Below are 81,119 nucleotides of genomic sequence, written 5' to 3'. Positions count from 1 at the left end.
TGGCGCACACGGACTTCCTGCACGAACTTGATCAGGCGTTGATCTTGATCGACTCGGGCCCGATAGGCCCGATCACGCTTGTAAAAGGCTTGGCGACTGATCCCCATAAACTGGCAAGCCCTGCTGATACTCAGGGTTTGGGTTTGCGCAACGACTTGCCGGGCCGCTTTTTTACGACAGATACGCCGTAGTCGTTCTTCAGAACATCGACTACGTCCTCGAAGAATTTGGCTTTCTGATTCGCCAGCGCCAATTGCTCCTCAAGCTCTTTGATTCTCTGCTCGGGGGTCAGAGGCAAAGTTGGCTCGTCCATCGGTCGAGTCCTCTGGGTACGGATGGAGGCGCCTTGGCTCCAATCTTGTCGACCATGCTTGCGTAACCAAACCAACACCGTCGACCGGCCCTGGATCCCGTAGCGCCGTTGAGCCTCTTTATAACTCAACTCGCCTTTTTCGACTTGGTCGACAACCGACAATTTAAAAGTCAGCGTGTAATCGCGCTGACTACGTTTTGCGCCCGTATCCATTGCACCCTCCTGATAAGAAGCCAGAAGGTGTAAACCTTATTCAGGACGAGACATTAGGCATTAAAAAGCCGGCTTGTGGCCGGCTTCTCGGGGACTGGCTTGGCCTATTTTTGGTAAGCCTTGCCAGCCTTCAAAACGTACATCCGGATCTGCGTCCGGCTGTGGGACTTGGTCAGACGTTGGTCTGCCGCGTCGGGCGTCATCTGAGCCGCGGGAGCGGGGCGATGCGCGAATGTGGGGCGCAGGATACTGAGTTTTGTTGGGAATTCCCAGCCTGAAGTGCGGTTTAGAGCGACTGACGCAGTACAGAACCGGTATTTGAACTGTTTTTCAGCGCCTCTTCGCGGGCAAGCCCGCTCCCACAGGGTTTTGTGTGTGCTGGCCGATCATAGAAACGGCACCACCGGACGTCTCTTGCTCAGCGTCGACCACCAGAACACCCAGCCCAGTATATGAATCCGTTGCTCTTCTATCTGCGCGGGGCGGAACACTTCGTCCGGGTATTCGGCGCTGTTGTGGCTGCGCATTCGCAGGCCGTTGCCGGGCATGCGGTGCAGGTATTTGATGCGCAGCATGCCGTCGTGTTCGATGGCGTAGATCTCGCCATCCACCACTTGAGTCAGGCCGCGGTCGATGGCGACGATGGAGCCGTCTTCGATGCGGTCGGCCATACTGTTGCCGATCATGTGCGCGCAGATGGCGTCGGAGTGACGGATTTCCAGTTGATCGAGGTGCGCGCGCAGCAGGCGGATGGATTGGTCCGTGTCGTGGATGACGTGGGTTTTGCCGGAGCCGTCGGTGAGGGGCGTTTCCTTGAAGAACACCAGATCGATGTCGTTGGGATCGATGACGGTGTAGACGCCGCGGATGGCATGGGCGTCGAAGGTGTCGCCATTGCTGGCGGGCGGCGTCAGGCTCGGCAACTCCTTTATGCCTTCGCCGGTCTTCAGCCATTCGCTGTTAACGGACAGCAGGCGTGAGACTTCTTCCATGCGATACGCCGGGACGCCCCGGGTGTACCAGTTGTGGACATTTTGGGCTTCCGTGCCCCAGAACTTTGCGAATCCCGTGGTGGTGATGTTCGCTGCTTCCAGGAGTGCCTTGAATCTTGGACCGCTAGTGTTCTTTCTCATAAACACGGAGTCTACGGCCGTGCTAGAGCGGTTTGAATAAACTTGGCGTTCAAAAAAAGGCTGAATTTTGCGACGGGATGTAAGCCCATCTTGTGGGAAATTAAACAGGTTAAAACTTTGTTACGTATGCTTTAAACGTTGCGTTTAAGCAGGATGTTCTCGCGCATAAAAAACCCCGTATCAAACGGGGTCTTCTTCAAGCATCACGCAGGTTGCAGGCGCTTAGCCTTTGTAGGCAGCAACCGACTTGGTGATCGCTTCGCGGGCGGCGTCTGCACCGGCCCAGCCTTCGATCTTGACCCATTTGCCTTTTTCGAGATCTTTGTAGTTCGCGAAGAAGTGCTCGATCTGCTGGATCAGCAGTGGCGGCAGGTCGGTGTATTCCTTCACATCGACGTACAGCTGGGACAGCTTGTCGTGTGGGACTGCGATGACTTTGGCATCGCCGCCGCCGTCGTCGGTCATGTTCAGGATGCCCACTGGACGTGCGCGGATCACCGAGCCTGGCGCAACCGGGTAAGGGGTCACAACCAGCACGTCGAGGGGGTCACCGTCGTCAGCCAGGGTGTTCGGGATGTAACCGTAGTTGGCCGGGTAGAACATTGGGGTGGCCATGAAACGGTCAACGAACAGGCAATCGCTGTCTTTGTCGATTTCGTATTTGATCGGCGCGTGGTTGGCCGGGATCTCGATCGCGACGTAGATGTCGTTCGGCAGGTCTTTGCCAGCCGGAATCTTGCTGTAGCTCATTGGGCGTTGCCCCCGTAGTTGACCAAAAACACTTGGCCGGATTGACCAAAAAGTGGCGGCGATTATAGGCATATTCCGCCGCCGATGCCACGCACCGAAAGTCGTGCAGACCTTAGTCGTGAGCCTGATAGACCGGGTCCTGGGCCTGAAGTTGCCGCAGCCTGCCCAGTGGATCCTGCCGGTAGAAAAGCTTCAGTTGCAAGTAGACCTGTGGATAAGCCTTGTGCAGCAGATCGGGTGCGCTGAAGAAGTATTCGCTGGTGACGGCGAAGAACTCGGCAGGATTTTCGGCCGCGTAGGGATCGATGGCGGTTTCGGCGTCCGGATTGCGGTCCAGTTGGCGGTTGAGGTCGTCGTAGGCCTTTTGCATGACCTCGGCCCAGTCGCTGACGCGCATGTCGGCGTGCAGCGGCGGCAGGCCGTTGGCATCGCCGTTGAGCATGTCGAGTTTGTGCGCCAGTTCGTGGATGACCAGGTTGTAACCTTCCCAGCCACCACTGGCCATTACACCCGGCCAGGCCAGGATGATCGGCCCCTGTTGCCAGGCCTCGCCGCTGTGTTCGCCATCCCATTCATGTTCGACGCCGCTGGCATCGCGATGGCGCTGCGGGCTGAGGAAGTCGTCGGGATAGAGGACGATCTCGTGAAAACCCTGGTACCAGTTCAGATCGCCCAGATTGAGCAGTGGCAATTGCGCCTGAGCCGCAAGCAGCAGGCGTTGTTCCTGATGCAATTCGACACCGGGCAGGGCGGTCAGGTGTTTGTCTTCGAGAAACAGCACGCAGGCTTCACGCAGCCATTGGTCTTGGGCTGCACTGATGCCGTCGAGAAAGCTCAGGTGATGGCGCACCCGTTGCCACAGGTCGTCGGCAATCGGGTGCCTGGCCAGGATGCGCCGGCGACGCCAGGCGCTCAGTGACCACATCGGCTTAGTGCGATTGGGCTTTGGCGCTGCCGAGTCGGCTGCGTACCACACCAATGATCATCGGTACCAGCGACAGCAGGATGATGCCGAGCACCAGCAACGACAGGTTTTTTTTGATGAATGGCACGTTGCCGAAGAAGTAACCCAAGGTCACCAGACCACCGACCCACAGCACCGTGCCGAACACACTGAAGCCGAAGAAGCGCGGGTAAGGCATCTTCGCCACACCGGCGACGAATGGCGCGAAGGTGCGAATGATGGGCAGGAAGCGCGCCAGGGTCACGGTTTTGCCACCGTGCTTGTCGTAGAAGTCGTGGGTCTGTTGCAGGTAGTCGCGACGGAAGATTTTCGAGTTGGGGTTACTGAACAGTTTTTCGCCGACTGTTCGTCCGATCACGTAATTGGTGCTGTCGCCCATGATCGCTGCCAGCATCAGCAGACCGCCCAACAGGACTGGGTCCATGCCACCGCCTGCCGCTACCGCACCGGCGATGAACAACAGCGAATCGCCTGGCAGAAAGGGCATCACCACCAGACCGGTTTCACAGAAAATCACCAGAAACAGAATGGCGTAGATCCAGGGCCCATAGTTGTTCACCAGCAAGTCGAGGTAAACGTCGAGATGCAGGATAAGGTCGAGCGGGTTGAAATCCATGGGGGCACCTGTGTGGCGGCCCGACTCTGCAGGCCTGTGCGGATGACTTCGTGTAAGCCTACATCGAGGTGTAGTTTTTCTTACAAGCCGGAAAGCTCGGGATTATACGGTCTGAGAGGTGAAAAGCGCGTTGGTTTTGTAGCGAGGGATGTCCGGGTGTGAACAATTGTCAGGGACGACGGGAGAGGAGAAGGCCTGCAGGATCACAGCCTTCGGTAGCGACTACATTGGAATGCGTTCTTTTGTAGAACTGCCGAAGGCTGCGATTTTTTGGGTCAGAGTTCGTCGCTGATTGGCAGCACGTAGTTCTTGAACTCGGTGTCTTCCTTGAACCCGATGGACTCGTAGGTTTTCTGTGCCACTTCGTTATCGGCACTGGTGGAAACGCGCATGCGCACGGCCTGGGTTTCCTTGGCCATTTTCTTCGCGGTGCGGATCAGGTTGTCGGCGACCAGTTGGCGGCGGGCGTCTTCGGCGACATAGATGTCGTTGAGGATCCATACGCGCTTGAGCGACAACGAAGAGAAACTTGGATAGAGCTGACAGAAGCCCATCAGCTTCTTGTCGTCATCGTCGGCGAGGGCCAGATAAATCACCGATTCCTTGCGGCGCAGGCGTTTTTCGAGAAACGCGCGGGAGGAATCCGGGTAAGGCAGTGAACCGTAGAACTCACGATAGGTGACGAACATCGGAGTCAGTAAATCCAGGTGTTCGAGGGTCGCTTGAATAATCCGCATGATAGGTCTCGTCTTCAAGTGGCTGTCTTCAACTGCTCTGACGGCGATGGGAAACCCTGGCGGCCGTGCGTCGATCCTGCCTGATACCGGCGCAGAAACGCAATGCGGAATCGGTTCAGGTTGTCGACGGGCCGAGTAGGAAGTTTCCTTTCATGTCCGCACCGGTGTCCGACTCCAGCGTCTGAACCTGTGCTTCGTCCTTCAGATTGACCCCCGACAGTTGCCGTCGGCAGGCTTCGCGCATCAGGTACAGCAAGCGATGTGCCGCCATGCCGTAGCTCAAGCCCTCAAGCCGCACATTGGAAATGCAGTTGCGGTAGGCATCGGTCAGCCCGATCTTTGGATTGTAGGTGAAATACACCCCCAGGCTGTCGGGCGAACTGAGGCCCGGGCGTTCGCCAATCAGCATCACCAGCATTTTTGCGCCCAGCCGTTCACCTATTTCATCGCCGACCGCGACGCGGCCCTGTTCCACGAGGATGACCGGCGCGGCGGACCAGCCATCGGCGCTCATTTGCTCTTCCAGTCGGGTCAGCAGTGGCAGCGTGTGGCGATGCACGGCCAGCGCCGACAAACCATCGGCGACGACAATCGCCAGATCCACGCCGCCGGGATTGGTCGCCGCGTAGTCGCGCAGAGCCTGGGCTGAGTCATCACTCAACTTGCGCCCCAGATCGGGGCGTTGCAGGTAGCTGTTGCGATCCACCGCCGCGCTGTGCAGCAGCAACGTCTGGCGCCCGCGCTCATTGAGTTGGGCGCTGAGCCCGGCATGATCGAACGGCAAGTGCACCGCATCCCGCGCCTGAGCATGGGCGAACTGGAAATCCAGTTGTGCGCGGGTCGGCAGACTGGTGCCGGTGCGGCCGAGGGCGATCCGCGCGGGGGTCAGGCGACGCAGTTCCAGCCATGGGTTTTGCGGGTCGAGGGGCGGTTTTTCCATAAGACTCATCCCAGTTGCGCCAAGGCCTGGCGGAAGGCCGGCGGCAGGTTGTTGCCGAAGCGAACCTTGCCGTCCGCCTGAGTGAAAATGCCCATGTTCGCCAGCCATTGCTCGAATTCCGGCGCCGGTTTCAGGCCCAGGGTCTGGCGGGCGTAGAGCGCGTCGTGGAACGAGGTGGTCTGGTAGTTGAGCATGATGTCGTCGGAGCCGGGGATGCCCATGATGAAGTTGATCCCGGCGACACCCAAGAGGGTCAGCAGGGTGTCCATGTCGTCCTGATCGGCCTCGGCGTGGTTGGTGTAGCAGATGTCGCAACCCATCGGCACGCCGAGCAACTTGCCGCAGAAGTGGTCTTCGAGGCCGGCGCGAATGATCTGTTTTCCGTTGTAGAGGTATTCCGGGCCGATAAATCCTACGACGGTGTTCACCAGAAACGGCTTGAAATGGCGGGCCACAGCGTAGGCTCGGGTCTCGCAGGTCTGTTGATCGACGCCATGGTGGGCGTTGGCCGACAGGGCGCTGCCCTGACCGGTTTCGAAATACATCAGGTTTTGCCCAAGGGTGCCGCGGTTCAGGCTCAAACCGGCGTCGTAGCCTTCCTGCAACACATTCAGGTTGATACCGAAACTGGCGTTGGCCGCTTCGGTGCCGGCGATCGACTGGAACACCAGGTCCAACGGCACGCCACGGTTGATCGCTTCGATGGAGGTGGTGACGTGGGTCAGCACGCAGGCCTGGGTGGGGATGTCGTAGCGCTGGATGATCGCGTCGAGCATTTCCAGCATCGCGCAGATCGAGGCGATGCTGTCGGTGGCCGGGTTGATGCCGATCATCGCGTCGCCGTTGCCGTACAGCAGACCGTCGAGAATGCTCGCGGCAATGCCGGACGGCTCGTCGGTCGGGTGGTTGGGTTGCAGGCGAGTTGACAGGCGCCCGCGCAGGCCGAGGGTGCCGCGAAACTTGGTCACTACGCGGATTTTCTGCGCCACCAGCACCAGGTCCTGCACGCGCATGATCTTCGACACGGCGGCGACCATTTCCGGGGTCAGGCCGGGCGCGAGATTACGCAGGCTGGTTTCATCGGCGGCCTCGCTGAGCAGCCAGTCGCGAAAACCGCCGACGGTGAGGTGGCTGACCACGGCGAAGGCCTGTTTGTCATGGGTGTCGATGATCAGGCGGGTGACTTCATCGGACTCATAGGGAATCAGCACTTCTTGCAGAAAGTGCGTGAGCGGGATATCGGCCAGCGCCATTTGCGCGGCCACGCGCTCACCGTCGTTGAGCGCGGCGACACCGGCGAGAAAGTCCCCGGAACGTGCCGGGCTGGCTTTGGCCATGACGTCCTTGAGGCTGTCGAAGCGATAGGTCTGGGCGCCGACGCAATGGGCAAATGCGGCCATGGGGCGGTGTCCTCCTGATTCTGTGGATAACTCGGTTCCCCTGTGGGAGCGGGATCTCCATGCACTTCAATAAGGCGGGCACCGGGCGCAAGGCCCGGTACCGGTGCAACTAGATACCTTCGAGCATAGCGTCTGTCGGTGCGTCGGCGCGTTGCTTGGCGGTCAACTGGAAATACAGATACCCAATGACCATGAAACCAAGGAACACACAGCCGATCAGCGTGTTGAACCACGCCATCGCCACCAGGCACACCACGGCCAGAAACAGCGCGATGGCCGGCACCACCGGATAGCCCGGGGCGCGGAAGGTGCGTTCCAGGTTCGGCTCGGTTTGGCGCAGTTTGAACAGGCTGAGCATGCTGATGATGTACATCACGATCGCGCCGAATACCGACATGGTGATCATCGCCGCGGTCAGCGTCATGCCTTGCAGATTGACCAGACCGTCGCTGTAGATCGCCGCGATGCCGATCACGCCACCGGCCAGAATCGCGCGATGGGGCGTCTGGAACCGCGAGAGTTTGGCCAGACTTTTCGGCAGGTAACCGGCGCGGGCGAGGGCGAAGAACTGGCGCGAGTAGCCAAGAATGATGCCGTGGAAACTCGCCACCAGACCGAACAGGCCGATCCACACCAGCATGTGCATCCATGACGAATTGTTGCCGACCACCGCTTTCATGGCCTGCGGCAGCGGATCGTTGATGTTCGACAGTTGGCGCCAGTCGCCAACGCCACCGGCCATCACCATCACGCCGATGGCGAGGAACACCAGGGTCAGGATGCCGCTGACATAAGCCTTGGGAATCGTGCGTTTCGGGTCTTTGGCTTCCTCCGCCGCCATGGCCGCGCCTTCGATGGCGAGGAAGAACCAGATCGCAAACGGTATCGCGGCAAAGATCCCGGGGATCGAACCCAGGGTGAACTCGTTGGCGCCCGACCACCCGTTGAGCACGAAATTGCTGAAACTGAAGCCCGGCGCGACCACGCCCATGAACACCAGCAATTCGGCGACGGCCAGCACCGTGACCACCAACTCAAAGGTCGCGGCGATGCTCACGCCGAGAATGTTCAGGGTCATGAACACGAAATAGGCGCCGACCGCAGCGATCTTCGGATCAAGCTCGGGGTATTGCACATTCAGATAGGCGCCGATGGCCATGGCAATGGCCGGTGGTGCGAAGACGAACTCGATCAGCGTAGCGATGCCGGCGATCAATCCGCCTTTTTCGCCGAACGCCCGACGGCTGTAGGCAAACGGCCCGCCGGCGTGGGGAATCGCGGTGGTCAATTCGGTGAAACTGAAGATGAAGCAGGTGTACATGGTCGCGACCATCAGCGCCGTGACCAGAAAACCCAAGGTGCCTGCGGTGCCCCAGCCGTAACTCCAGCCGAAGTATTCGCCGGAAATCACCAGGCCGACGGCAATGCCCCACAGGTGCAGGGTGCCGAGTGTGGGTTTGAGTTGTGTGGTGGTAGTCATAAGTCCTCGCTGTCTTTTTATTGTTTGATCTGTTGGACTTTCGGGTGTCGCGGTTGGGGTGGATGGAGGCTGTTCACGCAGCGGCAGTTTTTCTGCAAATCCTGAATGACGGGTACGCAAGGGCCGTGCCAGAGCGGCCAGGCCTTGTGTGTTGTGTCATTAAGGACGCCTTCGCGAGCAATCCCGCTCCCACATCGGATCTGTGCCGAATCCAACCATGTGGGCCGAAGCAAGTCCCCTGTGGGAGCGGACTTGCTCGCGAAGGCGATTGAACGGGCAACACAAACCTCTGTGTTGCCCCCGGTTTTAGAAGAAGCCCAACGGATTGATGTCGTAGCTCACCAGCAGGTTTTTGGTCTGCTGATAGTGGTCGAGCATCATCTTGTGGGTTTCGCGGCCAACGCCGGACTTCTTGTACCCGCCGAACGCGGCATGCGCCGGGTACAGGTGGTAGCAGTTGGTCCACACGCGACCGGCCTTGATCGCCCGGCCCATGCGGTAGGCGCGGTTGATGTCGCGGGTCCACAGGCCCGCACCGAGGCCGAACTCGGTGTCGTTGGCGATGGCCAGGGCTTCGGCTTCGTCCTTGAACGTGGTGATGCTCACCACTGGGCCGAAGATTTCTTCCTGGAACACGCGCATTTTGTTGGTGCCCTTGAGCAGGGTCGGCTGGATGTAATAACCGGTCGACAGATTGCCCTCGAGTTTTTCCACCTTGCCGCCCGTCAGCAGTTCGGCGCCTTCGCCCTTGGCGATTTCCAGGTACGACAGGATCTTGTCGAATTGTTGCTCGGACGCCTGGGCGCCGACCATGGTGTCGGTGTCCAGCGGGTCGCCACGTTTGATCGACAGGACCTTCTTCATCACCACTTTCATGAATTCTTCGTAGATCGATTCCTGCACCAGCGCACGGGACGGGCAGGTGCAGACTTCGCCCTGATTGAAGAACGCCAGCACCAGACCTTCAGCGGCCTTCTCAATGAAGGTCGGCTCGGCCTGCATGATGTCTTCGAAGAAGATGTTCGGCGACTTGCCACCCAGTTCGACGGTGGACGGAATGATGTTCTCGGCGGCGCACTTCATGATGTGCGAGCCGACCGGGGTCGAACCGGTGAAGGCGATCTTGGCGATGCGTTTGCTGGTGGCGAGGGCTTCGCCGGCTTCTTTGCCGAAGCCTTGCACCACGTTGAGTACGCCCGGTGGCAGCAGGTCGCCGATCACTTCCATCAGTACACAGATGCCCAGTGGCGTTTGCTCGGCCGGTTTGAGCACCACGCAGTTGCCGGCGGCCAGCGCCGGGGCGAGTTTCCACGCGGCCATCAGCAGCGGGAAGTTCCACGGGATGATCTGACCGACCACGCCCAGCGGTTCATGAATGTGATACGCCACGGTGTTGCCGTCGATTTCGGCAGCGCTGCCTTCCTGGGCACGCAGGCAGCCAGCGAAGTAACGGAAATGGTCGGCGGCCAGCGGAATGTCGGCGTTGAGGGTTTCGCGGATGGCTTTGCCGTTGTCCCAGGTTTCGGTGATCGCCAGCAGTTCGAGGTTCTGTTCGATGCGGTCGGCGATTTTCAGCAGGATCAGCGAGCGCGCCTGCACGGAGGTCGCGCCCCACGCATCGGCGGCGGCGTGGGCAGCGTCCAGTGCCTTGTCGATATCTTCGGCAGTGGAGCGCGGGAATTCGGCAATCGGTTGGCCATTGACTGGCGAGGTGTTGGTGAAGTACTGACCTTTGACAGGCGCGACGAACTCGCCGCCGATGTAGTTACCGTACTTGCTCTTGAACGAGACTTTGGCGCCTTCAGTACCGGGGTGAGCGTAACGCATGATGATGTTCTCCTTGGCTTTGTACTTATTAGAGAAACGCGCAAGTGCGCTTGCTATAAGCGTAGAGCAAAGGTTGGGCCACTGCCGTGCAGGTCAGGTAAATCAAGGCCTTGGGTGGTTTTTGTCGGACGGGCGGAGCGCGCCTGTGACGGTTTCGGTACAGCGGGGGTGACAGTTTGTACCGTTCTTGGCACAGCCTGTGACCGGACAGTCTCGCCAGCATTGCAATGCGCCGGTGGCTGGAGGATGCTGGGCGTCACCTCAAGCATTGGGCCGTCGAGCCTCGGGGAGAACAATAAGAAATGCACGACAACCATTTGAGTCGCCATGCCCAGCAGGTTCTCACGGCCACCCAGGGCAAACCGCACCTGCACGGGCCCGGTGCCGATCCGTCGATTGCCCGCTCTTGGCTGCGTTGTCTTGAGGACTATCACCTCGACCCGGCCCTGGCCATGGCGCCCACCGTGCTCGAACACGGGCGCGTGCTTGAAAGCCGCGAGCGTCTGCAACAGGTTCTGCAGATCGCCGGCAATGAAATGAGCAGCCTGCATCAACAACTGTCCGGCGCCGGCCACGCGGTGCTGCTGACCGATGCGCGCGGGGTGATCCTCAACTGCGTCACCGCGCCCGCCGAGCGCAGGATTTTCGAGCGCGCCGGCCTCTGGCTCGGGGCTGACTGGAGCGAAGCCTGTGAAGGCACCAACGGCATCGGCACTTGCCTGGTCGAGCGTCAGGCGTTGACCATCCATCAGGATGAACACTTTCGCGGTCGTCACACCGGCCTGACCTGCTCGGCGAGCCCGGTGTTCGACCCGCACGGCGAACTGTTGGCGGTGCTCGATGTGTCTTCGGCGCGCCACGATGTCTCGCGCCAGAGCCAGTTCCACACCATGGCGCTGGTCAATCTGTCGGCGAAGATGATCGAGAGTTGCTACTTCCTGCGCTGTTTCGATAACCAATGGTTGTTGCGTTTTCATTTGCAGGCCGAGTCCGTCGGCCTGTTCAGCGAAGGCTTGCTGGCGTTTGACGGGGAAGGGCGGATCAGTGCGGTCAACCAGAGTGCGCTGAACCTGCTGGGGCATATTCGCGGTGGGCTGCTCGGCCAACCGGTCGAGGCGTTTTTCGACTGTTCGCTGGATGAGTTGCTGGGCCGCGCGAGTGCCAATGCCAGCGCCAGTTGGCCGCTGCGCACCCGCGACGGGCGACATCTGTTTGCCGTGTTGCGTGGCGAGTCGCGCAAGCCGCTGCCGATCATCCCGGCCTCCATCAAACCCGAGCCTGCGCGTCTGTCGGGGATCTGCCTCGGTGATGCGGCGCTGCAAGCGGACTTTCGTAAAGCCCTGCGCGTGTTCGAACGCGATGTACCGCTGCTGATCAACGGTGAAACCGGCTCCGGCAAAGAGGCTTTCGCAAAGGCTGTGCATCAGGCCAGTCAACGATCGAACAGGGCGTTTGTCGCGCTCAACTGTGCGGCAATCCCCGAGAGCCTGATCGAGAGCGAACTGTTCGGCTATCGCGGCGGCAGCTTCACCGGCGCCCGCAAGGACGGTATGCGCGGCAAGTTGCAGCAGGCCGATGGCGGTACGTTGTTCCTTGATGAAATCGGCGACATGCCGCTGGCCTTGCAGACTCGCTTGTTGCGGGTGCTGGAAGATCGGCAGGTGGTGCCGATTGGCGGTGAGCCCGAAGCGGTCAACGTGAGGATCATCAGCGCGACCCATCGCAATCTGCTGGGCCGGGTCGAGGACGGCAGTTTTCGTGAGGATCTGTATTACCGGCTCAATGGGTTGGAAGTGGCGCTGCCTGCATTGCGTGATCGCAGTGACAAGTCGCAATTGCTGGATTTTCTGCTGGCCGAAGAGGCAAGCGGCGAACCAATCCTGATTGAAGCGCCGGCGCGTGAGGCGTTGCTGGCGTTCAACTGGCCGGGCAATGTGCGGCAGTTGCGCAATGTGCTGCGCACGTTGGCGGCGTTGTGTGATGACGGGCGGGTTGGGCTGGAGGATTTGCCGGCGATGTTTCGACAAGTGCGACCGAGGGTGGCTGTGGAGGTTTGTGCGGCCGAGCATCCCCTTGAAGATGCCGAACGCTTGGCCTTGCTCGCCGCGCTGGAACAGACGCGGTGGCACATGACACAAACGGCGCAACAGCTTGGGGTCAGTCGCAATACGCTTTACAGAAAGCTGCGCAAACACGCTATCGCCCGCTAAACCGGGTCGCGCCATTGGCGAGCAAGCCCGCGCCCGCAAGGACTGCGCTGACATTGTGGGCGCGGGCTTGCTCGCTAAGGCGCGAAACACAAGGTGCGATTTCCCCCTCCCTACGCTAACCTGCGGCCATGTTTTACGAGGTCGACTATGCACATTCATATTCTGGGTATCTGCGGGACTTTCATGGGCTCGATGGCGGTTCTGGCCAAAGAGCTGGGCCATCATGTGACCGGCTCCGACGCCAACGTCTATCCGCCGATGAGCACGCAGCTTGAGGCCCAAGGCATTGTGCTGACTCAGGGCTACGACCCGGCCCAGCTCGATCCGGCACCGGATCTGGTGGTGATCGGCAACGCCATGTCCCGCGGCAATCCGGCGGTGGAATATGTGCTGAACAAAGGCTTGCCGTATGTGTCCGGCCCGCAATGGCTGGCCGATCATGTGCTGCAAGGTCGCTGGGTGCTGGCCGTCGCCGGTACCCATGGCAAAACCACCACCAGCAGCATGCTTGCCTGGGTGCTGGAACACGCCGGCATGAGCCCGGGTTTCCTCATCGGCGGCGTGCCGCAGAACTTCTCGGTGTCCGCACGTTTGGGCGGTACGCCGTTCTTCGTGATCGAGGCCGACGAGTACGACAGCGCCTTCTTCGACAAACGCTCGAAGTTCGTTCACTACCGCCCGCGTACCGCGATCCTCAATAATCTTGAGTTCGATCACGCGGACATCTTCCCGGATCTGCCAGCGATCGAGCGGCAATTCCACCATCTGGTGCGCACGATCCCGAGTGAAGGCCTGGTCATTCATCCGACCACCGAGCCTGCCTTGCAGCGTGTGATCGAGATGGGTTGCTGGACCCCGGTGCAAACCACCGGTGCCGGCGGGCAGTGGCAGGTCAAGTTGCTGAAGGACGACGGTTCGGCGTTCGAAGTCATGTTCGAAGGTGTGTCCCAAGGCACCGTCGAATGGGAGCTGACCGGTCAGCACAACGTCGCCAATGCCCTGGCCGCGCTGGCAGCGGCGCGTCATGTTGGCGTGGTGCCGTCGATGGGCATTGCCGGGCTGAGCGCCTTCAAGAACGTCAAACGCCGGATGGAAAAAGTCGCTGAGGTGCGCGGCATCACCATCTATGACGACTTCGCTCACCATCCAACCGCGATTGCCACCACCCTCGACGGCTTGCGCAAGCGCATCGGCGATGCACCCTTGATCGCGATCATCGAGCCGCGTTCCAACTCCATGAAGCTGGGCGCGCACCGCGACGGTTTGCCGGACAGCGTGGTCGATGCCGATCAGGTGATCTGGTACGCCCCGGCCAACCTCGGCTGGGATCTGGCCGCCACCGCTGCGTTATGCACGGTGCCGTCGATTGTCAGCGATTCACTGGAAGGCATCATCGAACGTGTGAAGAGCCAGGCTCAGCCCGGCACTCACGTCGTGATCATGAGCAACGGCGGCTTCGGCGGCCTGCACGGCAAACTCGCCGAGGCGCTGCAATGAACACTCGTTTGGAGAGCAATGGCCCCGAACGCATCACCCTGGCCATGACCGGCGCTTCAGGCGCGCAGTACGGTTTGCGCCTGCTCGATTGTCTGGTGCGTGAAGATCGTGAAGTGCACTTCCTGATCTCCAAGGCTGCGCAATTGGTGATGGCTACCGAAACCGATGTGTCGCTGCCGCCCAAACCGCAGACGATGCAGGCATTCCTCACCGAATACACCGGAGCGGCCGCCGGGCAGATCCGCGTGTATGGCAAGGAAGACTGGATGTCGCCAGTGGCCTCAGGCTCCGGTGCACCTGCGGCGATGGTCGTCGTGCCATGCTCCACCGGCACGCTGTCGGCGATTGCCACCGGTGCCTGCAACAACCTGATCGAGCGCGCCGCCGACGTGACGCTAAAGGAGCGCCGCCAGTTGATTCTGGTCCCGCGTGAGGCGCCGTATTCGAGCATTCATCTGGAGCACATGCTCAAGTTGTCGAACATGGGCGTGACCATCCTGCCGGCGTCGCCGGGTTTCTATCATCAGCCGCAGACCATCGATGACCTGATCGACTTCGTCGTGGCGCGGATTCTCAATCTGCTGGGCATTCCCCAAGACATGCTGCCGCGTTGGGGTGAGCATCATCTGAGCAGCGATGAATAAGCTGCTGATCGTTGTGCTGGCGCTGCAACTGGCCGGTTGCGCTACGGCACGCACGCTCGATGCCGCCAAACCGGGGGCGCCGGTGGTGTATGCCGGTACGCGGCTGGATTTGTATGCGATCAATGGCGGGTGTTGCGCGATGGATCGGTTCGGGGCTGAGGCGCCGAGCTATCCGGGCGTGGATCTGCCGGCGAGTGCGTTGCTCGATACGCTGTTACTGCCGTTGTCGTTGCTCACGGTGATTGGCGTGGGATTTCAGGCAACTGGTGGATTGTAGGGGAGTGCTCGCACTCCATTGGCGGGCACGGGCAAGCCACGCTCCCACAGGGATTGAGTCTTACGCCAGGTGTGTGTTCGCTGAAGATTACTGTGGTGTCTGGGCTTGCTCGCGAAGAGGCCAGCCCAGACACCACAAAACTACTTGCCGAGCTTGCGCAACTCATCCGATTCAATCACCCGCACCCCATCCTGTTCTTCCAGCGCCAGGCGCCACATGGCGCGGGCCAGTTGGCAGGCCTCGATGCCACGGTATTTACCGGGGATCAATTTTGAAAACGGCGCAGCAAGCTGCTCGCCCAGACGCGGTTCGGTGCGTTCACCGAGCAGCAGCGATGGCCGGCAAATGGTCAGTTGCGGCCAGTTCTGTGCGCGCAATGCCTGTTCCATTTCACCTTTGACCCGATTGTAGAAAATCGATGAATTCGGATCGGCGCCCAGCGCGCTGATCACGATCAGGTGCCGTGCGCCCATCTCCCGTGCGCGTTTGGCGAACGCCACCACCATGTCCAGGTCGACCGCACGAAAGGCGGCTTCGGAGCCGGCCTGTTTGATGGTGGTGCCGAGGCAGCAATAGGCGATGTCGACACGGCCGCTGAGCTGCGGCAGAAAAACCTGCGGGTCGCCGACCGGGTTTTCCAGATGCGGGTGTTCCGCCAATGGCCGACGGGAAGGGGCTAGCACGCGAGAAATCGTTGGTTCGTTGAGCAAACGGTCGAGCAGGTGTTCACCGGTCAAACCGGTGGCTCCGGCAAGCAATACGTGCTGAGGCGTCAAGTACATAGTGTCTCTCCCTTGATACTGTTCAGCTTAGTTGCTCTTTATCGCTGCGTCGTTCAATGCAGCACTTTGCAACGCTTTCCTGGCTTGCTGTTTGCGCAGCAGTTGCCAATGTGACAGCACGGTTTTCGGCGCCCAGATTTGCGGCTCCGAGGCTTCGAAATTGTCCGCCAGTTCACGCTCGGCGACGGTGGCTTTGGCCAGTTTGAAGGCGTGTTCGAGATCGTCGGTCTGGTTCAGCGCCTGGGCGAACAGTGCATCGCCGAAGTAGGTGAAGTTGGCTTCTTCGGAGCAGCCAAAGGACACGCGATCGGCGCGCGAAGCCGTCATGATCAGCGTGCGTTCGTCTTTGAGGGCCGGGATGAAGCCGCCGGAGTAGCACGCTGAGATCACGATGATCTTGTCGCGGTTTTTCAGCGGTGCCAGCACGGCGGCGAGTTCGTCGGCAGGCAGGTCGGCCAGTTCCATGCGCGGCTGGTCGAGTACCAGTTCGTGTTCGGCGGTGCCGTGGCTGGTCAGGTAGATAAACAGCAGGTCTTCCGGGCCGCTGCGTTCGGCGAGGGTTTGCGCGGCGCGGCGCAGATTCTCGCGAGTGGCCATCGGTCGGTCGGCGAGGTGGTCGCGGTGGTTGACCAGACGGATCTGGCCATAAGCCCCAAACCGCGTTTTGAGCATGTTGGCGACGTAGTCGGATTCGCGCAGGAACACGCTCTGCTTGCCATCGCCGCCCAAGGTCAGGGTGTACAGCTCAACCGCTGGGGTTGAGGCCGGGATGGCCGCCAGGGCGTCATCAAGCAAGCGGCCCTGGGCCAGCAAGCCGAGTTCGAGGATGTCGGGCAGCAACTTGCCGTCGGCATCGCGCACTCGCTGGCCATTGACCCAGGTGCCGCTCATCACGCTGCCATCGGTCAGCACCAGGGTGCCGCGTCCGGAGTAACTGTCGCTGTCGAAACCACCGATGTAGAAGCTGCCGTCAGACAGATTCAAGCGTCCCTGACCGCTGAAGCGCCAGTCGTTGAATTCGCCCACGTAGTGGCTGCCGTCGGCGCCGATCAGTTCACCCTTGCCGGTCAGCGCGCCTTCCTTGAACTGTCCGAGCCAAACGTCGCCGTCGGCGTTTTCGTAGCGGCCCTTGCCGTGCAACTGGTTGTTCTTGAAACCACCGACGTAGACGTCACCGTCAGCGCTGTTGAAGGTGCCGTTGCCTTCCAGTTGACCATTGACGAAATGGCCGGTGAACGAGTTGCCGCTGGAGTCGCCACGCTGGCCTTCGCCGTTGGGTTTGCCGTGGGCGAACTGGCCTTGATAGGAACTGCCATCGTCCATTTCGAGACGGCCGAGCCCGGAATATTGATCAGCCTTGAACTCGCCACGGTAGGTCATGGCGTTTTCTTTCAGGGTGCCTTCGCCGTCCCGTCGGCCCTGCTTGAAACCGCCGGTGTAACTGCTGGCGTTGGTGGTCAGGCTGCCCTGGCCGTCGAACAGACCTTGCTGGAACTGGCCGCGATAGACCTCGCCATTGCTGCCATGCCATTCGCCCTGCCCGTGCCACTGCCCCTTGTCGAACTGCCCGGCGTACCAACTGCCGTTGGGGTAGTCGACGCGCCCCTGGCCTTGCAACAAACCGTCGACCAGTTCGCCGCGATAGCGTCCGCCATCCGGCAGGCGTGCATCAGGAGGCAACAGCGATTCGCCGTCGCCGCAAGCGGCAAGCAACAGGGTCAAGGCTAGGGGGGCAAGAGTGGCGAGTGAGCGCATAGCGGGATCCGGGCAATTAGGCGACCGAGTATGCCGCAGCTATGTGACCTTATACAGCCGCCGCTAAGACAGTGGATGCGAAACAGCGTGCGCTGCTTCGCATCCCGGCGCTTAAACGAAGCAGAGCGACAGGGGCTCGGCGATGTAGGCCGGTTTGTCCGAGCCTTCTATCTCCAGTGTCGCTGTGGCTTTGAGCAGCCATTGGCCGGGTTTTTTCTCGGTCACTTCGCCCAGGTCGACCTTCAGGCGAACTTTGGAATTGACCTTCACTGGCTGGATGAAACGCACGCTGTCGAGGCCATAGTTGACCACCATCTTCACGCCTTGCGGCAGCACGAGGATGTCTTCCATCAATTTCGGGATCAGCGACAACGACAGGAAACCGTGGGCAATGGTGCTGCCAAATGGCGTTTGCGCGGCTTTGACCGGGTCGACGTGAATGAACTGATAATCCCCGGTGGCTTCGGCGAACAGGTTGATGCGCTCCTGATCGATGGTGAGCCATTCGGAACGTCCGAGTTCCTTGCCGACATAATCTTTGAGCTCTGCAACTGGAACATAGGGCATTGAGACTCTCCTTGGGTTCATCGGTTTTATAGTTTTTCAGGTGGGGGATTTGACCGCCCTGCGAACCACTGTAGATCATCATGGCGATTTGCTCAGGTCAACTGACCATGCTTTTGGCGAATGCCGATCCATAGCGCAGGCGTGCTTATAATGCCGAGCCCCTGCTGGGCGGAAAGTAAGACGGAGATGTCGGATGTTGCTACGTGGCCTGACCCTGCTGGTGCTGTTTCAATTGCTCGGCACGGCGCTCAATCACTTGCTGTTGCCGGTGCTGCCGGGGCCGATCATCGGCCTGCTGCTGTTGCTGGTGTTCCTGATCATGCGTGGTGAGGTCGACGAACCGCTGAATCTCGCGGCCGCGAGCCTGCTGCGTTATCTGCCGTTGCTGCTGGTGCCACCGGCAGTGGGCGTGATGGTTTACGCCGCGGCGATTGCCGCCGACTTCTGGGCGATTGTCGGCGCACTGGTGGTGTCGTTGATTCTGTCGATGGCCTTCGCCGGAATGCTGATGCAGCGCATGGTCAGGCGTCACACGCACCGCTCGGAGGAGTCCTGATGCTTTTCGACTGGCAAGGTGCCTGGGACTCCGTGATCCACCATCCGCTGTTCGGCATCGGCATCACCCTGGGTGCCTATCAACTCGTGCTGGCGGCGTTCGAGAAAACCCGCTGGATCTTTTTGCAACCGGTGCTGGTCTCCATGCTGTTGGTGATCGGTGTGCTGGTGGGCTGTGGCCTGACGTACGCCGAATACCGCAAGAGCACCGAGATCCTCAGCATTCTGCTGGGGCCGGCGACGGTGGCGTTGGCGGTGCCGTTGTATCTGAACCTCAAACGCATCCGCCAATTGTTCTGGCCGATTTTTACTACGCTGGTGATAGGCGGGGTGGTTGCCACGGGGATGGGCGTCTTGCTGGGCTGGTGGTTCGGCGCCGATCACATGATCCTGATGACCATGGCGCCCAAGTCGGTGACTTCGCCGATCGCCATGCTGGTGGCCGAGCAGATCGGCGGTGTCGCAGCATTGGCGGCGGTGTTTGTGTTGATCACCGGCGTGATCGGCGCGATCTTCGGCCCGGCGTTGTTGACCCGGCTAGGCGTGCATAGCCCCGAGGCGCGCGGTATGGCGCTGGGCATGACCGCGCATGCGGTCGGCACTTCGGTGGCGTTGCAGGAAAGTGATGAGTGCGGCGCCTTCGCGGCGCTGGCGATGAGTCTGATGGGCGTGGCCACGGCGGTGTTCCTGCCGTTGGCGGTGTCGATGGTGGTGTAAGGAAATGTCTATGAGTCTGCCGCTTTTCCCGCTGAACACAGTGCTGTTTCCCGGCTGCAACCTCGACTTGCAGATCTTCGAGGCGCGCTACCTGGACATGATCGGTCGCTGCATGAAACAGGGCGGTGGCTTTGGTGTGGTGTGCATCCTCGACGGCCATGAAGTCGGCGTTGCGCCGCAAGGTTTTGCCTTGGTCGGGTGCGAGGCGCGGATCACCGATTTCCAGCAGCAGGACAATGGGCTGTTGGGCATTCGTGTACAGGGTGGACGGCGTTTCAATGTGCTGCGCACCGACGTGCAGCGCGATCAGTTGATCCTCGCCGACGTTGAGTGGCTGGACGACGATCCCGAGCAACCGTTGCAGGACGAGGACGCCGACCTGGTTGCCTTGCTCAAGGCTTTGGCCGAGCACCCGATGGTCGAGGCGTTGAACATGGGCACTGAGGCGCCGGGTCAGCAGTCGCTCGCCAATCAGTTGGCGTATCTGCTGCCGTTCGCCGAAGAAGACAAGATCGATCTGCTGCAACTTGATGATCCACAACAACGACTGGATGCCATCCAGGCGTTGCTCGATGAATTACAGGGAGAGTTGTTCGCCTAGTTGTACTTTGAATCAACTCACAATGCCTGCCAGTATTGTTTTGCTTCTGTCTTTATCTTAAGTTCAAGTTCCCCGCAGGAAGCGGGTGATATGAACAATAATAAGGAAGACGTCATGACGGTATATGAAGATGAGTGGGCGTTTTGGGATGACATCGCTGGCAAGTATATTTTGAAACATGCCGGGGCTGATCATAACGTTGCCAATGTGATTGAAGCGGCCTGCGTCTATGCCGATTTGATGGTGGTTGCGCGGCGTAAGCGTAAATCTGAAAAAATTCCTGTCAGCGAAGTTCCGCGTATGTCTGCAACCGCGAAAACCATAGTGGCAGCGGCGACCGCCTGACTGTTTTTTCAGATGGCCTGGCACCCTGACGATTACGGCGCCAGGCCTCCATGGATGGAAATTTTATGACTGTATCGATAAACACCGACATCACATTTACTGCAAACCTGTACCTTGACGGTCTGCCAGTAGTGCTCAATCAACAGCGCCTCCAACAGCGTCTGCGCAGTCCGCGTCTTACCAAACGCGAGCAACTGGATGCCGAAGTTAATCTGGCAGATTCTCGTGTTGCCAGTTTACTCACCCTTGCTGATCACGAACACGACGAACCTTTACTGTTGAAGTTCGTTGCGCAGGGCGACCGGTACGCGATCCACGTCGTGCAGCGCGGCATGTTTGATAACGCCAGATTAGCCTTCGAAAACAAAACACATAATCTATTGGCCAGCACGGCTGATAAAACGGATTATTTTTCGATCAATAAGCTTGGGGTGTCGAGCACTACTTTTAGCGATATCGAATTCGGGGCGGCCTATATTGGTTTGGTCAGTGAGTCGAATAACAGGCCTTTGTATTGCAATGTGGTCAAGGGCATGAGCACGTTCCTGAATGTCAATCCCAACCTGTCGAAACACGATGCTTTTAATTACAGTTCTGCTGTGTTTGTAATTAAAGTTGTTGAAAAGCTTTCAGCCGTTACCTGATAAAAAGCGCCATGCCTCGATTAGAAGTATGGCGCGATTCATTCGGTCAAACCGCTGGCTTCAGTTCAAGGTCTTTCATGCTCGGGTGTCGGCCAGGTGATGTCACCTGCAAATGTGTCGCGTCCTTTCGGCAAGAACAGTACCTTCGCGCCATCGGCGCCTACTCGGTCTATCAGTGCGTCATAAATCGTGGTGCCTTGCTCGCTGTAAGTGAGCGTTCCGTTCCAGGTTGCTTTCTCGATAGCGCTGACACTGCCGCCGGCACATTTGAATACATCCTCGACGCACGCTGCACGGGTCAGTTGCGAGTTCACCAGCCAGAGCCGCTGGGCACTGATGCCCCGTGTCGGCATCGACAGGCGCCCCTCTGTCGGATCGGCTTCAAAATCCAGATCGTTCAGGTAGAGGTTTTCCGCGCCGGGTACGACTTCGATGCCGCGGGTATCGATGACATAAAGGAAGCCTTGGGTCTGCTGGCGCCGAACCAGTGGGTAGTCTTTGGAGTAATCCAGTTCAAACGAGGTGTCAGATTCTGCATCTGAACCATCGCGACTACCGGGTGAGATATCGCCATCGGAAATCTTGCCCGGATACCGATTGGCCTGGGAGTTGTAATGCAGGGGGTGGGAGTATCCGCCCAACTCGCTTTTGTACCACAGGGCCTTGCCCAGACTGAATGTCGCACTCAAGGCCCACTTGGTGGTAATGCCAGAGGGATTGCCCTTGAGCCTGACCATGCGTTTATCCCGTGCCAACTCGAAAGGCGTGCGGTGGTCGCCCCGGAACATGGCAGGGATGTCGGTTCGATACAAAGCGAGATGCACATTGCGCTGATACCCCGCATGGTCCGTGTAGTTTTTCAGAAACTCGGCTTCATATCGTTGCTGTGCGGGAGGTAGCTCCTTCACATACTCAAAGCCATGATTTCTCAACTTGAGAAGGTAAGGCTCCAATTCTTGTGCGATCAGATTAAACCGCTGGTTGTCATCCTTGTTTTGAGTCAATCGTTTGTGTTGTTCCGCCCATTCGGGAAACGGTCCGCTTTCCAGCTCCTGACGCAAGCGGATCTGCTGTGCCACGGTCAAGTTGTAGCTGCGCAGCCATTGCGCACGTTCACTGGCAGACATTTGTGGATAAAGCCATCCCAGTGAATCAATCAGATAGTCGTGCGCTTTCACGCCCTTGAAGCGGCGGGCCCAATCAGGCGCCGTGCCGCTGACTTGCGCCTCATTACGAAACACCCACGCCTCTGCACCCTGCAAGCGATACATGCGCCAGATATCGCCGTCGGTCCATTGCTCAAGTTTCACGGTTACAGAACGGTCGCCCCGAGCTTCACGCGGGTCGACCTTGACCCACCTTTGTTTTTCATCCCTGAAGGCGTAACCGGTTCCCGGATAAAAAAGATTGGGATCAGCCTCACTGTGCCGGCGAACCGAATAGTAGCCATCGTGATCTGGAAGCTGGGAAATGGTGTGCTGACGGATATCAAAGTACTCGCTCGGTTTTTTCAGGCTCCAGGCATTGCTGTCGGCTATTCGGTAAAGCGGTGGCCCCCAAAGATCACGCTTGCTCAGCGACTTTGCCCGATAGGCTTTCATGGGGGCGTGGTACATCACCATCACCGTCTGGATGGCCGTGTCTGGATCATCGCTGGTGACGTCCGCAAATTGTCTGCCATTGTAGGCTCTCAGTCCGTCTGCAGCCGGCGCGGGTAGATGGTTCCCGACGTTCAGTACGTAGGGTTCCAGGGGAGAGGTCGTGACAGCAGGCCGGGGCGCAACGAGATCGGGCATCGGCGTGACGGTGACGGTGGCCCCTTGGTGCGCTGTTCCTGCGATCGGGCTGTCGGCGCTCACTCCAGCCGAAATCGTGTTCGAGCTGCCCGGGCTGAGTCGACCGGGCGGGTGGAAAACCGAATCGTTTGGTCTGTTGTCAGGTGTGATTGGGCGGGGGGCGGAGGGGCCGGGTGTATCCATCTTTGAATTTGGTCGTGAGCCCGGTTTGGGTCGCATGCAATAAAACTCCTTTTTGGATAAAACAGCCTGTCCGTAGGCTGTCGGGTTTGTATCGTTCTTTTGCGTGAAAGCAGCGCCAGTCACAACAGAGATCGCTGGCGCTTGGGTGTTTGGGGCCGCTAGACGGTCAAGGCCTGAAATGCTCGGGAACGGGCCAGACAACGTCGCCGGAGAGCGTGACTTCGCCTTTCGGCAAATGCAGGATCACGCCGCCGGAATCGGCAACTCGATTGATCAAGCGGTCATAAGGTGTTTCGCCCGAAAACCACACTGAGTTGCCGTCGGTTCCGTCCCACGTGGCTTTCTCGATAGCCTTGGCGTCATCACCGGCCTGTCGCAAGACATCTTCAACCCTTGCGGCCTTGTTCCGATTCGAGTGCACCAGCCAGATCCTCTCTGCGCTGATACCCCTCGTAGGCATTGATATCCGGCCTTCCATGTTATCCGCTTCAAAATCCTTGTTGTTCAGGTAAACGTTTTCCGCTCCGGGCACCACCTCGATGCCGCGGGTGTCGATGACATAAAGGAAGCCAAGTGTCTGTTTGCGCCGCAGCAATCGATAGTCACGCGAGTAGTCCATTTCAAACGACGTGTCGGATTCCCCCGCCGATTCAAATCGATAGTCGCTCGGTGAATCGCTGTCAGAACTGATATGTCCTGGATACCGGTTGGCCTGGCTGTTGTAATTCCGGGGGTTGGAGTAGTAACCAAAGCCCATGTAGGTCAACCCATTGGCCAGGCCGAATGTCGCGCTAAAAGCCCATCGGGTCGTGGAGTCGGAGGGGTTGCCCTTCAATCTCACCAGGCGTTTGTCCCGCGCCAGTTCAAAAGGGGTGCGCAGATCGGCCCGGAACATGGCAGGGATGTCGGTTCGGTACAGGAAGCCGTGCCGGTTTTGTTTATAGCCTGCACGCTTTAAGTACCCGTTCAGGAATTGGGCTTCATAGCGCTGCCCGACGTCGGGTAAATCGCTGGAAGAAAGTCCGCCTTCGGTTCTCAATCTGACAATGAAGGGGTCAAGTTCCTGCGCGATCTGCTCGAATCGCTGATCATCATCGCTGTTGGTCAGTCGCTTGTGCTGTTCTGCCCATTCGGGAATAGGGCCGATGTCCAGATCCTTCCTCAGACGAGCCTGTTGAGTGACGCTCAGGTTGTAGCTTCTGAGCAGTCGCTCGCATTCTACGGCGGACTTTTGCGGATAGAGCAATCGCAATGAACCTGTCACGTATTTGAAAGTGTCTGGCTCCTGAACGCGTCGGACCCAGTCAGGCACTCTGCCGATGGCTTGCGCTTCGTCCCGAAAGACCAGTGTTTCTGTACCTCGCAGGCGATACATGTTCCAGATGTCGCCATCGGTCAAGTGTTCAAATTTCAAGGGTATGGACGCCTCTCCCCGAGCTTCGAGCGGATCGACCTTGAACCAATTGTCATGCTCATCGCGAAGGGCGAAGCCGTAACCCTTATGCATTTTGTTCGGGTCAAAAAAATCGCGAAAGGAAACGGCGTAGTAGCCTTGGGCATCCGGTAGATGGGAGAACGCGAGCCGTTCGGTATTGTAGTAATCAACCGGTTTTTGCAAGGTCCAGGTGTTGCTCTCGCCGATGCGATAAAGCGGTGGTCCGCAGGGGGTTCGCTTACTGGGCAACTGGGCCCGGTAGGCTTTCATTTTGTCATCGAACCCTACCATCACGGTCTTGATGTCGCTTTGCGCGTTATCGCCGACAACGTCGGCAAACGGCTTGCCCTTGAAGAGTCTCAAACCAGCGGCATCGTGATCGACGGCGAGATTGGCCGGCGGGTGCTGGACATAGTCCTGCAGCGCAGATTGGCTGATAGTGGGTGGCGTCGGGGCGAGGTCATCCCTTTGCGTAACCGACAGGTGGACCTGTGTGGGCGAGGTTCCAGGCGTGGGATTGCCGGTTTTCACCTCTGACGACACGTTCAAATCAACCGATCCGTGGGGCCTGACGCGGGGAGGTAGCCCGAAATCCAGATTGTCCCCCGCGACTTCGGGCGAGTTCGGGCGGGTGAGCGACGGTTGGGCCGTATCGACCACTGGGGAGCGTTGAGGGGCTTTGGGTTTATTTCGCATAAGATTTGACTCCATGTCAGTGAATCAGCCATCCGTTGGCTGAATCGGGTTGGCCGGCATGGCAATCAGATCCATACCGGCGCGTCCTTGAGTGTGAGAAGAGAGCGGTCAGGCCTGGCCGATCGGCGCGATTGTCAGCTCTTCGGGTTTGATTGGCTGATGCGGATCAGTATCCACGCCCCAGCCGTTCCTCAACGAGCTGTAGTACACAGTGCCGATGGTTCCCGTTTTGAAGCCGATGTTGGTTATATGAACTTTTACGGCCAGTTCGTTGCGCTGTTGATGCGCACGGATATCGGCTTGCAGTGCTTCAATACTGGAATAGTGTCGGGCGTCGATGACGTAGAGCTGGATGACTTCAAACAGAAGTGACACTTCATAAATATTGCCGGATGAAGTCGCTACGCTGATCGACTCCACCGCAATGTCGCCTTCGATGCCTGGCAGTTCGATGACGCAACTGCCGACGCGCAAGCGATTGGAGTCCAGTCGTATATCGTCGCGTGTGACCGTTTCCGTCAATGTTTCGCTGTAGAGGGTCCAGGTCGAGGCGTCGGCCGTTCCAGCCGCTGCTTGCGGGGTGGACAGGCGAATGATCGAGTTGCTGGCCAGGTAGACATCGTAACTTGAGCTCTGGCCTTGCAGCAGATAGATGCCGGTGTGGGGCCGGGGTTCGATGACAATCTTTCTGGGGGCCGGGGGCAGCGCAATGGCCTTTGCGAGTCGTGGCTGGATACACAGATAGTTGCCATTGCGGCGCTTCAGGCAACTGCGGGTGGTGTAAATCCTGTTGCCGGGATTTCTGGCATCATCTTCGTAGTTCAGTGAGGGAACTTGAAGTCGATACGACACCTGGTCTTGCAGGATCACGGCAATGTCTTGCACCAGGCGCGGCGTCGTGACTTTCAGACTGTTTCTGCCGCTGTAGCCGGTGGCGGCGGTAATGGGCTGAATAATCCCTTTGAACACCACCACTTTTGATGGCAGCAAAATCGAGAGGTTGATGTCCTTGTAGATCAAGTGGGTGTTGCCCGAGACGCCTTTACGCGTTTCGACGTCATAACTGACGACCACTTCGACAATTTCCGAATCCTTGAAGTCGAGATAAACCTCTCGGGAGGTGTGCGGTGTGTGACGCGCGGCTAGAAACTCGACCCTGCCGTCTGCGCGTGACACAAAATGCCGCTTTGAACCCTGCTCCGTGATCACGACAGTACCGTGATTGACAATATCGGCATCGGGAGCCGGTCGGCCCTTGACGGTCTGCGCGACTTCAATCGCTTGGCTCAACGATTCACCTAATTGCTGGGGCAGGAGCGGCAACAGTTCATACCCGTCCTGGGTTTTGAACAGCCACCGTCCATTTTTCAACTGGCGCTGTCCGTCGATCGATTCGTAGAGGTCTTTAATGGTCAATACGTGCAGGGGATCTCTTCCATCCCTGTCGCGCAACGAACTGACGATCAGCGAGGTTCCGACGATCTCCCAGCGCTGAATGATTTCTCTTGGCCAGCCCAATTCGATGACGCTCGATTGTTCGCCATCCTCGACAATTGTCGTTCGGGCGTTGGTGTCGGCGATGTAATAGTGATCGGCGCCGCTGCCGCCATCGACATGACAATCGGGGCCAAAGATGTCAATTCTGTCGTTTCCGCCGCCAGTGCTGATGCGGTCGTAACCGTTGGCCGCCACTCGATTGGCGTCGTCGTTTCCGGTGACGTGGCTTGTGCCTTTGCGCAAGGTCGAGACGTTCTCGATCGAGGTGAGATGCGCGACTTCGACGGCATCGACTGCCGCGTCGAGTCTGCGCAATTTCATCTGGCCGCTTTGCAGGTCGATGTCGTGGCCGACGTGGCGGGTATCACTGAGCGGACGGCTGCCCTCGAAGACCAGGGTGTCAGAGCCTGCGCCGCCATCCAGCACGCTGATATGAGGCGGTTTGGTCAGACGATCAAGTTCCTGTTCGGTGACCGCCTGGTAAAACGCGTCATTCTTGTCGCCCCCGGTCAGCGCCTTGTGACCCTCGCGATAGGCAAACAGGTTGGGTTTGGCCTTGACGCCGATGACCCGGTCATTGCCGTCACCGAGGCGCCAGAAAACCCCTTTGTCATCGCCAGCAGTGCCGCTGACTTTGCCTTTCAGATCCTCAGGCAGACCGTTGCTGGCATCAATCACGTCGTCTGCGCCAACGATGACGGCCTGACTGTCGAGTTTGAACGGTTTTTCGCCGGCGCTTTCGTCCCACTGATAGCGCCAGAGTTCCACTGTCTTCAATTCAGTTTTGAAAGCGCCGTCGACGATGTGTTCGATGGCGTTTTTGTAGGCGCCGTCGAGCAGCTCTTTGGCTGACATCTCCAGTTGTGCCTGGTGGTCACGATAACCTTTGGAGAGCTTGAAGCGATCCATGACTTCCTTGTCCAGATCCTTGCCGGTAAAGGCGAACCAGCCGGAGCGCAAGCGTTCGAGGGTGCTCAGCTCGATGTAGTCATCGATGTCGTCCACGACTCGGGCCGCCGAGTAAATCATCGAGCCGAATATAAGCACCGCTGCGGCAACGAGGCCGACAGGCCCGGCGGTACTGCCGAACCCCGCGATCGCCGCCACGCCCAGCACCAGGCTGATACCTGCGCCCGCTACACTCACACTCGCGTTGACGTAATGATCCTGCGCTTCCTTGCCTTCGGCTTGTGCCGCCGCATTGAAGGATTTGACGGCATCGATGATGTCGAAGGGCAAGGTGATCGCACTGGCAAACAGTCCGGCACCTCGACTCAGGAATTTGCCTGCCGAGGTGCCAGGAAAAAGCTTGAAGGTGGTCGAGCCGTGTCTGAGCATCGCTTCGCCACCCTTGTTAAACCCCTGTTCGATGATCAGTGAGCCGAACTCTGCGGCGATCGACGCGCCCTGGAATATCGCTTCCCCTGCGTCACCTTTCTTGATCCCGTCCAGTACCCCCATGAATCCGCTGTAGACGCCGAATGCTTGCAGGCCGACGCCGAATCCATTCATCAGGTAGCTTGCCCTCCCGTTGACCCAGCCAGGAGCGTTGTCAAACGAATCGGCCCGGTGGATATCCAGTTTCTGCGCGGCCTGACCCAATCGATTGAGTTGCTCCATTGCACTGCCGGAGGCCAGCGGCGTATCGCTGACGAACAACGGCATGGCATCGGGCGAGCGCTTGCAGGCAATTTCATAGAAAAGCATCGCCACCACGCCGCTGTCTGGAATATCGACTGACTTCAATCGGCTCTCGACGGACGCCGAGTGGAAGTTGAGTCCGTCCAGAAAGGTTTGATCAGGTATCGGCATACCGGCGTTCGCGGGACTGATGGGCTGGCCATTGACCGTCGCCCCCAAGGCCTGGAGCTCGACGCGACTGGTCAGCACTTCACCGATGCGCAGTGGGCCGAAGTGTTTGTCGAGGGACTTGAGGGTGCGTCGATAGGGTGCGTCGGCGTCGGCGTCGGCGTCGGATATCGGTGCAGTGCCTGCCAGTGTTGCTGCGCTGTCCACCCGGCCGGCCGGTGGCGCATGGAGATTGGCCGAGGCATCGATGGGCGTCACCTCAATGGGTTGGACGTTTGAAATGTGCAGGGGTGGAGCGATGATTTTTGACACGTATTAATCCTTTAATGATGAAGCGATGACGTCCGGTTTCCGTACCGGTGTGCCGCTGAACTTGCATGACTGATTATTTGTCAGGTGCCCGTGACTCCGGGCCAGGTGATGTCATGACCGAACTCGTTTTTGTTGCCCGACAGTCTAAGTATCGGCAGGCCAGCCGCCTCGACCTTGTCGATCAGTTGGTCATATTCCGGGTAATTGCGGTGACCCGCATGGGTGGCCGCTTCGATGCGCTCGGCATGTGTACCTGCTTGTAGCGTGATGTCCTCGACCTTGGCGCCCTTGGTCAGTGTCGAGTTCAACAGCCAGATACGGTCTGCCTCAAGCCCGCTTCTGGTGACCGAAATCAAACCCTCGAAATCGTCGGAAGGAAACCAGGTCGGAGGCGTCAGGCGGGCCGCGGAGTTGAACAGGTAATTTTCTTCATGCGGGACAACTTCCAGATTGCGGGTGTCCAGGGCATACAGAAACATTTCCTTTTGCCGCGTTCGGATGGGCTCGTAATCGCGCTCGTAATCCCAGGCAATCGGGCTATCGGCCTCGGACCAGTCTGACGAGTCGGCGTTTTCTATGTCGCTGGCGTCACTGGCATGACTGTCCGAGTCGCTGGCGTCGGCGTCCCGTCCCGGGTACTTGTTGGTCTGGCTGTTGAACTGCAAGTACTCGGGATCGGGCGCGCTGGCGTACATCTGGCCTTCTTTCAGGCTGAAGGTCGCGCTCATCGGCTTGTGAGTCGTAGCGCCGGGTTCGTGGTGGTAACGAGGCAGCATGGTGTCGTCATTGGCCAGTTCGAACGGCGTACGCTCGTCGCCCCGAAAGAGCGCTGGAATGTCGGTCCGGTACAGGCAGTTGTACTTGTTGCGCAGATAACCCATTTTGCTCAAGAGTGCTTCGCGCAGTTCGAATGTCATGCTGGTCTCGGGGTTGTACCAGTCGTGACGTGCGTTGCGTTTGAGATTCAACTCCTCGACGGCATCGCGGCTCAGTTGATCGAGTCGTTGGGGATTGTTGATGTCTTCGGTCAGGCGTTTGTGCGCCAGCGCCCATTGGGGCATTGTCAGCTCGGTCTGCAGGTGTCGCTGCAAACGGATCAATTGGCTCGGCAGCAGGTTGAACGATTGCAGGAACGTCTCGCGTTGCGTGAGGTTCGAGTCCGGCAGCATCCAGCGCAGGCCGTTGCGCAGTAAGTCTGTCACCGGGTTTTTGGCAGGGCGAGGCTCGGCCCATTGCGCAGGTCTTCCGCTGGACTGGACTTGAGCCCTGAAACGCACGATGTCCTGACCTTCAATCCCGTAGACCTCCCATAGCTGGTGATCGGTCCATTGCTTCAAGTGCGTGGGGTGTGAGCCGAAACCGTTGGCGGGCGGGTCGACCTGAACCCAATTGGCGAACTGATCCCTGAATGCAAAAAGCATGTTGGAGTCCTTCGAACCGAAGACGGGCCTTAGTTCGTAATAACCCTGCGAATCCGGAGAGCGTCCTGTTGGCGAGTATCGGCTTTGATCAATGTATGTGGGTGTGTCGAGTGGGCGAGGTCTTTTGGCGGTGGACATCAGATCAGGCCGCTCGCTGATTGGCGGAGCGGGCCTTTTGGGTAAGGCGATGTTTTGCGTCTGACGCTCAGGGCTGACCACGGGACGTTCGCTGACCTGTTGTGTCAGCCGCCAGGTGGGGAGTCCGTCGTTTTTATAGAGGAGGGGACCCGACGGTGTTCGCTCTGTCAGAAACTTGCCGCGATAGTTACCGAACTCGTCAAGGGCGACATGCATGGTTTGCAAAGTGCCCTCGTATTCCACGTCGACAAACCTGCGCCCGACGACCCAGCGAAAACCTTCTGCATCCGCGGGTTTCATGCCGCGCAGAAAATTTTCTGAAAGCCAGTAGTCACTCACGGAGCCGTCGTTTTTGCGGGGGGCAAAGCCTTGCCGCGGCGCGGGAGTGACTTCAACAGCAGGCTGCCGGGAAAGATCGGTGCCTGTGACAGGTTTTATAGATGAATTCGTAGGATTCGGTGAATCAGTGAGCCCGGCTCTATAGGGTACAAAAGGATCGAAAATTACGTCGGGGCGTTGTGATGCAGGCGTCATTGGATCTGGCGCTTTTACGTTTGATGTTGGGGGTTTTCGAGGTAACTTCGGACTCATGAACTACTCAGTACTGGATATATGAAAATATCGTGTCGTTTTTATTGATAAAAAATGCGGGTGGTTGTTGGTGAATAAGTTGCTGAGTCGAATTTAACTGAATTCCACAGATATGAAAGGCGCCACGGCCTTGCTCTCAAGCAAAATATGTAACTTTGATTGTTGGATTCGAAGTATGACGCTGTTCTTGCGCTGTGAATCAAGAATATTTACTTGGCGTCGGTAAGTTGGAGTAGGGGGATAACACTGCTCTCGTCGGAAGTTTCCTTAAAGAGCAGTGCGGAGGGCGTGATAGTTGTAAATCGATTTATTAGTAGGCGTAGCGCAACAGTGTATGTGGCAAATGACGCAGTACGAAAAAACCGAACAGTGTCACCATGGCCGGCAGAATCAGCCACCAGACTTTTACCGGCATTGCATTGAGCGGTAATTTGCGTTGGCTCAGCCACAGGCTCGCCGCACACACGCCAGCGGCCAGCATGGCGCCGGCGAGAATATCCGTCGGCCAGTGCGCTCCCAGATAGACGCGCGACAGAGCAATTGCCAAGGCCGGAATGCAGGCGATCATCAGCCACGTCAGGCGCATGCGTGACGGCTGCCCGCGTCCGGCGAGGACGGCCAGAGCCAGGAACAAGGCGAACGATCCCGAGGCGTGGCCGCTGGGCATGCTGTAACTGGTAAGCGGGTCGGTCAGCACGTCCGGGCGTACCCGGGCGAAAAACTGTTTGGTCGCGGTGTTGGCCAGGGCGGTGCAGAGAAGGGTGCTGCCGACGAAAATCGCCTGACGCCACTGCCGACAAAGCAACAGCAGGACGGTCAGCAGGATGCTGAACATCAGCATGTTGCGGAACTCGCCGATCAGGGTGAGCGTGACCGCGACTTCATCCAGCACGGGTTGACGATGCTCCTGCACCAGCGTCATCACGCCTTGGTCGAGGGCTGTCAGGTGCGGATAGCCGATGAACAGGCCGATCAGAATCAACAGGTTCATGCTGCTGATCCAGATCGTTGCGCGGCGATGCCGGCGCAGGCTGCTGTTCACACTGAGGCCGACCACGGCTGCGATACAGCCGGCGACAATCCCGGCCTCAAGCCAGAACCCTTCGGGCAATGGCAGGCGGATCGCTGCTCCGGTGGCCCAGCCTGGCAGCAGGTAGGCCAGACTCCAGCCGGCGGCGGCCAGAAGGCTGACGGCGGCGAAGCGCGGGAAGGGCATGTCGCACATCCCGGCGACCATCGGCAACATGGGCCGCAACGGGCCGATGAAGCGTCCGACCAGCAGGCTGGCGATGCCGTAGCGCTGAAAATAGGTTTCGGCGCCGGCCATCCATTCCGGGTGATGGCGCAGTCCGGGCAGTCGCCGGATGTTCTGATGAAAGTGTCGGCCGAGGAAGTACGAAACCAGATCACCGAATATCCCGCCGAGGAAACCCAGCAACAGGGTTTCGCTCAACGACAGCGCGCCGCTGCCGGCCAGCACGGTCACGGCAAACAGCAACACCGTGCCGGGCACGATCAGCCCGACAATCGCCAGGCATTCGGCAAAGGCAACAATGAACACCGCTGCGGCCAGCCACTGTGGATTGGCCGCCAGCCAACCGGTCACGCTATCGAGCCATGGGCCCATACAGACAAACTCCATCAAATCTTCAAATAGCCCATGGGGCGCTTAACCTTCAACGGCACACCGCTCAATGCGGGAGCGTGTTCAGGGCAATACAAAATAATCCCGGCCTTCGACCTGACCCCGTCGCAGCGGGTTGCGCGTGCACCATTGCGCATAGGTCGCGTCGACGAAACGGTACATCAGGTGTTCGTCACGGCCATGAGGAATGCCCAATCTCGTGGTTTGAATAACGTGCGAGGGCGCAGGCCCCGTGTCCTCAACGAGCAGCAACTGATGATCGAAACGCTTGGCGTCCCACACTGGCACCTTCAATCCCAGCGCTTTGCACAGCAACGTCTGTCCGGCGCAGAGCTTTTGCGACGGTCGCGCCTGACCCTGAGCATCAGGGTTGTTCAGCAGCATCTGCGCCAGACTCGCCGGGCCACTGATCTCATCGACCCACGGATAGGCCGACTTGATCAACACCGCATTGCCCGGCCCTTGCGCGCTGAAGTTCAGCGAATCGCCGCCGCGTGCGTAATACATATAAATGTGCCCGCCATCCAGAAACAAAGCCTTACGCTTTTCTGTGTAGCCGAGCGATGCATGACTGCCTTTTTCCGCGCAGTAATACGCTTCGGTTTCGATGATGCGCGCGCTGAGCCACAAATCAGCAACGCGATGGCGGATGACTTTGCCGAGCAGATCCTTGGCCAGTGTTTGGGCATCGCGGTCGAAAAAAGCGTCCGGGAGTCCCTGCAGCAGGTGTCCGGCGCGGGTGCGAACGGTCTGGTTGGGCATGGCAGGCGATATTTATCCAGGCGGAGGAGGTCGTGATGATAACAATCCAAGGCTTAATTACGCCTGAACATCGGCCAATCACTGTTCATTTCGACCATCCGCCCGTCACCGCTGTTAGTCCCGGGATGCGACAGCTATAATCTGCCGCTTTCCTCTTCGCCAAGACCCCAGCAGACCATGACTGAGTCCGTTCTTGACTACATGACCCGATTGGGTCGCGCCGCCCGCGAGGCTTCCCGGGTCATCGGCCGTGCCAGCACCGCGCAGAAAAACCGCGCCCTGCAGGCTGCTGCCAATGCTTTGGACGCCGCACGCGCCGAGCTGGCGGCAGCCAACGAACAGGATCTGGCTGCCGGTCGCGCCAATGGTCTGGAGCCCGCATTGCTGGAGCGCCTGGAACTCACCCCGGCGCGCATTGACGGCATGATCGTCGGCCTGCGTCAGGTTGCCGCGCTGCCAGACCCGGTCGGCGCCATCCGTGACATGAGCTTTCGCCCGTCGGGCATTCAGGTCGGCAAGATGCGCGTGCCGCTGGGCGTGATCGGGATCATCTACGAATCGCGCCCCAACGTGACCATCGATGCCGCCAGTCTGTGCCTGAAATCGGGTAATGCGACCATTTTGCGCGGTGGCTCCGAAGCGATTCATTCCAACCGTGCGATTGCCGCATGCATCCAGCGTGGTCTGGCCGAGGCGCAATTGCCGGCAGCGGTGGTGCAAGTGGTCGAAACCACTGACCGTGCCGCTGTTGGCGCGATGATCACCATGCCCGAGTACGTCGACGTGATCGTGCCGCGCGGCGGCCGTGGTCTGATCGAACGCATCAGTCGCGATGCTCGCGTGCCGGTGATCAAGCATCTGGACGGCATCTGCCACGTCTATGTCAGCGAACACGCCGACCTGGACAAAGCCCAGCGCATCGCCTTCAACGCCAAGACCTATCGGTATGGCATTTGCGGCGCGATGGAGACCTTGCTGGTCGATCAAACCGTTGCCAAGGATTTCCTGCCATCGATGGCTGCCCAGTTCCGCGAAAAAGGCGTCGAACTGCGTGGTTGCGAGTGCACCCGGGCGATCATCGACGCCGTGCCGGCCAGTGAAGACGACTGGAACACCGAGTATCTGGCGCCAATCCTGTCGATCCGTGTGGTCGACGGTCTCGATCAGGCCATTGAACACATCAACCATTACGGCTCCCATCACACCGACTCGATCGTCAGCGAAAACCTCGCCGACACGCGGCGGTTTGTGGCTGAAGTCGATTCGGCGTCGGTGATGATCAACACGCCGACCTGCTTCGCCGATGGATTTGAATACGGATTGGGTGCCGAGATCGGCATTTCTACTGATAAGCTGCACGCCCGCGGCCCGGTGGGTCTTGAGGGGCTGACCTGCGAGAAGTACATCGTGGTCGGTGATGGCCAGTTACGCGGCCAGGCGACGGTCTGACTTGGCCGACCTCGACCTGACAGCGACGCCATCGGGCAGCGAGCCCCGCCCACTGCGCATTGGCATATTGGGCGGCACCTTCGATCCGGTGCACATTGGCCATTTGCGCGGCGCGCTGGAAGTGGCCGAAACGCTGGCACTGGATGAGTTGCGTCTGACGCCGAGCGCGCGACCGCCGCATCGCGATACACCGCAGGTGTCGGCGCAGGATCGCTTGGCGATGGTCGAGTGCGCGGTGGCCGGAGTGCCGCCGCTGGTGGTGGACGCCCGCGAATTGCAGCGGGACAAACCGTCCTGGACCATTGATACCCTGGAGTTGATGCGTGCCGAAATGGCCGCCGAGACCCAGGTTTTTCTGCTTTTGGGCTGGGACGCATTTTGCGGCCTGCCCACTTGGCATCGCTGGGAAGAGTTGCTCCAGCATTGCCACATCCTGGTGCTACAGCGCCCGGACGCCGACAGCGAACCGCCGGATGCCTTGCGCAACCTGCTGGCAGCGCGTTCGGTGAGCGACCCGCTGGCCCTGAAAGGGCCGAGCGGACAGATTGCATTCGTCTGGCAGACACCGCTCGCGGTTTCCGCCACCCAGATCCGTCAACTGCTGGCCAGCGGTAAGTCGGTACGTTTCCTGGTGCCCGACGCGGTCCTGGCCTACATCGATGCGCACGGTCTTTACCGTGCGTCGAACTGAACAAGGCGTGCTTCACTGATACGGATCACCGTGTCGCCAAGCCGCCGAATACATGAGCAAAACGAGTTTTATATGACTGACAAAGACCAAACCAAAGTAAAGCGCAAAGGCACATTCAAGAGCGCCCCGCTGCCAGAGCCGGTCAACACCAACGAGCCGCTGAAAGGTGACGACCTGGTCAAGCTGGCCGTGGCTGCACTGGAAGACGTCAAGGCGCAAGATATCCAGATCATCGATGTTCGCGACAAGCAGAGCATCACTGACTACATGATCATCGCCACCGGTACTTCCAATCGCCAGATCAACGCGATGCTGGATAAGGTTCGCGAAGAAGTCAAAAAGCAGGGCGCCAAGCCGCTGGGCGAAGAAGGCAAGGGCGACAGCGACTGGGTGCTGCTCGACCTGGACCTGGTGATCGTGCACATGATGACCGCCTCGGCGCGTCAGTTCTACGACCTGGAACGCCTGTGGGCCGGTGCCGAGCAAAGCCGCGCGGCCGACGCCAAACACCACAGCCCGGAAAACACCCACGAGCATTTCACCAAGCTCAACAAAGACCAGCTCTAAGGGATCGCTGTGCGACTGCGACTGATCGCCGTCGGTTCACGCATGCCCAAGTGGGTGGAAGAAGGCTGGCATGAATATGCCAAGCGTCTTCCGTCCGAGCTGGCGCTGGAACTGGTGGAAATACCGCTCAATACCCGTGGCAAGAATGCTGACGTGGCTCGTTTCATCCGCCAGGAAGGCGAAGCCATGCTGGCCAAGGTCGGGCAGAACGAGCGGATCGTCACGCTGGAAGTCCACGGCAAACCCTGGAGTACCGAGCAACTGGCGGTCGAACTCGACCGTTGGCGGCTGGATTCGCGCACGGTCAATTTCATGGTTGGTGGCCCGGAAGGGCTGGCGCCGCAAGTCTGTGCTCGTGCCGATCAACGCTGGTCGTTGTCACCGCTGACGCTGCCGCATCCGCTGGTGCGGATTCTGATCGGCGAACAGTTGTACCGTGCCTGGACCGTGCTGTCCGGTCACCCTTACCACAAGTAAGCCTGCCCTCATGTCTCAGCCGATCCGCATCAAGGACCACGAAAAAGACGCACGCCTGGTGCGTAGCCGCGTCATATTCGGGGCCGTTGTGGTGGTGGCGCTGATCTGTGTGCTAATCGCACGGCTTTATTTCTTGCAGGTGATCCAGTACGAGTACCACTCGACCCTCTCGGAGAACAACCGCGTCCATGTGCAGCCGATCCCGCCGACGCGTGGGCTGATTTTCGACCGCAATGGCGTCGTGGTGGCCGACAACCGGCCAAGCTTCAGTCTGAGCATGACCCGCGAGCGCTCCGGCGACTGGCAGCAAGTGCTCGACGTGATCGTCGAAGTGCTAGGGCTGACGCCCGAAGACCGGGTGATCTTCGAGAAGCGCATGCGTCAGGGGCGTCGGCCGTTCGAGCCGGTACCGATCCTGTTCGAATTGACGGAGGAGCAGATCGCCCGCATCGCCGTGAACCAGTTCCGTCTGCCGGGCGTGGAAGTGATTGCGCAACTGGTCCGTCACTACCCGCAGGGCGCGCATTTTGCGCACTCGGTGGGTTACATGGGGCGGATCAACGAGAAAGAACTCAAAAGCCTCGACCCGGTCAACTACAGCGGCACCCATCACATCGGCAAGACCGGCATCGAGCGTTTCTACGAGCCGGAGTTACACGGTCAGGTGGGTTACGAGGAAGTCGAGACCAACGCCCGTGGCCGCGTCTTGCGTGTGCTCAAGCGGACCGATCCGATTCCCGGCAAGGACATCGTTCTGAGCCTGGACATCAAGTTGCAGGAAGCGGCCGAGGCGGCATTGGGCGGACGTCGCGGTGCGGTGGTCGCGCTCGATCCGAGAACTGGCGAAGTGCTGGCGATGGTCAGTCAGCCGAGTTTTGACCCGAACCTGTTCGTGACCGGGATCAGCTTCAAGGCATACGCCGAGTTGCGTGATTCCATTGACCGGCCTCTGTTCAACCGCGTGCTGCGCGGTCTGTACCCGCCGGGCTCGACGATCAAACCGGCGGTGGCGATTGCCGGCCTCGATTCAGGGGTTGTGACGGCGTCGAGCCGGGTGTTCGACCCGGGTTACTACATGCTGCCCAACTACGATCACAAATACCGCAACTGGAACCGCACCGGTGACGGCTTCGTCGACCTCGACACAGCGATCATGCGGTCCAACGACACCTACTTCTATGACTTGGCCCATAAGCTGGGCATTGATCGGCTGTCGGCTTACATGAACAAGTTCGGCATCGGCAAGAAGGTCTCGCTGGACATGTTCGAAGAATCCCCAGGCCTGATGCCTTCGCGTGAGTGGAAGCGGGCGACACGCAAGCAGGCGTGGTTCCCGGGCGAGACGCTGATCCTGGGGATCGGCCAGGGCTATATGCAAGCGACGCCGCTTCAGTTGGCCCAAGCCACGGCGCTGGTAGCGAACAAAGGCGTGTGGAACCGGCCGCACCTGGCCAAAACCCTCGAAGGGGTGAAACCGGTGGACGAAAACCCGATGCCGGACATTATCCTGCGTGACCCGTCGGACTGGAACAAGGTCAACCACGGCATGCAGCAGGTGATGCACGGTGCCCGGGGCACCGCGCGCAAAGCGGCAATCGGTGCGCAATACCGGATCGCCGGCAAATCGGGTACCGCTCAGGTGGTCGCGATCAAGCAGGGCGAGAAGTACGACCGCTCCAAGGTTCAGGAGCGCCATCGCGACCACGCGTTGTTCGTCGGTTTCGCCCCGGCCGACGATCCACGAATCGTCGTGTCGGTGATGGTTGAGAACGGTGAGTCCGGCTCCGGTGTTGCCGCGCCCGTCGTGCGTCAGGTCATGGACGCCTGGTTGCTGGATCAGGACGGACATTTGAAGGCCGAATACGCCAGTCCAATCAGTGCGGAGGCTACGGCCCGTGATGAATAACTTTGATCGCATGCTCTCCAGCGAGGATGTGATGCGTCGCCGCGCGACGTTGCTGCAAAAACTGCATATCGATGGCCCTTTGTTGATCCTGTTGCTGATTCTCGCCGCCGGCAGCCTGTTCGTGCTGTATTCGGCCAGCGGCAAGAACTGGGATCTGCTGGCCAAACAGGCCACTTCGTTCGGCATCGGTCTGGTGTCGATGATCGTCATCGCCCAGTTCGAACCGCGCTTCATGGCCCGTTGGGTGCCGCTCGGCTATGTGATCGGGGTGGTGTTGCTGATGGTGGTGGACATCATGGGCCACAACGCCATGGGCGCGACACGCTGGATCAACATTCCCGGGGTGATCCGCTTCCAGCCCTCCGAGTTCATGAAAATCCTCATGCCGGCGACCATAGCCTGGTATCTGTCGAAACGGACATTGCCGCCACAACTCAAGCATGTCGGCATCAGTTTGATGCTGATCGGTGTGCCGTTCATTCTGATCGTGCGTCAGCCGGACCTCGGTACTTCGCTGCTGATTCTGGCGGGCGGAGCGTTCGTGCTGTTCATGGGCGGGTTGCGCTGGCGCTGGATTCTCAGCGTATTGGCCGCCGCCGTACCCGTGGCGGTCGCCATGTGGTTTTTCATCATGCACGACTACCAGAAGCAACGAATCCTGACGTTCCTTGACCCGGAAAGCGATCCGCTCGGTACGGGCTGGAACATCATTCAGTCGAAAGCGGCGATCGGTTCCGGCGGCGTGTTCGGCAAGGGATGGCTGCTCGGCACCCAATCGCATCTGGACTTCCTGCCTGAAAGTCACACCGACTTCATCATTGCAGTACTTGGCGAAGAGTTCGGCCTGGTGGGCATTTGCGTGCTGCTGCTGATCTATCTTTTGTTGATTGGCCGGGGGCTGGTGATCACGGCACAGGCACAAACATTGTTCGGCAAATTGCTCGCCGGTGCATTGACCATGACGTTTTTTGTTTACGTTTTCGTCAACATCGGTATGGTCAGTGGCCTGTTACCGGTTGTAGGGGTGCCGTTGCCGTTCATTAGCTACGGAGGAACTTCGCTGGTGACATTGCTGTCAGCGTTTGGGGTTTTGATGTCGATCCATACCCATCGCAAGTGGATCGCGCAGGTTTGAATAAGGTGAAGATTTCAATGCAAGTAATGCGTGGCTGGGCGACTCGATGCGCGCCGTGGGTTGGCCTGGTAGGCATCCTCGGTAGCGTGCAGGACGCGCTGGCCGGCGAATACGAAGGCTCGCCGCAGGTGGCCGAATTCGTCGGTGAAATGACCCGCGACTACGGCTTTGCCGGTGAGCAACTGATGGGTGTGTTTCGCGAGGCGCAGCGCAAGCAGTCGATTCTCGACGCCATCTCCCGACCCGCCGAGCGGGTCAAACAATGGAAAGAATACCGTCCGATGTTCATCACGGACGCACGTATCGCCCGTGGTGTCGACTTTTGGCGTCAGCATGAGGCGACGCTGGCCCGTGCCGAACAGGAGTACGGCGTGCCGGCACAAGTCATCGTGTCGATCATTGGCGTTGAAACCTTTTTCGGACGTAATACCGGTAATTTCCGGGTGATCGACGCCTTGTCCACGCTCGGATTCGACTATCCTCCCCGTGCCGAATTTTTCCGCAAGGAACTGCGTGAGTTCCTGCTGCTGGCGCGTGAAGAGCAGGTCGATCCATTGACCCTGAAAGGCTCTTACGCAGGCGCCATGGGCCTGCCGCAGTTCATGCCGAGCAGCTTTCGCGCCTATGCGGTGGATTTCGACGGTGACGGTCACATCAATATCTGGACCAATCCGGATGATGCGATCGGCAGCGTCGCGAGTTATTTCAAGCGTCACGGTTGGGTCGCTGGCGAGCCAGTGGTCAGCCGTGCAGACGTACGTGGCGAACAGGTCGATGAAGGCCTGACCACCGGTATCGAGCCGACGAAAACCGTTGGGGAGTTGCGAGCGCTGGGCTGGTCGAGTCATGATGCGCTGCGCGATGACATGCCAGTCACTGCATTTCGTCTCGAAGGCGAAAACGGCCCTGAATACTGGATGGGCCTGAAGAATTTTTACGCGATCACGCGTTATAACCGCAGCGTGATGTACGCCATGGCCGTACATCAACTGTCTGAACAGCTGGTAAAAGCACGGGGCGTCAAGTAATGCGGGCATTGCCTATCAACAAACCCCTGAAACTGGTGGCATTCACTGCGTTGGCGGTGCTGGTCGCCAGTTGTTCGACCAGCCGTTCACCGACTCAAAAGACATCGTCTACCGCTGTGCGCGCGCAGCCGGGTCTGGATATCAACCGGGCGCACAAAGACGGCGCGCCTTGGTGGGACGTCGATGTCTCGCGCATCCCGGATGCCACGCCGACCCTGCACACCGGCCCGTACAAGGCCAACCCTTACACGGTGCTGGGAAAAACCTATTTCCCGTTGCAAGAATCGAAGTCGTATGTCGCTTCTGGCACAGCGTCCTGGTATGGCACCAAGTTCCATGGCCAGAACACCGCCAACGGCGAGGTCTATGACCTGTACGGCATGAGTGCCGCCCACAAGACCTTGCCACTGCCAAGTTACGTTCGGGTGACCAATCTGGACAACAACAAGAGCGTGATTCTGCGGGTCAACGACCGCGGCCCGTTCTACTCCGACCGCATCATCGATTTGTCCTACGCTGCCGCCAAGAAGCTGGGGTACGCCGAAATCGGCACCGCGCGGGTCAAGGTCGAAGGCATTGATCCGCAACAATGGTGGGCTGCCAAGGGGCGTCCGGCACCTTTGATGCTCAACGAGCCGCAAGTCGCGCAAAATAGCGCCCCGGTGATCACGGCCTCGGCCGGCACCGTTGAGCAATGGACGCCGCCGGTGCAGCAACACGCCGCGGCCGTCGTGCCGGTTCAGCTCGATGCAAAAAAAAACGCTTCTGCACCAGCATCTGGCCAGTATCTGCAGGTGGGCGCGTTCGCCAACCCGGACGCTGCAGAGCTCCTGAGGGCGAAGCTCAGCGGGATGGTGAGCGCTCCGGTCTTCATCAGTTCGATCGTGCGCAATCAGCAGACCCTGCACCGGGTACGTCTGGGGCCGATCGGTTCGCCGGGTGAGATTGCCCAGGTACAGAACAGCGTCCGCCTGGCCAACCTTGGTTCGCCAAGTGTGGTTTCGGAGTAAGCAATACGCAGGACTTGATTGACGATTCACCAGCGATTGGGGGTGAATCAGGTTGTTGGCTCGTCGAAGAATAAAAGCCCGGCAAGGGTGACTGGAGTGAGCAACTGAACACGCGATGGCCCGTTAGAAGGCTGTCTGAATAGTTTTGCCCTAGGGCAAGTTTCCATTAGCGATTTCGAGAGACGGATGAACATCACCACCTTTGCCAAACGCCTGTGTCTGCTAGTCCCGCTGCTCCTCTCGCCCGCCGCCTTTGCGGCCGAGATGATGCCGTCGCCCCCTCAACTGGCCGCCAAAGCCTACGTCCTGATGGACGCCAGCAGCGGCAATGTGCTGGTAGAGAACAACGGTGATCAGCGTCTGCCACCGGCCAGCCTGACCAAACTGATGACGGCATACATCGCTACGCTGGAAATCCGTCGCGGCCAGATCGGTGAAAACGATCCGGTGACCGTCAGCGAAAACGCCTGGCGCACCGGCGGCTCGCGGATGTTCATCAAGGTGGGTTCGCAGGTCACTGTCAGCGACCTGCTGCACGGCATCATCATTCAGTCCGGCAACGACGCCAGTGTGGCGCTGTCCGAGCACATCGCCGGCAGCGAAGACGCCTTCGCCGACCTGATGAACAAAACCGCTTCAGAACTGGGCATGACCAATTCCCACTTCATGAACCCGACCGGTCTGCCGAATCCTGAGCACTATTCGTCGGCTCACGACATGGCGATCCTGGCTCGCGCGATCATCCACGAAGACCCGGCCCACTATGCGATCTATTCGCAGAAAGAGTTCTTCTGGAATGGCATCAAGCAGCCTAACCGCAACCTGCTGCTGTGGCGTGACAAGACCGTTGACGGTCTGAAAACCGGTCACACCGAAGAAGCCGGCTACTGCATGGTGTCCTCGGCTGTACGCGACGGCCAGCGCCTGATCGCCGTGGTGTTCGGCACCAACAGCGAAGTGGCTCGCGCCGCTGAAACCCAGAAGCTGCTGACCTACGGTTTCCGCTTCTTTGAAACCCAGACCTTCTATCAGAAAGGTACTGAACTGGCTCAGGCCCCGGTGTGGAAAGGCACCACCAATCAAGTCAAGGCCGGCCTGGCTGAAGACCTGACCATGACCCTGCCCAAAGGCCAGCTGAAGAAGCTTGCGGCCAGCATGACCATGAACCCGCAACTGACCGCGCCCATCGCCAAGGGCGACGTGATCGGTAAAGTCGAAGTGAAACTGGAAGACAAGGTTGTGCACAGCGCCGACCTGATCGCTCTGGACGCTGTCGAGGAAGGTGGTATCTTCCGCCGCATGTGGGATAGCATCCGTCTATTCTTCTACGGCTTGTTCAACTGATTTAGTGTTGACCTGCATGGCCCTGCTCCGATCCGGTGCGGGGCCATGCGCGTTACCACGGCTTAAGAGGCCGTTACGCCATGACCGATACCGAAGTAAAGGCGCCAAAGATCGAATTTCCCCAGACTGATTACCCGATCAAGGTGATCAGCGACACTGGCGTTGGCAACAAAGACAAGATCATCGCAATCGTCACAAAGCACGCGACCATCAATGATGAGCGTATCGACGAACGTCAAAGCACCAACGGCAAATACACGACTATCCAGTTGCACATCATCGCCACCGGTCAAGAACAGCTGTACGACATTAACAGCGAGTTGCGTGCGACCGGTTTTGTGCACATGGTGCTGTGATGTCTGGCACGCTGGGCTTTCGTGAGCTCGGCCAGATGGCTTACGAGCCGGTCTGGCATGCCATGCAACGCTTTACCAACGAACGCGGCAGCGATGCCGCTGACGAAATCTGGCTGGTCGAGCACCCTCCGGTGTTCACTCAGGGCCAGGCCGGCAAGGCCGAACACTTGTTGCTGCCGGGGGACATCCCGGTGGTGCAGGTCGATCGCGGCGGGCAAGTGACCTATCATGGCCCTGGCCAATTGGTGGCTTACTTGCTGCTGGATGTACGCAAGCTGGGTTTCGGCGTGCGTGATCTGGTGAGTCGCATGGAGCTTTGCCTGATCGAACTGCTGGCCAGCTACGGGGTGACCGCCGCGGCCAAGCCAGACGCTCCCGGCGTGTACGTCGATGGCGCGAAAATCGCTTCTCTGGGTTTGCGGATCCGCCACGGTTGTTCCTTTCATGGCCTGGCTCTGAACGTGGATATGAACCTGGAACCGTTTCGACGGATTAATCCCTGCGGCTATGCCGGGCTGGCGATGACCCAGCTGAGCGATCACGCAGGATCGATTGAATTTGCCGAGGTAAGTGCCCGGCTGCGCGCGCAGCTCGTCAAACACCTCGACTATGCTGAGCAGACGACCCTGACGGGCGGAATCGACTGATATGACTACTGATGCAGTGCAAACCATGATCCCGACGCTCGACGTGACCGAGCGCCCGGCCCCGCGTCCCAAGGTTGAAGCCGGCGTCAAGCTGCGCGGCGCCGAAAAGGTTGCACGCATTCCGGTAAAGATCATTCCAACCACCGAACTGCCGAAGAAGCCTGACTGGATTCGTGTACGCATCCCGGTTTCCCCGGAAGTCGACCGCATCAAGAGCCTGCTGCGCAAACACAAGCTGCACAGTGTCTGCGAAGAAGCATCCTGCCCGAACCTGGGCGAGTGCTTCTCCGGTGGCACCGCGACGTTCATGATCATGGGTGACATCTGCACCCGTCGCTGCCCGTTCTGCGACGTTGGCCACGGTCGTCCGAAACCACTGGACGTCAACGAGCCGCAAAGCCTGGCCATCGCCATCGCCGACCTGAAGCTCAAGTACGTGGTGATCACTTCGGTTGACCGCGACGACCTGCGCGACGGCGGTGCCCAGCACTTTGCCGACTGCATCCGCGAGATCCGCAAGCTGTCGCCGAACGTGCAACTGGAAACCCTGGTCCCTGATTACCGTGGCCGCATGGACGTCGCCCTTGAGATCACTGCAGCCGAGCCGCCGGATGTGTTCAACCACAACCTCGAAACCGTGCCGCGCCTGTACAAGGCCGCACGCCCGGGTTCGGACTACCAGTGGTCGCTGACCCTGCTGCAACGCTTCAAGCAGATGATGCCGCACATCCCGACCAAATCCGGCCTGATGCTGGGCCTGGGCGAAACCGACGAAGAAGTCATCGAAGTCATGAAGCGCATGCGCGAACACGACATCGACATGCTGACCCTGGGCCAGTACCTGCAACCGTCGCGCAGCCACCTGCCGGTGCAGCGTTTCGTGCACCCGGACACCTTCGCCTGGTTCGCCGAAGAAGGTTACAAGATGGGCTTCAAGAACGTTGCGTCGGGTCCGTTGGTGCGGTCTTCGTACCACGCTGACGAGCAGGCGAAGCTGGTCAAGGCTGAGCTGCTGGGTTCCTGACCCGGCGCTGATAGCGTCTAAAAAATACCCGCCTCGGCGGGTATTTTTGTTTGGGCCTGCCGCGCACTCTTTTGTTTGTCTTTGTACCTGACTACTGTGTGTATGAGTTCACAGGGAGACCATGGATGACCGTTCGACCGACCCACACCCTTTTTCCGCATAAACCCGTACCGGCGCTGCCATCCGAAGGGCTGATTGGCGTGATTGCCCCTGCCGGCCCCGGCGCACTGGACACTGACAAGGCTGTGCAGTGGATGCGTGCCCGCGGCTATGCGCTGAAAGTATTTCCCGGTGTCTACGAGAAGGACGGCTATCTGGCCGGCAGCGATGACGTGCGCCTCAACGACCTGCACGCCGCTTTCGCCGATCCTGAAGTCGACGCGATCATCTGCTTGCGCGGCGGCTACGGTACACCGCGCCTGCTGGACCGGATTGATTTCGACCTGTTGGGCCGTCATGCCAAGCCGTTTGTCGGCTACAGCGACATCACCGCACTGCATCTGGCGATCAGCCGCTACGCCGGGTTCGTGACCTTTCACGGGCCGTTGCTCAATGCCGACCTGCTGGGCGACAAGGAGCCGCCGACCGTCACCTCATTCTTCGCCATGCTGCGCGGTCAGTTGAAGGTGGGCAGCGTACTGGGCCACCCGGTGGCCTATCCATTGACCACCGTCGAACCCGGCATCGCTCACGGGCGTTTACTCGGCGGCAATCTGGCGATGATTGCCTCGACGCTGGGCACACCTTACGAAATCGATGTAGAAGGGGTGATTCTGCTGATCGAGGACGTCAACGAACCACTGTATCGCATCGACCGCTTGCTCACGCAGATGCGCCTGGCCGGCAAGCTGGCCAAATTGCGCGGTGTGCTGGTCGGTGATGTCGCGGGGGTGGATACCGACGCGTTGAACCGCTTGCTCAAGCAGACGTTCGAACCATTGCGGATACCGGTGTTGTCGGGATGGCGCAGCGGGCATTGTGATCCGAACCTGACGCTACCGATGGGGGCTTTGGTGCGGCTGGATGCGGGGAAAAAAGAACTGATGCTGGAGCAGGATGTGGTTGTCCGTCGGTAGATAAGCACCGCCAGTCAATCAGCCTTCGCGAGAAAGCCCGCTCCCACATTCGACCGAATTCGCGCTATGAGAATGCAGTCAAGTGTGGGAGCGGGCTTGCTCGCGAAAGCGATATGCGCCTTGCGAAAATCTGACTACTGGGTACGAAGGCTCTCAAGCAGCTTGTGCGTCGGATACCCGTCCGCCGGCCAGCCAAATGCCTGCTGCGCACTGCGGATCGCCTTGCGGGTATTGGCGCCGATGATCCCGTCCGCCGTACCGGCATCGTAATTGCGCGCACTCAGCAAGCTTTGCAGCTCAACCCGCTCGGTACGGCTCAATGGCAGATCATCTTTTGGCCAGGTGCCGTTGATCAAACCGCCACCACTGAAGCGCTCCGACAACAGGCTGACCGCCAGTGCATAGGACGACGAGTTGTTGTACTTGAGGATCGCCCGGAAGTTATCGAGGATCAGGAATGCCGGGCCACGATAGCCGGCCGGCAGCAGCAGGGCGGCAGACAGTTGTTCGGTACCTGCGGGCACTTGACCACCATTGGGCATGATCACGCCCAGTTGACGCCACTCAGCCACGCTTTTGCGAATGGCACCGTCAGCGAGCGTGTAATTGAAGCTGCCTGGGAGTTGTACTTCAAAGCCCCACGGCTGACCATGCTGCCAGCCGGAGCTTTGCAGGTAATGTGCAGTCGAGGCCAGCGCGTCGGCCGGACTACCCCAGATGTCGCGGCGACCGTCACCGTCGAAATCCACGGCGTGGGTGTTGTAGGTGGTCGGGATGAACTGGGTCTGTCCCATCGCGCCAGCCCATGAACCGAGCATTTTCTCTGGCGTGATATCACCCTGTTGCAGAATCTGCAGGGCGGCGATCAATTGCGCATGGGCAAAGCCCGGCCGACGGCCTTCGTAAGCGAGGGTGGCCAACGAATTGATGACCGACTTGCTGCCCTGGAACTGACCGAAGTTGCTTTCCATCCCCCACACCGACACCAGCGCCTGACGATCCACGCCATAACGCTGTTCGATGCTTTGCAGAATGTCGGCGTACTGGTTGATCAGCGCTTGGCCTTTTCGCACTCGCAGCGGCGACAGCGCGCCGTCCAGGTATTCCCATACGGGGCGTGAGAACTCCGGCTGACTGCGGTCGGCGCGAATAACGCTGGCGTCGAAGCTGACATTGGCAAACGCGCGATCAAACAGATCGGCGCGGATCCCGGCGGCCAGCGCATCCTTGCGGAAACCGGCCTGCCATTCGGCAAAGGTCTGGGTCGGCTGAAGATCGAGAGGGTCGGCGGACGGCACTACCGGCGGGATGATCGCTGGGGCCGTGGCGACAGGGGCGGCTTGGAGAGGTTGGGCGTCGGCGGCGGTGGGTTTTTCCGCGCAGGCGACAAGCAGGATGAAGCTTGTGGCGGCGATCAATTGGCGAACGGGCCAACGACGGGAAAGACTGAAGGGCATGCACAGTTCCAGGGGATACGAATCAGGTGCAGACCTTAACATGCCTGCGGAATGAAGCGGTTATCGGTCAGGTATTTGGACGAGGTCTATTTAGCCGGCTAATCACCATATGCCCTGAATTAGCGGGGCGCAACTGTCATTTCTATCAGCTATTCAGCAGTGTTTTTCCTCGATTCAATAGCCCATGCCGGCAGGATTGTGGTGGTTTGAATTTCTCGATCACTGCCTCTTGACGCACGTTGACGAGGAATTTCATATGAAAGGTAAAGCGCTTTTACTGCTGTTTCTTTTGCTGGCAGGGTGCTCTGTAAAAGGCCCTTCGCAGGAGCCTGTTCAAACTCAGCTGGGCGTACAGACTGCTACAGCGTTAGCCACCAGCGGCCCGGAAGTAGCCTCCGAATTGACGAGGCGTTATAGCGATACCACCACTCTTCGATGTGATGGTGTGGACTCCAGACCTGCCTTTCTTTGCAGTGGTATTTTGCTGCGTGGAACGGCCACTGCAGCCGGCTTTGATGTCTGGGATCCTAGCCCCACCGCTGAAAGGGTGGGAGGTACCTCATTTTCGTTTGTCCGCTCAGACTACAAAATGAAAAGACTGGCCATGAATTACAAGAAAGGACTGATTTTCTATCCTGTTTTGAAAACACCGTCAGGCAAACTCAAGATTGAAGTTCTGTGCTTCTTTCCCGTGGACGGGGATTCTGATCATCGTAGTGATTGGGGTTGTGGCGGGATTTCCGGCTATCCCTCAACCGTTGCCTGCGCTGCCCAAGGCATCAATACCCCTGAAAAATGGGCAGAGAATTACAACAAGCATGCTGTTCCTAGTCACAACAGGGCAGGTGTATGCAGTTTTGATGTCAGAGATTCGGCTAATACGCTGGCGGGCCCCAATTTTGTAAAGGGGATGCAGGCAGGACGTCTGGTGACGCCAAGAGCTTTTGACATACCCAATGACGTGAAAATGACGACATGGGCAAAGGGGCAGGCGAAAGTCTTGCCAATTGAGGCGTTCTTTTACGTGATTGTCGGAAACACATCGGGCTTGGCGGAAGTCCAGAGGGATCAGCGCCGATTCAAAGAGCTCACTGGTGAAACGCTGCCTATTATCAAAGTAATAATGCCGGCAACGCTGGCCGATAGAGTGACGTTTGCGTTTCAGGCGCAAGATCAGGCGGTGAATTGATTATCCGTTTCAAGCAGCCAGAAAGTAAGAAGCCTCCCAGCTGTCAGACTGGAAGGCTTCGCGGCGGTAGCTGCCTTTCCCCTTGGTTGGTCGTTCCTGGCGGCTGCGGAACAGGGGTTGGGCGATAATGGATTTGGCCTTGTTCGGGCCATGTTTCGATGGCTTTTTGCTCATGACGGATCTCTCGGTGGGTGGGTGTTGCGGGGCGAATAATCTGCCGATGTTGGACGTCTGTCCAGTCTCTGTTGTGTAGGAATGTTCTGATGCTTTCGCGAGCAAGCCCGCTCCCACATTCGACCGAATTCGCGCTATGAGAATGCAGTCAAGTGTGGGAGCGGTCTTGCTCGCGAAGGGCCGTTGTGCGGTTGAACGACTTACTCGGCAGGCAACGAAAGGCGCTGACCGGCCATCAACAACGCCAATCGGCTCAGGCTCATCCACGGCGACCCGGCAGCCTGGCCCTTGATCTGCGCATCGATGCGCTGGGCTTCGAGCAACAACTGCGCCCAGCGTTGCGCCGAGTAGCGTTGCAGGGCTTTGCTCATCAAGGGTTTGCGCTTGTCCCAGACCGGCGGTTTCGCCTGGCTGAAGCACTTGTCCAGCGGCGTGCCCTGGCTGTACTGCAGCGAGATATTGGCCAGCAGGCGCAGCTCTCGCGCCAATGCCCAGAGAATCACGGGCGGTTCGACACCTTCACCGCGCAGCCCTTCGAGCATGCGCAAGGCGTGAGCCGGTTCGCCGTTGAGCACGGCGTCGGTCAAGCCAAACACGTCGAAGCGGGCACTGTCCGCGACAGCGGCTTGCACCGTTTCGACGGTGATTTGCCCACCTTCGGCCATCAGTTTGAGCTTTTCGATTTCCTGCGCGGCGGCGAGCAAGTTGCCCTCCACGCGTGCGGCAATCAGTTCGACGGCGTCCTGGCTGGCCGACAATCCGGCCTGAGACAGGCGCTGACGAATCCAGCTCGGCAGTTGATTGGCATCCACTGGCCATATCTGAATGAACTGGGTCTGCTGGCCTTCGACCAGCGCCTTGCCCCACTTGGTCTTCTGCGCGCTGCCATCGAGCTTGGGCAGGCTGATCAGCAGCACGGTGTCTTCAGCGGGACGCGAGCAGTATTCGATGAACGCAGCCGCGCCCTTGTCACCGGGTTTGCCCGACGGCAGGCGCAGTTCCAGCAGGCGCTTTTCAGCGAACAACGACATGCTGGCACCGGCCTGCAACAACGTGCCCCAATCGAAATTGGCGTCGGCGGAAAATACCTGACGTTCGTCAAAACCTTGTTGGCGGGCAGCACGGCGGATGGCATCGGCGGCTTCCTGACACAGCAGCGGGTCATCGCCGCTGATGATGTAGACCGGCGCAAGGGAGCCCTGCAGGTGTTTGCTGAGTTGAGCGGGAGCGAGCTTCATAAGATCGGTCGAACGGGGCGCCTGAGCGCCCCGAACCTCTTACTGCTGCGGTACTTCGAGCGGCGACTGACGCGGGGTCTGCGCTTCAGCCTTCTGCGCCGCTTCGAGCGCGTCGGCTTCTGCCTTGGCCCGGTCATTGGCGGCTTGCTGCAGTTGCTGCAGTTGGTCCGGAGTCAGCTGTTGCAGGCGCAGCATCATGCGCTGAACCAGTTCGCGACGGGTCTCGCGACGGGCGTCGTTGGCTTCCTGATCGGAGCCGACGAGGTTGTTGCCGTCGTGAATGAACACCTTCTGCACTTCAAGCTTGTCGCTCAGCAGCGAAAGGTTTTTGTCACCACGGATGTCGTAGCTCAGGACAGTGCTGACCTGATACTCGCCCGTACGACCGGCACCGGCGTAGCTGAGGATGCGCTGGCTTTCCTGCTCGTCAGCCAGATAGAGCTTGTACGGCGCGCCGCTGTAAACCTTGACGCCGCTGGACTCCAGTACCTGACGCAGTTGCGTGACGGTATCGCCGTAGGCGTTGCGGGCACTCAGGTCGAGTTCCTTGATCGCCAGTTCGTTGGTGCCGGTACCGCGCAGCTGGAAACCACAGGCGCTCAACAGGACGGCGAGGCCCATCACCAGCAGATTGCGTTTGATCATTGTGTTGCTCCCCTTGAAACCAGGTGGGCCGACCGTGCGGCCCGAAAGGTTTTACTCGGCGCCAGGCGAACCTGGCGCCCGATCCAATTAGCTGGCGACAATATTGACCAGTTTCCCGGGCACTACGATCACTTTACGAATAGTCAGGCCGTCGACAAAACGCAGCACGTTTTCGTTGGCGCGCGCTGCCGCTTCGACTTCTTCACGGGTTGCGCTGGCCGGCATGTCGATCTGGCCACGCAGCTTGCCGTTCACTTGAATGACCAGTTGCAGGCTGTCCTGTACCAGCGCGCTGTCATCCACCGCCGGCCAGCCAGCGTCGATCACGGCGTCAGCGTGACCCAGCTGATTCCACAACTCATGGCTGATGTGCGGCGTGATCGGAGCCAGCAGCAGTGTGACGGCTTCCAGGCCTTCGTGAATCAGTGCGCGATCCTGTTCGGTGCCTTGCGCGGCTTTTTCCAGCACGTTCATCAGCGTCATCACTTGAGCGATGGCGGTGTTGAATTTGTGGTTCTGGCCGACGTCGTGGCTGGCCTGTTTGATGGCCAGGTGGATCGCACGGCGAACGGCTTTCTGCTCGTCGTTCAGGCTGGCGATGTCCAGTTTGCCCGGCAGGCCCTGAGTAACGTGGGCTTGAGCCAGACGCCAGACGCGCTTGAGGAAGCGGTGCGAACCCTCTACGCCGGAGTCGGACCATTCAGCGCTCATGTCAGGCGGCGAGGCGAACATCATGAACAGGCGGCAGGTATCTGCGCCGAACTGATCGATCATCGACTGTGGGTCGACGCCGTTGTTCTTGGACTTGGCCATCTTCTCGGTGCCGCCGATTTCCACCGGCAGGCCGTCGGATTTGAGCTTGGCGCTGATGACCTTGGCTTTGCTGTCACGTTCGAGTTCGACGTCCGCCGGATTGAACCAGGTGTAAGCGCCATTGGCTTCGCGGCGGTAGTAAGTCTCGGCGATCACCATGCCCTGGGTCAGCAGGTTCTTGAACGGCTCGTTGGAGCTCACCAGACCTTCGTCACGCATCAGCTTGTGGAAGAAGCGCGCGTAGAGCAGGTGCAGGATGGCGTGTTCGATACCGCCGATGTACTGATCCACCGGCAGCCAGTGGTCGGCTGCGGATTTTTCGACCAGGCCACCTTCAAAGTGCGGCGAGGCATAACGGGCGTAGTACCACGACGACTCGACGAAGGTGTCCATGGTGTCGGTTTCACGCTTGGCAGGCTGGCCGCATTTCGGGCAGGTGCACTCGAAAAACTCGGGCATGCGCGCCAGTGGCGAACCAGCGCCGTCCGGCACCACGTCTTCCGGCAGGACGACAGGCAGTTGATCTTCCGGTACCGGTACGTCACCGCACGCATCGCAGTGGATGATCGGGATCGGGCAGCCCCAGTAGCGCTGACGGCTGATGCCCCAGTCGCGCAGGCGGAACTGGGTGCGCGAGGCGCCGAGCTCTTTCTTGATCAGGGCCACTTCCATGGCGTCGAACGCGCCAGCGAAGTCCAGGCCATCGAATTCGCCGGAATTGATCAGGGTGCCGTGCTCGCCGTAGGCGTCTTGCCACGGGGCCGGGTTGGTCTCGCCGGAGCTGGTACGCACGACCGATTTGATCGGCAGGTTGTACTTGTGGGCGAACTCGAAATCACGCTCGTCGTGAGCCGGCACCGCCATGACCGCACCGTCGCCGTAGTGCATCAGCACATAGTTGGCGACCCATACCGGCAGTTTTTCGCCAGTCAGCGGGTGCTCGACGAACAGGCCGGTCGGCAGGCCTTTTTTCTCTTGAGTGGCGACGTCGGCTTCAGCGACGCTGCCGCCCTTGCATTCGGCGATGAACGCTTGCAGCGCTGGGTTGTTCTGCGCAGCCAGAGTGGCCAGATGATGCTCGGCAGCCACGGCGACGTAGGTCGCGCCCATCAGGGTGTCCGGACGGGTGGTGAAGACTTTGAGCGTGCCGGCTTCGCCGATGGAGTCGACGTTGTACGGGAACTGCACTTCCATGCCGCGGGATTTGCCGATCCAGTTGCGCTGCATGGTCTTGACCTGTTCCGGCCAGCCAGTCAGTTCGTCGAGGCTCTCCAGCAGCTCATCCGCGTACGCGGTGATCTTGAAGTAGTACATCGGGATTTCGCGCTTTTCGATCAGCGCGCCGGAACGCCAGCCGCGACCGTCGATGACCTGTTCGTTGGCCAGAACGGTCTGGTCGACCGGGTCCCAGTTCACGGTGCCGTTTTTACGGTAGATCACGCCTTTTTCGAACAGGCGAGTGAACAGCCATTGTTCCCAGCGGTAGTAATCCGGCTTGCAGGTAGTGACCTCGCGGGACCAGTCCACCGCCAGGCCCAGGCTGCGCAGCTGGGACTTCATGTAGGCGATGTTTTCGTAGGTCCACTTGGCCGGGGCCACGTTGTTCTTCATCGCGGCGTTTTCCGCCGGCATGCCGAAGGCGTCCCAACCCATCGGTTGCAGAACGTTCTTGCCTTGCATGCGCTGGTAGCGGGAGATCACGTCGCCGATGGTGTAGTTGCGCACGTGCCCCATGTGTAGCTTGCCGCTGGGGTAAGGGAACATCGACAGGCAGTAGTAAGTCTCCTTGCCTGGCTGTTCACTGACTTCAAAGGACTTTTGCTCATCCCAGAACGACTGGGCGGCGGCTTCGATCTCACGGGGCTGATATTGTTCGTGCATGGCTACTTTTGTACTGGATAGGGGTGGCCTAATCCTCTTCAACGCGGCATTCGGGATGGCCCGGACGAGCTGGAAGTGGAATGACAGGAAGCGCCGTAGCATACATGACCGCGCTTGGCCTAGGGAAACCCTGATTACAGCTGTTTGGCCCGGTCAATCCATGGCGAGGGCCGTTGGTCGCGGCGTACAGCCGGTTTGTGCAGCGAAGCTAAGCTCTAACTGGGGAGTGAGTCTTATTGTCAATGAGGTGAGGGATGGTGGAGTCACAGCAAAAAAACGTTACGAAACCCGAGTTGTACGAACGGTTGATGGATCGTCTGGGCATGGCTCTGGACGCTGCAAAAACCGCTGGCCGGCTGCGCGATGAGCGCCCCCTGGAACTGGAATTGCGTGACTTGAGCCCCGCCGAGTTCAAACTGGTCAAGGCTTATCTGGATCGCAGCGAACGTGAAACGCACGGATGCTTGTCGCAGGCAGTGAAGCAGCTCGATGCAACGCATTCCGCCAAGGTCATCTGGCTTAAGGACCGGGCGCCCGGCAGAGAATCCGTCAAGGTTCGCTCTTTGCAGGCCAAGTAAGCGCATGGCAGGTCAAAAAACGGATCTTTTTCAACAGGATCCCACCTATCGGTTGTCACGCATTATTAACACTCTTACGCTTCGGGCATCTTTGGAGATGCCCGATGCCTTTTCGTTATTTCATCAAACAACTTCTATTGCCGCCCGGCATTTTATTATTGCTGTTGCTGGCGGCGTGGTGGTTGCGCCGCTCCCGTCCGCGTCTGGCCGGATTGTGTTTCGCCATCGGTTTTGGCGGGTTCTGGTTGATGAGCCTGCCGGTGGTCGTGCAGTGGGGCGCCAAGGCGCTTGAGCGTGAGCCACCGCTGGCCCGGGACGAGTGGGCGACGCTGGCACAGCGGGCCGATGCGATTGTGGTGTTGGGTTCGGGCCGTGAGCGCGGCGATCTGGCCTGGGGCGCGGATCAGCCGACCGGCGTGGGGCTTGAACGTCAGCGCTACGCGGCGCGACTGGCCAAGGCATCGGGTTTGCCGATCCTGACCAGTGGCGGTCTGCATTACGGTACGCCGCCGACGGAGGCGAAATTGATGGCGGACTCGTTGCGTGATGACTTCGGCGTGACTGTGCGTTGGCAGGAAGGTGAGAGCCGTACGACCTGGGAAAACGCTAAGTTCACCGCCGATATGCTGCTGCCGCAGGGGATCAAGCGCGTGGTCGTGGTGACACAGGCCTGGCACATGCCGCGCTCGGTCTGGAGTTTCGAGAAGGCGGGATTTGAAGTAGTGCCGGCACCGGTCGGGTTCCTGGGCACGGACAACGCGAGGCCGCTGGGCGGCTGGATGCCGGAATTCAAGTCGATCTGGCAGAGCGGCCAGTTGTTGAATGAGGCGGTGGGGCAGGTCGGGTATTCACTGTTTTACCGGAGTGAAGCAGTCGCCGATTGATTGAGTGTTGCTAATGGCCTCTTCGCGAGCAAGCCCGCTCCCACATTTGGAATGCATTTCAAATGTGGGAGCGGGCTTGCTCGCGAAGCTTTTAAAGGGTTTTTGACATCCGGCTCGCCATCAGTGCCCAGCCAAACAGCAGCAAGCAGACAATGATCAACGGCCACGAACGCCATCGCAGATACGGCGTCAGATTGTGCATCGGTACCACCTCACCGTACAAAACGCCCTGCTCGAACTGCGGAATCTGTTCGGTGATTTGTCCGAATGGGTTGATCAAACCGGTCACGCCGTTGTTGGTCGCACGGATCATCCAGCGTCCGGCCTCCAGTGCGCGCATCTGTGCCATCTGCAAGTGTTGCAGCGGACCAATCGACGTTCCGAACCAGGTGTCGTTGCTGATCGTCAGCAGCAGATCGCTGCGGGCCGACAGGCTGGCGGCAAACTCCGGATACACCACTTCATAGCAGATGAACGGTGCGATCTGATAACCCTTGGCCTGCAACAGTGGCTGATCGGCCGGGCCGCGAGCAAAATCGGACATCGGCAGATCGAAGAAAGCGATCAGCCCGCGCAGAATGTCCTGCAACGGCACGTATTCGCCGAACGGCACCAGTTTCTGTTTCAGGTAAGTGCCATCGCCTTCGCCGACCACGGTGATGCCATTGAAGAAGCGCTTTTCGTGACGAACCGTTTTGCGAATCGGCACGCCGGTGATCAGCGCCGATTTACGCTCGGCGGCAAAAGTGCCCATCATGTTCAGGTAGCCCTCGGCGGACTCCTTGAGCACCGGCACGGCGGTTTCCGGCCAGATCAGCAGGTCCACCGGTTTGGAACGCAAGCTCAAGTCGCGGTACAGCGCCAATTGTGCGTTGAGCTGTGCCGGGTCCCATTTCATGCTTTGTTCGACGTTGCCCTGGATCGCCGCGACGCTCAACGGCGCGCCCGACGGGCTGGTCCAGGCATGGCCCTTGAGCGCAATACCTGCCACCCACGGCCCAACCAGCAACAGCAGGCCGGCCGCGACAAAACCCTTGCGGCCGGATTTGATCAGGCGTGGGGCGTTGTAGATCAGTGCAGCGGTGAGTGCCAGAACGAACGACACCAGCCACATGCCACCCACCGGTGCGAGTCCGGCCAACGGGCCGTCGAGTTGGCTGTAACCGGAATACAGCCATGGAAAACCGGTGAGGAACCAGCCGCGAAACGCTTCCTGGCCGACCCATAACGCGGCGAACGCCAAGGCGTCGGCCAATGGCGCCTCATTACGGCGAAGCCAGCGCGCCCAAAGCCAGGCGGGCAAAGCAAAGAACCAGGCAATGGCGGCGGTGAACAGCAGCATCAGGAAACCAGCCAGCAACACCGAAGCGCCGCCGAAGTGGTGGATGCTGTAGTAGATCCAACTGGTGCCGGCGCCGAACAGGCCGAAACCGAAGCACCAGCCACGTCCCAATGCCTGGCGGGGGCTCAGCTCGCGCAGCCCGGCATAGAACAGGCCGACCGCCAGCAATGCCAGCGGCCAGATGTTGAACGGTGCCAGCGCTAACGTGGTGATTGCACCGGCCGCCACGGCCAGCAGGTTACCGGGCCAGCCGGGGCGGGTTGTCCAGCGCATTTCAGTCCTTAGAATTAACGTGCGATTGGCGTGAGTCGCAGCAAGTGAATCCGACGGCTGTCGGCGTTCAGGATGCGGAAACGATAGGCGCCGATTTCAGTGATTTCGTTGCGTTTTGGCAAGTGCCCGAACGCGCTCATCACCAGACCGCCGACGGTGTCGAACTCATCGTCGGAGAATTCGCTGTCGAAGAACTCGTTGAAGTTCTCGATCGGTGTCAGGGCTTTGATCAGGAAGTCGCCACTTGGCAGCGGCTTGATGTAGCTGTCTTCTTCGACGTCGTGCTCGTCCTCGATGTCGCCGACGATTTGTTCGAGCACGTCTTCGATGGTCACCAGACCCGCCACACCGCCGTACTCGTCGATGACGATGGCCATGTGGTTGTGGTTGGCGCGGAATTCACGCAGCAGCACGTTCAGGCGTTTGGACTCCGGCACGAAGGTGGCCGGGCGCAGCAGATCCTTGATGTTGAAGCTGTCGCCATTTTCCTTGAGGATCAGCGGCAGCAAGTCCTTGGCCAGCAGCACGCCCATCACGTCGTCATGGCTTTCGCCGATGACCGGATAGCGCGAGTGGGCCGAGTCGACCACGGCCGGGAGGAACTCGCGGGGTGTCTGGGTCGCCTTGATGCTGATCATCTGCGAACGCGGCACCATGATGTCGCGTACTTGCAGGTCAGCCACCTGAATGGCGCCTTCGACGATGGCCAGCGCTTCGCTGTCCAGCAGTTTGTTCTGATGTGCATCGCGCAGCAGCTCTAAAAGCTCCTGGCGGTTCTTCGGCTCGTGGGCAAAAGCCTGGGTCAGTTTACCCAGCCATGACTTCTGCCCGTTGCTCGATCGATCTTCGCTCATAGCGATTACTCTGAATCCTTTGTTGTAACGATAGGGGATGTTTCGGGTTCGTCGTCCGCGTACGGATCGGGGTAGCCCAGTTCAGCAAGCAACTCGCGTTCCAGTGCTTCCATTTCTTCGGCTTCCTCGTCATCTATATGGTCGTAACCGAGCAGATGCAAGCAGCCGTGAATGACCAGATGTGCCCAGTGGGCCTTAAGTTCCTTGCCCTGTTCAGCAGCTTCGCGCTCGACCACCGCCACGCAGATCACCAGATCGCCGAGCAGCGGGATGTCGAGAAACTCGTCGGGCACTTCCGCGGGGAACGACAGGACGTTGGTCGCGTAGTCCTTGTGGCGCCAGGTGTGATTGAGCTCGCGGCCTTCTTCCTCGTCGACCAGGCGAATGGTCATTTCCGAGTCGGCGGTGCGCTGGCGCAGGGCCAGTTCGCACCATTGGCGGAACGCAGCTTCACTCGGGGCGTTCGCGTCGGTCGCGATTTGCAGGTCTAGCTCAAGCATCGCGCGAAGTTTCCTTGGGGGCATCGGCGCGGCTTTCGAAGCGCTCGTAGGCTTCGACGATCCGCTGCACCAATGGGTGGCGCACGACGTCCTTGGGCTGGAAGTGCGTGAAACTGATGCCCGGCACGTCCTTGAGAACTTCGATCACATGGTGCAGCCCGGATTTGGTGCCGCGCGGCAAGTCGACCTGGGTGATGTCACCGGTGATCACTGCTGTGGAGCCAAAGCCGATACGGGTCAGGAACATCTTCATCTGCTCGACGGTGGTGTTCTGGCTTTCGTCAAGAATGATGAAGCTGTTGTTCAGCGTACGGCCGCGCATGTAGGCCAGCGGCGCGACTTCGATCACCTGACGCTCGATCAGCTTGGCCACGTATTCGAAACCGAGCATTTCGTAGAGTGCGTCGTAGAGCGGGCGCAGGTACGGGTCGATTTTCTGGGCCAGATCGCCGGGCAGGAAACCGAGTTTTTCACCCGCTTCGACCGCTGGACGCACCAGCAGGATGCGGCGGATCTGCTCGCGTTCCAGAGCATCGACAGCGCAGGCCACGGCCAGATAGGTCTTGCCGGTACCGGCCGGGCCGATGCCAAAGTTGATGTCGTTGCCGAGGATTTCCTTCACATAGCGCAGTTGATTCAAGCCGCGTGGGCGAATCATGCCTTTTTTGGTGCGCAGGGCGACGGAGGCTTCGGCGGGGGCGTGGTTGTCCAGCTCTACAACGGCCGATTCCTGGAGGAACAGGTGCACCATGTCTGGCGACAACTCAGTACCTTTGGTCTCCCGGTACAGGCGGCGCAGCAGGTTTTCCGCAGAAGTGGTGTGCTTGGGGTCGCCGATCAGCTCGAACTGGTTTCCGCGGTTGCGGATCTCGATGGTCAGGCGCTGTTCGATCAAGCGCAGATGCTCGTCGAATTGCCCGCACAGATTGGCGAAGCGGCGAGCCTCAAAGGGCTCGAGGATAAAACGATGTGGTTCGATGGGTGCGTTCAAGGTCGTATTTAGCCGCCCTGGGGCAATTAAGATGAAATCAAGGATAACGCCAGTGGCGTGGGTGCGAAAGCTCTTAAATATCGCAAGGTCAATCACAGGCCTTGTGGAAGCGGGCTTGCTCGCGAAAGCGGAGTGTCAGCAACGTTGATAGTGGCTGAAGCGACGTCTTCGCGAGCAAACCCGCTCCCACAAGGGACATGTGTTGCTACTGGATCAGCGAGCCGCGCAGCGAGTGCGGTTGCGCCGCGTCGATGTGCACGTCGGCGAACTGACCGATCAGCGTTGGATTGTCGCAGCGGAAGTTGACGATACGATTATTCTCGGTGCGCCCTTGCAACTCGCCCGGGTCTTTTTTCGAATAGTCGGTTACCAGAATCCGCTGGATCGAACCGACCATTTGTCGGCTGATTTCGAAACCTTGCTGATTCAAACGATGTTGCAGCGCGTCCAGGCGTTCTTTCTTCAGCTCTTGCGGGGTGTCATCCGCCAGATCGGCAGCCGGGGTGCCCGGGCGCTGGCTGTAGACGAACGAGTAGGAAAAGTCGAAGCCAACGTCGGCAATCAGCTTCATGGTCTGTTCGAAATCTTTCTCGGTCTCGCCGGGGAAGCCGACGATGAAGTCCGAACTGATGCAGATCCCCGGCACGGCAGCGCGCAGTTTGCGCAGCTTCGATTTGTACTCCAGCGCCGTATGGTTACGCTTCATTGCCGCCAGAATCCGGTCCGAGCCCGACTGCACGGGCAAGTGCAGGTGCTTCACCAGTTCCGGCACATCGGCGTGGGCCTGGATCAGGCTGTCGGAAAACTCCAGTGGATGCGAGGTGGTGTAGCGAATGCGGTCGATGCCGTCGACGGCCGCGACTACGCGGATCAGTTCGGCGAGATCGGCCAGGCGCCCGTCGTGGGTGGTGCCGCGATAGCCGTTGACGTTCTGGCCCAGCAGGGTCACTTCACGCACGCCGTTTTCGGCCAGGTGGATGATCTCGGCGATCACGTCATCGAACGGGCGGCTGACTTCTTCGCCGCGGGTATAAGGCACCACGCAGAACGTGCAGTACTTGCTGCAGCCTTCCATCACCGACACATAAGCGCTCGGGCCATCGATGCGCGGCTCGGGCAAGTGGTCGAATTTTTCGATTTCCGGGAACGAGACGTCCACTTGCGGCAGCTTGCTGCTGCGCGCCGCGTCGATCATTTCCGGCAGGCGGTGCAGGGTCTGTGGGCCGAACACCACGTCGACGTACGGCGCGCGATCGCGGATCGCCGCGCCTTCCTGGCTGGCCACGCAACCGCCGACGGCGATTACCATGTCCGGGTTGGCCAGTTTCAATTCGCGCCAGCGGCCGAGTTGCGAATACACCCGATCCTGGGCGCGCTCGCGGATCGAGCAGGTGTTGAGCAGAATCACGTCGGCGTCTTCCGCGCGAGCGGTGACTTCCAGGGCCTGATGTTCACCCAGCAGATCGACCATGCGCGAGCTGTCGTACTCGTTCATCTGGCAACCGTGGGTTTCGATGTAAAGCTTCTTGGCCATGGATTTTGATCGTCACGTGATTCAAAGAACCGCGCATTATAGGGAACAAGCCCTCAGGTTCCTACCGCTGTGCGTCCGGTGGCTATGCTATAGTTTGCGCCCTCATTTTTATCCCCGATGTTATCCGCCCGCCATGACCAAACGCGAAGCTCCAATCTACAAGGTGATTTTCCTCAATCAGGGCCAGGTATTCGAAATGTACGCCAAGCAGATCTATCAAAGTGATCTGTGGGGTTTCCTGGAAGTGGAAGAGTTCGTCTTTGGCGAGCGCACGCAAGTGGTCGTCGACCCGAGCGAAGAAAAGCTCAAGGCACAGTTTGAAGGCGTTGTGCGCAGCTTTGTGCCGATGCATTCGATCGTGCGCATCGACGAAGTCGAACGCCTCGGCACCCCGAAAATCAGCGAAGCCCGCGGTGCGGTCGGCAATGTAATGCCGTTTCCGATGCCGATGCCTGAGAAGTAAGGCTCAGGACCGAGTCGCCTCATTCGCGAGCAAGTCGAATCGTCGCACCGTCGCTCCCACAATTGATCTTCAGTGTTCAGAAGATCCCATGTGGGAGCGGGCTTGCTCGCGAAGAGGCCAGAAAAATCCGTACAGAATTCAAGGAAGGGGCGAAAACGGCGTACGCCCATCGGCGCTTTGCAGTTCCATCAGGTATTTACGGAAAATTTGCCCGAGCACCTGAGTGGCGGTTTCGAGATCTTCGCGGGACATTTTTTCGGAGACTTCGTCGGCTGTGTCGAGCGCCTCTTCGGCGCCGTTGACCGCGGCCATCTTCAGTACGATGTACGCCTGAATGTTGTTGGCCTGCACGCCTTCACCGTGGAAGAACATGGTGCCGAGCTTGAATTGCGCCTGGGCGTGGCCTTGCAATGAGGCCTTTTCGAAATAGCTCAGGGCTTGATTGAGGTCGCGCGGCGCATTCTTGCCGTCGTAGTAGAACTCGCCCAACTCGTATTGCGCTTGCGCATCCCCTTCATCCGCCGCTTTCTGGCAGGCAGCCAATGCCTGCGTGACGTCTTGCGGCTGAGTATTGAGGGTGCAACGACCCATCGCCGGGATCAACAACGAGTTGCCGCCTGCTTGTGCATGCGCGAGCAGGGGCTGAAGGAGCAACAGGCAGCCCAAGGCAAGGGTGCGGCCGGTGCGGTTCATGGGAATCGACTTACCTCTGAAGGGCACGCGGACCCATCGAGGGATCCAATAAGCGCGCATTATGAAATAAGCGGGGCCAACCTTACAAAGTCTTTACTCGTTTTTCTGCTGCGCGGGGAATATATCGCCCACTTTCAGGAAGATTTTTGGCAGAGGCGTGGAAAAAGCGTGGGGATGTAGGTGAAGGCTGACGCTGGCAATGGCCAACGTCAGCGGTACGGCAATTACTTCAACGCAGCGAAGGCGCGTTCGGCAGCGTCCAGCGTCAGTTTCAACTCGGCTTCGCCATGGGCGATCGACGTGAAGCCGGCTTCGAATGCGCTCGGCGCCAGATACACGCCGCCCTCCAGCATCAGGTGGAAGAAGCGACCGAACAGTGCAGCGTCGCTAGCCATCACGTCTTCAAAGGTGACGATGGCGTCGGCGCCGCTGAAGTACAGGCCGAACATGCCGCCCGCCTGGGTGGTCACGAATGGAATGCCAGCGGCATCGGCGCGTTGTTGCAGACCGTCGAGCAGACGCGTGGTGTAGTCGGTCAGCTCGGCGTGGAAACCCGGACGGCTGATCAGGCGCAGGGTGGTCAAGCCAGCGGCCATGGCCAGAGGATTGCCCGACAAGGTGCCGGCCTGATACACCGGGCCCAGTGGCGCGATGCGCTCCATGATTTCACGTTTGCCACCGAAGCAGCCGACCGGCATGCCGCCGCCAATGATCTTGCCGAACGTGGTCAGGTCGGGATTGACGCCGTAGTACGCCTGAGCACCGCCGAGGGCGACGCGGAAACCGGTCATCACTTCGTCGAAAATCAGCACCACGCCATGTTTGTCGCACAGCGAGCGCAAGCCTTCGAGGAACCCCGGTGCTGGCGGCACGCAGTTCATGTTGCCGGCCACGGGCTCGACGATGATGCAGGCCACTTCCTGGCCGACTTCAGCGAGCATCTTTTCAACGGCGTCAATGTCGTTGAAGGGCAGGGTCAGGGTGTGTTTGGCGAACGCCGCCGGCACACCGGCCGAACTTGGCACGCCTTGGGTCAGTGCGCCGGAACCGGCCTTGACCAGCAGGCTGTCGGAGTGACCGTGGTAGCAGCCTTCGAACTTGATGATGCTGTCACGACCGGTGTAACCGCGAGCCAGGCGGATGGCGCTCATGGTCGCTTCGGTGCCGGAGCTGACCATGCGCACCATGTCCATCGACGGCACCAGCGAGCAGACCAGGTCGGCCATCTCGGTTTCCATCGCGGTTGGCGCACCGTAGGACAGGCCGTGTTGCAGTTGATTGCGCACGGCGTCGAGCACGTCTGGATGGCTGTGGCCAAGGATCATCGGGCCCCACGAACCGACGTAATCGACATAACGCTTGTCGTCTTCGTCGGTAACGTAGGCGCCTTCGGCGTGCTTGAAGAACAGCGGTGTGCCGCCCACGCTCTTGAACGCACGAACTGGCGAGTTGACGCCACCGGGAATGTGTTTCTGGGCGTTGGCAAACAGGGTTTCGGAACGAGACATGATCGGGCTCTCAATCTTCAGGATTTGAACAGTTCGTTGAGCGCGCGAGCGCGGCGGGTCACTTCGGCGGTGCTTTCAGCGCCGAACAGGCCGTGGACGACGGCCAGCAGGTCGACACCATGGGCCACCAGCGGCGCGGCGTTGTCGAGGGTGATGCCGCCGATCGCGCAGATCGGCAAATGCAGTTGGCGACGGGCGTCATCGAGCAGATCGAGGCTGCAAGTCGGTGCGCCGGGTTTGGTGTTGGAGTTGAAGAAGCGGCCGAAGGCGACGTAGCTCGCGCCTTCTTTGGCGGCTTGTTCGGCCAGTTCGATCTGCGCGTGGCAGGTCGAGCCGATGATCGCTTTCGAGCCGAGCAGGGCGCGGGTCGGCGACAGTGGGCCGTCGGTCTGGCCCAAGTGCACGCCAACGTTGAGGCGCGCAGCCAGTTCGGCGTCATCGTTGATGATCAACTGCGTTTTGTAGCGCTCGCACAGATCACGCAGCGCTTCGGCCTCACGCAGACGGCGGGCCTCATCGTTGCTCTTGTCGCGGTATTGCAGCAGGGTGACGCCGCCTTCCAGCGCCGCCTCCACGTAAGACAGAAACTTCCCGGCCAGCAATTGGCTGTCGGTAATGGCATACAGGCCACGTAGTTTCATCAGGCAGACCTCACGACGTTACGAGCAGAAATCCAGCGGCAGACGACGCGGCACGAACTGGCCTTTGCCCAGTTGTTCGGCGTCGCGCAGGGTGCGCCAGGTGTAATCCAGTGCACTGCGCACAGCGCTGGCGAGGTTTTCGCCCTGAGCCAGGCGACCGGCCAGAGCGCTGGCGAGGGTGCAACCGGAACCGTGATAGCTACCCGGCAGACGCTGGCAATAAAAGGTTTCACGCAGGCCGTCGCGGCTGTACAGGCGATTGTGGATTTCAGTTTCGTCGCCGTGGCCGCCGGTGATCAGCAGGTTTTTGACGAACGGCAAGAGTTTTTCAGCGCACTCGTCGGCAGTGCCTTCGGGCAGTTCAGCGAGGATTCGGGCTTCGGGAAGGTTGGGGGTGGCAATGATCGACAGTGGCAGCAGACGTTCGCGCATCGCATAGCCGACCTCGTCCTTGCCCAGACGTCCGCCGCCGCCGGCGCGCAGCACCGGGTCGCAGACCACTGGCAAGTGCGGATGCGCTGAAAGCAGTTCGACGACGGTGTCGACCATTTCCAGCGAACCGAGCATGCCCAGTTTGACCGCAGCGACGTCGGAGTCGTTGAGCACGGCATTGGCCTGGGCCAACACCCACTCGCGGTCGAGGACGCGGAAGTCAGTGACGTTGACGGTGTCTTGCACGGTCAGGGCGGTGACGGCCGGAGCCGCATGGCAACCCTGCGCGAGCAGGGCTTCGATATCTGCCTGCAAGCCGGCGCCACCACTGGGGTCGTGGCCGGAGAGACAGAGGACAACGGGGCGTGAGCTGTAGATATTCATGGTGCGCGAGCTTACCACCAAACCTGATTTTCCGGTTCAGTGCCGTTGTGTCCTGTCGATAGCCCGGGCATAGAACCCCGACCGTATTGTCACAACTTGACCGACTCAACAGCTCTAGCTCGCTGCTTTGCTCTGAAACGCCCGTTCTAGAGCCTTTGTAGGAAAAATTTCGATGGTGCTCAATGGCCATCAACGGCTATGCTAGGCTGGATCCAAACCAATAACAGGTAATACCGGTTTTACGTCTACTCAAAGGGAATGGGGGGGCTTCCTGACACAACCGGACGAGCCACGCTGGGGCTTCAATGCGCTATTTGCTGATGTTGCTGTTCTGCTTGCCCCTCATGGCGAGCGCCGTCGAATTCGACGAGTTTACCCAGAGCCTCCCTCTGGGCCGGTCACTGCAAGTGTTCGAAGATCCGGGCGGTCAGGCGAGCATTGCCGATGTCCGCGCGCAGGCTGCTGCCGGCCATTTCAAACCCAACGACAAAGCCACGCTCAACGCCGGGTACTCGCGTTCGGCGTTCTGGCTGAAAATCGACCTGCATTACCGTCCTAATAATCCGACCGCACAACGCACCTGGTTGCTGGAACTGGCTTATCCGCCACTCGACCATCTCGACCTGTATCTGCCCGATGCCAAGGGCGACTACCGCCTGGTGCGTCAGACCGGCGATGCGCTGCCGTTTGCCAGCCGCGAGATTCGTCAGAACAGTTATCTGTTTGACCTCGCCTTCAAACCCGATCAGCAACAAACCGTGTTCCTGCGCCTGGCCAGTGAAGGCTCGATCCAGGCACCCGTGACATTATGGTCGAGCACCGCGTACCTTGAAGACCAGCCAGTGCGCCTGTATGTGCTGGGCGTCATTTATGGTGTGTTGCTGGGGATGCTGGTCTACAACCTGTTCATCTACCTCAGTGTGCGCGACACCAGTTACCTCTATTACATCTTCTACATTGCCTCGTTCGGTCTTTATCAACTGTCGGTGAACGGCGCCGCCGTCGAGTATTTCTGGCCGAACAATCCGTGGTGGGCCAACGCTTCCACCCCCTTCTTTATCGGTTGCGCCGGCCTGTTCGGCAGCCAGTTCGCCCGCAGCTTCTTGCAGACCAAAAACCACAGTCGTTGGCTTGATCGCCTGCTGATCGCCCTGATCGCGTTCGGTGCATTGGTGGTCGGGTTGTCGCTGATGACCAGTTACGCCCTGGCCCTGCGGCTGGCGACGACCCTGGCGTTGACCTTTACCGTGGTGATTTTCGCGGCGGGGATTCTCGCCTGGTGGCGCGGCTTGCGCGTGGCGCGGTACTTCATCATTGCCTGGTCGGCGTTCCTGCTGGGCGGCGTCATCAATACGCTGATGGTGCTGGGCTTGCTGCCGAACGTATTCCTGACCATGTACGCCAGCCAGATCGGCTCAGCCATCGAAGTGGCGCTGTTGTCGCTGGCACTGGCGGATCGCATCAACGCCATGCGCGAGCAGCAGGCGCAAACGCTGTACGACGCCGGTCAGAAACTTGAAGTGCTCAACCAGCAACTGGCCCACAGCAACAAGCTCAAGGATGAATTCCTCGCGACCCTGACCCATGAACTGCGCACGCCGATGAACGGTGTGATCGGCTCGCTGGAACTGATGCAGACCGTCGACCTTGACCCCGAGCTTGAGCAATACCAGCAGACCGCTGCCGGTTCTGCCCGGGACATGATGCGCATGGTCAATGGCATCCTTACCCTCACCGAATTGCAGGCCGGCAAGCTCAAGGCCACCCCTGGCAGTTTCAGCCTGCGCGGTGTGGTTGAAGCATTGCGTGTGCAGTTCGACGGTAATGCCGCGAGCAAGTCGCTGGACTTCAAGGTCGATGTTCTGCCGACTCTGCCGGACCGCCTGCACGGTGACAGCGCGAAACTCGCCCAATGCCTGGAATGCCTGCTGGACAACGCCCTCAAGTTCACCCGCGTTGGCGGGCTGGCGCTGCGCGTGACCGGCAAGCCGTCGACGGACAATCGTCTGGCGTTGTCGTTTGCGGTGATCGACACCGGCATCGGCTTCACCGATCTGGGCGAGGCGACGCTGTATCAGCGTTTCTTCCAGCTCGACGGTTCGATGACCCGCGAATATGGAGGATTGGGCGTGGGTCTGGCGATCTGTCGGCAATTGGTCGAATTGCTCGGCGGCACGCTCACCCACCGTTCTGAACCCGGAAGTGGCAGTCGCTTCCAGTTGGATGTCGAGTTCGAGTTGCCGGTGGTCGAGCCTGCCCTTGCCCCCACGCCTTTGCGCGATTGCATCCGCGCACCGCAGGACTGCACGGTGATGTTGGTGGATGACAACAGCGTCAATCAACTGGTGATGCGCGGCATGTTGCTCAAACTCGGTTTTCGCGTGCGTACCGCCGACAACGTTGCAGTGGCGCTGGACTTGTTGCAGCGTGAAAGCTTCGACGCGGTGCTGATCGATTGCCAACTGCCCAGCCACGAAGGTGTTTCGCTATGCTGCCAGATTCACGCTTTGCCGGGCTGTGCCCATCTGCCGGTATTCATGTTGGCGTTGAGCGCTGATCGAGAGCCTTGTGCCACGGACGCGTCGATTGATTACCTCAACAAACCGGTGAAATTCGAAGATCTGCAGTCGGCGCTGGAGCGACGGGTATTGTGCTGCTGACAGGGTAAAAGCGCCGCCAGTTCGGCGGCTATGACACTTTGTTCGACGATGGGCCGGTGCTTAACTGGTGTCTCTGGCTGATCCCAAGGAGCCCCGTCATGAACCTGCATCAGTTCGCCGAAACCCACGAAGTCACCAATCAGCCACCGTCGCTGGACGGCACCAACCTCTACCGCATCGACCTGCCATTGCAGGAGTGGTCGCGGCGGTTCGGTGCCGGTTGGGCCGAGTCGCGGATCGATGCCTACGGTGAACTGGCCGGCGGCCCGTTGATGGAAGCCGGGTTCCTCGCCAATCAGAACAAACCGGTGTTCGCCAGCCATGACCGCTACGGTCATCGCATCGATCTGGTGGAATTCCATCCCGCTTATCACGAACTGATGCGTACCGCGATCGAGCATGGCCTGACTTCGTCGCCGTGGACTCATCCACAGGACGGTGCCCATGTCGCCCGCGCCTCGATGAGTTATCTGCACAGCCAGGCCGAGGCCGGCAGCGGGTGCCCGTTGACCATGACCTTCGCCAGTGTGCCGGCCCTGCGCTTGCAACCCAACCTGGCCGAGCAATGGCTGCCGAAAGTCCTTGCCACCCAATACGATCCGCGCAATGTCGGCATGGCGCACAAGGCCGGTGTCACCCTCGGCATGGCCATGACTGAAAAACAGGGCGGCACCGATGTGCGGGCCAACACCACCAAGGCTTATCCGGTCGGCGGCAGTGGGCCGGGGCAGGCGTATGAACTGGTCGGGCACAAGTGGTTCTGCTCGGCGCCGATGTGCGATGCGTTTCTCACGCTGGCGCAGACCGACAAGGGCTTGAGCTGTTTCCTGCTGCCACGCCATCGCCCGGACGACACGCGCAATCAGTTCTATATCCAGCGCCTGAAAAACAAACTCGGCAATCAGTCCAATGCCTCCAGCGAAGTGGAATTTCGCGGCGCGTTGGCGTGGATGGTCGGCGAAGAAGGGCGTGGTGTGCCGACCATCATCGAAATGGTGGCGATGACGCGCTTTGATTGCATGGTCGGCTCCAGCGCCTTGATGCGTCAGGCGCTGACCCAAGCCAGCCATCACTGCGCGCACCGTAAGGTCGGCGGCAAACTGCTCAGCGAGCAACCGTTGATGCTGAACGTGCTGGCCGATCTGGCCCTTGAAAGTGAAGCCGCACTGGCCTTGAGCCTGCGCATGGGCCAGGCGTTGGATCATCTGGACGATCGTCACGAAGCGCAATTCGCCCGGCTGGTGACGGCGGTGGGCAAATACTGGATCTGCAAACGTGCCCCGGCAATGATCAACGAGGCGGCTGAATGCATGGGCGGCGCGGGGTATGTCGAAGACAGCATCCTGCCGCGCCTGTACCGCGAGGCACCGGTCAACTCGACGTGGGAAGGCTCGGGCAACGTGCAGTGCCTCGATGTGCTGCGCGCCTTGTCGAAAGAGCCGGGCGTGCTGGATGTGTTGTTCCATGAATTGGGTGACGGCCATGGCGACAAACGCCTGGCCGCGCATATTCAGCAGTTGCAGGCGCAGTTCAAGGACACCGGGGATATTCAGTACCGGGCGCGGCAGTTGACCGAGGACATTGCGCTGGGGCTTCAGGCCAAGCTGTTGCTGGAGGCGGGGAATGCGGCGGTGAGCGATGCGTTTATTGCCAGTCGGTTGGGTGGCAATGGCAGGGTCTACGGCGCGCTACCGCGGGGCCTTGATGTCGAAGCCATTGTCGCCCGCTCGACCCCGCAAGGTTTCTGAGACACTACAAATCCCACAGGGGATCTTCTTTGTTTGAAAGATTGAGGTACAGCCACAACGCCACTGTTCCCGTCGCGCCACGATGCAGGCAAGATGAAGCTCTGCAAGTCAGAACACAGGAAGCTGATCGTGACCGAAGCGTTTATTGTTGTTCAAACCGCTGAACAAGCCGTGGATCGTCTGGCCCAGCTGCATGAGCGGGCCACTACTGCGCTGAATTCGGCGCTCAAGCGTTACCTCAAGGATCGCGTCGAGCCCGACGCCGAGCAGCGTGCTCTTTTTCGTTATCCCGAACTGCGTCTGACCTACCACTGCCATGGCGAAGTCCCGCAGACCACCCGCGCTTACGCCAAAGTACAGCTGCCGGGCACCTACAGCGTGACCGTCACCCACCCGGCGGCGTTTCGCAAATACCTGCTCGAACAACTGACGCCGTTGATGCACGATTTCACCGTGACCGTGGAAGTCGGCGTCAGTCAGCAAAATATTCCGTATCCGTACGTGGTCGAACAGGGCGATGAACTCGCCGGTTCCGGCGTGACGGCGGCAGTGCTGGCGCGGGTGTTCCCCAGCACCGACCTGTCGGCCGCCACCGATGGCATCGCCGACGGTCTCTACGATTGGGAAAACACCGACCCCCTGCCGCTGGCGTTGTTCGATGCGGCGCGCGTCGACTTTTCGCTGCGTCGTTTGGTGCACTACACCGGCAGCGACTGGCGCCATGTGCAGCCGTGGATTCTGCTGACCAACTATCACCGCTACGTCGACCAGTTCATCGTCCATGGTCTGGAACAACTGCGCAGCGATCCGCGTTTCGTGCGCATGGTGCTGCCGGGCAACGTGATCATCGACAAGAGCATGGATCACGGCGAAGCGTCGGCGATTGCCGCGGGTGTGGTCTGGCACCGTTATCAGATGCCGGCCTATCACCTGATCGCCAGTGATGGTCATGGTGTGACGCTGGTGAATATCGGCGTCGGTCCGTCCAATGCCAAGAACATCACTGACCACTTGGCCGTGTTGCGTCCGCATTGCTGGCTGATGATCGGTCACTGCGGAGGGCTGCGTCAGTCGCAAACCATCGGCGACTACGTGTTGGCCCACGCTTACATGCGTCGCGACGGGATTCTCGACCGGGTGGTGCCGCCGAACATTCCGATCCCGGCGCTGGCCGAAGTACAGCTCGCGCTTCAGCAAGCGGCAGCCAATATCACCGGTGAGAAAGGTGAAGAGCTGAAAAAGCGCCTGCGCACCGGCACCGTGCTGACTTACGACGACCGTAACTGGGAGTTGCGCTGGGCGCAGGAGCGTCCGTTGATCAATCTGTCCCGCGCCGTGGCGGTGGACATGGAAAGCGGCACCATCGCAGCGCAGGGTTATCGCCTGCGGGTGCCGTACGGCACGTTGTTGTGCGTGTCGGACAAACCGCTGCACAGCGAGATCAAACTGCCGGGCTCGGCCAATGCGTTCTACGAGCGTGCGGTCAGCCAGCACTTGAAAATCGGCATCGAAGCGGTGGATCTGCTGCGCACCGAACTCAACTCGCTGCACTCGCGCAAACTGCGCAGCTTCGACGAACCGCCGTTCCGTTAACGGTTTGTCGTGGTCATTTGGCGGTCAGGGCACTAGCATTAGCAGCCCTGACCGTTAGATGTTCTTTTCGCCATGTCCCGTCCCCCGCGTCCACCTTCCCGCCGCCCTGGCGCGAAGCCTCAGTCTTCCTCCCCGCGCCGTATTGCCAAGGCGCCGCCGGCCGAGCCGAAGCTGATCCTGTTCAACAAACCCTTCGATGTGCTGACGCAGTTCAGCGATGAAGGAGGGCGGGCGACACTCAAGGATTTCATCGATGTGCCTGGCATCTATCCGGCCGGGCGCCTGGATCGTGACAGCGAAGGCTTGCTGCTGCTGACCAATGACGGCCAGTTGCAGGCGCGGATCGCCGACCCCAAGCACAAACTGGCCAAGACCTATTGGGTGCAAGTCGAGGGTGAGCCAAGTGCTGAGCAATTGCAGCGCCTGCGCGATGGGGTCGAACTCAACGACGGCCCGACCTTGCCTGCCGAGGCGCGGCAACTGGACGAACCCGCGTTGTGGCCACGCAACCCGCCCGTACGCTTTCGCAAAAGCGTGCCCACGAGTTGGCTGGAGTTGGTGATTCGTGAAGGGCGCAACCGTCAGGTTCGGCGCATGACCGCGGCGGTAGGACTGCCGACGTTGCGACTGGTGCGGGTCAGAATTGGCGACTGGACGATCGAGGGGCTCGATCAAGGCCAGTGGAAGGAAGTGCCGGCGCGGTTATAGAGCGCCGGATTCGATCAGGCCAATTACTACGCTCTTGATGACGAACGCGGCCACGCCCAGGCCGAGCACGAAGAACAGAATGAACGAGCCGAAACGTCCGGCCTTGGACTTCTTCGCCAGATCCCAGACGATGAAACCCATGAAAATGATCAGGATGCTGACGAGGCCCGTCATCATCCATTCTTCGAGTAATGCTGGATCCATCGGTCATCTCCGGCGTGGGCACGGCTGAAAGGGCTTGGCGATTATACGCCGAGGGTGGCTGAAGCCGCATTGACCTGCGTCGGTGTGCCGCAGTCGTTGATGACCTGTTCCGGCCTCTTCGCGAGCAAGCCCGCTCTCACAGGGGAATGCACTCCAGAATGTGGGCGCGGGCTTGCTCGCGAAGGCGATCTCAACTACGCAAATGAGTCAGCGGCAGTTCAGTGCTATTGAGCACCTGGTTCAGCACAAAGCTGGAGCGCACACTGGTCACCCCTTCAATCCGCGTCAGGTGCCCCAGCAGCAGTTTCTGATAGTGATCCATGTCCGGCACCACCACCTTCAACTGATAGTCGGCATCCACGCCCGTCACCAGACTGCACTCCAGCACCTGCGGCAATGTGCGAATCGCCGCTTCGAAGTTCTCGAAACGCTCCGGCGTGTGCCGGTCCATGCCGATCAGTACATACGCGGTCAGACTCAGGCCGAGCATCTTGCGATCCAGCAGGGCGACCTGACGTGAGATATAGCCGTCGTCTTCCAGTTGTTTGACCCGGCGCGAGCAGGGCGACGGTGACAAACCGATACGTTCGGCCAGTTCCTGGTTGGAGATGCGGGCGTCGCGCTGCAATTCCGCCAAAATGCTCAGGTCGTAACGGTCGAGTTTGCTCATGAATCAGGCCTTTGTCATAACTATTGCGGTGGATTATCTATCCAGGGTTAAAAATTGCGCAAGTGATGTTTATTTGAGCAATATTCGCAATCCTCTGTCGCCGGCTCAGGCCTATTCTTATCACCAGAATCACTGCTCGGTAACACAGTCCACAGCGGCCCGCCTATCAGGCCCGCCGCGGCCGCCACCCCCACCGGGGTTGTGCCGGCCCCCGAGCTGCACACTGTCCAGAAGACGGCGTGAGGTGAGCCGACGTCAAAAGCGTCGAGCCAGGACGAAGTTCTCTAGAAGGGAGGCCGACGGGTCTCCCTTTTTTCTTGCCTGCGATTTTTTGCCTTCGCCCACACGCGACTCAATAAATAAGTTTCGTGACTGATAACCTGTTGCAGAACCCGGTGTGTACATTCCCGGTCTTAGTTACACGCCCTGAACCCGCAGTGAGGAATAGCATGAAGTCGCGCATCTGGCGTCTGGCCGGTGTTGGTTTGCTGTGTGTGAGTGTCAGTGCGCAAGTGCTGGCCGATGACCCGGAAAGCCGCGCCCCCAATGGTGGTGGCCGCGGGCCGGATCATCAGGGCAATAATCGGGGGCATGGCGGCAACAATCAGCCGCGTGCGCAGAACAACGAGATCATTCGTGGCGACAACAGTCGCCAGTTCGAACACAACGGCCAGCCGCACGACGAGGGTCAGTGGCAGACACACAATCGTGCGCAAAATCAGCCGAATCCGGTTCATCAGCCTTCACCACCGCCAGGCAACAGTCTGCCGATCCAGCCACGTCCCGACACCGTGCGCCAGACTCAGGAGCCGCGCCAGGGCTACTACCGCGACGAGCGTCCGCAAAACGGCTACAACAACCCGCATTGGCAGAACGGCAACCGGCCCAACGACAATCGCTGGCCGGGGCGTCCGCAAGGGCATGGCAATGGTTGGGGCCCAGGCCCGCAGTACCGGCCGGGGCATGTGATCGACCGCTTCCCGGATCGCGACTATCGCGTGCCGTATCGAGGCCAGGATTACTTTTATTCCGGCGGCTACTGGTATCGCCCGCAGGGCCCACGCTACATCGTCGTGCAACCGCCGCGCGGGATCCGCATCCAGTATTTGCCGGATTACGCCCGTGAAGTATGGATCGGCGGCGCGCTGCTGTTCCTCGCCGCCGGTTCTTACTACGCCTATCAGGAAGCGACGCAGGATTACGTGGTGGTCGAGCCGCCGGTTCAGCCGCCGCAGCCACAATCGCAAGGTTATGACGTCGAGGCGTATCCGGCCAACGGTCAGTCGCCGGAACAGGTCCAGCAGGATGGCTATCAGTGCTATCAGTACGCGGTGCAGCAAAGCGGTTTCGATCCGCGCACCGCGACTTATCAACCGGCGCCCGAGGTGGTGCAGGCTTACCGTCAGGCGCAGGGCAACTGCCTGAGCAGTCGCGGTTACCAGGTGTCTTACTGAATCCGGGTTTGCACCCGTTCAGTCTTGACCACCTCCTGCGGGTCGGCGTGCACCAGCACTTCGGCCCTTGGGTAGGCTTTGTGAATCGCATCCGCCGCTTGATCGCTGATGCTGTGAGCGACTGACAGGGTCAATTCCCCCGGCAATTCCAGGTGCAACTGCACGAACCAGTGGTGGCCGGAAATCCGCGTGCGCAAGTCATGCGCGCCCAACACCCCCGGCACGCTGCAGGCCAGGTCGAGCATGTGCTGGCTGACATCTGTCGGCAGTTCTTCGTCCATCAACACCGAAAAACTTTCCCGTCCGATCTGGATCGCGCTCCACAAGATGTAAGCCGCAATCCCGAGGCCAAACCACGCGTCGAGTTGAGAGAATCCCAAACCGGCCAGCACCAGCGCGAGCAGGATGCTGCCGTTGAGCAACAGATCGGAGCGGTAATGCAACGAGTCGGCGCGCACGGCGTTGGAGCCGGTCTGCTTGATCACTCGATGCTGCAACATCAGCAAGGCGACCGTCAGCACCAGGGAGAAAATGATCACGCCAATGCTGATCCACGGCGCCCCAAGCGGTTCCGGCTGCTTGATTCGCTCATAGGCCTGGAAGGCAATCAACACCGCACTGCCACCGATGAACAATGCCTGCGCCATGCCGGCCAGTGATTCGGCCTTGCCGTGGCCGTAACGGTGGTCGTCATCCGCCGGGCGTAATGCGTAATGCACCGCCAGCAAATTAATCAACGAAGCAATGCCATCGAGTGCCGAGTCGGTGAGGCCAGCGAGCATGCTCACCGAGCCGCTCAGCCACCAGGCGATGGCTTTGGCGATGATCAGCGTACAAGCCACTGCTACCGAGGCGCGGGTTGCCAGGCGCAGCAGGCGGGCGTGTTCGGGGCTGGATGTCATGGTGCAGTTATTCCTTATGCGGCAGGTTGCAGGCCAAACATCGCCAGTTGTTGCGTGCTGCCTCTGTGCTGGATCAGGCGTGGGTCATCCAGAGCCTTGTTTATTTCAACGGCAGCACTGCCCAGCTCGCTTTGGAGAATAGCCTGCAGCTTGTGGTTATCGACCTGACCGTCCGGGCCGATGGCTTGCTTGAGCTTGGCCGGGTCGATCTGCGCGGTGTGGCCCGGTTCGAAATAGATCGCCCCGGTGGCGAAGTCGACGGCAAACGCGATCAGCCCGGGAATGACGTAGAACAGCAGGCCCACGGCGTCGAGCACGGCAATCGCCGGATCGATCTTGCCGTCGATCTGGCCGCGACGATCGGGGTAGAAAATCGAACCGCACGCGGTGATTTGAGTGAGCAGGGTGGCGACCAGTACACCGCCGATCAGGCGAAAAGGTAAACGCATGGGATATCTCCTGAGTCATTTGTAAACGAAGCGTCGTCGAGTGAAGTTAAGACCCTGACAAACGCCCGGCAGTTCGCCGTTATACTCGCGCCTCTGTTTGGGAGCCAGCATGATTTCTTTGCCGATCGACGAAGTTTTACCCGCATTGCGTGACGCGTTGGCGACACGCCACGACGCGGTGCTCGAAGCGCCGCCCGGCGCCGGTAAAACCACCCGCGTGCCGTTGGCCTTGCTCAACGAAGCGTGGCTGAGCGGGCAAACCATTCTGATGCTTGAGCCGCGCCGCTTGGCCGCGCGCGCCGCTGCTGAGCGATTGGCCAGCGAACTGGGCGAGAAGGTCGGTGAAACCGTCGGTTATCGCATCCGCCTCGACAGCAAGGTCGGCCCCAACACACGCATTGAAGTGGTCACTGAAGGCATTCTCACTCGCCGCTTGCAGGACGACCCGGCGCTGGAAGGCGTGGGTCTGCTGATTTTCGATGAATTCCACGAGCGCAGCCTCGACGCCGATCTGGCGCTGGCCCTGAGTTTGAACGGTCGTGAGCTGTTTCGAGCTGAACAGCCGCTGAAAATTTTGCTGATGTCGGCCACGCTGGAAGGCGAGCGTCTGGCCGGGTTGCTCGACGACGCACCGATCCTGCGCAGTGAAGGGCGCATGTATCCAGTGACGATGCGCTGGGGGCGGCCGTTTCAGCCCGGCGAATACATCGATCAGCGCGTGACGCAGACCGTGCTCGAAGCCCTTAACGATGAAACCGGCAGCCTGTTGGTGTTCCTCCCGGGGCAGGCGGAAATTCGCCGTGTGCATCAGCAATTGAGCGATGCCATTGGCGAGCGCCAAGACGTCTTGCTCTGCCCGCTGCACGGCGAACTTGACCTCAATGCCCAACGCGCCGCCATCGATCCGGCGCCGGCCGGGCAGCGCAAAGTGGTGCTGGCGACCAACATCGCCGAGACCAGTCTGACCATCAACGGCGTGCGCGTGGTGATCGACGCCGGGTTGGCGCGGGTGCCGCGTTTCGATCCGGGCAGCGGCATGACGCGGCTCGACACTCAGCGCATCTCCAAGGCCAGCGCCACGCAGCGTGCGGGTCGGGCGGGACGCTTGGAGTCGGGTGTTTGTTATCGGTTGTGGTCGCAGGATCAGCACGAACAACTGGCGGCTTACGGCAGCGCGGAAATTCTCTCAGCGGATCTGGCCAGCCTGGCGCTGCAACTGGGGCGCTGGGGCGTTACGCCGGGCGAACTGGTCTGGCTCGACGTGCCACCGGCGGCGGCTTATGCACAGGCGCAGGATCTGCTGCAGCGACTCGGCGCTTTGGAAGGGCAGGCTCTGACTTCGCACGGTCAGGCCATGGCCGAGTTGCCGGCGCATCCGCGTATCGGCCATTTGTTGCTGCGCGGGCAAGCGTTGGGCTTGGCAAACATGGCCTGCGATGTCGCCGCGTTGCTTGGCGAGCGCGATATCTTGCGCGATGCCGGGGCGGATCTGCACAGCCGCCTGGTGCTGCTGTCCGGCGAAGAACGTGCGGCTCGTGGCGCGCAGGGCGGTGTGCAACGTGCACGGCAACTGGCGCGGCAATATCGTGGTTACCTGCGGGGCAAGGCGAGCGAGCCGGTCAGCGACCCTGATCACCCACGCTGGCTCGGCGCACTGCTGGCCTTGGCCTACCCGGACCGCGTCGCCCAACAACGACGTGCCGGTGGCGCCGAATACCGCTTGGCCAACGGTCGCGCCGCGCTGTTCGCCGAAGCGGACAGCTTGATGAAAGAGCCGTGGATTGTCATTGCCGACCTCGGCAGCCGTCAGGGCCAGCGCGAGGAACGGATTTATCTGGCAGCGGATTTCGATCCGGCGCTGTTCGACTCAGTGCTCGCCGAACAAGTGCGCAACGTCGATCAACTCGACTGGGACGAGCGCGAAGGCGTGCTGCGCGCCGAGCGTCAGCGCAAGGTCGGCGAGTTGATCCTCAGCCGCGAACCGCTAACCGGTCTCGATGAAGCCGCCCGCAGTCAGGCGCTGGTCAATCTGGTGCGACGCAAGGGGCTGGAACTGCTGCCGTGGACACCGGAGCTGCGCCAGTGGCAGGCACGTGTTGCGTTGTTACGGCAACTTGATCTGAACACTCAGGACGAAAGCCAATGGCCGGATGTCAGCGACGCGACGCTGTTGAAAACTCTTGAAGACTGGCTGATGCCGTATCTGGGCAAGGTCTCGCGGCTCAGTCATTTTGCCAACCTCGATCTGTCCAACATCGTCCGCAATCTACTGCCATGGCCGCTGCCGCAACGACTCGATGAGCAGGCGCCGCATCACATCAGCGTGCCTTCAGGGTCATCGATTCGTCTGGATTACAGCGAGCATCCGCCAATTCTGGCGGTGCGTTTGCAGGAGCTGTTCGGCTTGGCCGAGACGCCAAGGATTGCCGGCGGGCGGCAGGTGGTCAAGTTGCACCTGCTGTCCCCGGCACGACGACCGGTGCAGGTGACGCAGGATCTGGCCAACTTCTGGCGCAGCACGTATGCCGAGGTCAAGAAGGATTTGAAAGGTCGGTATCCCAAGCATTATTGGCCAGATGATCCGTTGGTGGCTGAAGCCACGGCACGGGCGAAGCCCCGGGGGACCTGATCCGGGGCTGTGCCAATGCAAGGCGCCGATTCAGGCGCCCACGGCGGCGGTGCGTGAATGTCCGCGGGCAAAACGCGTTGCCGAGGTCTGCAACAGCAGCGCGACGCTCAATGTCACCAGCAGGAATGGCAGCAGCCAGGCGTTGTTGATCATGGCCAATTGCAGGCTGAGGATCAGCAGCAGCACAGGCGTCGCCAGGGCATTCGCCCGACTGACATACAAACCCACCGCCGCCTCGCTGTAGCGGCAAGCAATGGCGACACGGATATGCACCCGTGCACCGCCAAAAGCCATGCCGAGGATCAACAGGCTCAGTGACTTGAGCAGCAAATTGTCCGGCATCAGCAACCACATCAATGTGGAAATCAGCGCCAGTGCAATCAGGCCAGTCAGATAGGCCATCAGGTTGCGCCCGGTATTGGCGATGATCACCAGTACCCCGATCAGCGCCATGCCGAGGCCGAAAACAGCATCGAGCACGCCCAGTTCAAACAATGCCCAGCCGTGGCTCGCCACATACACCGGCAGCATGAAGTTGAAGGCGCCGAGGATCGGCCAGATCAATACCATCGGCACAAACAGCGTCAGCGGCAGCTTGGCGGGGGCAGCGACCTCGGCAGTTGTCTGCACCACCGTCGGCAGACTGTCGCGGGTGAAGCAAATCGCCGCGACGATAAAGAAGCCGGCGCTGAGCACTATCGAGAAGCCCATGCCGGGCAGAATCGGCATCAGACCTGCCGCCAGCAACGGCCCGATCATCAGCGCGGCCTGACTGGTGGCGGTGGTTGCACCGCTGATCCGCCGCACTTTGGTTTCGTCCATGCCCCGTTGAATCTGGGTGAACCACATGTCCAGGCTGGCTTCCAGCGACATCACCATCAGCCAGGCAAACAAATTGGTGATCAGCAGACCGAGGGTGAAGTATCGGGACACGCCCGATATCAGGGCGATACCGGCCAGCCCCAGCACAAACCAACTGCTCATCTGCCGACCGTTCATTCGCAGTGAAAGGCGTTTGATCATCGCCGGCGTAATAAACGCCGGAATGAATGAGCAGAAAATCGCCAACGCCAGAGGCAGATATCCGCCTTCGTCCTGATTGAGGATGGTCCATGTCAGCGAGACCATCAGCGCACCCGAAAACAACCGATAAACCGTCGAGCAGAACAGGAACATGGCCAGCTCCTTTGCAACGTTTGGCGTGGTGGCGTTTTTTTCATTCATTTAATCGATCCTTGCCCTTGGGCACGCGGCGATTTTTCAGTTGGAAGGCGGACACCAGCGACCGCACCAGCGTTGAGCCAGTGCGGGTGACCGATGTCGATTCGGGCGGGTGTCAGACCAGCGTACGCATCACTTTGAGGGTTTTTTCGATGTCTTCCGGCGTGTTGATGATCCCGGCGGAGAAGCGCACCGTTGAATGCCGATAAGGCGTGGCGCTGGCAATGATCTTCTGCTCTTTGAGCCTGGCGACGATCTCTTTCGGGGCACGGTCTTTGACATCACAGCAGACAAACCCGGCAGAGAACTTTGCAGACTGCGGCGTGTGTAAGTACACGTTGGGCAGCTTCGCCAAACCTTCCTTCAGCTGGCCATTGAGTTCCGCGACGCGGTCGGCAATGCGCTTGCGTCCGATTTGCTGGATGAACTTGAACGCCTCGATCATGGCCCACTGGTTTTCGAACGCGAGGAACCCGCCGGGACTGACCCAGGCTGCCTGGGTCTCGCCCTGTGGATCGCGCTGCTGGCGCCAGGCATTGGCGGGTTCGGCAGCCATGATGGTGGGAATCGTCGGCGTGATCTGTGCCCACTGACCTTCACGGGCCCAGACCAGACCGGTACCGTGCGGGCCAAGGATCCATTTGTGCGTGCCGGCGCTGAAAAAGTCGCAGCCCAGGCTCGCGACTTGAGCCTCGGAACAACCGAAGCCGTGCACACCGTCGATCACGTAAATGATTCTGTCTGCTTCGGAGCGATCGCGGTTGACCCGCGCCACCAGTGCACCGATTTCCTGAGCCGGCAACCGTACGCCGGTGCCCGAATGCACCCAGGTCATGGAAAGAATGCGGGTTGCCGGTTTGATGGCTTTTTCAATGCGCGCGACGATGGCGTCGACGCTGACATCGTCCGGCCCCTCGTACAGGTCGATCCGACGAATGCTCCCGCCCCACTTGACTACCGCCAGACGCATCGCTTCGTCGTGGGTGTACCACTCGTGGTTGGTCGTCAGGATTTCCTGGTGGGGTGCCAGTTTCAGACCGTTGTAGATCATCGACAGGCCCTGCGTGGTGCTGGTTGTCAGCGCGATGTCCTCGGCGCGTCCGCCGGTATAGTCGGCTGCCGCCGCACAGACCTTGCGCCAGACCATGTCTTCCGGCTTGGCGAACATGTTGTCTTCAAGGTAGGTGTACGGATTTTCGTCGAACGCCTGCCGGTGGCGCGCCATCGCGTCGCGCACCGGTTTGGGATTGGAGGCAAGAAAGAAGTTGGAAATGTGCACGAACTCTGGCGACAGCTTGAACTGCGCCCGCACGGATGCCCAATCATTGGGGTTCAGTGCTGTTACCACGTCATCCTGCAAAGGCTGATTACCCGCCTTTGCGCCCGCCACGCCTGCCATCATGCTGCCTCCAACCAGGGTCGCGCCAACAGCGGCCCCCACGAATTCACGTCTTCCCAGACTCATACCTACTCCCTGTCGATTCATATTGAAGTGCGCGCAGGACGCGCAAACATAGCATTGAAAATACGTTGCCCATAGAGGCCGACGGCCAGCCCAACTACGATCAGCGCCACCGCCAAAACTTTGCTCGCTGGCACGCTTTCGTGAAAGATCAACACCGAACCGAGCATGCCGAAAATCGGCACCAGCAACGACAGTGGCGCGACCGTCGAAACCGGATAAGTCTTGAGCAGCGAGTTCCAGATCCAGTAGGCGAACAGCGTGTTCGGGTAGACCTGAAACAGGATCGACAGCACGGCGGTGGTGTCTACCTGATTGACGAACGTGGTGTAACCGGTGCTGCCGTTCACCGCGTAGTCGAGTGCAAATAACGGGATCGGTGCAAAGGCGCTGGACCAGACCAGAAAGCCAAAGACTTCCTTGGTACTGGCCTTCTTGTTGATGATATTGGCGATGCTCCATGAGACCGCGCCCACCAGCACCAACAGCACACCGGGCAGACTGACCGAGCCATCACTGATCATGATGATGCACAACAATCCACCGAGTGCGATCAGCATGCCCAGAACCTGAAAACGCGTCAGCGCTTCCTTGAATACCCAGCCGCCCAGCAGGATCGTGAAAAACGCGCTGAATTGCAGCACCAGCGAAGCGATGCCTGCCGAGAGCCCGGCTTTGATGCCCAGGTTTACGATGCCCCATAAACCGATGCCGAACACCAGCCCGTAACCGATGATGTAGCGCCACGGCACATTCGGTTTGCGGATGAAAAAGATTGCCGGTAATGCACAGAGACTGAAGCGGATGCCCGCCAGAATAAACGGGTCTACGGTGGCCAATCCCAGTTTGATGACCGAGAAGTTGACACCCCAGATTGCCGTGATCAGTACAGCCAATACTACGTGCAGTGGTTTCATTGCTGAGTCGCCTTCTTGAGGGTGGGCTGTGTCACGCGACGGAGGTCAGGTTTTCGGCCAGACGTA

72 protein-coding genes and 1 pseudogene (1 of these 73 only partly in view) are annotated in these 81,119 nt (G+C 59.7%); 32 read left to right on the top strand and 41 right to left on the bottom strand.

The genetic code is table 11. From position 1 onward, the window contains the following. The 10 genes and pseudogenes from AACY11_RS04060 to exaC form a co-directional block, all read right to left on the bottom strand. Positions 1–526, bottom strand: a pseudogene (locus AACY11_RS04060) (helix-turn-helix domain-containing protein); the annotation flags it as partial. Positions 527–912: 386 nt separating this feature from the next. Continuing rightward, positions 913–1,659 carry a S24 family peptidase gene (locus AACY11_RS04055; protein ID WP_339493924.1) on the bottom strand — a complete coding sequence of 249 codons (747 nt, stop codon included), beginning with the start codon at positions 1,657–1,659 and terminating at the stop codon, positions 913–915. 222 nt (positions 1,660–1,881) lie between these two features. Continuing rightward, positions 1,882–2,409 (bottom strand): inorganic diphosphatase, encoded by a 528-nt coding sequence (ppa, locus tag AACY11_RS04050; protein WP_003205933.1) that lies wholly within the window; start codon positions 2,407–2,409, stop codon positions 1,882–1,884. A 112-nt stretch (positions 2,410–2,521) separates the two neighbouring features. Continuing rightward, a complete protein-coding gene (locus tag AACY11_RS04045) occupies positions 2,522–3,334 on the bottom strand; it encodes a M90 family metallopeptidase (protein ID WP_339464740.1) in 813 nt (270 codons plus the stop codon). 4 nt (positions 3,335–3,338) lie between these two features. Further along, entirely contained in the window at positions 3,339–3,989 is a 651-nt protein-coding gene (locus AACY11_RS04040; protein WP_339431325.1) for a DedA family protein, read from the bottom strand. 275 nt (positions 3,990–4,264) lie between these two features. Further along, positions 4,265–4,726 (bottom strand): GNAT family N-acetyltransferase, encoded by a 462-nt coding sequence (locus AACY11_RS04035; RefSeq protein WP_221730212.1) that lies wholly within the window; start codon positions 4,724–4,726, stop codon positions 4,265–4,267. 115 nt (positions 4,727–4,841) lie between these two features. After that, positions 4,842–5,666 carry an ethanolamine ammonia-lyase subunit EutC gene (gene eutC / locus AACY11_RS04030; protein ID WP_339493923.1) on the bottom strand — a complete coding sequence of 275 codons (825 nt, stop codon included), beginning with the start codon at positions 5,664–5,666 and terminating at the stop codon, positions 4,842–4,844. A gap of 5 nt (positions 5,667–5,671) precedes the next feature. Further along, entirely contained in the window at positions 5,672–7,066 is a 1,395-nt protein-coding gene (locus tag AACY11_RS04025) for an ethanolamine ammonia-lyase subunit EutB (RefSeq protein ID WP_339431327.1), read from the bottom strand. A gap of 109 nt (positions 7,067–7,175) precedes the next feature. After that, the gene (gene eat / locus AACY11_RS04020; RefSeq protein WP_339464737.1) at positions 7,176–8,546 is read right to left on the bottom strand and encodes an ethanolamine permease; all 1,371 of its coding nucleotides are present in this window, start codon (positions 8,544–8,546) and stop codon (positions 7,176–7,178) included. A gap of 306 nt (positions 8,547–8,852) precedes the next feature. Further along, positions 8,853–10,373: an acetaldehyde dehydrogenase ExaC gene (gene exaC, locus AACY11_RS04015; protein ID WP_339464735.1), complete on the bottom strand. Its 1,521-nt coding sequence runs from the start codon at positions 10,371–10,373 to the stop codon at positions 8,853–8,855. A 302-nt stretch (positions 10,374–10,675) separates the two neighbouring features. Between exaC and AACY11_RS04010 the strand changes: the two genes are divergently transcribed. The 4 genes from AACY11_RS04010 (at position 10,676) to AACY11_RS03995 (ending at position 15,001) form a co-directional block, all read left to right on the top strand. After that, positions 10,676–12,583, top strand: coding sequence for a sigma-54-dependent Fis family transcriptional regulator (locus AACY11_RS04010; protein ID WP_339493921.1), 1,908 nt, complete (start codon positions 10,676–10,678; stop codon positions 12,581–12,583). A 147-nt stretch (positions 12,584–12,730) separates the two neighbouring features. Continuing rightward, the gene (gene mpl / locus AACY11_RS04005; RefSeq protein WP_339493920.1) at positions 12,731–14,080 is read left to right on the top strand and encodes a UDP-N-acetylmuramate:L-alanyl-gamma-D-glutamyl-meso-diaminopimelate ligase; all 1,350 of its coding nucleotides are present in this window, start codon (positions 12,731–12,733) and stop codon (positions 14,078–14,080) included. Continuing rightward, complete coding sequence (gene ubiX / locus AACY11_RS04000; RefSeq protein WP_221730205.1) at positions 14,077–14,724, top strand: flavin prenyltransferase UbiX; 648 nt, start codon at positions 14,077–14,079, stop codon at positions 14,722–14,724. Before mpl ends, ubiX begins: the two co-directional genes overlap by 4 nt. Further along, entirely contained in the window at positions 14,717–15,001 is a 285-nt protein-coding gene (locus AACY11_RS03995) for a YceK/YidQ family lipoprotein (protein ID WP_339431332.1), read from the top strand. The genes ubiX and AACY11_RS03995 overlap by 8 nt, the downstream gene beginning before the upstream one ends. Positions 15,002–15,141: 140 nt before the next feature. Here the strand turns inward: AACY11_RS03995 and AACY11_RS03990 are convergent, their stop codons facing one another. The 3 genes from AACY11_RS03990 to AACY11_RS03980 form a co-directional block, all read right to left on the bottom strand. Further along, entirely contained in the window at positions 15,142–15,783 is a 642-nt protein-coding gene (locus AACY11_RS03990; protein WP_339431333.1) for an oxidoreductase, read from the bottom strand. 27 nt (positions 15,784–15,810) lie between these two features. After that, positions 15,811–17,538 carry a C13 family peptidase gene (locus AACY11_RS03985; RefSeq protein WP_339493918.1) on the bottom strand — a complete coding sequence of 576 codons (1,728 nt, stop codon included), beginning with the start codon at positions 17,536–17,538 and terminating at the stop codon, positions 15,811–15,813. A 111-nt stretch (positions 17,539–17,649) separates the two neighbouring features. Further along, entirely contained in the window at positions 17,650–18,105 is a 456-nt protein-coding gene (locus tag AACY11_RS03980; RefSeq protein ID WP_034153755.1) for a MaoC family dehydratase, read from the bottom strand. Between the two features lie 193 nt (positions 18,106–18,298). Here AACY11_RS03980 and AACY11_RS03975 point away from each other — a divergent pair, with 193 nt between their 5' ends. The 5 genes from AACY11_RS03975 to AACY11_RS03955 all read left to right on the top strand — a co-directional run bounded on the left by AACY11_RS03975 (position 18,299) and on the right by AACY11_RS03955 (position 20,967). Continuing rightward, the gene (locus tag AACY11_RS03975; RefSeq protein ID WP_339431335.1) at positions 18,299–18,661 is read left to right on the top strand and encodes a CidA/LrgA family protein; all 363 of its coding nucleotides are present in this window, start codon (positions 18,299–18,301) and stop codon (positions 18,659–18,661) included. After that, positions 18,661–19,377 (top strand): LrgB family protein, encoded by a 717-nt coding sequence (locus AACY11_RS03970; RefSeq protein ID WP_221730200.1) that lies wholly within the window; start codon positions 18,661–18,663, stop codon positions 19,375–19,377. The genes AACY11_RS03975 and AACY11_RS03970 overlap by 1 nt, the downstream gene beginning before the upstream one ends. A 10-nt stretch (positions 19,378–19,387) precedes the next feature. Then, positions 19,388–19,978: an LON peptidase substrate-binding domain-containing protein gene (locus AACY11_RS03965; RefSeq protein WP_339493916.1), complete on the top strand. Its 591-nt coding sequence runs from the start codon at positions 19,388–19,390 to the stop codon at positions 19,976–19,978. A gap of 90 nt (positions 19,979–20,068) precedes the next feature. Continuing rightward, a complete protein-coding gene (locus tag AACY11_RS03960) occupies positions 20,069–20,323 on the top strand; it encodes a hypothetical protein (RefSeq protein ID WP_339431337.1) in 255 nt (84 codons plus the stop codon). A 65-nt stretch (positions 20,324–20,388) separates the two neighbouring features. Then, positions 20,389–20,967 carry a hypothetical protein gene (locus AACY11_RS03955; protein ID WP_339431338.1) on the top strand — a complete coding sequence of 193 codons (579 nt, stop codon included), beginning with the start codon at positions 20,389–20,391 and terminating at the stop codon, positions 20,965–20,967. 65 nt (positions 20,968–21,032) lie between these two features. Here AACY11_RS03955 and AACY11_RS03950 read toward each other — a convergent pair whose 3' ends face one another. The 6 genes from AACY11_RS03950 to AACY11_RS03925 all read right to left on the bottom strand — a co-directional run bounded on the left by AACY11_RS03950 (position 21,033) and on the right by AACY11_RS03925 (position 33,252). After that, a complete protein-coding gene (locus AACY11_RS03950) occupies positions 21,033–22,826 on the bottom strand; it encodes a hypothetical protein (RefSeq protein ID WP_339493914.1) in 1,794 nt (597 codons plus the stop codon). A 286-nt stretch (positions 22,827–23,112) separates the two neighbouring features. Beyond that, positions 23,113–25,077 (bottom strand): hypothetical protein, encoded by a 1,965-nt coding sequence (locus AACY11_RS03945; RefSeq protein ID WP_339464729.1) that lies wholly within the window; start codon positions 25,075–25,077, stop codon positions 23,113–23,115. Positions 25,078–25,185: 108 nt separating this feature from the next. Further along, positions 25,186–28,695, bottom strand: a complete 3,510-nt coding sequence (locus tag AACY11_RS03940) for a calcium-binding protein (protein WP_339493912.1) — start codon at positions 28,693–28,695, stop codon at positions 25,186–25,188. Positions 28,696–28,775: 80 nt separating this feature from the next. Continuing rightward, positions 28,776–30,116: a hypothetical protein gene (locus tag AACY11_RS03935; RefSeq protein ID WP_339493910.1), complete on the bottom strand. Its 1,341-nt coding sequence runs from the start codon at positions 30,114–30,116 to the stop codon at positions 28,776–28,778. A 1,039-nt stretch (positions 30,117–31,155) separates the two neighbouring features. After that, positions 31,156–32,472 carry a bifunctional DedA family/phosphatase PAP2 family protein gene (locus AACY11_RS03930; RefSeq protein WP_339464727.1) on the bottom strand — a complete coding sequence of 439 codons (1,317 nt, stop codon included), beginning with the start codon at positions 32,470–32,472 and terminating at the stop codon, positions 31,156–31,158. An 81-nt stretch (positions 32,473–32,553) separates the two neighbouring features. After that, on the bottom strand, positions 32,554–33,252 hold the full coding sequence (locus AACY11_RS03925) for a DNA-3-methyladenine glycosylase (protein ID WP_339464726.1): 699 nt from the start codon (positions 33,250–33,252) through the stop codon (positions 32,554–32,556). A gap of 177 nt (positions 33,253–33,429) precedes the next feature. Here AACY11_RS03925 and AACY11_RS03920 point away from each other — a divergent pair, with 177 nt between their 5' ends. The 13 genes from AACY11_RS03920 (at position 33,430) to AACY11_RS03860 (ending at position 45,962) form a co-directional block, all read left to right on the top strand. Next, positions 33,430–34,701 carry a glutamate-5-semialdehyde dehydrogenase gene (locus AACY11_RS03920; protein ID WP_339431345.1) on the top strand — a complete coding sequence of 424 codons (1,272 nt, stop codon included), beginning with the start codon at positions 33,430–33,432 and terminating at the stop codon, positions 34,699–34,701. Then, complete coding sequence (gene nadD, locus AACY11_RS03915) at positions 34,670–35,392, top strand: nicotinate-nucleotide adenylyltransferase (protein WP_339431346.1); 723 nt, start codon at positions 34,670–34,672, stop codon at positions 35,390–35,392. Before AACY11_RS03920 ends, nadD begins: the two co-directional genes overlap by 32 nt. A gap of 72 nt (positions 35,393–35,464) precedes the next feature. Next, complete coding sequence (gene rsfS / locus AACY11_RS03910; RefSeq protein ID WP_187678819.1) at positions 35,465–35,959, top strand: ribosome silencing factor; 495 nt, start codon at positions 35,465–35,467, stop codon at positions 35,957–35,959. A 9-nt stretch (positions 35,960–35,968) separates the two neighbouring features. Next, on the top strand, positions 35,969–36,436 hold the full coding sequence (rlmH, locus tag AACY11_RS03905) for a 23S rRNA (pseudouridine(1915)-N(3))-methyltransferase RlmH (RefSeq protein WP_339431347.1): 468 nt from the start codon (positions 35,969–35,971) through the stop codon (positions 36,434–36,436). A gap of 10 nt (positions 36,437–36,446) precedes the next feature. Further along, entirely contained in the window at positions 36,447–38,342 is a 1,896-nt protein-coding gene (gene mrdA, locus AACY11_RS03900) for a penicillin-binding protein 2 (protein WP_339431348.1), read from the top strand. 31 nt (positions 38,343–38,373) lie between these two features. Then, complete coding sequence (gene rodA, locus AACY11_RS03895) at positions 38,374–39,477, top strand: rod shape-determining protein RodA (RefSeq protein ID WP_221730279.1); 1,104 nt, start codon at positions 38,374–38,376, stop codon at positions 39,475–39,477. Between the two features lie 17 nt (positions 39,478–39,494). Then, entirely contained in the window at positions 39,495–40,505 is a 1,011-nt protein-coding gene (gene mltB, locus AACY11_RS03890) for a lytic murein transglycosylase B (RefSeq protein ID WP_339464725.1), read from the top strand. Next, positions 40,505–41,515, top strand: coding sequence for a septal ring lytic transglycosylase RlpA family protein (locus AACY11_RS03885; protein ID WP_339431350.1), 1,011 nt, complete (start codon positions 40,505–40,507; stop codon positions 41,513–41,515). Before mltB ends, AACY11_RS03885 begins: the two co-directional genes overlap by 1 nt. A gap of 186 nt (positions 41,516–41,701) precedes the next feature. After that, positions 41,702–42,859 (top strand): D-alanyl-D-alanine carboxypeptidase family protein, encoded by a 1,158-nt coding sequence (locus AACY11_RS03880; RefSeq protein WP_221730187.1) that lies wholly within the window; start codon positions 41,702–41,704, stop codon positions 42,857–42,859. A gap of 80 nt (positions 42,860–42,939) precedes the next feature. Next, a complete protein-coding gene (locus AACY11_RS03875; RefSeq protein ID WP_221730186.1) occupies positions 42,940–43,215 on the top strand; it encodes a DUF493 domain-containing protein in 276 nt (91 codons plus the stop codon). After that, on the top strand, positions 43,215–43,862 hold the full coding sequence (lipB, locus tag AACY11_RS03870) for a lipoyl(octanoyl) transferase LipB (protein ID WP_038361904.1): 648 nt from the start codon (positions 43,215–43,217) through the stop codon (positions 43,860–43,862). The genes AACY11_RS03875 and lipB overlap by 1 nt, the downstream gene beginning before the upstream one ends. A 25-nt stretch (positions 43,863–43,887) precedes the next feature. Beyond that, on the top strand, positions 43,888–44,886 hold the full coding sequence (gene lipA, locus AACY11_RS03865; protein ID WP_167394918.1) for a lipoyl synthase: 999 nt from the start codon (positions 43,888–43,890) through the stop codon (positions 44,884–44,886). A 125-nt stretch (positions 44,887–45,011) separates the two neighbouring features. After that, positions 45,012–45,962, top strand: coding sequence for a S66 peptidase family protein (locus AACY11_RS03860; RefSeq protein WP_339431351.1), 951 nt, complete (start codon positions 45,012–45,014; stop codon positions 45,960–45,962). Positions 45,963–46,096: 134 nt separating this feature from the next. Here AACY11_RS03860 and AACY11_RS03855 read toward each other — a convergent pair whose 3' ends face one another. Then, a complete protein-coding gene (locus tag AACY11_RS03855) occupies positions 46,097–47,419 on the bottom strand; it encodes a lytic murein transglycosylase (protein ID WP_339464724.1) in 1,323 nt (440 codons plus the stop codon). A 256-nt stretch (positions 47,420–47,675) separates the two neighbouring features. Between AACY11_RS03855 and AACY11_RS03850 the strand changes: the two genes are divergently transcribed. Then, positions 47,676–48,608 (top strand): halovibrin HvnA, encoded by a 933-nt coding sequence (locus AACY11_RS03850; RefSeq protein ID WP_339493908.1) that lies wholly within the window; start codon positions 47,676–47,678, stop codon positions 48,606–48,608. A gap of 9 nt (positions 48,609–48,617) precedes the next feature. On the opposite strand, the gene arfA is transcribed toward AACY11_RS03850, so the two are convergent. The 4 genes from arfA to leuS form a co-directional block, all read right to left on the bottom strand. Then, positions 48,618–48,782 (bottom strand): alternative ribosome rescue factor ArfA, encoded by a 165-nt coding sequence (gene arfA, locus AACY11_RS03845; RefSeq protein ID WP_003228536.1) that lies wholly within the window; start codon positions 48,780–48,782, stop codon positions 48,618–48,620. 200 nt (positions 48,783–48,982) lie between these two features. Continuing rightward, complete coding sequence (gene holA / locus AACY11_RS03840) at positions 48,983–50,020, bottom strand: DNA polymerase III subunit delta (RefSeq protein WP_339431354.1); 1,038 nt, start codon at positions 50,018–50,020, stop codon at positions 48,983–48,985. Between the two features lie 39 nt (positions 50,021–50,059). Continuing rightward, positions 50,060–50,665 (bottom strand): LPS-assembly lipoprotein LptE, encoded by a 606-nt coding sequence (locus AACY11_RS03835; RefSeq protein WP_221730181.1) that lies wholly within the window; start codon positions 50,663–50,665, stop codon positions 50,060–50,062. An 87-nt stretch (positions 50,666–50,752) separates the two neighbouring features. Then, positions 50,753–53,359 (bottom strand): leucine--tRNA ligase, encoded by a 2,607-nt coding sequence (gene leuS / locus AACY11_RS03830; RefSeq protein WP_339493907.1) that lies wholly within the window; start codon positions 53,357–53,359, stop codon positions 50,753–50,755. 254 nt (positions 53,360–53,613) lie between these two features. Here leuS and AACY11_RS03825 point away from each other — a divergent pair, with 254 nt between their 5' ends. Together AACY11_RS03825 and AACY11_RS03820 are read left to right on the top strand one after the other, a co-directional pair. Next, positions 53,614–53,937 carry a hypothetical protein gene (locus AACY11_RS03825; protein WP_339431356.1) on the top strand — a complete coding sequence of 108 codons (324 nt, stop codon included), beginning with the start codon at positions 53,614–53,616 and terminating at the stop codon, positions 53,935–53,937. 104 nt (positions 53,938–54,041) lie between these two features. Beyond that, a complete protein-coding gene (locus tag AACY11_RS03820) occupies positions 54,042–54,821 on the top strand; it encodes a YdcF family protein (protein ID WP_339493906.1) in 780 nt (259 codons plus the stop codon). Between the two features lie 91 nt (positions 54,822–54,912). Here the strand turns inward: AACY11_RS03820 and lnt are convergent, their stop codons facing one another. From lnt to miaB, 5 genes are all read right to left on the bottom strand, one after another. After that, positions 54,913–56,436, bottom strand: a complete 1,524-nt coding sequence (gene lnt, locus AACY11_RS03815; RefSeq protein ID WP_339431358.1) for an apolipoprotein N-acyltransferase — start codon at positions 56,434–56,436, stop codon at positions 54,913–54,915. 14 nt (positions 56,437–56,450) lie between these two features. Continuing rightward, entirely contained in the window at positions 56,451–57,290 is an 840-nt protein-coding gene (locus tag AACY11_RS03810; RefSeq protein WP_007909641.1) for an HlyC/CorC family transporter, read from the bottom strand. A 5-nt stretch (positions 57,291–57,295) separates the two neighbouring features. Continuing rightward, positions 57,296–57,790, bottom strand: a complete 495-nt coding sequence (ybeY, locus tag AACY11_RS03805; RefSeq protein ID WP_339431359.1) for an rRNA maturation RNase YbeY — start codon at positions 57,788–57,790, stop codon at positions 57,296–57,298. Then, complete coding sequence (locus AACY11_RS03800) at positions 57,783–58,781, bottom strand: PhoH family protein (protein WP_339431360.1); 999 nt, start codon at positions 58,779–58,781, stop codon at positions 57,783–57,785. The genes ybeY and AACY11_RS03800 overlap by 8 nt, the downstream gene beginning before the upstream one ends. A 205-nt stretch (positions 58,782–58,986) precedes the next feature. Continuing rightward, positions 58,987–60,315 carry a tRNA (N6-isopentenyl adenosine(37)-C2)-methylthiotransferase MiaB gene (miaB, locus tag AACY11_RS03795; protein ID WP_339431361.1) on the bottom strand — a complete coding sequence of 443 codons (1,329 nt, stop codon included), beginning with the start codon at positions 60,313–60,315 and terminating at the stop codon, positions 58,987–58,989. A 133-nt stretch (positions 60,316–60,448) separates the two neighbouring features. Here miaB and AACY11_RS03790 point away from each other — a divergent pair, with 133 nt between their 5' ends. Continuing rightward, the gene (locus tag AACY11_RS03790) at positions 60,449–60,778 is read left to right on the top strand and encodes a DUF1820 family protein (RefSeq protein ID WP_003185742.1); all 330 of its coding nucleotides are present in this window, start codon (positions 60,449–60,451) and stop codon (positions 60,776–60,778) included. Between the two features lie 138 nt (positions 60,779–60,916). On the opposite strand, the gene AACY11_RS03785 is transcribed toward AACY11_RS03790, so the two are convergent. From AACY11_RS03785 to AACY11_RS03770, 4 genes are all read right to left on the bottom strand, one after another. Continuing rightward, a complete protein-coding gene (locus AACY11_RS03785; protein WP_042561233.1) occupies positions 60,917–61,471 on the bottom strand; it encodes a tetratricopeptide repeat protein in 555 nt (184 codons plus the stop codon). A 224-nt stretch (positions 61,472–61,695) separates the two neighbouring features. Next, positions 61,696–62,979, bottom strand: a complete 1,284-nt coding sequence (gene hemL, locus AACY11_RS03780) for a glutamate-1-semialdehyde 2,1-aminomutase (RefSeq protein WP_221730174.1) — start codon at positions 62,977–62,979, stop codon at positions 61,696–61,698. Between the two features lie 17 nt (positions 62,980–62,996). Continuing rightward, positions 62,997–63,620 carry a thiamine phosphate synthase gene (thiE, locus tag AACY11_RS03775; protein WP_339493905.1) on the bottom strand — a complete coding sequence of 208 codons (624 nt, stop codon included), beginning with the start codon at positions 63,618–63,620 and terminating at the stop codon, positions 62,997–62,999. Between the two features lie 18 nt (positions 63,621–63,638). Then, entirely contained in the window at positions 63,639–64,436 is a 798-nt protein-coding gene (locus AACY11_RS03770) for a hydroxymethylpyrimidine/phosphomethylpyrimidine kinase (protein WP_339431364.1), read from the bottom strand. Positions 64,437–64,741: 305 nt separating this feature from the next. Between AACY11_RS03770 and AACY11_RS03765 the strand changes: the two genes are divergently transcribed. The 4 genes from AACY11_RS03765 (at position 64,742) to AACY11_RS03750 (ending at position 71,145) form a co-directional block, all read left to right on the top strand. Further along, on the top strand, positions 64,742–67,096 hold the full coding sequence (locus AACY11_RS03765; RefSeq protein ID WP_339493904.1) for a 7TM diverse intracellular signaling domain-containing protein: 2,355 nt from the start codon (positions 64,742–64,744) through the stop codon (positions 67,094–67,096). 98 nt (positions 67,097–67,194) lie between these two features. Then, positions 67,195–68,844: an acyl-CoA dehydrogenase family protein gene (locus tag AACY11_RS03760; RefSeq protein WP_339493903.1), complete on the top strand. Its 1,650-nt coding sequence runs from the start codon at positions 67,195–67,197 to the stop codon at positions 68,842–68,844. A gap of 93 nt (positions 68,845–68,937) precedes the next feature. After that, entirely contained in the window at positions 68,938–70,437 is a 1,500-nt protein-coding gene (amn, locus tag AACY11_RS03755) for an AMP nucleosidase (RefSeq protein WP_339431367.1), read from the top strand. Between the two features lie 141 nt (positions 70,438–70,578). Further along, positions 70,579–71,145, top strand: coding sequence for a pseudouridine synthase (locus AACY11_RS03750; protein WP_221730278.1), 567 nt, complete (start codon positions 70,579–70,581; stop codon positions 71,143–71,145). Here the strand turns inward: AACY11_RS03750 and AACY11_RS03745 are convergent. After that, positions 71,140–71,349, bottom strand: coding sequence for a DUF2788 domain-containing protein (locus tag AACY11_RS03745; RefSeq protein ID WP_221730168.1), 210 nt, complete (start codon positions 71,347–71,349; stop codon positions 71,140–71,142). The two genes, AACY11_RS03750 and AACY11_RS03745, sit on opposite strands and share 6 nt — an antisense overlap. A gap of 190 nt (positions 71,350–71,539) precedes the next feature. Further along, complete coding sequence (locus AACY11_RS03740) at positions 71,540–72,019, bottom strand: Lrp/AsnC family transcriptional regulator (protein WP_007909658.1); 480 nt, start codon at positions 72,017–72,019, stop codon at positions 71,540–71,542. Between the two features lie 449 nt (positions 72,020–72,468). Between AACY11_RS03740 and AACY11_RS03735 the strand changes: the two genes are divergently transcribed. Next, positions 72,469–73,473 carry a DUF6515 family protein gene (locus AACY11_RS03735; RefSeq protein ID WP_339464718.1) on the top strand — a complete coding sequence of 335 codons (1,005 nt, stop codon included), beginning with the start codon at positions 72,469–72,471 and terminating at the stop codon, positions 73,471–73,473. Here AACY11_RS03735 and AACY11_RS03730 read toward each other — a convergent pair. Beyond that, the gene (locus AACY11_RS03730; RefSeq protein ID WP_339493902.1) at positions 73,467–74,375 is read right to left on the bottom strand and encodes a cation diffusion facilitator family transporter; all 909 of its coding nucleotides are present in this window, start codon (positions 74,373–74,375) and stop codon (positions 73,467–73,469) included. The genes AACY11_RS03735 and AACY11_RS03730 overlap by 7 nt on opposite strands. A 14-nt stretch (positions 74,376–74,389) precedes the next feature. Continuing rightward, a complete protein-coding gene (locus tag AACY11_RS03725) occupies positions 74,390–74,824 on the bottom strand; it encodes a polyribonucleotide nucleotidyltransferase (RefSeq protein ID WP_339431370.1) in 435 nt (144 codons plus the stop codon). Positions 74,825–74,933: 109 nt separating this feature from the next. Between AACY11_RS03725 and hrpB the strand changes: the two genes are divergently transcribed. Further along, positions 74,934–77,453 carry an ATP-dependent helicase HrpB gene (gene hrpB / locus AACY11_RS03720; RefSeq protein WP_339493901.1) on the top strand — a complete coding sequence of 840 codons (2,520 nt, stop codon included), beginning with the start codon at positions 74,934–74,936 and terminating at the stop codon, positions 77,451–77,453. Between the two features lie 30 nt (positions 77,454–77,483). On the opposite strand, the gene AACY11_RS03715 is transcribed toward hrpB, so the two are convergent. From AACY11_RS03715 to AACY11_RS03700, 4 genes are all read right to left on the bottom strand, one after another. Then, positions 77,484–78,677, bottom strand: a complete 1,194-nt coding sequence (locus tag AACY11_RS03715) for a hypothetical protein (RefSeq protein WP_339493900.1) — start codon at positions 78,675–78,677, stop codon at positions 77,484–77,486. Between the two features lie 112 nt (positions 78,678–78,789). Continuing rightward, positions 78,790–80,139, bottom strand: a complete 1,350-nt coding sequence (locus AACY11_RS03710; RefSeq protein WP_339493898.1) for an aminotransferase class V-fold PLP-dependent enzyme — start codon at positions 80,137–80,139, stop codon at positions 78,790–78,792. Between the two features lie 17 nt (positions 80,140–80,156). After that, positions 80,157–81,053 (bottom strand): EamA family transporter, encoded by an 897-nt coding sequence (locus tag AACY11_RS03705; protein WP_339493896.1) that lies wholly within the window; start codon positions 81,051–81,053, stop codon positions 80,157–80,159. A gap of 31 nt (positions 81,054–81,084) precedes the next feature. Next, positions 81,085–81,119, bottom strand: partial view of an ATP-grasp domain-containing protein gene (locus tag AACY11_RS03700; protein WP_339493895.1) — the final stretch only. It continues 1,195 nt past the right edge of the window; 35 of the gene's 1,230 nt are visible here — the last part of the coding sequence; its start codon lies off the right edge, out of view — the gene reads right to left on this strand; the stop codon is at positions 81,085–81,087.

Origin of the sequence: Pseudomonas sp. RA_105y_Pfl2_P56 (assembly GCF_963970845.1) — a bacterium.
Classification (GTDB): Bacteria; Pseudomonadota; Gammaproteobacteria; order Pseudomonadales; family Pseudomonadaceae; genus Aquipseudomonas; species Aquipseudomonas baetica_A.
This window is presented reverse-complemented; position numbering and strand designations above follow the sequence as displayed.

Bases quoted from the DNA above. Each gene is read 5' to 3' on its own strand.
- AACY11_RS04055 (WP_339493924.1), bottom strand. From the start codon at position 1,659: ATGAGAAAGAACACTAGCGGTCCAAGATTCAAGGCACTCCTGGAAGCA.
- ppa (WP_003205933.1), bottom strand. From the start codon at position 2,409: ATGAGCTACAGCAAGATTCCGGCTGGCAAAGACCTGCCGAACGACATC.
- AACY11_RS04045 (WP_339464740.1), bottom strand. From the start codon at position 3,334: ATGTGGTCACTGAGCGCCTGGCGTCGCCGGCGCATCCTGGCCAGGCAC.
- AACY11_RS04040 (WP_339431325.1), bottom strand. From the start codon at position 3,989: ATGGATTTCAACCCGCTCGACCTTATCCTGCATCTCGACGTTTACCTC.
- AACY11_RS04035 (WP_221730212.1), bottom strand. From the start codon at position 4,726: ATGCGGATTATTCAAGCGACCCTCGAACACCTGGATTTACTGACTCCG.
- eutC (WP_339493923.1), bottom strand. From the start codon at position 5,666: ATGGAAAAACCGCCCCTCGACCCGCAAAACCCATGGCTGGAACTGCGT.
- AACY11_RS04025 (WP_339431327.1), bottom strand. From the start codon at position 7,066: ATGGCCGCATTTGCCCATTGCGTCGGCGCCCAGACCTATCGCTTCGAC.
- eat (WP_339464737.1), bottom strand. From the start codon at position 8,546: ATGACTACCACCACACAACTCAAACCCACACTCGGCACCCTGCACCTG.
- exaC (WP_339464735.1), bottom strand. From the start codon at position 10,373: ATGCGTTACGCTCACCCCGGTACTGAAGGCGCCAAAGTCTCGTTCAAG.
- AACY11_RS04010 (WP_339493921.1), top strand. From the start codon at position 10,676: ATGCACGACAACCATTTGAGTCGCCATGCCCAGCAGGTTCTCACGGCC.
- mpl (WP_339493920.1), top strand. From the start codon at position 12,731: ATGCACATTCATATTCTGGGTATCTGCGGGACTTTCATGGGCTCGATG.
- ubiX (WP_221730205.1), top strand. From the start codon at position 14,077: ATGAACACTCGTTTGGAGAGCAATGGCCCCGAACGCATCACCCTGGCC.
- AACY11_RS03995 (WP_339431332.1), top strand. From the start codon at position 14,717: ATGAATAAGCTGCTGATCGTTGTGCTGGCGCTGCAACTGGCCGGTTGC.
- AACY11_RS03990 (WP_339431333.1), bottom strand. From the start codon at position 15,783: ATGTACTTGACGCCTCAGCACGTATTGCTTGCCGGAGCCACCGGTTTG.
- AACY11_RS03985 (WP_339493918.1), bottom strand. From the start codon at position 17,538: ATGCGCTCACTCGCCACTCTTGCCCCCCTAGCCTTGACCCTGTTGCTT.
- AACY11_RS03980 (WP_034153755.1), bottom strand. From the start codon at position 18,105: ATGCCCTATGTTCCAGTTGCAGAGCTCAAAGATTATGTCGGCAAGGAA.
- AACY11_RS03975 (WP_339431335.1), top strand. From the start codon at position 18,299: ATGTTGCTACGTGGCCTGACCCTGCTGGTGCTGTTTCAATTGCTCGGC.
- AACY11_RS03970 (WP_221730200.1), top strand. From the start codon at position 18,661: ATGCTTTTCGACTGGCAAGGTGCCTGGGACTCCGTGATCCACCATCCG.
- AACY11_RS03965 (WP_339493916.1), top strand. From the start codon at position 19,388: ATGAGTCTGCCGCTTTTCCCGCTGAACACAGTGCTGTTTCCCGGCTGC.
- AACY11_RS03960 (WP_339431337.1), top strand. From the start codon at position 20,069: ATGAACAATAATAAGGAAGACGTCATGACGGTATATGAAGATGAGTGG.
- AACY11_RS03955 (WP_339431338.1), top strand. From the start codon at position 20,389: ATGACTGTATCGATAAACACCGACATCACATTTACTGCAAACCTGTAC.
- AACY11_RS03945 (WP_339464729.1), bottom strand. From the start codon at position 25,077: ATGCGAAATAAACCCAAAGCCCCTCAACGCTCCCCAGTGGTCGATACG.
- AACY11_RS03935 (WP_339493910.1), bottom strand. From the start codon at position 30,116: ATGCTTTTTGCATTCAGGGATCAGTTCGCCAATTGGGTTCAGGTCGAC.
- AACY11_RS03930 (WP_339464727.1), bottom strand. From the start codon at position 32,472: ATGGGCCCATGGCTCGATAGCGTGACCGGTTGGCTGGCGGCCAATCCA.
- AACY11_RS03925 (WP_339464726.1), bottom strand. From the start codon at position 33,252: ATGCCCAACCAGACCGTTCGCACCCGCGCCGGACACCTGCTGCAGGGA.
- AACY11_RS03920 (WP_339431345.1), top strand. From the start codon at position 33,430: ATGACTGAGTCCGTTCTTGACTACATGACCCGATTGGGTCGCGCCGCC.
- nadD (WP_339431346.1), top strand. From the start codon at position 34,670: ATGGCCAGTTACGCGGCCAGGCGACGGTCTGACTTGGCCGACCTCGAC.
- rsfS (WP_187678819.1), top strand. From the start codon at position 35,465: ATGACTGACAAAGACCAAACCAAAGTAAAGCGCAAAGGCACATTCAAG.
- mrdA (WP_339431348.1), top strand. From the start codon at position 36,447: ATGTCTCAGCCGATCCGCATCAAGGACCACGAAAAAGACGCACGCCTG.
- rodA (WP_221730279.1), top strand. From the start codon at position 38,374: ATGCGTCGCCGCGCGACGTTGCTGCAAAAACTGCATATCGATGGCCCT.
- mltB (WP_339464725.1), top strand. From the start codon at position 39,495: ATGCAAGTAATGCGTGGCTGGGCGACTCGATGCGCGCCGTGGGTTGGC.
- AACY11_RS03885 (WP_339431350.1), top strand. From the start codon at position 40,505: ATGCGGGCATTGCCTATCAACAAACCCCTGAAACTGGTGGCATTCACT.
- AACY11_RS03880 (WP_221730187.1), top strand. From the start codon at position 41,702: ATGAACATCACCACCTTTGCCAAACGCCTGTGTCTGCTAGTCCCGCTG.
- AACY11_RS03875 (WP_221730186.1), top strand. From the start codon at position 42,940: ATGACCGATACCGAAGTAAAGGCGCCAAAGATCGAATTTCCCCAGACT.
- lipB (WP_038361904.1), top strand. From the start codon at position 43,215: ATGTCTGGCACGCTGGGCTTTCGTGAGCTCGGCCAGATGGCTTACGAG.
- lipA (WP_167394918.1), top strand. From the start codon at position 43,888: ATGATCCCGACGCTCGACGTGACCGAGCGCCCGGCCCCGCGTCCCAAG.
- AACY11_RS03860 (WP_339431351.1), top strand. From the start codon at position 45,012: ATGACCGTTCGACCGACCCACACCCTTTTTCCGCATAAACCCGTACCG.
- AACY11_RS03855 (WP_339464724.1), bottom strand. From the start codon at position 47,419: ATGCCCTTCAGTCTTTCCCGTCGTTGGCCCGTTCGCCAATTGATCGCC.
- AACY11_RS03850 (WP_339493908.1), top strand. From the start codon at position 47,676: ATGAAAGGTAAAGCGCTTTTACTGCTGTTTCTTTTGCTGGCAGGGTGC.
- arfA (WP_003228536.1), bottom strand. From the start codon at position 48,782: ATGAGCAAAAAGCCATCGAAACATGGCCCGAACAAGGCCAAATCCATT.
- holA (WP_339431354.1), bottom strand. From the start codon at position 50,020: ATGAAGCTCGCTCCCGCTCAACTCAGCAAACACCTGCAGGGCTCCCTT.
- AACY11_RS03835 (WP_221730181.1), bottom strand. From the start codon at position 50,665: ATGATCAAACGCAATCTGCTGGTGATGGGCCTCGCCGTCCTGTTGAGC.
- leuS (WP_339493907.1), bottom strand. From the start codon at position 53,359: ATGCACGAACAATATCAGCCCCGTGAGATCGAAGCCGCCGCCCAGTCG.
- AACY11_RS03825 (WP_339431356.1), top strand. From the start codon at position 53,614: ATGGTGGAGTCACAGCAAAAAAACGTTACGAAACCCGAGTTGTACGAA.
- AACY11_RS03820 (WP_339493906.1), top strand. From the start codon at position 54,042: ATGCCTTTTCGTTATTTCATCAAACAACTTCTATTGCCGCCCGGCATT.
- lnt (WP_339431358.1), bottom strand. From the start codon at position 56,436: ATGCGCTGGACAACCCGCCCCGGCTGGCCCGGTAACCTGCTGGCCGTG.
- AACY11_RS03810 (WP_007909641.1), bottom strand. From the start codon at position 57,290: ATGAGCGAAGATCGATCGAGCAACGGGCAGAAGTCATGGCTGGGTAAA.
- ybeY (WP_339431359.1), bottom strand. From the start codon at position 57,790: ATGCTTGAGCTAGACCTGCAAATCGCGACCGACGCGAACGCCCCGAGT.
- miaB (WP_339431361.1), bottom strand. From the start codon at position 60,315: ATGGCCAAGAAGCTTTACATCGAAACCCACGGTTGCCAGATGAACGAG.
- AACY11_RS03790 (WP_003185742.1), top strand. From the start codon at position 60,449: ATGACCAAACGCGAAGCTCCAATCTACAAGGTGATTTTCCTCAATCAG.
- AACY11_RS03785 (WP_042561233.1), bottom strand. From the start codon at position 61,471: ATGAACCGCACCGGCCGCACCCTTGCCTTGGGCTGCCTGTTGCTCCTT.
- hemL (WP_221730174.1), bottom strand. From the start codon at position 62,979: ATGTCTCGTTCCGAAACCCTGTTTGCCAACGCCCAGAAACACATTCCC.
- thiE (WP_339493905.1), bottom strand. From the start codon at position 63,620: ATGAAACTACGTGGCCTGTATGCCATTACCGACAGCCAATTGCTGGCC.
- AACY11_RS03770 (WP_339431364.1), bottom strand. From the start codon at position 64,436: ATGAATATCTACAGCTCACGCCCCGTTGTCCTCTGTCTCTCCGGCCAC.
- AACY11_RS03765 (WP_339493904.1), top strand. From the start codon at position 64,742: ATGCGCTATTTGCTGATGTTGCTGTTCTGCTTGCCCCTCATGGCGAGC.
- AACY11_RS03760 (WP_339493903.1), top strand. From the start codon at position 67,195: ATGAACCTGCATCAGTTCGCCGAAACCCACGAAGTCACCAATCAGCCA.
- amn (WP_339431367.1), top strand. From the start codon at position 68,938: ATGAAGCTCTGCAAGTCAGAACACAGGAAGCTGATCGTGACCGAAGCG.
- AACY11_RS03745 (WP_221730168.1), bottom strand. From the start codon at position 71,349: ATGGATCCAGCATTACTCGAAGAATGGATGATGACGGGCCTCGTCAGC.
- AACY11_RS03740 (WP_007909658.1), bottom strand. From the start codon at position 72,019: ATGAGCAAACTCGACCGTTACGACCTGAGCATTTTGGCGGAATTGCAG.
- AACY11_RS03735 (WP_339464718.1), top strand. From the start codon at position 72,469: ATGAAGTCGCGCATCTGGCGTCTGGCCGGTGTTGGTTTGCTGTGTGTG.
- AACY11_RS03730 (WP_339493902.1), bottom strand. From the start codon at position 74,375: ATGACATCCAGCCCCGAACACGCCCGCCTGCTGCGCCTGGCAACCCGC.
- AACY11_RS03725 (WP_339431370.1), bottom strand. From the start codon at position 74,824: ATGCGTTTACCTTTTCGCCTGATCGGCGGTGTACTGGTCGCCACCCTG.
- hrpB (WP_339493901.1), top strand. From the start codon at position 74,934: ATGATTTCTTTGCCGATCGACGAAGTTTTACCCGCATTGCGTGACGCG.
- AACY11_RS03715 (WP_339493900.1), bottom strand. From the start codon at position 78,677: ATGAATGAAAAAAACGCCACCACGCCAAACGTTGCAAAGGAGCTGGCC.
- AACY11_RS03710 (WP_339493898.1), bottom strand. From the start codon at position 80,139: ATGAGTCTGGGAAGACGTGAATTCGTGGGGGCCGCTGTTGGCGCGACC.
- AACY11_RS03705 (WP_339493896.1), bottom strand. From the start codon at position 81,053: ATGAAACCACTGCACGTAGTATTGGCTGTACTGATCACGGCAATCTGG.